This is a genomic window from Chromohalobacter sp. 48-RD10 (genome assembly GCF_029889785.1).
Lineage (GTDB): Bacteria > Pseudomonadota > Gammaproteobacteria > Pseudomonadales > Halomonadaceae > Chromohalobacter.
This window is the reverse complement of sequence record NZ_JARANX010000003.1, coordinates 115,344-229,870: the sequence shown is the minus strand read 5'-3', so window position 1 is coordinate 229,870 and position 114,527 is coordinate 115,344. Positions and strand designations below refer to the sequence as shown.

General features: G+C 61.3%; 107 protein-coding genes, 1 tRNA gene, 1 other RNA gene and 3 pseudogenes (2 of these 112 cut by a window edge). 51 read left to right on the top strand and 61 right to left on the bottom strand.

What is annotated here, in order from left to right; all coding sequences use genetic code 11:
* The 11 genes from smpB to OP496_RS05950 all read left to right on the top strand — a co-directional run.
* On the top strand, positions 1-437 hold the 3' portion of the coding sequence (smpB, locus tag OP496_RS06000) for an SsrA-binding protein SmpB (protein ID WP_280562598.1). 37 nt of this gene lie to the left of the window's left edge; the window shows 437 of its 474 coding nt (coding positions 38-474); its start codon lies beyond the left edge, outside the window; it ends in the stop codon at positions 435-437.
* Positions 438-559: 122 nt separating this feature from the next.
* Positions 560-939: a transfer-messenger RNA gene (ssrA, locus tag OP496_RS05995) on the top strand.
* 283 nt (positions 940-1,222) lie between these two features.
* Entirely contained in the window at positions 1,223-2,452 is a 1,230-nt protein-coding gene (locus OP496_RS05990; protein ID WP_280562597.1) for an integrase arm-type DNA-binding domain-containing protein, read from the top strand.
* A gap of 120 nt (positions 2,453-2,572) precedes the next feature.
* Positions 2,573-3,580, top strand: coding sequence for a hypothetical protein (locus tag OP496_RS05985; RefSeq protein WP_280562596.1), 1,008 nt, complete (start codon positions 2,573-2,575; stop codon positions 3,578-3,580).
* A gap of 87 nt (positions 3,581-3,667) precedes the next feature.
* A complete protein-coding gene (locus OP496_RS05980) occupies positions 3,668-3,886 on the top strand; it encodes an AlpA family transcriptional regulator (RefSeq protein ID WP_280562595.1) in 219 nt (72 codons plus the stop codon).
* A 272-nt stretch (positions 3,887-4,158) separates the two neighbouring features.
* On the top strand, positions 4,159-4,344 hold the full coding sequence (locus OP496_RS05975) for a hypothetical protein (protein WP_280562594.1): 186 nt from the start codon (positions 4,159-4,161) through the stop codon (positions 4,342-4,344).
* A complete protein-coding gene (locus OP496_RS05970) occupies positions 4,341-4,517 on the top strand; it encodes a hypothetical protein (RefSeq protein WP_280562593.1) in 177 nt (58 codons plus the stop codon). Before OP496_RS05975 ends, OP496_RS05970 begins: the two co-directional genes overlap by 4 nt.
* The gene (locus tag OP496_RS05965) at positions 4,502-6,754 is read left to right on the top strand and encodes a hypothetical protein (RefSeq protein ID WP_280562592.1); all 2,253 of its coding nucleotides are present in this window, start codon (positions 4,502-4,504) and stop codon (positions 6,752-6,754) included. Before OP496_RS05970 ends, OP496_RS05965 begins: the two co-directional genes overlap by 16 nt.
* Positions 6,754-7,047: a hypothetical protein gene (locus OP496_RS05960; RefSeq protein WP_280562591.1), complete on the top strand. Its 294-nt coding sequence runs from the start codon at positions 6,754-6,756 to the stop codon at positions 7,045-7,047. The genes OP496_RS05965 and OP496_RS05960 overlap by 1 nt, the downstream gene beginning before the upstream one ends.
* 242 nt (positions 7,048-7,289) lie before the next feature.
* Complete coding sequence (locus OP496_RS05955) at positions 7,290-7,847, top strand: Panacea domain-containing protein (RefSeq protein WP_280562590.1); 558 nt, start codon at positions 7,290-7,292, stop codon at positions 7,845-7,847.
* Positions 7,847-8,257, top strand: coding sequence for a hypothetical protein (locus OP496_RS05950; protein WP_280562589.1), 411 nt, complete (start codon positions 7,847-7,849; stop codon positions 8,255-8,257). The genes OP496_RS05955 and OP496_RS05950 overlap by 1 nt, the downstream gene beginning before the upstream one ends.
* A gap of 171 nt (positions 8,258-8,428) precedes the next feature.
* On the opposite strand, the gene OP496_RS05945 is transcribed toward OP496_RS05950, so the two are convergent.
* The 4 genes and pseudogenes from OP496_RS05945 to OP496_RS05930 all read right to left on the bottom strand — a co-directional run.
* Positions 8,429-13,327, bottom strand: a complete 4,899-nt coding sequence (locus OP496_RS05945; RefSeq protein WP_280562588.1) for a type ISP restriction/modification enzyme — start codon at positions 13,325-13,327, stop codon at positions 8,429-8,431.
* 714 nt (positions 13,328-14,041) lie between these two features.
* On the bottom strand, positions 14,042-14,395 hold the full coding sequence (locus tag OP496_RS05940; RefSeq protein WP_280562587.1) for a hypothetical protein: 354 nt from the start codon (positions 14,393-14,395) through the stop codon (positions 14,042-14,044).
* 12 nt (positions 14,396-14,407) lie between these two features.
* On the bottom strand, positions 14,408-14,869 hold the full coding sequence (locus OP496_RS05935) for a hypothetical protein (protein WP_280562586.1): 462 nt from the start codon (positions 14,867-14,869) through the stop codon (positions 14,408-14,410).
* A gap of 1,069 nt (positions 14,870-15,938) precedes the next feature.
* Positions 15,939-16,058: pseudogene (locus OP496_RS05930) on the bottom strand (IS30 family transposase); the annotation flags it as partial.
* Between the two features lie 211 nt (positions 16,059-16,269).
* Between OP496_RS05930 and OP496_RS05925 the strand changes: the two are divergent.
* Positions 16,270-17,427, top strand: coding sequence for a cation diffusion facilitator family transporter (locus OP496_RS05925; protein ID WP_280562585.1), 1,158 nt, complete (start codon positions 16,270-16,272; stop codon positions 17,425-17,427).
* A 687-nt stretch (positions 17,428-18,114) separates the two neighbouring features.
* A complete protein-coding gene (ybiO, locus tag OP496_RS05920) occupies positions 18,115-20,508 on the top strand; it encodes a mechanosensitive channel protein (RefSeq protein ID WP_280562584.1) in 2,394 nt (797 codons plus the stop codon).
* 85 nt (positions 20,509-20,593) lie between these two features.
* Here ybiO and OP496_RS05915 read toward each other — a convergent pair whose 3' ends face one another.
* The 5 genes from OP496_RS05915 to hemC form a co-directional block, all read right to left on the bottom strand.
* Positions 20,594-21,955: an NCS2 family permease gene (locus OP496_RS05915; RefSeq protein ID WP_280562583.1), complete on the bottom strand. Its 1,362-nt coding sequence runs from the start codon at positions 21,953-21,955 to the stop codon at positions 20,594-20,596.
* Between the two features lie 198 nt (positions 21,956-22,153).
* A complete protein-coding gene (locus OP496_RS05910) occupies positions 22,154-23,383 on the bottom strand; it encodes a heme biosynthesis HemY N-terminal domain-containing protein (protein WP_280562582.1) in 1,230 nt (409 codons plus the stop codon).
* Positions 23,380-24,951 carry a uroporphyrinogen-III C-methyltransferase gene (locus OP496_RS05905; RefSeq protein WP_280562581.1) on the bottom strand — a complete coding sequence of 524 codons (1,572 nt, stop codon included), beginning with the start codon at positions 24,949-24,951 and terminating at the stop codon, positions 23,380-23,382. The genes OP496_RS05910 and OP496_RS05905 overlap by 4 nt, the downstream gene beginning before the upstream one ends.
* A 45-nt stretch (positions 24,952-24,996) precedes the next feature.
* Positions 24,997-25,752, bottom strand: a complete 756-nt coding sequence (locus tag OP496_RS05900; protein ID WP_280562580.1) for a uroporphyrinogen-III synthase — start codon at positions 25,750-25,752, stop codon at positions 24,997-24,999.
* Positions 25,749-26,693 (bottom strand): hydroxymethylbilane synthase, encoded by a 945-nt coding sequence (hemC, locus tag OP496_RS05895; protein WP_280562579.1) that lies wholly within the window; start codon positions 26,691-26,693, stop codon positions 25,749-25,751. Before hemC ends, OP496_RS05900 begins: the two co-directional genes overlap by 4 nt.
* A gap of 182 nt (positions 26,694-26,875) precedes the next feature.
* On the opposite strand from hemC, the gene argH reads away from it, so the two are divergent.
* From argH to OP496_RS05860, 7 genes and pseudogenes are all read left to right on the top strand, one after another.
* Positions 26,876-28,279 (top strand): argininosuccinate lyase, encoded by a 1,404-nt coding sequence (gene argH / locus OP496_RS05890; protein WP_280562578.1) that lies wholly within the window; start codon positions 26,876-26,878, stop codon positions 28,277-28,279.
* Between the two features lie 14 nt (positions 28,280-28,293).
* Positions 28,294-28,389 (top strand): annotated as a pseudogene (locus OP496_RS05885) (lipoprotein); the annotation flags it as partial.
* A gap of 119 nt (positions 28,390-28,508) precedes the next feature.
* Entirely contained in the window at positions 28,509-29,765 is a 1,257-nt protein-coding gene (lysA, locus tag OP496_RS05880; RefSeq protein WP_280562577.1) for a diaminopimelate decarboxylase, read from the top strand.
* A complete protein-coding gene (gene dapF, locus OP496_RS05875) occupies positions 29,765-30,598 on the top strand; it encodes a diaminopimelate epimerase (protein ID WP_280562576.1) in 834 nt (277 codons plus the stop codon). The genes lysA and dapF overlap by 1 nt, the downstream gene beginning before the upstream one ends.
* A gap of 75 nt (positions 30,599-30,673) precedes the next feature.
* Positions 30,674-31,393: a DUF484 family protein gene (locus tag OP496_RS05870; RefSeq protein ID WP_280562575.1), complete on the top strand. Its 720-nt coding sequence runs from the start codon at positions 30,674-30,676 to the stop codon at positions 31,391-31,393.
* Positions 31,377-32,273: a tyrosine recombinase XerC gene (locus OP496_RS05865; protein WP_280562574.1), complete on the top strand. Its 897-nt coding sequence runs from the start codon at positions 31,377-31,379 to the stop codon at positions 32,271-32,273. Before OP496_RS05870 ends, OP496_RS05865 begins: the two co-directional genes overlap by 17 nt.
* Before the next feature lie 39 nt (positions 32,274-32,312).
* On the top strand, positions 32,313-33,038 hold the full coding sequence (locus OP496_RS05860) for an HAD family hydrolase (RefSeq protein WP_280562573.1): 726 nt from the start codon (positions 32,313-32,315) through the stop codon (positions 33,036-33,038).
* Here OP496_RS05860 and yihA read toward each other — a convergent pair.
* Complete coding sequence (yihA, locus tag OP496_RS05855; protein WP_280562572.1) at positions 33,035-33,664, bottom strand: ribosome biogenesis GTP-binding protein YihA/YsxC; 630 nt, start codon at positions 33,662-33,664, stop codon at positions 33,035-33,037. The genes OP496_RS05860 and yihA overlap by 4 nt on opposite strands.
* 267 nt (positions 33,665-33,931) lie before the next feature.
* On the opposite strand from yihA, the gene OP496_RS05850 reads away from it, so the two are divergent.
* Both OP496_RS05850 and OP496_RS05845 read left to right on the top strand, forming a co-directional pair.
* Positions 33,932-34,564, top strand: coding sequence for a thiol:disulfide interchange protein DsbA/DsbL (locus tag OP496_RS05850; protein ID WP_280562571.1), 633 nt, complete (start codon positions 33,932-33,934; stop codon positions 34,562-34,564).
* Positions 34,557-35,375 (top strand): endonuclease/exonuclease/phosphatase family protein, encoded by an 819-nt coding sequence (locus OP496_RS05845; RefSeq protein ID WP_280562570.1) that lies wholly within the window; start codon positions 34,557-34,559, stop codon positions 35,373-35,375. Before OP496_RS05850 ends, OP496_RS05845 begins: the two co-directional genes overlap by 8 nt.
* Before the next feature lie 33 nt (positions 35,376-35,408).
* On the opposite strand, the gene nuoN is transcribed toward OP496_RS05845, so the two are convergent.
* From nuoN to OP496_RS05780, 13 genes are all read right to left on the bottom strand, one after another.
* The gene (gene nuoN, locus OP496_RS05840) at positions 35,409-36,842 is read right to left on the bottom strand and encodes an NADH-quinone oxidoreductase subunit NuoN (RefSeq protein ID WP_280562569.1); all 1,434 of its coding nucleotides are present in this window, start codon (positions 36,840-36,842) and stop codon (positions 35,409-35,411) included.
* The gene (gene nuoM, locus OP496_RS05835; RefSeq protein ID WP_280562568.1) at positions 36,839-38,380 is read right to left on the bottom strand and encodes an NADH-quinone oxidoreductase subunit M; all 1,542 of its coding nucleotides are present in this window, start codon (positions 38,378-38,380) and stop codon (positions 36,839-36,841) included. Before nuoM ends, nuoN begins: the two co-directional genes overlap by 4 nt.
* 77 nt (positions 38,381-38,457) lie before the next feature.
* Positions 38,458-40,311, bottom strand: coding sequence for an NADH-quinone oxidoreductase subunit L (gene nuoL / locus OP496_RS05830; protein ID WP_280562567.1), 1,854 nt, complete (start codon positions 40,309-40,311; stop codon positions 38,458-38,460).
* The gene (gene nuoK, locus OP496_RS05825; protein ID WP_075369724.1) at positions 40,308-40,616 is read right to left on the bottom strand and encodes an NADH-quinone oxidoreductase subunit NuoK; all 309 of its coding nucleotides are present in this window, start codon (positions 40,614-40,616) and stop codon (positions 40,308-40,310) included. Before nuoK ends, nuoL begins: the two co-directional genes overlap by 4 nt.
* Positions 40,613-41,224 (bottom strand): NADH-quinone oxidoreductase subunit J, encoded by a 612-nt coding sequence (nuoJ, locus tag OP496_RS05820; protein ID WP_280562566.1) that lies wholly within the window; start codon positions 41,222-41,224, stop codon positions 40,613-40,615. Before nuoJ ends, nuoK begins: the two co-directional genes overlap by 4 nt.
* A 33-nt stretch (positions 41,225-41,257) precedes the next feature.
* Entirely contained in the window at positions 41,258-41,794 is a 537-nt protein-coding gene (gene nuoI, locus OP496_RS05815) for an NADH-quinone oxidoreductase subunit NuoI (RefSeq protein ID WP_348521297.1), read from the bottom strand.
* Between the two features lie 27 nt (positions 41,795-41,821).
* Positions 41,822-42,808, bottom strand: a complete 987-nt coding sequence (nuoH, locus tag OP496_RS05810) for an NADH-quinone oxidoreductase subunit NuoH (protein WP_280562564.1) — start codon at positions 42,806-42,808, stop codon at positions 41,822-41,824.
* Positions 42,805-45,564, bottom strand: a complete 2,760-nt coding sequence (gene nuoG / locus OP496_RS05805; protein WP_280562563.1) for an NADH-quinone oxidoreductase subunit NuoG — start codon at positions 45,562-45,564, stop codon at positions 42,805-42,807. The genes nuoH and nuoG overlap by 4 nt, the downstream gene beginning before the upstream one ends.
* 34 nt (positions 45,565-45,598) lie before the next feature.
* The gene (nuoF, locus tag OP496_RS05800) at positions 45,599-46,939 is read right to left on the bottom strand and encodes an NADH-quinone oxidoreductase subunit NuoF (RefSeq protein ID WP_280562562.1); all 1,341 of its coding nucleotides are present in this window, start codon (positions 46,937-46,939) and stop codon (positions 45,599-45,601) included.
* 16 nt (positions 46,940-46,955) lie between these two features.
* Positions 46,956-47,468: an NADH-quinone oxidoreductase subunit NuoE gene (nuoE, locus tag OP496_RS05795; protein WP_280562561.1), complete on the bottom strand. Its 513-nt coding sequence runs from the start codon at positions 47,466-47,468 to the stop codon at positions 46,956-46,958.
* Position 47,469: 1 nt separating this feature from the next.
* Positions 47,470-49,248, bottom strand: coding sequence for an NADH-quinone oxidoreductase subunit C/D (nuoC, locus tag OP496_RS05790; RefSeq protein WP_280562560.1), 1,779 nt, complete (start codon positions 49,246-49,248; stop codon positions 47,470-47,472).
* Positions 49,249-49,316: 68 nt separating this feature from the next.
* Positions 49,317-49,997, bottom strand: a complete 681-nt coding sequence (locus tag OP496_RS05785; RefSeq protein WP_280562559.1) for an NADH-quinone oxidoreductase subunit B family protein — start codon at positions 49,995-49,997, stop codon at positions 49,317-49,319.
* A 90-nt stretch (positions 49,998-50,087) separates the two neighbouring features.
* On the bottom strand, positions 50,088-50,507 hold the full coding sequence (locus OP496_RS05780; RefSeq protein ID WP_280539711.1) for an NADH-quinone oxidoreductase subunit A: 420 nt from the start codon (positions 50,505-50,507) through the stop codon (positions 50,088-50,090).
* Positions 50,508-50,965: 458 nt separating this feature from the next.
* Between OP496_RS05780 and thiD the strand changes: the two genes are divergently transcribed.
* From thiD to dtd, 3 genes are all read left to right on the top strand, one after another.
* Positions 50,966-51,799 carry a bifunctional hydroxymethylpyrimidine kinase/phosphomethylpyrimidine kinase gene (gene thiD / locus OP496_RS05775; RefSeq protein ID WP_280562558.1) on the top strand — a complete coding sequence of 278 codons (834 nt, stop codon included), beginning with the start codon at positions 50,966-50,968 and terminating at the stop codon, positions 51,797-51,799.
* A 177-nt stretch (positions 51,800-51,976) separates the two neighbouring features.
* A complete protein-coding gene (locus OP496_RS05770; protein WP_280562557.1) occupies positions 51,977-52,834 on the top strand; it encodes a universal stress protein in 858 nt (285 codons plus the stop codon).
* 27 nt (positions 52,835-52,861) lie between these two features.
* On the top strand, positions 52,862-53,299 hold the full coding sequence (dtd, locus tag OP496_RS05765) for a D-aminoacyl-tRNA deacylase (RefSeq protein WP_280562555.1): 438 nt from the start codon (positions 52,862-52,864) through the stop codon (positions 53,297-53,299).
* A gap of 51 nt (positions 53,300-53,350) precedes the next feature.
* Here dtd and OP496_RS05760 read toward each other — a convergent pair whose 3' ends face one another.
* Positions 53,351-55,285 (bottom strand): ATP-binding cassette domain-containing protein, encoded by a 1,935-nt coding sequence (locus OP496_RS05760; protein WP_280562554.1) that lies wholly within the window; start codon positions 55,283-55,285, stop codon positions 53,351-53,353.
* A 65-nt stretch (positions 55,286-55,350) separates the two neighbouring features.
* On the opposite strand from OP496_RS05760, the gene OP496_RS05755 reads away from it, so the two are divergent.
* The 3 genes from OP496_RS05755 (at position 55,351) to OP496_RS05745 (ending at position 58,031) form a co-directional block, all read left to right on the top strand.
* The gene (locus OP496_RS05755) at positions 55,351-55,866 is read left to right on the top strand and encodes a TIGR02444 family protein (RefSeq protein ID WP_280562552.1); all 516 of its coding nucleotides are present in this window, start codon (positions 55,351-55,353) and stop codon (positions 55,864-55,866) included.
* 210 nt (positions 55,867-56,076) lie between these two features.
* Positions 56,077-56,700 carry a TRAP transporter small permease gene (locus OP496_RS05750; RefSeq protein WP_280562550.1) on the top strand — a complete coding sequence of 208 codons (624 nt, stop codon included), beginning with the start codon at positions 56,077-56,079 and terminating at the stop codon, positions 56,698-56,700.
* Positions 56,701-56,747: 47 nt separating this feature from the next.
* On the top strand, positions 56,748-58,031 hold the full coding sequence (locus tag OP496_RS05745; RefSeq protein ID WP_280562548.1) for a TRAP transporter large permease: 1,284 nt from the start codon (positions 56,748-56,750) through the stop codon (positions 58,029-58,031).
* A 135-nt stretch (positions 58,032-58,166) separates the two neighbouring features.
* Here the strand turns inward: OP496_RS05745 and dctP are convergent, their stop codons facing one another.
* Positions 58,167-59,192, bottom strand: coding sequence for a TRAP transporter substrate-binding protein DctP (gene dctP / locus OP496_RS05740; protein ID WP_280562547.1), 1,026 nt, complete (start codon positions 59,190-59,192; stop codon positions 58,167-58,169).
* A gap of 146 nt (positions 59,193-59,338) precedes the next feature.
* Between dctP and OP496_RS05735 the strand changes: the two genes are divergently transcribed.
* Positions 59,339-60,076 (top strand): FKBP-type peptidyl-prolyl cis-trans isomerase, encoded by a 738-nt coding sequence (locus OP496_RS05735; RefSeq protein ID WP_280562546.1) that lies wholly within the window; start codon positions 59,339-59,341, stop codon positions 60,074-60,076.
* A 389-nt stretch (positions 60,077-60,465) separates the two neighbouring features.
* On the opposite strand, the gene OP496_RS05730 is transcribed toward OP496_RS05735, so the two are convergent.
* On the bottom strand, positions 60,466-60,957 hold the full coding sequence (locus OP496_RS05730) for a hypothetical protein (RefSeq protein WP_280562545.1): 492 nt from the start codon (positions 60,955-60,957) through the stop codon (positions 60,466-60,468).
* Positions 60,958-61,075: 118 nt separating this feature from the next.
* Between OP496_RS05730 and OP496_RS05725 the strand changes: the two genes are divergently transcribed.
* Positions 61,076-61,990, top strand: coding sequence for an AEC family transporter (locus tag OP496_RS05725; RefSeq protein WP_280562544.1), 915 nt, complete (start codon positions 61,076-61,078; stop codon positions 61,988-61,990).
* Positions 61,991-62,332: 342 nt separating this feature from the next.
* Here the strand turns inward: OP496_RS05725 and trmB are convergent, their stop codons facing one another.
* The 4 genes from trmB to OP496_RS05705 all read right to left on the bottom strand — a co-directional run bounded on the left by trmB (position 62,333) and on the right by OP496_RS05705 (position 65,763).
* On the bottom strand, positions 62,333-63,082 hold the full coding sequence (gene trmB / locus OP496_RS05720) for a tRNA (guanosine(46)-N7)-methyltransferase TrmB (protein ID WP_280562543.1): 750 nt from the start codon (positions 63,080-63,082) through the stop codon (positions 62,333-62,335).
* A 57-nt stretch (positions 63,083-63,139) separates the two neighbouring features.
* Positions 63,140-63,940 (bottom strand): thiazole synthase, encoded by an 801-nt coding sequence (locus OP496_RS05715; protein ID WP_280562542.1) that lies wholly within the window; start codon positions 63,938-63,940, stop codon positions 63,140-63,142.
* Positions 63,941-64,024: 84 nt separating this feature from the next.
* Positions 64,025-64,225 (bottom strand): sulfur carrier protein ThiS, encoded by a 201-nt coding sequence (gene thiS, locus OP496_RS05710; protein ID WP_280562541.1) that lies wholly within the window; start codon positions 64,223-64,225, stop codon positions 64,025-64,027.
* 56 nt (positions 64,226-64,281) lie between these two features.
* Positions 64,282-65,763: a sodium:alanine symporter family protein gene (locus OP496_RS05705; protein WP_280562540.1), complete on the bottom strand. Its 1,482-nt coding sequence runs from the start codon at positions 65,761-65,763 to the stop codon at positions 64,282-64,284.
* A gap of 183 nt (positions 65,764-65,946) precedes the next feature.
* Between OP496_RS05705 and OP496_RS05700 the strand changes: the two genes are divergently transcribed.
* Positions 65,947-66,330, top strand: a complete 384-nt coding sequence (locus OP496_RS05700; protein WP_280562539.1) for a DUF423 domain-containing protein — start codon at positions 65,947-65,949, stop codon at positions 66,328-66,330.
* A 16-nt stretch (positions 66,331-66,346) separates the two neighbouring features.
* Here the strand turns inward: OP496_RS05700 and OP496_RS05695 are convergent, their stop codons facing one another.
* The gene (locus OP496_RS05695; protein WP_280562538.1) at positions 66,347-66,769 is read right to left on the bottom strand and encodes a PaaI family thioesterase; all 423 of its coding nucleotides are present in this window, start codon (positions 66,767-66,769) and stop codon (positions 66,347-66,349) included.
* Between the two features lie 167 nt (positions 66,770-66,936).
* Positions 66,937-69,138, bottom strand: a complete 2,202-nt coding sequence (locus OP496_RS05690) for a malate synthase G (protein ID WP_280562537.1) — start codon at positions 69,136-69,138, stop codon at positions 66,937-66,939.
* A gap of 232 nt (positions 69,139-69,370) precedes the next feature.
* Here OP496_RS05690 and OP496_RS05685 point away from each other — a divergent pair, with 232 nt between their 5' ends.
* From OP496_RS05685 to OP496_RS05665, 5 genes are all read left to right on the top strand, one after another.
* Entirely contained in the window at positions 69,371-70,372 is a 1,002-nt protein-coding gene (locus OP496_RS05685) for an alpha/beta hydrolase (protein ID WP_280562536.1), read from the top strand.
* Positions 70,369-70,860 carry a hypothetical protein gene (locus OP496_RS05680; RefSeq protein WP_280562535.1) on the top strand — a complete coding sequence of 164 codons (492 nt, stop codon included), beginning with the start codon at positions 70,369-70,371 and terminating at the stop codon, positions 70,858-70,860. The genes OP496_RS05685 and OP496_RS05680 overlap by 4 nt, the downstream gene beginning before the upstream one ends.
* 72 nt (positions 70,861-70,932) lie before the next feature.
* The gene (locus OP496_RS05675; protein WP_280562534.1) at positions 70,933-72,042 is read left to right on the top strand and encodes an aminotransferase class I/II-fold pyridoxal phosphate-dependent enzyme; all 1,110 of its coding nucleotides are present in this window, start codon (positions 70,933-70,935) and stop codon (positions 72,040-72,042) included.
* A 2-nt stretch (positions 72,043-72,044) separates the two neighbouring features.
* Positions 72,045-73,094 carry a DUF4105 domain-containing protein gene (locus OP496_RS05670; RefSeq protein ID WP_280562533.1) on the top strand — a complete coding sequence of 350 codons (1,050 nt, stop codon included), beginning with the start codon at positions 72,045-72,047 and terminating at the stop codon, positions 73,092-73,094.
* A gap of 185 nt (positions 73,095-73,279) precedes the next feature.
* On the top strand, positions 73,280-73,783 hold the full coding sequence (locus tag OP496_RS05665) for a hypothetical protein (RefSeq protein ID WP_280562532.1): 504 nt from the start codon (positions 73,280-73,282) through the stop codon (positions 73,781-73,783).
* 195 nt (positions 73,784-73,978) lie between these two features.
* Here the strand turns inward: OP496_RS05665 and OP496_RS05660 are convergent, their stop codons facing one another.
* Complete coding sequence (locus OP496_RS05660) at positions 73,979-75,493, bottom strand: YifB family Mg chelatase-like AAA ATPase (RefSeq protein ID WP_280562531.1); 1,515 nt, start codon at positions 75,491-75,493, stop codon at positions 73,979-73,981.
* 126 nt (positions 75,494-75,619) lie between these two features.
* Positions 75,620-75,973, bottom strand: coding sequence for an accessory factor UbiK family protein (locus OP496_RS05655; RefSeq protein WP_280562530.1), 354 nt, complete (start codon positions 75,971-75,973; stop codon positions 75,620-75,622).
* A gap of 257 nt (positions 75,974-76,230) precedes the next feature.
* On the opposite strand from OP496_RS05655, the gene OP496_RS05650 reads away from it, so the two are divergent.
* From OP496_RS05650 to glnK, 3 genes are all read left to right on the top strand, one after another.
* A complete protein-coding gene (locus OP496_RS05650) occupies positions 76,231-76,569 on the top strand; it encodes a P-II family nitrogen regulator (protein ID WP_280562529.1) in 339 nt (112 codons plus the stop codon).
* 27 nt (positions 76,570-76,596) lie between these two features.
* Positions 76,597-77,847, top strand: a complete 1,251-nt coding sequence (locus tag OP496_RS05645; RefSeq protein ID WP_280562528.1) for an ammonium transporter — start codon at positions 76,597-76,599, stop codon at positions 77,845-77,847.
* Positions 77,848-78,005: 158 nt separating this feature from the next.
* On the top strand, positions 78,006-78,344 hold the full coding sequence (glnK, locus tag OP496_RS05640; protein ID WP_178999049.1) for a P-II family nitrogen regulator: 339 nt from the start codon (positions 78,006-78,008) through the stop codon (positions 78,342-78,344).
* Between the two features lie 96 nt (positions 78,345-78,440).
* Here glnK and OP496_RS05635 read toward each other — a convergent pair whose 3' ends face one another.
* Positions 78,441-78,962 (bottom strand): ankyrin repeat domain-containing protein, encoded by a 522-nt coding sequence (locus tag OP496_RS05635; RefSeq protein ID WP_280562527.1) that lies wholly within the window; start codon positions 78,960-78,962, stop codon positions 78,441-78,443.
* Positions 78,963-79,140: 178 nt separating this feature from the next.
* Between OP496_RS05635 and OP496_RS05630 the strand changes: the two genes are divergently transcribed.
* Entirely contained in the window at positions 79,141-80,121 is a 981-nt protein-coding gene (locus OP496_RS05630; RefSeq protein WP_280562526.1) for a GlxA family transcriptional regulator, read from the top strand.
* Positions 80,122-80,213: 92 nt separating this feature from the next.
* A complete protein-coding gene (locus OP496_RS05625; protein ID WP_280562653.1) occupies positions 80,214-81,485 on the top strand; it encodes a TauD/TfdA family dioxygenase in 1,272 nt (423 codons plus the stop codon).
* Positions 81,486-81,608: 123 nt separating this feature from the next.
* Here OP496_RS05625 and OP496_RS05620 read toward each other — a convergent pair whose 3' ends face one another.
* From OP496_RS05620 to denD, 6 genes are all read right to left on the bottom strand, one after another.
* Entirely contained in the window at positions 81,609-82,094 is a 486-nt protein-coding gene (locus tag OP496_RS05620) for a thioesterase family protein (RefSeq protein ID WP_280562525.1), read from the bottom strand.
* A complete protein-coding gene (locus tag OP496_RS05615) occupies positions 82,094-83,095 on the bottom strand; it encodes a 3-hydroxyacyl-CoA dehydrogenase NAD-binding domain-containing protein (RefSeq protein ID WP_280562524.1) in 1,002 nt (333 codons plus the stop codon). The genes OP496_RS05620 and OP496_RS05615 overlap by 1 nt, the downstream gene beginning before the upstream one ends.
* 17 nt (positions 83,096-83,112) lie before the next feature.
* Positions 83,113-83,994, bottom strand: a complete 882-nt coding sequence (locus OP496_RS05610) for a 3-keto-5-aminohexanoate cleavage protein (protein WP_280562523.1) — start codon at positions 83,992-83,994, stop codon at positions 83,113-83,115.
* Between the two features lie 153 nt (positions 83,995-84,147).
* Entirely contained in the window at positions 84,148-85,320 is a 1,173-nt protein-coding gene (locus OP496_RS05605) for an L-rhamnonate dehydratase (RefSeq protein ID WP_280562522.1), read from the bottom strand.
* Positions 85,321-85,355: 35 nt separating this feature from the next.
* Positions 85,356-86,744, bottom strand: coding sequence for a gluconate:H+ symporter (locus OP496_RS05600; protein ID WP_280562521.1), 1,389 nt, complete (start codon positions 86,742-86,744; stop codon positions 85,356-85,358).
* Positions 86,745-86,868: 124 nt separating this feature from the next.
* Entirely contained in the window at positions 86,869-87,828 is a 960-nt protein-coding gene (denD, locus tag OP496_RS05595) for a D-erythronate dehydrogenase (RefSeq protein WP_280562519.1), read from the bottom strand.
* A gap of 217 nt (positions 87,829-88,045) precedes the next feature.
* Here denD and OP496_RS05590 point away from each other — a divergent pair, with 217 nt between their 5' ends.
* From OP496_RS05590 to otnI, 5 genes are read left to right on the top strand one after another with little or no spacing between them, the layout of a single operon-like run.
* Complete coding sequence (locus OP496_RS05590; protein ID WP_280562518.1) at positions 88,046-88,822, top strand: FadR/GntR family transcriptional regulator; 777 nt, start codon at positions 88,046-88,048, stop codon at positions 88,820-88,822.
* Entirely contained in the window at positions 88,819-89,751 is a 933-nt protein-coding gene (ltnD, locus tag OP496_RS05585; protein WP_280562517.1) for an L-threonate dehydrogenase, read from the top strand. Before OP496_RS05590 ends, ltnD begins: the two co-directional genes overlap by 4 nt.
* Positions 89,748-91,019, top strand: a complete 1,272-nt coding sequence (otnK, locus tag OP496_RS05580) for a 3-oxo-tetronate kinase (RefSeq protein WP_280562516.1) — start codon at positions 89,748-89,750, stop codon at positions 91,017-91,019. Before ltnD ends, otnK begins: the two co-directional genes overlap by 4 nt.
* Positions 91,016-91,675 (top strand): 3-oxo-tetronate 4-phosphate decarboxylase, encoded by a 660-nt coding sequence (otnC, locus tag OP496_RS05575; protein ID WP_280562515.1) that lies wholly within the window; start codon positions 91,016-91,018, stop codon positions 91,673-91,675. Before otnK ends, otnC begins: the two co-directional genes overlap by 4 nt.
* Before the next feature lie 23 nt (positions 91,676-91,698).
* Positions 91,699-92,481: a 2-oxo-tetronate isomerase gene (gene otnI, locus OP496_RS05570; RefSeq protein WP_280562514.1), complete on the top strand. Its 783-nt coding sequence runs from the start codon at positions 91,699-91,701 to the stop codon at positions 92,479-92,481.
* Positions 92,482-92,570: 89 nt separating this feature from the next.
* Here otnI and OP496_RS05565 read toward each other — a convergent pair.
* Together OP496_RS05565 and dbpA are read right to left on the bottom strand one after the other, a co-directional pair.
* A pseudogene (locus OP496_RS05565) lies at positions 92,571-92,929 on the bottom strand (hypothetical protein).
* Between the two features lie 82 nt (positions 92,930-93,011).
* On the bottom strand, positions 93,012-94,406 hold the full coding sequence (gene dbpA, locus OP496_RS05560) for an ATP-dependent RNA helicase DbpA (protein ID WP_280562513.1): 1,395 nt from the start codon (positions 94,404-94,406) through the stop codon (positions 93,012-93,014).
* Positions 94,407-94,775: 369 nt separating this feature from the next.
* Between dbpA and OP496_RS05555 the strand changes: the two genes are divergently transcribed.
* Both OP496_RS05555 and OP496_RS05550 read left to right on the top strand, forming a co-directional pair.
* Positions 94,776-96,182 (top strand): MFS transporter, encoded by a 1,407-nt coding sequence (locus OP496_RS05555; RefSeq protein WP_280562512.1) that lies wholly within the window; start codon positions 94,776-94,778, stop codon positions 96,180-96,182.
* Between the two features lie 15 nt (positions 96,183-96,197).
* Positions 96,198-97,712 carry an alpha-N-arabinofuranosidase gene (locus OP496_RS05550; protein ID WP_280562511.1) on the top strand — a complete coding sequence of 505 codons (1,515 nt, stop codon included), beginning with the start codon at positions 96,198-96,200 and terminating at the stop codon, positions 97,710-97,712.
* 576 nt (positions 97,713-98,288) lie between these two features.
* Here OP496_RS05550 and OP496_RS05545 read toward each other — a convergent pair.
* From OP496_RS05545 to pyrE, 8 genes are all read right to left on the bottom strand, one after another.
* A complete protein-coding gene (locus OP496_RS05545) occupies positions 98,289-98,570 on the bottom strand; it encodes a HigA family addiction module antitoxin (RefSeq protein ID WP_280562510.1) in 282 nt (93 codons plus the stop codon).
* An 8-nt stretch (positions 98,571-98,578) separates the two neighbouring features.
* Positions 98,579-98,857 carry a type II toxin-antitoxin system RelE/ParE family toxin gene (locus tag OP496_RS05540; protein WP_280562509.1) on the bottom strand — a complete coding sequence of 93 codons (279 nt, stop codon included), beginning with the start codon at positions 98,855-98,857 and terminating at the stop codon, positions 98,579-98,581.
* 426 nt (positions 98,858-99,283) lie between these two features.
* Positions 99,284-99,360, bottom strand: a tRNA-Arg gene (locus OP496_RS05535).
* A 21-nt stretch (positions 99,361-99,381) separates the two neighbouring features.
* A complete protein-coding gene (locus OP496_RS05530) occupies positions 99,382-100,227 on the bottom strand; it encodes a CoA ester lyase (RefSeq protein WP_280562508.1) in 846 nt (281 codons plus the stop codon).
* A 45-nt stretch (positions 100,228-100,272) separates the two neighbouring features.
* Complete coding sequence (gene rep / locus OP496_RS05525) at positions 100,273-102,330, bottom strand: DNA helicase Rep (RefSeq protein WP_280562507.1); 2,058 nt, start codon at positions 102,328-102,330, stop codon at positions 100,273-100,275.
* Positions 102,327-102,830, bottom strand: coding sequence for a tRNA (uridine(34)/cytosine(34)/5-carboxymethylaminomethyluridine(34)-2'-O)-methyltransferase TrmL (trmL, locus tag OP496_RS05520; protein ID WP_280562506.1), 504 nt, complete (start codon positions 102,828-102,830; stop codon positions 102,327-102,329). The genes rep and trmL overlap by 4 nt, the downstream gene beginning before the upstream one ends.
* Positions 102,831-103,100: 270 nt before the next feature.
* Entirely contained in the window at positions 103,101-103,655 is a 555-nt protein-coding gene (locus OP496_RS05515; protein WP_280562505.1) for a YfaZ family outer membrane protein, read from the bottom strand.
* Between the two features lie 80 nt (positions 103,656-103,735).
* Complete coding sequence (pyrE, locus tag OP496_RS05510; RefSeq protein ID WP_280562504.1) at positions 103,736-104,422, bottom strand: orotate phosphoribosyltransferase; 687 nt, start codon at positions 104,420-104,422, stop codon at positions 103,736-103,738.
* 93 nt (positions 104,423-104,515) lie between these two features.
* Between pyrE and OP496_RS05505 the strand changes: the two genes are divergently transcribed.
* Positions 104,516-105,283 (top strand): exodeoxyribonuclease III, encoded by a 768-nt coding sequence (locus OP496_RS05505; RefSeq protein ID WP_280562503.1) that lies wholly within the window; start codon positions 104,516-104,518, stop codon positions 105,281-105,283.
* Between the two features lie 78 nt (positions 105,284-105,361).
* Here the strand turns inward: OP496_RS05505 and rph are convergent, their stop codons facing one another.
* Positions 105,362-106,084 (bottom strand): ribonuclease PH, encoded by a 723-nt coding sequence (rph, locus tag OP496_RS05500; RefSeq protein ID WP_280562502.1) that lies wholly within the window; start codon positions 106,082-106,084, stop codon positions 105,362-105,364.
* A 163-nt stretch (positions 106,085-106,247) separates the two neighbouring features.
* Between rph and OP496_RS05495 the strand changes: the two genes are divergently transcribed.
* Together OP496_RS05495 and OP496_RS05490 are read left to right on the top strand one after the other, a co-directional pair.
* Positions 106,248-107,111, top strand: coding sequence for a YicC/YloC family endoribonuclease (locus OP496_RS05495; protein ID WP_280562501.1), 864 nt, complete (start codon positions 106,248-106,250; stop codon positions 107,109-107,111).
* 149 nt (positions 107,112-107,260) lie between these two features.
* Entirely contained in the window at positions 107,261-107,692 is a 432-nt protein-coding gene (locus OP496_RS05490) for an Arm DNA-binding domain-containing protein (RefSeq protein WP_348522001.1), read from the top strand.
* 143 nt (positions 107,693-107,835) lie between these two features.
* Here OP496_RS05490 and ccmE read toward each other — a convergent pair whose 3' ends face one another.
* From ccmE to OP496_RS05445, 9 genes are all read right to left on the bottom strand, one after another.
* Entirely contained in the window at positions 107,836-108,294 is a 459-nt protein-coding gene (gene ccmE, locus OP496_RS05485; protein ID WP_280562499.1) for a cytochrome c maturation protein CcmE, read from the bottom strand.
* Positions 108,291-108,467, bottom strand: a complete 177-nt coding sequence (ccmD, locus tag OP496_RS05480) for a heme exporter protein CcmD (protein ID WP_280562498.1) — start codon at positions 108,465-108,467, stop codon at positions 108,291-108,293. Before ccmD ends, ccmE begins: the two co-directional genes overlap by 4 nt.
* A gap of 22 nt (positions 108,468-108,489) precedes the next feature.
* On the bottom strand, positions 108,490-109,710 hold the full coding sequence (gene ccmI, locus OP496_RS05475) for a c-type cytochrome biogenesis protein CcmI (RefSeq protein ID WP_280562497.1): 1,221 nt from the start codon (positions 109,708-109,710) through the stop codon (positions 108,490-108,492).
* A gap of 118 nt (positions 109,711-109,828) precedes the next feature.
* On the bottom strand, positions 109,829-110,560 hold the full coding sequence (locus OP496_RS05470; RefSeq protein WP_280562496.1) for a heme ABC transporter permease: 732 nt from the start codon (positions 110,558-110,560) through the stop codon (positions 109,829-109,831).
* Between the two features lie 43 nt (positions 110,561-110,603).
* Positions 110,604-111,275: a heme exporter protein CcmB gene (gene ccmB / locus OP496_RS05465; protein WP_280562652.1), complete on the bottom strand. Its 672-nt coding sequence runs from the start codon at positions 111,273-111,275 to the stop codon at positions 110,604-110,606.
* Between the two features lie 28 nt (positions 111,276-111,303).
* A complete protein-coding gene (ccmA, locus tag OP496_RS05460; protein ID WP_280562494.1) occupies positions 111,304-111,942 on the bottom strand; it encodes a cytochrome c biogenesis heme-transporting ATPase CcmA in 639 nt (212 codons plus the stop codon).
* Positions 111,939-112,460, bottom strand: coding sequence for a cytochrome c-type biogenesis protein CcmH (locus OP496_RS05455; protein ID WP_280562493.1), 522 nt, complete (start codon positions 112,458-112,460; stop codon positions 111,939-111,941). The genes ccmA and OP496_RS05455 overlap by 4 nt, the downstream gene beginning before the upstream one ends.
* Positions 112,451-112,978 (bottom strand): DsbE family thiol:disulfide interchange protein, encoded by a 528-nt coding sequence (locus OP496_RS05450; RefSeq protein ID WP_280562492.1) that lies wholly within the window; start codon positions 112,976-112,978, stop codon positions 112,451-112,453. Before OP496_RS05450 ends, OP496_RS05455 begins: the two co-directional genes overlap by 10 nt.
* On the bottom strand, positions 112,975-114,527 hold the 3' portion of the coding sequence (locus OP496_RS05445) for a heme lyase CcmF/NrfE family subunit (RefSeq protein WP_280562491.1). It continues 493 nt past the right edge of the window; 1,553 of the gene's 2,046 nt are visible here — the last part of the coding sequence; its start codon lies beyond the right edge, outside the window; the stop codon is at positions 112,975-112,977. Before OP496_RS05445 ends, OP496_RS05450 begins: the two co-directional genes overlap by 4 nt.

The window sequence follows — 114,527 nt, the reverse complement described above, 5'->3', positions numbered from 1 at the left end:
TCGCGCAAAACAAGAAGGCTCGCTTCGAATACCATATCGACGAGACCTTCGAGGCCGGCTTATCGCTGGCCGGATGGGAAATCAAAAGCCTGCGCGCCGGCAAGGCGCAGCTCACCGATACCTACATCCTGATCAAGAATGGCGAGGCATGGCTACTGGGCAGTCATATCACGCCACTCAACACCGTGAGTACGCATGTGGTGGCGGATCCCTCGCGGACACGCAAATTACTGCTGCATCGCAAGGAGATTGCCAAGATCTTCTCGCGTACCCAGAATAAGGGGCACACTTGCGTGCCGCTGAAACTGTACTGGAAGAAAAACCTCGTCAAATGCGAGCTCGCGCTAGTACGCGGCAAGAAGATGCATGACAAGCGCGCCACGGAAAAAGCCCGCGACTGGGACCGTGAAAAGGCCCGCATCATGCGTGCTCACTAAACGCAGTAAGAGCGCATCGAGAAAGGCTCATCAAGAAAGAGGCGCCTGGCAACAAAAAACCGTCGCGACGGGGTTGAACTAGCCTCGGGCGTCCCAACCTGTTAAACTGCAGAAACGCTTACGGGGGCGACATGGCTTCGACGCCGGTGACAATCCCTGAGGTGCATGCCGAGAGCGTAACGTATCTCGTAAATCCAACGTTACGATAAAATAGTCGCAAACGACGACAACTACGCTCAGGGCGCGCTAGCAGCGTAACAACTGCTAGCTTCTAGTCCGGCCCGGAGGTGATGTGCCCATTCATCACCGATGGGATACGAGCTCAGACTGATGGGATCGCGGCTGGCTTTGTCCTCGCGTCAGCCGCTAAAACTTAGAGGAATCGCGTCGCTGGATCCTGCCCGTCGGAGCCAGAGGCGCTAAACTAAAAGACGGACCTAAGCATGTAGAGCCGATGGGTGAGTGTCGGCGGACGGGGGTTCAATTCCCCCCGCCTCCACCAAACAAGGGTTTCAGGAGGTTCCGAAAAACTTCAGAAACCGCATGAACAGGGGCCTCAGGGCCCCTTTCTTGTATCTGGACGTTTCATGGCATTCCTTGACATGCCCCCACCAAAGGGGGCATATCTGGGGGCATAAAGCCGAAGCCGATACCCCAATGCCCCCAAATTCGCCAGAAACCGCGCCAGTCGGCGCCTGGCTGACCGATAGCCCGCCCCTACCCTTGGGGGCATCTGGCACTGCCGAAAGGGGGCATAAGGCGACCACCGCTCCGAGGTGCCCCCAATGAGCCGCCAGACCAACAAACTGTCCGCTACCGCCGTGAAGACCGCCAAACCCAGGGACAAGACGTTCAAGATGACCGACGGTGGCGGCCTCTATCTGGAAGTATCCCCGAGCGGGAGCAAATACTGGCGGTTGAAGTTTCGTCATGCCGGCAAGGAAAAGCGGCTGGCCATAGGCGTCTATCCTGACACTTCCCTGGCGGATGCCCGTGAAGCTCGCGACGAGGCCAAGCGCCAGCTTGCCCAAAGCATCGACCCCAGCGCTGCCAAGCGCATTGCCCGTCAGCAAGACGAGCAGGCCGTCGCCAGCACCTTCAAGGCTGTGGCTACCGAATGGCTAGAGAAGGTTCACCAGCACGACGTGGTGCCCGCCCACTACCAGCGGAACAAGCGCCGCCTGGAGCGTGACGCCTTCCCAATCCTCGGCACGCGCCCCATCTCCGAGATCACCCCGCCCGAACTGCTGGACTGCCTGCGCCGCATCGAGGAGCGCGGCCACATCGAGACGGCCCACCGCGTGAAGACGCTATGCGGCCAGGTTTTCCGCTATGGCATCTCCACCGGGCGCGTCGAGCGTGACCCAACACCCGACCTGCGTGGCGCCCTGCGCCCCCACAAGACCAAGCACTATGCCGCCGTGACCGATCCCGGGGAGGTCGTCGGCCTGCTGCGAGCGATTAAGGGCTATGGCGGCCAGCCCGTCACCATCGCCGCGCTGAAGCTGGCGCCCCTGGTCTTCACCCGCCCCGGCGAGCTACGCCAGGCCCTATGGACCGACATCGACCTGGAGGAAGCCACCTGGACCTTCCATGCCAGCAAGACGGGACAAGCCCATATCGTGCCGCTGCCGACTCAGGCCGTGTCGATCCTGCACGACCTGCATGGACTGACCGGGCGAGCCGAGTACGTCTTTCCCGGCATCCGTAGCAGCAAGCGACCGATGAGCAACAACACCATCAAGGCCGCGCTGGACCGTATGGGCTTCAAGGGCGAGATGACAGCGCACGGCTTCAGGGCGATGGCCCGCACGATCCTGGCCGAGCGCCTGAATTACCCCGAGCACTACATAGAGCAGCAACTGGCGCACGCCGTGAAGGACAGCAACGGTCGCGCCTACAACCGGACTTCGCACCTGGAGCAGCGCCGGGAGATGCTGCAAAGCTGGGCCGACTACCTGGACGCCCTGCGCGATGACGCCGACAACGTGGTGCCGATCCGCGCCGGGGCCTGAGACAAGCGGCAGTCGCCGCACCCCCGTTGGCTGGCTAGGGCCGATCACCCGAAAGCGTGGCAACTCCACCACGCCCGCCAGCCATTCTTCCCTGGAGTGAGCGCGAAGGAGTGGCGCCACATGAGGTCCAAACTATATAGCCTGAAAGAATGGCTCACCTTAGAAGATGCCGCGTCGCATCTTACATCTGTTTTGTCTGAAACAGTCACCGTCGCTGACATCCTTCAGTTGGCGATTCAGGATCACATCAAGCTATCCGTAAACCTCATCGCGGCAGCCGAAGCAAATAAGGGCACTGTGCATGACATCACTGAAGCAAGGGTCATGCTGCATCCGGCGGGCACTCCTCTCTCATGGCTAAGGGGAGATGAACCCGCCAACTCGCTGGAAGAAAAGTTACGTGCAGTAGGCGTGGTGAGAATCAGAGACATCCCGAGCCTAGATGAAGAGATACGAAGCGCTGTGGCAGACCAAAGCGTACATGCGGTGCATCTGGGAGAGGCTGTTTCAGAGACAGAGGTGGTGGAGTTCGAAAAGGAGATACAGACGGTCAGCGGTATCTATGACTTACCAATGCTTTCTGCTGAAAAGTCTTTGATCGAGGAAATGTACTACCCGAAGGTGGGCGGGCCTGATATTGATCCCTGGAACCTGGAAGGCGTGTGGTTAGAACGAGATGGCCATATATACCGACTGTGTGACCGAAGTGCGACACAAGCCGATTATGACGCTTGTGGCACTGAAAACAGCATCGCAGAGTGGAATAAGCGCTATCGAGATCCATCAAGATGGTTTCCGACCGACAGGCTTCCCGCTGAGAGCACAATAATCCTGAGGCGGGAAAACCTCGATGCCTTCATAGAAAGCCTTGAGGAGCCCGAGCCGGCGCCAGTCTCGACACCTAGCACCGAGGAAAGCCGGACCCTGGAAGTTCTTGGACTGCTAGTCGAGCTGTATGCAGAACAACATGGCCCTGATTACCACCACGGCGCCCGGCCCAAGGCGTCACGCATAGTGCAGGACATGCTTAGCGCCATTCCAGAGGATGTAACCGGCATGGGCGACCGGAAGCTAAAAGAGCATGTAGGCGCAGCGATCACGGCTTGGGAGGCTAAAAAGCGCCGGTAGTCTGCAATCTGCATTTTGCATCTGCACCAACCGACTGAAGCCCCGCGCCACGATGCCAATGCAATCCATCGCATAGGGCACCGTGACATGCCAGACACCACCAGCAAATCCACCCTCCTCCGCCGTCCCGAGGTGCTGCAGCGCTGTGGCATCTCGAATACCACCCTTCATCGTCTCATCAATGCCGGCGACTTTCCCTCTCCGATTCAAATTAGTCCGCGCGCCGTTGCCTGGGTCGAGTCTGAAATCAATGAGTGGATCGAGCAGCGTATCGAGGCCAGCCGCAATCAAGGGGGTGCAGCGTAATGTTGACCACGACTAGCGCCCACGCCTACTATTCTCGTGCTGTCGCAAAATCGGCAGCCGATCTTGGCGGATCGGATCACTCAAGGCGCACGAGCGCCACCATCATGACGGGCGCTTTTTTTGTGCCTGCCATACGTTATGGCGGCTGTGCGCGTGATGCCTTCGGGCATGCCGGTTTCCTTGAGTGCCGGTCCGCCAACTCGCGTACAGTCGCCCCCATCCGATGCTTGGCGGCATCCGGGGACGACTCCTCAACTCAAGGAGCGTTACCCATGGCAATCTCACGCCTATCCCCTACCCGCAATCCATCTACACGTGCTGCCGCCCATCGGGCCATGGCACGCGCCGCGCTATTCGCTGATTCCAGCGCCAGCACTCGCCTGAAGCGCTACAACCATCACATGGTCAAAGCCCGCCGCCTGGAAACCAGCATTGCTCGCAAGGAGGAGGCGTCATGAATGATCGCGAGCGCATCGAGCTTGAACGCCTGGCTGCCGACATCCGCGACGACTTGGCGCGTGCTCAGTACATGGGTGAAGCCACCGTCGGCACATGGATGCTCATGAGCTACGCCGAGCGCCTGGAGAAACTCGTCAGGGTGATGGAGGAAGGCGAATGGCCGAGCAAATGAAAACGCCCGCCCCCCGGCAGGGGCAGGCGCAAAACAGCAACAACACCGACCATTATGGCCACCCTTACCTGGAGCGCAAGGAGATCGCCCTGGCTGACCTGCAAGCGGTATGCAGGACAAGCGTCACCGTTGAGACGGGCGAGGTGCAATGCCATGGCACCGAGGACTGGCGTGGCTCGATGATCCTTCGGGAGCTGGTGGATGCTGCCGGGGCGTCTGCCGGCTTCGAGCGAATCTTGCCGGAGAAGATACAGAAGTCTGAGGACGCCAAACTGGGTGACAAGTTCACGACACCGGGAAGCACGGTATCCGGCACCTTCACTCCCATTGGCTTCGCGCCGGCGGACCTGCTGAGCCTGTCAGGGCCGTTGATCGTCTGTGCCGGCCTGGCTGACGGCTACTCGATCCATGTGGCCACGGGGCACCCTGTCGCCTGCTGTGTTGGGGAGATGATGGTGGCCAGCGTCGTCAAGATGATGCGCACTGCTGCCGGTCGCGCCGAGCTGCTGGCCGCCATGGATAATGACGAGGCTGGGCACCGGGCTGCCGAACGGGCTGGAATCAAGTGGGCCTGCCCGGCCACGTTCAAGGACTGGAGCGACGTTCGCCAGGAAGAAGGGCTCCAGGCCGTCCAGGAGCAGCTACTAGCTACCCGCGAACAGGCTCCAGATGCCCAGCTACAGGAAGAGAAGGACAACGAAGAGCACGACAAGAAGCAGTCGCAAACCGATCTGATCGTGGCTTTCGTCCAGACCTGGAGCGACCTATTTCATGACGACAATGACGTGGCTTATGCCCGGCATCGCGGCACAGGTGAGGTATGGTCCATCGGCAGTCGCGCCTTTCGCCATTGGTTGACCGCCGAGTTCTATGCCCAGCACGAAAAGGCGGTGAAGGATCAGGCGCTGCGGGAAGCGCGTATGACGCTCGAAGGTATTGCGATGAAGGAGCATCGCACCGTCTACATTCGTTCGGCTGGCGGTGATGGCCACTACTGGCTGGATTTGGGCATTGCGGGCAGTAGTCGCTGTATTCACCTACGCTCCGGCGCCTGGACGATTGAAGAGCAGAGCGAACTGATGTTCTGCCGGTCGGAAAGCGCTGACACGCTCCCAGAGCCTCTAAGGAATGGCAGCATCGAGCCGCTATGGCGTGTGGCTAACATCCCTGAGGATGCCCGAATCATCGTTGTGGCCTGGCTGATCGAGTGCCTACGCCCCGACACACCTTACCCGATCATCGAGCTACTGGGTGAGCAAGGCAGTGGGAAAAGCGGCACTCAAGCTGCATTGCGACGGCTGATCGATCCCAACGCCGCCGACCTGCGTGGAACACCCAAGTCTGCCGAAGACCTGTTCGTCAGCGGAGGCGTGAATCATGTCATCAGCATTGAGAACGCCAGCCACCTGCCAGCGCCTTTACAGGATGCCATGTGCGTTGTGGCCACCGGTGGTGGCTTCGCCCGGCGCAAGCTCTACACCGATGGTGATGAGAGCGTCATCCAGCTCAAGCGTCCCATCATCCTCAACGGCATATCGGCTGCTGTCACTCAGCAAGACCTGGTAAGCAGGACAATCACCATCGAGCTGCCAGTGATTCAGGATGCCCAGGCCAAGGACCGCATGGATGCCGACTTCGAGGCCAACCGGCCAAAGATCATCGGCGGTCTGCTGGATATAGCAGACAAGGCGCTCAAGCTGCTGCCTGACATGGAGTTGCCCACGCATCGGCGCCCCAGGCTGGTCGAGTTCGCTTATCTTGGCATGGCTGTGGCCAAGGCGATGGGACGCGACCCCGAAGACTTCATGGCCGAGCTCACAGCGGCACGGCAAGACGGCCTTGAGCGCACACTAGAAGCCAGCCCGGTGGCGACGGCCATTCGCGATTGGGCCGAGATCCACCCTGGCGAAACACGAGACGAGCCGGCCAAGCGCTGGCTGGCCATCCTCGCCGACTACAAGCCGGCAGGAGCCGATGCCTGGCCACGGTCCGGCAAAGGGCTTGGTGATGCGATGCGACGATCAGCGCCCGCTCTGCGACAACTCGGGATCGAGTGCAAGAGTCTCGGTAAGGGAGGTGGCGGTGTTATCCGCTGGAGGATCGGGGAAAAAGTTCCTGAACCGATGTCCCCCATGTCACAAAGTCACAGTTCGGATGGTCGAGGGTGTGACTTTGGGACTTCTGGGACTTCGGCTGAAGAAAATTGTTGGCCCAAGGTGTACGGGGAGGAGTTCTAATGGCTGCGCTCGACCACCTCAAGGCTCACGAATTGGAGGCCGAGCCCCTGCCTGGTGGCCGCCTTTACGTCTGGCCTGCCGAGAACATCACCGAAGAAACCCGCGTCTGGATCAAGTCGCACAAGGCCGAGCTGCTGCAAGAGTTGGCGCCGGCGAACAGTGACAAGCGTCTTTCGTGGCGTGTCATTCGAGGCGGCAAGCCGGTTGCCACCATGGTCGGCAAGCTGATGTCACCTGAAGAGGCGCTGGCCGCTGCCAGAGCCCGCTGGTCCGATGCCACCGTCGAATTCTGACTGACCACGATGGCCCCGGCTATCGCTGGGGCCGAGCATTTCCCAACTAGACTCGAGAACAGGGAAGCCCATTAGCCATAACCCGCTCCGTTATGCCGGCCAGCTGAGGGCCTAACGGCCCTCCCAGGGGGCTTGGCCCATACCATTTTTCGCGCCACCTTGAAAGGTGGCTTCCTTGCATTTAAGCTTCGCATCCCTCACTTTTGAGGGTGAAGCGCTAAGATGCGCACGGGAGGTGAAGGATGTTCAGCGAAGAGAAAGCAGCACAAGTGGCGGCGTACCTGCTACAGCACCGTGGCGGGCAAATGTCGTACCTGAAGCTGATGAAGCTGATGTACCTGGCTGATCGTGCGTCAATGGCTGAGTACGGCTTCCCCATCAGCGACGATGCCTGGTTTTCCATGAGCCAGGGCCCCGTCCTCTCCAACACACTCGAACTTGTCCAAGGCGGCGGGCGCGAAGGCGAGTGGGACAACTGGGTGCGGCCGGGCAACCAAGCTTATGAGGTCGCACTGTCACAGGTCGCCCCCGAGCGTGACGACTTCGACGAGCTGAGCGACGCTGAGATTGAGATCCTGGATCGCGTTTGGGTAGAGCATGGCCATAAGGATCGCTGGCAGCTCGTGGACTATACGCACGAGGCCTGCGCCGAGTGGCATGACCCGTATGGCTCTTCACGCCCGATTAGCCCGCAAGAGATGCTGGAGGCCCTCGGCCGAAGCCCAGAAGAAGCTTCGGCCCTTTCCCAAGAACTCTACCAGCGCCGACAGGTCAAAGCAGTGATATCGGAGCTTCGTTGATGTCGTACCGGCCCCTGCAGCGTGGAACATTGATATTTCTATCGGGGCCGGTCTCCCATCTGCATATCGTGATGAACGATCCGGTGGTGAACCCACTCACCGGGCTGCCATCAGTGCTGCTGGTCAACATCTCGTCGATCAAGGATGGCATCCCCTACGACGATGCCTGCGTACTCACCCCTGAGAACTGTCCGCACGCCTTTGTGAAGCGCCCTAGCTATGTCTACTACCGCGAAGCCTGCGTAAAGGCTGCCGATGACATCACGCAGAAAGTCGAGATAGGCGAGTTCCAGACGCATGACCCTATCCCGACAGAGGCTTTTGATCTTGTTTGTAGCGGCTTCTACACATCCAAGTTCGTCACGCCCAAGGTCAAGCGCTTCCTCAAACACTGTTGGCCAACCGACTAGCCTCCCCCAGCCTTCCTCACTATGCTGCCGGGAAAACTTATACTCAGGAAAAATGGATGCTTAGGTTGCTGAAGCAGATCCTTGGTGGAAGCAAGAGGTGAAGAGCCCGGATGCAACAGGGAGCATTCAATGGGGCCGCTATGGCCCCATTTACGATGCTGACGGAACAACTTATTCCTGGGTACCCAACGGCGGAAGCTCTTGCACGATCCGCATGGTTTCCAGGCTGACGGTGACGATGCGCTGGAACAGCTTGAGCGGGTAGGCAGGGTCGCCCATGGTTTCGACGGCGTAATCATTGGCGTCGTTGACGATGCCGCTTTTCTTGTCTTCCTTGACGCGTTGCCGCTCCATCACCCATTCCAGCGCTGGTTTGCCGTTGACGACGTAATCATAGGCTTCCAGGGGCACGCCTTTCAGGGTGATCAGGTCGTTGTATTTGACGACCGTCTTGTCCTTTTCTTTGCCCTTCTTACCGAACTTCCATGGCTTATCGACGCGCAGCTCGTGAGACGTCAGCTCGTCGAGGCCGCGGCCACCAGAAACCTCGATATCCAGCTCATGGGGCGTCACCGCTTCGAAATCGACATGCAGATCAGCCAGTTTACGCCCGGCATCGGAGAAGTGGCGGAAGGCATCATAGGTGCTGACACGTGGGATGCGTGGCAACTGGACAGAAAGGTTGTTCTGGTAGCGCTCACGGTACTCCGGCGAATGCAGCAAGCCATAGATGTAATAGAAGACATCTTCCTTACTGATGGCCTGCCCCGGATAGGCACTCTGAAAATGCGCCAGCCCCTCATCGGTGATGCCATCCTGGGCCGTATAGCCATCAGGTGAATCATCGCCATGGCTGAAGAGGTCATCACTACCTTGTGATGTTGACGCCTCGAAGACCTTCAAGGGAAAGGCTTGTCCATTGAAAACTGCTTGGATGTCCAGTGCTGAAGAAATAGCGAGAACAGAGAAATCCTTGCCACCAATTCCGGTGACGAAAATCACCCTATTATTGGTCTCCGGAGTCGGGAAGAGCTTTGGCATTTGGTAGATGCAGTTGTTAAAGAAGATATCCATGTACATCCATTGCTTGGAAAATGGCCGGTACACGGACGGCATAATCCCTGCCTGGTGAAATTCACCTTTCTTGCCACGCTCGACGCCATGGCGTTGCACACGATCCCAACTGATCTGGGTGGGGTCGGTGTCGATAAAGTCGTTGACCTTGAGGCCAGCGTTTTTCCCACCGGCTACCGCGTAGCGATCGACTTCGCTGTTATAGAAGTCAATCATGCCTCGCATGTTGTCTTCGACCTTGGCCGGGGAGGCGTTGTAGCACCAGGCATCGCGCCCTGTCATGACGCCACGAGAGTAATTTCTGAAGAGCTGTGTTTCGTCCTTGTTCTTCTTATCCCCCATCAGGATGAAGTCATTGAAGCTGTCATCCCGCTGGTTCAGCCAGTCGCCATACTCGTTCGACTCGACCATGGTCCAGCCATACGCATCTTCGATGCCCCTGATGCTGCGGAGGTTGGCGATGGTGTTCAGCTTATCCTCACGGCTCAGATAGTCGCCGATATCGTGGAAATGGATCTTACCTCTATCACTGGATTGAGGATTCTTGACGAATAGCGTGATAGCAATCGGGGCACGACTGCCTTCTCCAAAGACGTTGCCACGCTCCTTCTGGCGCTGCTCACCTTGGGTTCTTGCATTACCCCGCAGATGGAAGACATAGAGGCTGCTAAACTCTTCGGCCAGGCACTGGCGCAGGCCATCCATGGCGTTGCCGTCCAGCCAGCCCGCATTGGTGACATAGGCCATCACACCGCCATCCTTGCCCAATCGGTCGCTGCCCCAGCGAATGGCGCGGATATAGCTGTCATAGAGCGAATTTTTCAGCGTAGCGTTGGAGCGGGCTGCGTAGGATTCGCGAATAGAGCCATCAAGCCGGGGATAGCCGAGGTTCGCGTTATTGTCGTTGGCGCTGTCTTGGCCGGAAGAATAAGGCGGGTTGCCCATGATGACGCGGATATCCAGCGCCTTCTGGCGCTTGCGGCGCTCCGAGTTGTCTTCCAGAAGCCCTGCAATCTGGTCGTCACTTTCATACATCTGGAAGGTATCGGTCAGGCAGATGCCTTCGAAGGGCTCGTATTCGCCCTCATTCAGCTCGTGGTATACCGCCTCGATATTGATGGCGGCGATGTAATAAGCCAACAGGACGATTTCATTGGCATGAATTTCATGACGGTACTTGTGCGCCAGTTCATTGGAGCGTATCAGCCCTGATTGCAGCAGCCGAGTGATGAAGGTACCCGTGCCAGTGAAGGGGTCGATGATGTGCACGCCCTGATTGCCGAGTGTCTGGCCGAATTCCTGCTGGAGCACGTCATTGACCGAGTGGATCATAAAGTCCACGACGGCGGGCGGCGTGTAGACGATCCCCAGGCGTTCGGTCAGGCGCGGGAAAGCTCCCCGGAAGAACTTGTCGTATAGCTCGCTGATCAGGCGTTGCTTGCCTTCTGACGATTGCACGCCTTGGGCGCGGCGCCGGACGCTTTCATAGAACTTGGCCAGGGAGTCGGACTCCTTGGCCAGGTTGTGCTCGTCCAAGGCGTCCAACACCTTCTGAATGCCCTGCGAGACCGGGTTGCTGCGTGTGAACTCGTGGCCCTCAAACAAGGCATCAAATACCGGGCGAGTGATGAGGTGCTGGGCCAGCATTTCCACCGCTTCGGTTTCGCTGATCGCTTCGTTCAGGTCGTCCCGTAGCTCGTTCAGAAACTCATCGAATGCCTGGCGAGCCTTGCCGTGGTCATCGGCCAGTGTGGTCTCAATGCGGGTAATATGGCGTCGCGCAATGTCGGCAATATCGCCGGCCCAGTCTTCCCAGTAGTCGCGTGTGCCGCATTTCTTGACGATGCGGGCAATGATGGCCTTGCTGACCTCTTCATTGAAATTGATGCCAAACTGCTCATGGATCTGGCCCGTTTCGTCATTATCAGGCTGTGGGTCAGTACCACCATGCCCGCCAATATCGGTGCGTTCCGATGTGCCGCTGGACCGAGTGGGTAAACTATCGCTGACTTGGGTGATGGCATCCAGTTCCTGGTTGACGCCAATGATCTCAAGGCTGTCGGAAACGTTCTCGCCCAGGCCAGCGCGATTGATGGTGGCGTCCATACGTTCATCATGTGCCCGCAACGCGTTGAGAATCTGCCAAACCACCTTGTAGCGCTCGTTGTCATTCAGCGCCTCTTCCGGTGTCACGCCATTAGGTACGCCGATGGGCAGGATGACATAGCCCATTTGCTTGTCGGGTGCCCGACGCATGACACGCCCCACGGATTGCACCACGTCGATGGTGGAACGGCGGGGATGCAGGAACATGATGGCATCGAGAGCGGGGACATCTACCCCCTCGGAAAGGCAGCGGGCATTACTGAGAATGCGGCACTCGTCACTTTCGCTGTCACCCTTGAGCCAATCCAGCAGTTGATTCCGTGAGCGCGCATCGTAGGTGCCGTCAACGTGGCGCACTTCGCAGTTGAGCGGCAGGGGCTCGTCACCAAAGCTGTGCTGATGATATTCCTGAATAACTGGCGTGAACTGAGCAGCCATCAATTGGGACGACTTGATGTCTCGACAGAAGGCCAAAGCGCGGCGCATGGGATTTTCGTCGCGCAGTCCCGCGCCTTCTTTCATCAGCGCCTTGTAGCAGCCAACGATTCGCGAGGCATCATCCAGGCGAAGTTCGTTATCCTCCGATAGCAGTTTCTGCACGCCTCCACTGACTAGGTTTTCATCCATGGCCAGTACGATGACGCGATAATCGGTCAGCAGGTTGTTTTCAACTGCCCAGGCGAAGCCACGATGGAACAGCATCTTGCCGAACAGGGATTCATCGTCCATGTCGCACAGCGCGGCACCATGCTCGTCGGCCTTGCTGCGTGCCTGCTCACCGAAGATGCGCGGCGTGGCCGTCATGTAGAGGCGCTTGCGACCTGCCACATGGGCGTTGTTGTGAATTCGCACGAAGTTAGATTCATCTTCCTTCGCTAGCGTCACGCCGGTCGTGCGGTGAGCCTCATCGCAAATGATCAGGTCGAACTCGGGCAACCCGTGGCCTTGGGCGTCACTGACCGCTTGGATGGACTGATAAGTGGCAAACACCACGGTCATGGCCTCCGGCGCGTCCGACAAGGCTTCTCGCGCCAGCGCATCGGCACGGGTGGTTGCCGGAAAGGTCAGGTCATGTTGCTGGAGGTCGGCCACATCGTCCGACTTACGCTTGCCGACATGACTATCCGAGCAAACGGCAAAGGAGCGCAGCTCGACTTCAGCATCCTGGCTCCATTCCGTCACCGTTTGGGACATCAACGCCAGTGAAGGCACCATGAACAGCACCCGCTTGCCCTGGCCCGCCAGTTTCTCGGCAATACGCAGGCTGGTGAAGGTCTTGCCAGTGCCGCAGGCCATGATCAACTTGCCACGATCCGCCGCGGCCAGTCCCTTTTCGACTTCTTCTAGTGCTTCCTGCTGGTCAGGGCGCAGGGTCTTGCGCGAGCGCAGTGCCACCTTCCCGGACTGGGCGAACAGCGACCAGTCGATACGGCTTTCCTGGAGATCGCGCAGGCCAATGCGCCGGGTGGGTATGTACTGATCGGCATCACTGAGCAAGGCCGTGACATTGTAGCTAGGAGCCACATCGGTGGTGTCGATGATCAAACGCTCAACGAAAGGCGAGCGGCCCGAGGCGCTGATGAAGGAATCGATATCGCCGCGTTGCAGCCGGTGGGAGCGACTGTAGAACTTACACTGGATAGCGCTGTAGTGGTCCTCGGTGCCCCGGATGCGCGCCACCAAGTCAATGCCTGTGTCCTGAGCCGACGCCTCACTGCCGACATGTTCAACCCAATCGGCATAGCTCCATACCTGGTCATACTGCTGACGCTGCACGTCATCGTGCTCTATCCAGGCCTGCACCAGCTCCTCGAAGTAGGTTCCGAGTTCACGCGGGGTACGGGCATGCTGGCGATAGCGGTCCAGCAGGTCATGAAGGTCGGCACTCATGGCGATACTCTTGGCAGTCGAGAAAATGAATGGGGCAAGCCTACCAAAGCCCGGCTATATCAGCAGTAGCGAAAAGGGTTATAGATGAAGATGACGGACTGAGAGGACCAAACCCAATATGGAAGGATAAGTTGGACACTGGTCTTATAGGGGGAGGGGGAGGACGACCCCGAGAGGTTCCAGTCATCTCGGCTCGAATCGCCGGACGGGGAAGCCATTTCGCGGCTGTGGGGCGCTCCCGGCTGGTACGACGGTCCGGGGTTCAATTCCCCGGTCGTGGTTCACCAGCACGGAAGCAGTATTCAGTTTACAAGGCATGCGTTCGCTCGCAAGCATCAAGCGGCTCTCGCTTCCTCAGCAACTGATAATGCAATGAAACGGGAAAACGCAACGGATACCAGGTTTAGATACTTGGCCCTCGCAGGCCTCAGCCTTGAGCGTGCAGGCTGGTAGAAAATGGCTTAACCAGAGGACAACTGCATGCCGAGGCGATACATCGAGACCGAGAGGCGCTATAACCTCAAGACTGGCTGTGCCCGCTTCTCCATACCGCCCCCGCGCCCGGTCATAGTCACTCCTGACCCCTGGAGTGTTCGAATCGTCCGACGATGGCGCTGCCGTTGGCTGCTATTTCACCGCTGGTGTATTAAGAGGACGTTCTGAAAGCAAAAAAAAGCCCTGCCGAAGCGGGGCTTATGGTTCGTGAGGCAAGGTTTAACCTTGATATTCGCAAAGTCTTCGACTGGCCCCCATTTTTGACGAGTGTTGCAGGAGCCCTTTTACTTCCGATCCGGAACAGCCAAACCTCTCCCATGCCTCCTGACATGCTGTATCTGGATGATCCATTACGTAGAACAGACCATCTTGATAGCCGTCGCCGTCACGAATAGGAAGGGAACGACCCGAATTAACCTTGTTTTCTGTATCAACGCGCATTTGTAGAGCGCTGCACGAGCCGGAAGCCTGTAGCGCGAAACCAAACTGCTTAGGCGTCGGCCCGCTGCCTGCTATTGCTACGCCATACCCTGCCAACGCCACTGCAAGCGCCAATAACCAGCTTCTCATCATCAATATAACGCCTCACTTGGTTGCGGTGGCTTGCAGGATCAGCTCGCTGCTTACGCTGAAAGAGATGCGGAAGTATTTCCTTTCATCGGCACCTACCTCAGCAGAAACCTCCTTGACCCCTCCAGAGCAGATTCCTCCAGGCAGCGTTGCCCCAATGATGTGCTCGCCAGGCTCCACATAGAACCGGGCAGTCTCTTCTGCCGAGAAAGTGCCCGCTTTGGTGCCATCGATGAGGATATCGACACTACACATTGAGCCTCTGATTCCCGAATCCCGCGTGACAGTCACTACTCCTTTGTCACCTGTCTGCTGCTGAAAAGCATAGAGCCTGTCGTCCGGAATCGATGATGCGTCCCTCGGCGACATGGCCGATGTCGCGCACCCTGAAAGCAAAATGGAAGCTGCCATCGCTACCGCTGGAAACGAACCCCTCTTACCCATGCTGACCCCTGCCTTATGATTTTCGGCCAGCATAGCGAATAGGCTGTCATGCTGAAAGTCACCGCTTATTCTCAGCCCATTCCAACTACAGCCTCTTGGCCTCTGGCTGCGCAGCAGCTCGACCGGGGCGCGGGTGCCTTTGTATTTCTAGCCAGGGCCAGTCTTGCTATCCTGAGCCTGCCGGGCTTGGTGAACCACTCCCGGGGAATTGAACCTCTATGAGTCGTACCAAGCTTGAGCTGTAAGGCCTCGGCTGGCTCCTCCACCGGCAATTGGAGCCTTAAGGATTGGGGTCATTCGGGGCCTTCCTTCGTCTGAAACCTGCGAGATTGCTCCCAGACGTCTGCCCAGGCACCGTCTAGAGGGGACGATACATCACCCTCCACCTCAAGTATCGAATCCAGGATCTCCCGTTTTTGATCAGGCGTGAAGGCGTTGAATCCGTAGTGTCCGAGAACTTCGTGGGCCAGGGAGGTTCGTGCGTCTCGCGCGTCACGAAGGCTGGAATCGGCAGGTATTGGCTGTCTTCTTCAGGCCTATGCGACTCAGGATGCTGCTCATGGCTCTGATGATCCATTGGAACTGCCTTTTCTCTGAGGCGGGGTCATATGCCGAAGCTGTGCAGTGTTCAATCCTAGCGGAGCATTCCCACACGGGCGAAATGCAAAATACAACGCAAAATGCAAAAACCCCGCGTAGCATGGCTGTGAGCACCCCCAACCTCTCGGTGGACGGATTGGAAGGGGTAAACGCATGGCGCGTGGCCACAATTGACCGGATAGATTAGGGCAGCACGGCCTCAAAAGGGGCATATTTGGGGGCATAAGCAATAAACCCAAACACGCTTAAACTTTATTATCAGTATCATATACAAATTTTTTGATGGACCCCGCCTCCACCAAACACCGTTAAAAATCAAGCACCTACGGGTGCTTTTTTTCTTGTTTATAGGCCTGAAACGGCCTGTTTTTGCCTTGCCGGGGTCTCGTGTGACAGCGAGGCGCTTGTCGTTTTTGATAACCACTCACCCGTTTACCATTCCTACCACTGAAATGGAAAGGCGAATGCAGTTCCTGAGTGCAACAGATCAATGTAGCGAACCCGATGCGCCATTCATTTTGGCCAGAATCAGGTAGCCGGTGCTGAGCTCGACCAGAGTGCCAACGGCGGAGGCGTTGTTCATGCCCTTGATCAGACCGCCCTCCCAATGGCCCGGCATCACCACGCCATTATGAGCGTTCAGCATCTCCTTGCCACTCACCACGGCGCCGATGGTGGTGCCATGGAGACCGATCTCGCTAACCCAACACCTGCCAACCAATCAATGGTGATACGTCTTCCAAGTCGCTGCCTTGTACCAATCTGTACCTTTTCGGTACCATTTCCTGCCATCTCATGGTGACCTGCACCATGAAACGCCTCAGGGAACGTTCATGCAGACCAATTTCGCGAAGCATCAGGCGACTCGACGCGTTACTTGCCTGTCCGCGGCGGTCAACGCCCTGCTGGGAGTGGCCAAGATCCTGGTCGGTTGGATCGTCGGCTCCGCTGCCTTAGTCGCCGACGGCATCCACTCTTTCTCTGACTTGGTGACCGACGGCTTTGTGCTTGCCGCATCTCACTATGGCCATCAGGGACCTGATCACGATCACCACTACGGCCACGGTCGTATCGAGACCTTGGCCACACTGTTCTTGGGCAGCATGCTGATCTTCGTCGCCGGTGGTATCGCTTGGTCGAGCCTCGAGCGCCTCATCTTTTCCGCCGAGATCCCGCCGCCCGGCTATTGGGCAATTCTGTTGACCGCTCTGGCGCTGCTATCCAAGGAGTGGCTCTTCCACCTGACTCGCCGGGTGGCACGGCGCATCGTCTCGAAGATGCTCGAGGCCAACGCCTGGCACCACCGCAGTGACGTACTCTCTACCAGCGTGGTGATAGTCGCCTTGGTTGGCAGCCAGTTCGGCGCTACCTGGATCGATACCGTTGCAGCAGTGATCGTCGGCCTGATGGTCGGCAAGGTGGGCTGGGATCTTCTGTGGGAGTCAGGCCGTGAGTTGGTGGATACCGCTCTGCCGGTGGCCACCCAGGAGAAGATGCGCCAGGTGGCGATAAGCGTGGCCGGCGTCGAAGGCATCCACGAGTTGCGTACCCGCCAGTCTGCCGGTCACACCATGCTCGACCTGCACGTGGTGGTGTCGCCGCGGATCAGCGTTTCCGAAGGCCACGAGATCGGCAACGAGGTGAGCCGCCGCCTGCGTAACGCTTTTCCCGCTCTCACCGACCTCACCTTCCATATCGATCCCGAGGACGACGCTGGTGAAGACGAGCCTAGCCGCTTCCCAGGTCTGCCACTGCGCCCCGAAGTCGAGACTGCCCTAACGGCGTGTTGGCGGCAGCTGGACGTCTGGGCGGCGATTCGCGAGATGGAACTGCACTACCTGGAGGGGGCTGTCACGGTGGTGGTCTGTCTGGATGAACAGTCGCCCTTTGATAGCAACGCCGTGGCCCGACGCCTGGAGGGCTGTGCCCAGAACATTGACTGGCTTTCCCACGTCGAAGTGCGGCGCCTGGCAGATACACGATACGCCTGATGACAGGTGAAAAACGCTTCAATATCTCCATTTCTGTCACTGTTAGGCAGATAATCTACTGAGCGCGGCTTATCTTGGTTCCTGCATGGCATCCAGCTGCCCTTTCATGCTGGCCGTCTGCTCGGCGGCTTCCACACGCTGCTGTGCCTGCTCCCGCGTCTGTTGTAGTTCTTGCCGGTGTACCGCCTGATCATCCTGACAGGCTTGCTGTACGTCGTCCGCTACCTTTTTCGTTGTCAGGCCCGAATGATATTGGCCATAAGCGGAGCGTTACGACTCTGGCGGCCACTTCTGGACCATGCTCTTATGTTCCTCGACTCACTGCTTGGCGTTTTCGTAGGGGTCAGAATTTTCTGCCTGGTTCATCAGCATGACTTCAAGCATGCCGAGAAGAGGTATGCGATGCAACTCGAAACGCCGCCGTGCATGAGACAACATCAACTGACCATGCATTGCTAAATCATTAAGCAGCAAAGATTCGTACAAGTATGGTACAAAAAAATACGAAGCCGTTATCATCATGCCAGCGATGGATTATATGCCTTCGTGACGCCTAGCCGTCAAAACGCTGCATGCATCGCTCGACGCTCGGCAATGAGCCACCTAGTGTTAGTATTGCCAGGCAAACTCATCATAAACGATGTGGCTGCATGCCACTCAGTTCATTCCATACAAGGAGGTTACCGCGTGCCGACTCTACGCCTCGATACGTGGCTCAGCCGCTGGTTGTTGCTGTGTCTGCTTTTCGTGATGGCGCCGGCCCTGGCTCAACAGGACACAACGCCCGCGAACGGCGACACCCCTGCCTATTCGAGCCTGGCCGACATGCTCGAAAACGAGCAGACACGCCAGACGATCATCGACCAACTACGCACCCAGGCGGCTCAGGAAGACGCTCTGGGCGTCGCAGGCGCATCCTCTCCCGCAGAAATCGCCGAGGAGGCGCCCAGCGGTCAGACGGCCGAAGAGGTTTCCTTTCCTCGCCGCCTAGCCGATGCCACCAGCCATATAGCAGGCGATCTCGGCGCTCAGTTCAAGGGCCTGGCCGCGGCCGTGGGTGGCTTGTTCAGCAGTAGCAACGCGAGCGCCAGCGGGCCGGGCTTCGATACCGGCGCGTTCCTGATTGCCACGCTCAACTTCGCGCTGGTGGTCATCGGGGCGTTCGTTGCGTTGTTCGTCCTGCGACGTATCGCGTCGCCGCTATTCCGCAAGCTTAGCCAATGGTCATCGCAGCGTACCGAGAAAAGCGCCTTGCTGCGCACTCTTGTCGCAGTCGTGCTAGCCGCTATCGTAGATGTAGCCGTCGTCATACTGGCCTATGTCGTCGGCAATCTAGTAGCGACCTTCGCTATCGGCGAGGCGGGCAGCATGGAGACGCGTTTCTCGCTGTTGCTGAACGCCTTCTTGATGATCGAGCTGTTCAAGGCCGCGCTGCGCATGCTGTTCTCATCGCATTATGATGGCCTGCGCTTGATGCCTATCGCCTCGCCACAGGCTTCGTACTGCAATCGATTCCTCGCACGCCTGGCCGGCTTCATCGGTTATGGCATGCTGGTGGTCGTGCCCATCATCAATTACAACCTGTCACCGGCACTCGGCCAGGGACTCGGCACGCTGATCATGCTGCTGGCGCTGATCTACGCCGCCACGGTGATCCTCAAACACCGCATACCGCTACGCGATGTCCTGATGCAACGCGCCGATAATGCCGACATGAGCGCCACGCGCTTCGTGCTGCGTCTGTTGGGACGCACCTGGCACCTCCTGGCCTTGGCCTACGCACTGGTGGTGTTCGCCGTCACCGTGCTGCATCCGCAGACGGCACTGCCTTTTGTATTACTGGCCACCCTCAAGACCGTTATCATCATCGGCATCGGCATGCTGGTATCGGGCGTCTTCACTCAGTTGATCGGCCGCCGCATTCGCCTTTCCGGGGATATCCAGCGTCGCCTGCCCCTGTTGGAAACACGAATCAACGCTTATGTACCGACTGCCCTCAAGGTAATCCGTGCAATTATCTTGATCGTCGTGGCAATGTGCGTGCTCAGCGCCTGGCAGGTCTTCGACATGGCCGCCTGGTATGCCTCCGAGGCCGGAGCACATGCCGTTGGCACCACGCTGAATGTGATCATCATCCTGCTGGTGGCCATCGCCGCCTGGATCGGCCTCGCTAGCCTGATCGAGCACCGCTTGAATGCAGATGCCGGTGCCGGTGAGCCTTCGGCCCGCGCCAAGACACTGCTTTCCCTGTTCCGCAACGCCCTGGCGATCGCCTTGATCATCATGACGGCGATGATCATATTGGCGGAAATCGGCATCAATATCGGCCCGCTGATCGCCGGTGCCGGGGTTCTCGGCCTAGCCATCGGCTTCGGTTCGCAAAAGCTGGTACAGGATGTCATCACCGGGGTCTTCATCCAGTTGGAAAACGCCATGAACACCGGCGATGTCGTCACCGTAGGCGGCACCACCGGGACGGCGGAACGTGTCAGCATTCGCTCGGTGGGTATTCGCGATCTCTCGGGCACCTACCACATCGTGCCGTTCTCCTCGGTGGACACCGTCTCCAACTACATGCGCGAATTCGGTAACCACGTCGGCGAATACGGTATCGCCTATCGCGAGAACATCGACGATGCCATCGAGCAGTTGCAGACCGCCTTCGAGGCTCTCAAGGAAAGCGAGCACGGCTACAAGCTGCTTGAGCCGCTCAGCGTGGCAGGTGTGATCGCGCTGGCCGACAGTTCTGTCAACATCCGCGTGATCATCAAGACCACGCCGGGCGATCAGTGGGCCGTGGGCCGTGCCTACAACCGCTTGGTCAAGATGTACTTCGACGCTGCCGGCATCGAGATTCCGTTCCCGCACACCACGCTTTACTTCGGGCAGGAAAAGGACGGCAACGCACCGCCCGCCAACCTGCGCATCATGCAGCAGGCCTTCAATATCGACGGCAGCCCTGCCGGTCAGCCTAAGGCCCGAGACATTACAGCTGAGGCAGCGCAGACGTCCGAAGCGACCTCCCAACGGCATTCTCAGCCGGACCGTGACAATGATCCCGATCCGGATGAGAGTAGCTGACCTTTCCTCAACCTCGACGCAAAAGGGCCGCCCCATCCGGGGCGGCCCTTTTTTGTCTCAGACCTAGCACCCAAACCACGCTACCTCACTGCATCGTCACCAACATGATCGCGCAGAGTACCGCCGTCATCCACATGGCGGGTTTGATCTCAGCCAGACGCCCCGTACAAAGCTTGATCGCCACGAAGCTCAAGAACGCGAAGGCGATGCCAAGCGTGATCGAGTACGTCAGTGGCATGACGATAATCGCCAAAAACGCCGGGAACGCCTGATCCATCTTCTGCCACTCGATGCGTCCCACCGGTGCTAGCATGAAAACGCCGACCATGACCAATGCCGGCGCGGTGGCAATCGCCGGCACCAGCGACAACAACGGCGATAGGAATAGAAACGGGAGAAACAACAGTCCACAGACGACCCCGACGATTCCCGTGCGCCCGCCCTGGGCGACGCCCACTCCCGACTCGACGAACGTCTGGGCGGCACTGGTCCCCAACGGTGCGGCAATCATCGAGGCAAAGGCATCCACGGTCATCGAGCGTTTGAGGTTACGCGGTTGTCCGTCTTCGTCCTTGAGATCGGCGGCTTCCGAGAGCGCCAGAAAGCATGACAGCGCATCGAAAAAGTTGGTGAACAGCATCACGAAGATGAACGGCCAGTAAGCGACCTTGAGCGCGCCCCACAGGTCTACCTGCCACATGACACTGAAATCCGGCCATGCCGCCAGACCATTCCATACCACGATCGCATCCGCGCCCCACAGGCGCCCCATAGGTATCGCCACCAGCGTGGTGATAATGATCCCTAGTACCAGCGCGCCGTTGACACGCAGCGTGACTAGCGTTGCGGTCAGAAGCATGCCGGCGATAAAGGTGATCAACGCCGGCGTCAATTCGCCCAGAGATACTAGCGTCGCGCTATTGTCGACGACGAAACCGGCATTCTTGAAGCCAATGAAGGTAATGAACAGTCCAATGCCGCAGGTGATGCCGTAGCGCAGCGAATCGGGAATCGCTTCGACGATCACCTTGCGCACATTGAAAAATGCCAGCAGCGCAAACAGCACGCCCGACCAGAACACACAGCCCAGCGCGACTTGCCAAGGCAGGCCTGCCCCCTGCACCAAGGTATAGGCGAATAGCGCGTTCATACCCATGCCGGGCGCGACGAGTATGGGGTTACGCGCGTACAACCCCATCGCCAGACTGCTGAGGAAGCTGATCAAGACAGTCGCCGAGAGCCCCGCCGAGAAAGGGATACCCGCATCGCTCAAGACCGAGGGATTGACCACGATGATGTACATCGCCGCCAAGAAGGTCGCCAAACCAGCCAACAGCTCGGTGCGCAGGGTCGAGCCATAGCGGCGGATGCCGAAATAACGCTCCAGGGCGCCGTCCTGTTGCGTCGTCGATGACGTGGTAGCACGTCGGTGAGGAGTCTGCGCCATGATGTCGTTCCTGTGTGTGTCATTGTTGTCATGAAGGAAGTCCTAACGTTATCCATATCTTGACCGATTGGACAAGGACGTAGAAACACTAACGGCCCACAGACCACCCCGATAAGACGCCTGCAGGCCGCGACTCGCCCCTCATGACGGACGATAAAAAAGGGCGCCCGCAGGCGCCCAGGAGAGCAAAAACGTTGGCTAGCGCGTTCGTTCGCTAGGCTGCGGTAACGCCGGCAACGAGCGATCGAGCAGCTCCACGCTCTGGCGATAGAAGAGCTGGCTCTTCTGATGTTCGCCCAAGTTGGCATAAAGCCGCGCCAGCTCGGCGCATACCACCCCGCTAGGGCGCTGACGCTGACTGGCCTCAAAATACTCCTGCGCTTTGCCCCAATAAGCGTTGCGCAACGATAAACGCCCCAGGCTCAGCAGTAAATCGGGATCGTTGGGACGCTCCTGAAGCCATTTCTCGGCATATGCCAACTGGCGACCGGCATCCACGTTGAGCAAGCCATAACGCAGCACCAAGCGCGTGTCCCAGTGCTCCTTGAGGGAATGACGCAGCAAGCGCTCGGCCATCGCTTCTTCGCCATCCTTGACCAGCGCCTCGGTATACAGGACCACCAACTCGACATCGCTGCGCAGATAGTCGGGCATGTCGGCCCACAGATTACGCACGCGGTTGGCATCGGCATTGGGCTGGCGCTGGACCGCCTGCAGGATCAACTCGTAATAGGCACGCTGCTCCAGTTCACGGCGTTCTTCATCGGTGATCAGCTGCTGCTTATCAAGCTTGGGCAGCAAATGACGCAACCCTTCCCAGTCGTTGACACTGAGATAGGCCTGACGCAGCAGCTTGAGCACCTGCGGATGACTGGGCAGCTGCTTTTCGAGGCGCGTCAGCGTCGCCAACGCCTCCTCGAACTGCTGGCGGTCGAGCATCAGCTGCGCTTGCACCATGCCCACCGCGTTATCGGCGCCCTCGGTACTATGATGAGCCCGCTTGAGTAGCGTATCGGCATGCTCGAAACGCCCCTGATAATGCGCCGCCAGTGCCGCGGAAAGATAATTGACCAGCGGTGTACTGGAATCGTCCGCCGCCTTGACCAGATCCTTCTCGGCACGCTTCCAGCGGCCTTCGGCGAGCGCCACCAGGCCTCTCACGGTACGCTTCATGGCATTACGATTACGCGTGCGGCTATTCCAGACTTTTAGCCGGCTCACCGGACGCCGCAGTCGGTGGAGGACGCGCAGCAGGAAATGCAGGGCCAGAAATACCGCCAGCAAGATCACCAGACCCAGCCAGAACGAGGTCTGGATAGAGGTATCACCCACGCGTACCAGCCAGTAACCGGGCATCGACTGCATCAACTGGCCGAATAGCGCGCCGACGGCCAGCCCCACGACGATGAGCAGAATCAGCTTTCTCATGCACTGTCTCCTTCATCGCCGCTCTGACGTTGATCGCCACCACCGCCACCGTTGCCATTCTGGAAACGCTTCTCGATGAAGTCCTTGAGCGTCTGCTGCGACTCGCTGATATCCGGCAATTCGGGGCGGATGGTCTTGTCACGCAACGACTCGAGACGCTCGAGGGAGTTGTTCACCGCATCGCGTTGCGTGTCGTAGTAGCGCTCGATCAGCGTGATCGCCTTGTCGAGGCTGGCCTGGTAGAGCTTGGGCTCGGTCTTGAGCAAAGCCAATTGAGCCTGCTCAAGCAAGAGCCGCACATTCTGACGCAGGTAGGACTCCTGCTCGGGCGTTACCAAGGCCTCCAGCGCCTCATCGTGGCGGCGTATGACGACGAGATCCTTGAGCTCGCCGCCCAGGCGGGAGAGCTGCTGTTGCCAACCGCCCTCGAGCGAGGAATCGTTGCCGTTCTGCGCGGACATCTCTTCCACGTCCTGCTTGAGCGGCAGATCCGCCAATTGTTCCTGCTGTGCCATCAATGCCAGGTAAAGCCCGGTGCGATCCACCGTGGGCACCGAATCCAGTGCCGCCAGTTCGGACTGAATCGCCCGGCGTACCGGAATCAACGCGGGATTGTCGGCATCGGTCAAACGCTCATCGGCGGCCTTGAGCAATGCCTTGGCGCCCTTGACGTCACGCTCGAGCTGCAAGCGCTGATTGGCCAGGCGCAGCAGATACTCGGCCTCGGCGTGCAGCCATTCACGCGGGTCGGCCTCCTGCTCGTCGGCCAGCTCGGAGAGGACCTTGTCGAGATTTTTGTCGATGTCTTGACGATAGTCCTGAAAATCGCCCTTAAGCGATTCGAACGCTTGTTGCCGCTGGTCGAGACGCTCACGCAGCGTGTCGATGGTCTGCGCGTTCTCGTCGCCAGCGCTGGCCAGTTCGGCCTGCTGCGCCTGCAAACGCTTCCAGCCATATCCCAGCCCCAGCGCCAAGACGATGGCCACGATCACGGCGATGATCAGCGCCGCGATCGCCAGGCCACGCCCGTTGCCACCGCCGCCTTGCGACGCTTGCGCGGGGGGAGGCGAGGTGCCGTTACCGCCGGCTTTACCTGACGTCGTCGTCTTATCGTGCGAGGCGGCACCCGCCGATGCTCCACCAGCCGACGATGCACGCGTGCCGCCGGCCCGGGTCTTGCCCGTGTTCTTGGCCGGAGTGTCCGTCGTTTTTTGCTGGGACTTGGTACCCTGCTGAGACTTGGCGCCACGCTTGGCGGTGGACGCCGAAGCGCTGGCTCCGGACGTCGTCTCGCTTGCCTGGCGCGACGCAGTGTCCGACTTTTCCTCTGCCTTTGGCGTCGCGTCGGAGGAAGTCCAGGACGCCGCGGCGTCGGTCGTCGATGCCTTGGACGACGCGGCGTCGGCCGCCTTGTCCGAGGCACCGCGCGTCTCGTCGGCTACCTCGCCGTCAGCGTCGGTATCGGCCTTGTGAGTCTCGGAGGAGGTCGGCGACTGAGGCGTCTCGTCGGCAGACGTCGACGCATCGATAGGCGTGTTCTTGTCATCCTGATCCTGTCGTTTGCTCATGTGTCGCTAGCCCTTTTCAAACTCATCGTGATCAACGTCGGCGCGTCATGTGTCGCCTACTTCCTGTACGGCGGTCACCAAGGCCTCGGGTGTCGCACCCTGCGCCACGTGCAGCGAAGCGAAACCCATCGTGTCTGCCAGTGTAGCCAAACGCTGACTGGAAACGATTAGCGGTTTGTTCAACGCCGCCTGTCCGCACCAGATAACCAGATGCTCGAGCAATTCGCCACTGGTCACGGTCATGGCCGTGAAATCGCCCATGGCGAGCCAGCCAGCAGCAGTCGCGTCCGGCGCGGTATAAACGCGCCGATAGAGTGCCAGCTTAGTGGCGCGTGCGCCACGCGCCTCAAGCGTCTCGGAGAGCGCCTGGCGCCCCCCCACTCCGCCGACGAGCAGCGCTCGCTGGCCGTCGAGTCGTGCCAGCGAGCGCATCGCCAACAGCGCCTCGCTGGTCGTGCCCAGGCCGGGATCGGGCAAACTCGCCTTGACACCCAGGCCACGGTAAAGCATCGCCGCCGTCGCCATACCCAGCGCATAGAAACGCGGCCCCTGCGGCAATTGCGGCCAATAGCGATCAAGCCACTCGACCAGACACTCGGCCGCGAAAGGGCTGGTCACGACCACCACGTCGTACTGATCGACATCCAGCAAGGGAGTGCGTTTGACCTCATCAACGTCGAGCGGCTGCAAGTGCATCAACGCAGGATGGGCGGGCAAAAATCCCGCCTCCGACAAGGCCTTGGCCAGCCGTTCGCCACCCTCACCAGGGCGCGTCACCAGAATACGTGACGCAGCGCTCATTCACCTTGGCCGTAAATATCCGCGAGAATCTCACCGGCCCCCTGCTCGAGAAGCGACTCGGCGATACGCACACCCAGCGCTTCAGGCTCGTCGGCCGAGCCACGCCCCTCGGCGCGCAACACATGCGAACCGTCCGGATCCCCGACCAACGCCCGCAGCCATAACGTGCGGTCGCCATCCTCGAGCACGGCATAGCCACCAATGGGTACCTGACAGCCGCCATCCAGGCGCGTGTTCATGGCACGTTCGGCGCGCACGCGAGTCGCCGTCTGCGAATGATCGAGGGGCGCCAGGACCTCGAGCAGCGCTTCATCGTCATAGCGACACTCGATGCCCAACGCGCCCTGGCCGCAAGCCGGCAAGCTGACTTCCGGCGGCAGCTCCTGCGTGATGCGGTGGCCAAGCTCGAGGCGCTCGAGCCCCGAGGTGGCCAGAATGATGGCCTCGAACTCACCGCTGTCCAGCTTACCCAGACGCGTCTGCACGTTGCCACGCAGGTTGAGCACTTCCAGATCGGGGCGCGCCTCCTTGACCTGCAGGCCTCGGCGAAGGCTCGATGTCCCTACGCGCACGCCCCCGGGCAAGGCATCCAGGGTAGCGTAATCGTTGGAGACGAAGGCATCCGTGGGAGCGCCGCTCTCCAGAATCACCGATAGCCCCAGCCCTTCGGGGAAGTGCATCGGCACATCCTTCATCGAGTGCACGGCGATATCGGCGCGTCCGTCCAGCAGCGCCTCCTCCAATTCCTTGACGAATAGCCCCTTGCCGCCGACCTTGGACAGCGGCGAATCGAGGATCTTGTCGCCGCGCGTCGTCAGGGTGACCAGTTCCACCTCGAGTCCGGGATGTAACGCCATCAGACGAGCCTTGACGTGCTCGGCTTGCCATAACGCAAGGCGGCTCTGTCGGGTGGCGATGCGCAGTGTCTGCATGGCGGGCATTGGACTCTCCTCAATAGGCGCACACCGATTTGGCGGCGAGTATGACTAACATCATAAAGCAGTCCCCGGTCGAGGAAAAATCCCGCCCCCAGCGTTCTCGAGCCCTGTCCCGCCTCGCCAGCAGCGCCGACTCTGGTACACTCAGGGTATCATCATCTCGACCAAGCAGGACGCCACGCCCGATGAGCAATACGACTAACCAATCCTGGGGCGGACGCTTCAGCGAACCCACCGACGCCTTCGTCGCACGCTTCACGGCGTCGGTGGACTTCGACCGGCGCCTCTATCATCATGACATTCGCGGCTCCATCGCCCATGCCACCATGCTCGAACGCGTCGGCGTGCTCACCTGTGATGAGCGCGAGGCCATCGTGCAAGGCCTCGGCGAAGTGGAGCGGGAAATCGACGCCGAGCAGTTTCCCTGGTCGGTGGAACTCGAAGACGTCCACATGAACATCGAGGCCAGGCTGACCGAGAAAATCGGTATCACCGGCAAGAAGCTGCATACCGGTCGCTCGCGCAACGATCAGATCGCCACCGACATCCGGCTTTATCTGCGTGACGAGATCGATATCGTCGCGGCCGAGATCGCCCGCCTGCGCGAGGGGCTAATCGAGCTGGCCACGCGCGAGGCCGACACCGTCATGCCCGGCTTCACGCACCTGCAGACCGCCCAGCCGGTGACCTTCGGCCACCACCTGCTGGCCTGGCAGGAAATGCTCACCCGCGACCACGAACGCCTGCTGGACTGCCGGAAGCGCGTCAACGTGATGCCGCTGGGGGCCGCCGCGCTGGCCGGCACCACCTACCCCATCGACCGTCACGTCACCGCCGATTTGCTGGGCTTCGAGCGCCCCGCCGAGAATAGCCTCGACGCGGTCAGCGATCGCGACTTCGCCATCGAGTTCGGCGCCTTCGCCAGCACCCTGCTGATGCACCTATCACGCATGAGCGAGGAACTGGTGCTGTGGACCAGCGCCCAGTTCGACTTCATCGACCTGCCCGACCGCTTCTGCACCGGTTCGTCGATCATGCCACAGAAGAAGAACCCTGATGTCCCCGAGCTGGTACGCGGCAAGACCGGGCGCGTCTACGGCCATCTGATGGGGCTTTTAACGCTGATGAAGTCGCAGCCGCTGGCTTACAACAAGGACAACCAGGAAGACAAGGAGCCGCTTTTCGACACCGTCGACACCGTGCAGGGCTGTCTCAAGGCGTTCGCCGACATGGTGCCGGCCATCGAGGCCAAGGCAGGCAATATGTTCGAAGCCGCGCGCAAGGGCTTCTCCACCGCCACCGATCTGGCGGACTACCTGGTGCGTGCCGGCGTGGCCTTCCGCGATGCCCATGAAATCGTCGGCCAAGCCGTGGCGCTGGGCCTGCGCGAGCAGAAGGACCTTTCGGAGATGTCTCTCGACGAATTGCGCCAGTTCTCTGACGCCATTCAGGGCGACGTCTTCGAAGTGCTGACGCTGGAAGGCTCGGTGGCGGCACGCAACCACATCGGCGGCACCGCACCGGATCAGGTCCGCGCGGCTGCCCAACGTGCTCGCGATGCGCTCGCCACGCTGCAACAGGAGGCATGATGCGCTTACTTCCCATGACAGCCGCTCTCGGCATCGCCCTGCTCACGCTCGCCGGTTGCGGCCAAAAGGGCCCGCTCTACATGCCCGATGACGAACAGGCCAGCGAGCAGTACGATCCGGCGGACGCTTATGAAGACGACGCCGACCAGAGCCAAGATGACACTGACCAGAGCCAAGACGACGCCGCGCGCGACGCTTCTTCTCAATCCGACAGCGACGCAGACTGACGATGGATCATTTCAACTACCGCGACGGCCAACTCCATGCTGAAGACGTCCCTCTGGCCGATATCGCCGAGCGTTTCGGCACGCCCTATTACGTGTATTCACGGGCAACCTTCACGCGCCACTTCAAGGCCTACAGTGACGCGCTGGGCGAACATCCGCACCTGATCTGCTACGCGGTGAAGGCCAATGCCAACCTTGCCGTGCTCGATTTGTTGGCGCGCCTCGGCGCGGGGTTCGACATCGTTTCCCAAGGCGAACTCGAACGCGTGCTGGCCGCCGGCGGCGACCCCGCCAAAGTGGTGTTTTCCGGTGTCGCCAAGCAGGCCGACGAAATGGCTCGCGCACTGGAAGTCGGCATCAAGTGCTTCAACGTGGAATCGCTGCCGGAACTCGAACGCCTGGACCAGGTGGCGGGCGAATGCGGCCAGGTGGCACGGGTCTCATTGCGCGTCAATCCCGACGTCGACGCCCGGACGCATCCCTACATTTCCACCGGCCTCAAGGCCAACAAGTTCGGTATCGCCGTCGACGATGCCTTCGTGGTCTATCAGCGCGCCGCCGAACTGCCGAATCTCGAGGTCGTCGGCCTGGATTGTCACATCGGTTCGCAGCTCACCGAACTGGCGCCCTTCCTAGACGCTCTGGACCGCCTGCTGGTGCTACTCGACCGCCTGCATGAGGCAGGCATTACCGTTGAGCATCTCGACTTGGGTGGCGGGCTTGGCGTGCCTTATCAGGACGAGCAGCCGCCCGCCCCCTACGATTACGCCCGGGCCCTGCTCGAGCGCCTCGACGGCCGCGATTTGACGCTGCTTTTCGAGCCGGGCCGCTCGATCGCCGCCAACGCTGGCGTGCTCGTGACCCGCGTCGAATACCTGAAGCCCGGCGAGACTCAACATTTCGCCATCGTCGACGCCGGCATGAACGACCTTATTCGCCCCGCGCTGTATGAAGCATGGCAACGCATCGTCCCCGTCGATACCCGGACACCCCGCGAGACGGCACTCTACGACGTGGTCGGCCCAGTCTGTGAAACCGGCGACTTCCTCGGCAAGGCGCGCGAACTGGCCATCGCGCCAGGCGACCTGCTCGCAGTGCGCTCGGCCGGGGCCTACGGCTTCGTGATGGCCTCCAACTACAATAGCCGGCCGCGTCCCGCCGAGATCATGGTCGACGGCGATAGTACGCAAGTCGTGCGCGAACGCGAGACGCTCGCTGCCTTGTGGGCCGGCGAGCACTGCCTGGCGGAGACCTCCTGATGCTGCTGCATTTCACCAAGATGCACGGGCTCGGCAACGACTTCATGGTGGTCGACCTGGTCACCCAGCGCGCGCGGCTCGACACCGAGCGCATCCAGCAACTGGCTGATCGGCATCTCGGTATCGGTTTCGATCAGTTGCTGCTGGTCGAACCACCGCGCGACCCGGAGATGGATTTCCGCTACCGCATCTTCAATGCCGACGGCCACGAGGTGGAGAATTGCGGTAACGGCGCCCGCTGTTTCGCGCGTTTCGTGCGCGAAGCGCGCCTGACCCACAAGCGCGAGATTCGCGTCGAAACCCAGGCCGGGCCCCTGACCCTGCGCGTCGAGGAAGACGAGCGAGTTCGCGTGAACATGGGCGTGCCGCGTTTCGCTCCCGAAGCCGTGCCCTTCGACGCTCCGACCGAGGCGCCCACGCATACCTTGGAAGTCGACGACGCACGTTGGGAGATCGGCGTGGTCTCGATGGGCAACCCCCATGCCGTCCTGGTGGTCGACGATGTCGATACCGCGCCGGTGGCACACCTGGGGCCGCTCATCGAACGCCATGTGCGCTTCCCCCGGCGCGTCAATGTGGGCTTCCTGCAGGTCGTCTCGCGTCACGAGGCGCGCCTGCGGGTCTTCGAACGTGGCAGCGGCGAAACGCTGGCCTGCGGCACCGGCGCTTGCGCGGCGGTGGCCAACGGCATCCGGCGTGGGTTGTTCGAGAGTCCCGTCGATGTTCATCTACCCGGTGGCACACTCACCTTGGAGTGGCCCGCCGAGGACGCCCCTATGGTAATGATCGGCCCCGCCATCAGCGTCTTCGAGGGGCGTATCGCGCTGCCTTAGCAGCATTGCCGAGTGCCCGGAGAACCTTCAAACAACGACACGGCACGCAAGACGGAAACACAGGAGAACATACGCATGTCCCAAGCCCAGGCGCCCGAGCCGCGCACGACGCTCGACCCCGAGCGTGTCGCACATTGGCTGGCCCGTCATCCCGACTTCTTCGTCGGCCGAGAGGGACTGCTCCAACAGCTAAAGGTGCCGCATCCCCAGACTCAAGGCGCGATTTCGCTGCTCGAACGTCTCGTGCACGACCTGCGCGAGCGCGCCGAGACCGCCGAATGGCGCCTCGAGCATCTGTTGGAGACGGCGCGCTACAACGAGGCGCAGTACCAGCGCACACGCTCGCTGATCCTGGCGCTGCTCGAGGCGGAAAACGTCGACGCGCTAGGCGAGGCCTTATCAACCCAACTCAGTGAGCGATTTCGCACCCAAGCGGTCGCGTTGTGGCTAGACTCGCCCCACGATGGCAGCGCCGTACAGCCTCCCCAGTTGCGTCTCGATGATGCCGCGCGCGCGACACTAGAGGAGCTACTCGATGGCCACAACAGCCGCTGCACCCAGCTTTCGCGAGACGCGTGGCGTAAGCTCCTCCCGCATTCCGAGCCACCCGAGAGCAGCGGTTCATGCGCCGTGACGCGCCTGACCATGGGCAAACCGCTCGGCTATCTGCTGCTTGCCAGCCAGGAGAGCGAGCACTTTCGTGCCACGCTCGATACCCTGTTCACCGATTACCTCGGCGAAATCGTCGGGCGCTTGCTGAGCCGACTGGATACCGCGCATGCACGCCGCGATTGAAGATTTCCTGCGCGCCCTGGCGGGGCATTCCAGCCCCGCGACGCTGGATGCCTATCGGCGCGACTTGGCCGCGCTGGCGCATTTTCTCGAGGCGCATGACATCGACGACTGGTCCACGCTGGATGCCGCCTTGGTGCGTCGTTTCCTGGGCGCCGAGCGCACCCGAGGTCTGGCCCCGCGCAGCCTCGCCCGGCGCCGCGCCGCGCTATCGCGTTTCGCCGATCATCTGGTACGCAGCGGCGTACTTGCCCACAACCCCGTGGCCTTGACCCAGACCCCGCGTCAGCCTCAGCACCTGCCGCGTCCGGTGGATGTCGATCAGTTATCGCGCTTTCTGGATACCCCGCACGACGACACCCCGCTCGCGGTGCGCGATCAGGCCATGCTGGAATTGTTCTATTCCTGCGGGCTGCGCCTGGCGGAGTTGACGGCGCTGGACGTCACGGACCTAGAGACTCGGCGTGTGCGGGTCGTAGGCAAGGGCAGCAAACCGCGCCAGATGCCCCTCGGCAGTGGTGCCCAGGCGGCGCTGGCGGCATGGTTCAAGGTCCGTGGCCAACTGGCCGACGCAGAAGAACGCGCGCTGTTCGTCGGTCAACGCGGCGCACGACTCGGGCATCGCGCGGTACAGAAGCGCCTCGTGCATCTTGCCCGCGAGCGCGGCCTGCCCGAACATCTGCACCCGCATCGCCTGCGTCACTCCTTCGCCAGCCACCTGCTCGAATCGAGCCAGGATCTGCGCGCCGTGCAGGATTTGCTGGGGCATGCCAACCTGTCCACCACGCAGATCTATACACGCCTCGACTGGCAGCATCTCACCGACGCCTACGATCAGGCACACCCGCGCGCCCGGCGTCACGACACATCCGGTGAGGACTGAGACTCACGGTTCTGACTCACGGCTCTGGAGACGACCCCGATGGCAATAACCGCGCTGACCTTCGATCTTGACGATACGCTGTGGAACAACCGTCCTGTCCTCGAGCGTGCCGAGACCGGCCATTATCAATGGCTCAGCGACGCCCTCGCCGCTGCCTCACCAGACACCACTCGTACGTTCATGACTGACTACCCGTTGAGCGCGTATCAGCAATACCGTCTCGACGTGGCGCAGCGCTTTCCGCTCAAGCGCGGCGATTTCACCTGGATTCGCGAACGTGCATTATTCGAGATGGTGGAAGCTTACGGGCTGTCTCGCCTTAGGGCGCGCCTGTGGGCGGCACACGCCATTGCGCATTTCCTCGACCTGCGCCATGACCTCACGCCCTACCCCGAGGTGGTGGCCATGCTCGACACGCTGCGCCGTGGTTATAGGATCGCCGCGATCACCAACGGCAACGCCGACCTCAAGCGTCTAGACCTGGCCGAGCATTTCAGCGTCATGATCGCTGCAGGCGAGCTGCATGCCCCCAAACCCGACCCGCGCGCCTTCCTCGCGGCGCTGGCAAGGCTCGACGCCCAGCCGGCACAAGGTCTCCATATCGGCGACTCCTGGCGCGAGGATGTGCTACCAGCACAGCGCCTGGGCATGCAGGTGGCCTGGATCGACGCCAAGCACGAAGGCCCGTGCGAGCTGCCCTCCGGCGTACATCGCCTCACGCACGTGCGTGAACTGCCCACCCTACTCGCTAGGCTGGCAGGCTAGGTTGACGCGTCATCCCTATCGCATAGCCAGGCATCCATGCGCGCGCATGCCTCGTCGACACCTTGCCGCTTGAGCGCCGAGAACAGCTGCACGCTGACCAGATCTTCCCACTCGGCGAGCTGGCGGCGCACCGCCAGAAGCGAAGACTTGGCCGCTCCGGGCTTGAGCTTGTCGGCCTTGGTCAACAGGATGTGCACGGGCATCGCTTTCTCATCAGCCCAGCCCAGCATCATCTGATCGAACTCGGTCAGCGGGTGGCGTACGTCCATGACCAACATCAAGCCCCTGAGCGTCTCACGCTGATACAGATACTCGCTCAAGTGACGCTGCCACTCCAGCTTGACCTGATCCGGCACCTTGGCGAAGCCGTAACCGGGGAGATCCACCAACCGGTACGCCTCGTCGTTTGCGAGGGTGAAGAAGTTGATCAGCTGCGTGCGCCCCGGCGTTTTGGAGGTGCGCGCCAACGCCTTCTGCTGAGTGAGCGTATTGATCGCGCTCGACTTACCGGCGTTGGAGCGCCCGGCAAACGCCACTTCCGCGCCCGTGTCAGTAGGGCACAAGGCCAGGCGCGGCGCGCTGATTAAAAAACGCGCGGTCTGGTAGTTGATCTTGCCATCTTGCATGCTGGTTCTCGACTGAGCTGCCGCCTATACGCGGCGAATGATCCATGAGGGACGTTTGCGCCACAGTGTATCATTGCGTGGACGTCACGCATGCTGGCAAAGCCTCACCGATAGCCCTCGCGCCCTTTCCATGTCGTGGCTTGGAGTGGTATCACTAACGCATGCGTTCACATTGGCCGTTCGGGAACCCCGGTTGCCGACGCGGTTCAAACGTTCATCAAAGGCGGCGACGCTTAAGCGCCGTCCGTTTTTATCAAGGAGAATTGCATGTTGAAGTCGTTGTTAGTACTGGTCGCCGGCCTGGGTATGTCAACGCTGGTCATGGCCGCCCCCCCGGTCGCAGGAGAGGATTACAAGGTACTCGACGAGCCGGTAAAAACCGAGGTACCGGATGGCAAGATCGAGGTCAACGAGGTGTTCTGGTACGGCTGCCCGCACTGCTACGCCCTTGAAGGGCCGCTCAATGCGTGGGTCGACGAACTGCCCGACGACGTGGCCTTTCAGCGCATCCCAGCCACCATGGGCGATACCTGGACCAAGCATGCGCGCGCCTTCTACGCCGCCAAGGCGTTAGGCATCCAGAAAGACATGCACAGTGACTTCTTCGATGCCATCCACGAGAAAGGCCAACGCCTCACCGAACCGAACGACATCGCCGAATTCTTCACTCACTACGGCGTCAGCAAGGACGACGCGCTCGATGCCCTCGAGTCCTTCGGCGTGAAAAGCCAGATCAATCGCGCCAACGCCAAGATGCGTAGCTACAAGATCATGGGAGTTCCCGCTCTGATCGTCGACGGTCATTACGTGATCACACCCAGCAGTGCTGGCTCGCTGGAAAACATGCCCAAGATCGCCGATGCCCTGATCGACAAGGTACGCAGCGAACGCAATGAGTAACGCCACCGCCGCGGCGCCTGCCTCCCAGGCGCCCCGCTCGCTACGCCTTCTGACCTGTAATCTGCAGGTCGGTATTCATACTTCGGCCTACCATCATTACCTGACGCGCAGTTGGCAGCATCTTTTGCCGCATCCCAAGCGCCAGGGGCGCCTCGACCTTATCGGCGACATGCTGCGCGGCTACGATATCGTCGGCCTTCAGGAAGTCGATGGGGGCAGTTTCCGCTCGGGGCACGTCAATCAGGTCGAGTATCTCGCCACGCGGGCCGAGTTGCCTCACTACTACCAGCAGCTCAACCGTAACCTGGGGCGTGTCGCCCAGCACAGCAATGGCCTGCTGTCGCGTCTTAAACCGCACCAAATAGACGAGTATCGCCTGCCCGGCACGTTACCGGGTCGCGGCGCCATTCATGCACGCTTCGGCGACGGACCGGATGCCTTGCATCTGGTCGTGGCGCACCTGGCATTGGGGCATCGCGCGCGTACCCGGCAGCTCGACTACTTGAGCGAGCTCATTCAACCGCTACGCCACGTGATAGTGATGGGTGATCTCAACTGCACGCCGGATCAGATCAACGCCCACCAGCGCTTCTGTCATGCGCTGCCACTGCATCCTGCGGCAATGCCGTTGTCATATCCCGCCTGGCAGCCGCGCCGCGCGCTCGACCATATTCTGATCTCCGACGCCTTGCACGCCGAACGCTTCGAGGTGCTCGACCGATTGTTTTCCGACCACCTGCCGGTGGCGGTGGATATTCAACTACCCACCGCCTGCCTGCGCAGCATGCCCAACGACAATGCCGCCTCGTGAGCAAGCAGCAGCACATCAGCACAGTCGCGACGCTTACGTCGCGGCCATGAGCCGCACCCAGTCGATCATCGGCGCAGGATAGACCCCCAACAGCACGACCAAGGCCGCCAGCGCCAGCACCACCACGCCGCCGGCACGTTGAGCCCAGTCGGTAGTCGCGTCACGGCGCTGCATGCCCGGCTCGGGCAAAAAGAGCGTCACCATCACGCGTAGATAGTAGTAAAGGCCGATAGCACTCCCCGCCACCACGGCGCCGACCAGCCACCAGCGGCTGGCTTCGACCCCCACCGCGACGATGTAGAACTTGCCGATAAAGCCGGCGGTCAAGGGAATCCCGGCCAGTGACAGCATCATCACCGTCAGTACCGCCGTCAGATAGGGCCGCCGCCAGAACAAGCCACGGTAATGGTGCAAGCGGCTAGCATCGGCGCCGCCGTAGGGGCTCGACAGCAGCGTCACCACGCCGAAAGCGCCCAGCGTCGTCAGCACATAGGTCACTAGATAGATACTCGCGGTTTCCACCGCCATCCCCTCGTTGATCACCAGTGCCACCAGCAAATAGCCGAAATGCGCGATCGAGGAATAGCCCAGCAGGCGCTTGAGATCTTGCTGCATCAACGCCAGCAGGTTGCCGGTCAGCATCGTCACGAAGGCGAGTACAGCGAGTAGGCTGTGAAACCAGGCATCCTGGATCGCCGGAGCGGATTGCAGAAGACGCAACAAGACGACCAGTACCGCCACCTTGCTGGCCGAGGCCAGGAAAGTGGCCGCCGGGGCGGGACTGCCTTCGTAGACGTCCGGCGTCCACAGATGGAAAGGCACGATGGAGAGTTTGAAGCCCAGCCCGATGAGCATCATGCCCATGCCAGCCAGCAGCCATCCATCGCCACCTGCCGACGCCAATGCCCCACCCAATCCGGCGAAATCGAGATGCCCGGTACGCGCGTACAGAAGCGCCATGCCGAACAGCAAGAAGGCTGAGGCTGCCGCGGAAAGCACCATGTACTTGACGCCCGCTTCTAGGGCACCCCGCTCGCGATAGGTGTAGGCCAGCATGCCGTAAAGCGGCATCGATAATAGTTCCAGGCTGAAGAACAGCGAGGCCAGGTGGCGACTGCTTACCAGCGCAATCCCACCGGCGGCGGCACACAGCAGCAGCAGATAATACTCCTCGCGTGGACCACGCGCGCCTTCGAGGTAAGCATGTCCCAGCGTGGCGCAGGCCAGCGTGGCGATGAGAATCAGCACGCCGCCGAAGATCGACAGACCGTCCACCGTTATCAGCGGCGTCACATCGAGTGGCGCCTGCCACCAGGCCAGAAGCTGTGCCGCCAGCGCCAGATTGAGGCCGACCACGGTCAACGTGGCCGTCAGGTCGTGATGCCGACGCCACGCAATGGTCAACATGACCACGATAGCCGTGGCGCAGACGAGGATTAGCGGTGAAAGAGCAAGCAACGACGTCATGGCGTCTCCTCAGGCATGGCAGGCGTTTCTTCCAGCGTCATGATGCGCTCGACGTTTTGCATCGCCGCCTCCGAGGTATCCAGCAACGGGCCAGGATAGAGCCCGACCCACAACACCAGGACCAGCAGACCGAGCATCATCACGATCTCGCGGCCATCGAGCCCGCCCAGAGGGGTATCTTCCTTGGCCGGACCGAAGTAGACGCGTTGCATGATGAATAGCGAATAGATCGCCGCCAGTACGAAGCCGCTACTGGCAACCACGACCACCCAGGGCCAGGTACCGAAGGTGCCGAACAGCACCAGGAACTCACCCACGAAGTTGGCCGTCCCCGGGATGCCCATCGAGGCCGCCACGAAACACAGCGCAATGCCCGGCAAGCCCTTGATGCGGCCCCACAGGCCGCCCATCAAACGCATGTCGCGGGTATGCAGGCGCTCATAGAGTTGGCCACTGATAATGAAGAGCCCCGAAGCCGAGAAGGCATGCGCGACCATCAGCACCACCACGCCCTGCAGCGCCAGCTCGGTACCACTGTAGATGCCGATCAGCACGAACCCCATGTGGGAAATGCTGGAATAGGCTACCAAGCGTTTCAGGTCATGCTGGCCACACGCCAGGATCGCGCCGTAGAAAATCCCCAGGATGCCCAGCCCCATCGTGACCGGTGCGAAAGCCTGGGAAGCCTCGGGAAATAGCGGCAAGGCGAAGCGCAACATACCGTAGGCGGCCGTCTTGAGCAGAATCCCCGCCAGATCGACGCTCCCCGCCGTGGGCGCCTGGGCATGCGCGTCGGGTAGCCACCCATGCAGCGGCACCACCGGCATCTTGACCGCGAAAGCGATGAAGAAGCCCAGCATCAGCCACCATGCCATCTGGGGGGAGAGCTCGTTCTGGGCAGTATGGCGCAACGCCTCGTAGCTGAAGCTGTATTCCCCGGTGGCGGCGTAATGTGCAAACACCAGGCCGAGAATGGCCACCAGCATCAAAAGCCCGCTGGCCTGTGTGTAGATGAAGAATTTCGTCGCCGCCTGGATACGCGTGTTGCCCGTGGAACCGCTATGCCCCCACAACGCAATCAGGAAGTACATGGGGACCAGCATCATCTCCCAGAAGAAGAAGAACAGGAACAGATCGATGGCCAGAAAGACACCGACCACGCCCCCCAGAATCCACAACAGGTTGAGATGGAAAAAACCGATGCGACGCGAGATCTCGTGCCACGAGCACACCACCGCCAGCACGCCGAGTAGCCCGGTGAGCGCGATCATGATCAACGACAAGCCATCCAGCGCCAAGTGGACCTCGATGCCGAAACGGGGGATCCACGCGGCGCGCCACTCGAGGGCCCAGTCCGCAGCGCCCTGCGCGGCATTCAAGCCATAATCGCCATGCCACCACACGCCCAAGACCAGCGCCAACTCGAGCAGCATGGTGCCCAGGGCAATCCAGCGCGGCGGTTGCTCGCCGAAACGCTCGGCTTGCCAACACAGCAACCCGCCGATGAAGGGAATCAGAATCAAACAGACCAGAATCATCAGCGCTGCGCCCCCTCAGCTTGCCACGTTAGCCTTCTATCCCCGCCACCGGTGTCTTTCTTCAAGTCGTACATCGCTTACCCCAAAGCCAGGAAGATCAGCACCACGGTCGCGCCCAGCGTCATCGAAACGGCATAGTGGCGCAGCCGCCCCGTCTGGGATCGCGTCAACAGCCAGCGCAGGCCGCGCGCCAGCAACGGCACCAGATTGCACAATCCGTTGATCCAGTCGCTACGCCACAGCCACACCAGGCCACGGAACGGCTTGACCAGCACTGCGTCAAACAGGGCATCGAAGCCCCAGGCGTGATGCCAGAGGCGCCACAGGCGCGCGCCTTCCGGTAGAGCGACCAGGCGCGCCACCAACTCGCGTCGCCACGCGAACAGCCACAGCGCTACGGCCACACCGCCCACGGCGATCAGCATGGCACCGATCTCCAGCGCATGGCGCCCGGTTTCCTTCGCCGCGCCGGGGCTCGCCGGCAGCACCTCGTCGAGTGGAGGGTGAATCCAGGCGCCGACCAGCGTCGAGAGTACGATCAGCACGACCAATGGCAGGCCATGCACCAGACCGCGTCCCCCCTCGGCATGCCGGCTATGATCGCTCCCCGACGTACCGTGGAAAGTGCCGACGATCAAGCGCACGGTATACAGGGAGGTCAGCAGCGCGCCGACCAGACCCGCCATCAGCAAGCCGATATGCCCGGACGCCAGCGCCTCCCAGAGGATCTCATCCTTGCTGTAGAAGCCGGCCGTCACCAGCGGCAACGCCGCCAGCGCCGAGCCACCGACCACGAACCCAGCATAGGCCAGCGGCAACTTTCGCCACAGCCCGCCGAGGCGTCGCATATCCTGCTCATGATGACAGGAGATGATCACCGACCCCGCCGAGAGGAACAGCAACGCCTTGAAGAAGGCGTGAATCATCAGATGGAAAATGGCCGCATCGAAGGCCCCAACACCTAGCGCCAGGAACATGTAGCCGATCTGGCTCATCGTCGAATAGGCCAGCACGCGCTTGATGTCCGTCTGCGCCAGGGCGGCAAACCCAGCCATCAATAGCGTCACCGCGCCGATCCAGCCCACCAGCGTCAGAACATCCGGTGCCAGCAGGAACAGGCCATGCATGCGCGCGATCAGATACACCCCGGCGGTGACCATGGTGGCCGCGTGGATCAGCGCCGATACCGGCGTGGGGCCGGCCATGGCATCAGCCAGCCAGGTGTGCAGCGGCAACTGCGCGGACTTGCCCAGCGCCCCGCCAAGCAGCATCAACGTGGCCAGTTCGACCATCAGGTCGCCACGCGCCCAGACCTCGGGCGCCCGCGCCAACAGCGTCTGAATGTTCAGCGTGCCCAGCTCGACGAACAGGATGAATAGCCCGATCGCCATCAACACATCGCCGATACGCGTCACCAGGAAGGCCTTGAACGCCGCCCAGCCATTGGCCGAGTCATGGTAGTAGTAGCCGATCAACAAATAGCTGCACAGGCCGACGCCTTCCCAACCGAGATACAGCAGCAGCAGATTGTCGCCCAGCACCAGCAGCACCATGCTGAACACGAACAGATTCATGTAGGCATAGAAACGGCGAACCCCTGTGTCGCCGCGCATGTACCAGGCCGCAAACAGATGGATCAAAAAGCCCACGCCGGTGATCACGCCGAGCATCGTCAGCGACAGCCCATCGACCAACAGCCCCATCGACGACTGGAAATCGCCCACGTCGATCCAGGTCCAAAGCGCCATGACCTGCGCCGCCGAGCCGTGCCCGAGAAAGTCGAGGCCCACCCACACGGTCGTGGCCGCCGCCAGTCCCAGCGCAGTGACCCCCACCGTCGCCGCGCCACGCAGCGACAGGCGGTCACCGCTCAGCGCCAGGACGAGACACCCCAACAGGGGAAACAAGAATGTCAGTGTGAGTAGATTCATCCGCGCAACCTGCTTGCCGCATCGATATCAAGGGTCTTGAAGCGCCGATAGAGCTGCAACAACAGCGCCAGTCCCACGCTTGCCTCGGCCGCTGCCAGGGTAATCACCAGCAGGAACATGACCTGGCCATCGGGCTGCCCCCAGCGCGTCCCCGCGACGATGAAGGCGAGCCCCGCCGCGTTCATCATGACTTCCAGGCTCATCAGCACGAACAGCATGTTACGCCGCATCATCAGCCCCACCAGCCCCAGCGCGAAGAGGATCGACGCCAGGATCAGGCCGTGTTCCATGGGAACGCCATTCATCGTGAAGTCTCCTCGCTTGAGGTATCGTCACCGAGCGAGCGCTCGCTGGCGGCGCGCCCGCGGCCATCTGCAGTGCGTTTGCTCGGCACTTGGTGTACTGCGTGTGCCTCGTCATGCGACTCGCTGCGCCCCAGATGAGACGCCGCCACCAATGCCGCCAGCAGCAGCATCGCGGCAAGCTCGACGACGATCAGGTAAGGTCCGAACAGCAACGTACCCACCGCCTTGGCGGTCAAGGTCTCGCCCTCGATACGTCCGCCTACATCGGCACCGATCAATGTCGCCAACAGCACCAACAGCAAGACCCCGCTGAGTATCGCCGGCCCCAGCCAGGTACGTGGGCGCAACCAGGCACTCTCTTGCTGCGCGGCGGCCTCGCCGAGGTTGAGCATCATGACCACGAACACGAACAACACCATGATCGCGCCAGCGTAGACGATGATTTCCAGTGCCCCGGCGAAGGGTGCTCCCAACGCAAAGAACACCATCGCCACCGCGATGAGCGAGACGATCAGGTAAAGCAAGGCATGTACCGGGTGCCGCCCGGTAACCACCCCAAGCGTCGCGAGCACGGTGACCACGGCGCTGAGATAGAAGGCGATTTCCATGGTATCTCCCTATTCTGGTAAGGGCATCCCTGATCAGGGCATCAACGACTTGACGTTGATCGGCTCGGCTTCGTTCTGCGCCTCGCCCTTGTCTTTTCCGGCGATCGACAGCCCCGCCACGCGATAGAAGTTGTAGTTATGATCCTTGCCCGGGCCGGAGATCAGCAGGTCTTCCTTCTCGTAGACCAGTTCCTGGCGCCGAAACTCGCTCATCTCGAAATCCGGCGTCAGTTGGATCGCCGAGGTCGGGCAAGCTTCCTCGCACAGTCCGCAAAAGATGCAGCGTGAAAAATTGATGCGGAAGAATTCCGGGTACCAGCGGCCGTCCTCTTGCTCGCCCTTCTGCAGCGAGATGCACGCTACCGGACATGCCACTGCACACAGATTGCACGCCACGCAGCGCTCCTCGCCGTCGGGGTCGCGGGTCAGCACGATACGTCCACGATAGCGCGGCGATAGATAGACCGATTCTTCCGGATATTGCAGGGTCTCGCGCTTGCGGAAAGAGTGCATGAAGACCATGCCCATCGTCCGTAGCTGCGATCCGGTCCCCGCGAGCAGTGATTTAATCTTCACGGTATCCTCCAGTCTCGACGCTTAGCCACCGGCGGGGCTGAATACGAGAATCAGCGCGCCGGTCACCAGTAGATTGATCAGGGTCAATGGCAGGCATATCTTCCACCCGAAGCTCATCACCGCGTCATAGCGGGGACGCGGCAGTGCCGCACGCAGCAGCACGAAAAAGCCCACGAACACGGCAGTCTTGAGCAGGAACCACACGATAGGCGGCAGCCACGGGCCGTGCCAGCCACCCAAGAACAGCGTCACGATCAGCGTCGATACCAGCACGATGCCCACGTACTCGCCGATGAAGAACATGCCCCATTTCATGCCCGAGTACTCGACGTGATAGCCATCGGCCAGCTCCTGCTCGGCCTCGGGCTGGTCGAACGGGTGACGGTGCGTCACGGCGATGCCGGCGACCAGAAAGGTACAGAAGCCGAAGAACTGCGGCACGATGAACCATACCGTTTCCTGGGCGGCAACGATCTCGCGCATATTGAACGAACCGGCCATGGCCACCACACCCATCAGCGACAAGCCTATGAAGACTTCATAGGACAGTGTCTGCGCCGAGGCGCGCATCGCCCCCAGCAAGGCGTACTTGTTGCCGCTCGACCATCCACCGAAGAGCACTGCATAGACGTTGATGCCCGCCATAGCGAAGAAGAAAAGCAAACCGATATGCAGATCGGCCACCCCCCAACTGGGCGTAATGGGAATGACCATGAAGCTCAACAACAGCGATGCCATGGCGATGGCCGGCGCCAGCACGAAGAAGGTACGATTGGCGAACGGCGGGATCCAGTCTTCCTTGAAGAGGATCTTGAGCATGTCGGCGAGAAGCTGCATCACCCCGAACGGCCCGACGCGATTGGGGCCGTAACGATCCTGCCATAGGCCCAAAAGACGCCGTTCCAGCATGGTCAGCAGCGCCCCTGCACCCACCGCAGCGATCAGGATCACCAGTGCTTGAAAAAGCGCGAACGCGATCGCCTCGACCTGTGGCGTCCACCAGCTCATGCGCTCACCTCCTGGGGTTCGAGATGGGCCCACTCAGGCTCGGCCAAGGGCAGTCCCGACTGATCCGGCACGCCGATCATGCCATCGGGCCACGCATCGCTGATCGCCACCGGTAGCGTTAGATGTCGTTCTCCCAGGTTGAGCGTCAACGTGGCATCCGGCGATATCCGCAACCGCTCAGCGGCCCCGCGCGACAGGGTGAAGCGTGTCGCGGCCATGCGCGCCTGGATCGGCTCGGCCCGCGCCGAGGTCTCGTCGCCCCCGAACAACCGCGCCTGCGGTACCGCCAGCCATTGGTCGTCACGCGCAGCGAAGCTTGACGGCAGCGTTCGCGCATAGTCGTAATCCCCGGGCAGTGGCCCCAACAACCGCACACCGGGATCGCCAGCCCGCAGATGTCCACCGACCTCGTCCTGGAACTTGTTCCATGCTTGCGGCGAATTCCATCCCGGCGCCCAGGCAAACGCCACTTCGCGGCGTGGCTCGGCGTGACCGGAATAGCCCTCCATGGAGAACGCGAACGGTGTGTCGGCGTCCTGCGGCGCACGGGGTTCGCTGACATCGAGGTTGGCACGCATCGCCGTGCGACCGCTATAGCGGTGAGGCTCGCGCGCCAGACGCAGCCCATGCACACGATAGGCGGCGCTCAAACCGGCATCGCCGGCCGGCGCTAGGGCGGGATACGTCATGGCCATGTCACGCGTCACTTCATCGAGCGTGAGTGGCGTCATCGCCTGACGTTCGACGCTGACCTTGAGCGCGTTGAGCCACCGCCAGCTTTCGCGGATGCGCGTTTCGGGGCGGATATAGCTGGGATCGAAGACCTGATAGAAACGCTGAGCCCGGCCCTCCAGGCTGACCAGAGTGCCATCGCTTTCGGCAAAGCTCGCCGCCGGGAGTCCGATGTCCGCTTTGTCCCAGGTCGCGGTGCGCTGATGATCAAGCGTGACGATGCAACCGGCACGCTGCAGGGCGGCGTCGACCTGACCCGCATCGGCCCGCGCATACAGGTCATTCTCGAGAATCACCACGCCATCGGCCTCGCCGCTAGTCAAGCATTCCAGAGCCCAATCCAGCGATTGTCCACCCAGCAGCGACAGGCCGGTGCTATTGGCCTCACGGCGCACCAGCGACAACGCCCCGGGCCGTGTCCGCCGCGCCAGGGCGCGCGCCACGTTGCCGGCCGCCTCGAGCACCGCTGGCGTCCCCAACGTGCCACCCGAAACCACCAGCGGACGCTGGGCCGCCATCAAGGCCTCGGCAATACGGCTTGCAAGCGCTGTGGTCACATCGTCGAGGGCGTCCGGGCACGGCGCCTCGGGGTCGATGTAGTGCGCCACGGCGAAGCCGAATCGCGCGATGTCATCCGGGGCGGCGTGATAGGTCCGCTCCGCCAGCTCGTCCAGTTCGGTGGCATCCGGCGTGGCCATGAACAGTGGATGACGTTCATCCTGGGCTATGGTCTTGACTGCTTCGGCATTCCAGGATGGGATACCACGCTCGGCGGCCAGCACCTCGCCCTTGGCGTTGACCGCCTGGCGAATGGCCAGGGCCATGCGCGCGGCGCTATTGATGAGGTCCTCGCCGAGCACGAACACCGCATCGCAGTGCTCGATCTCGCGCAGACTCGGCGACGGCAGGCCACAGCGAGTATTGAGCTCGTTCATGCGGACCAGCAACTCGAGTTCACGGGCGGCGATGCCGGTAGAGAAGTTGGCATCCCCCACCAGCGTGCGCAGCATATGGTTGCTCTCCAGGCTCGCCCGTGGAGAGCCGATGCCGATCACACGACGCGCATTACGCATGCCATCGGCGGCACGGTCCAGCGCATCGTCGATTTCCAGACTGATGGTGCCGGCGACCACGCCCGAATCGCCCCCAACGGCGACACGCTGGCGCTCGCGCCATTCGGGTACGCGCGGACGATCCTCGCGGTTCACGTAGCCGTATCCGAAACGCCCGCGGTCACACAGGAAGTAGTGATTCACTTCACCGTTGTAGCGGTTCTCGATCCGCCGAATATCGCCGTAACGCTCGCCGGGGCTGATATTGCAGCCTACCGCGCACTGATGGCAGACGCTGGGCGCGAACTGCAGGTCCCACTTGCGGGTGTACTGCTCGGAGTGGGTCTGGTCGGTGAACACCCCGGTCGGACAGACTTCGGTGAGATTGCCGGAGAAGGGGCTCTCCAGCGTGCCTTCCTGAAAGCGCCCGAAATAGACGTTGTCGTGCGCCCCGAAGGCACCCAAGTCACCGCCGCCGGCATAATCCTGATAGAAGCGCACGCAGCGATAGCAGGTGATGCAGCGGTTCATCTCATGACCGATGAACGGCCCCAGGTCCTGGTTCTTGTGGGTACGCTTGCGGAACCGGTAACGACGGCTATCGTGGCCGGTCATCACCGTCATGTCCTGCAGATGGCAGTGGCCGCCTTCCTCGCAGACCGGGCAGTCATGCGGGTGATTGATCATCAACCATTCGATGACGTTTTTGCGAAAGGCTTTGGCTTCGTCATCCTCGATGGAGATGTAGGCGTCCTCCTGTACCGGCGCCATGCACGACATCACCAGTATGCCTTGGGTGTCGTCGGCATTCTTGTACTGCTTGACCGCACACTGGCGACACGCACCGACACTGCCCATGGCCGGGTGCCAGCAGAAATACGGAATATCCAGCCCTAGCGACAGGCACGCGTGCAGCAGATTGTCGGCGCCGTCGACCTCGTAATCCCGGCCATCAACGTGAATCGTTGCCATTATCGCTCCTCGCCCGTCGTCATCGTCACGTCGTTCATACGCTACCTACCGGGATCGGGTCGGCATGCGCCTTACCCTGGCCACGCGTGACGCCACGCTCGAATTCATCGCGGAAATAGTGAATCGCCGACGCCATTGGCATGGCCGCGCCTGGCGCATGCGCGCAGAAAGTGCGCCCTGGCCCCAGGTCCACCGCCAGCGATTCCAGCAAGTCGATGTCTCCTCGCTCGCCCTCGCCAGCCTCCAGGGCCTGCAGGAGTTTGACGCTCCACGGCAATCCATCGCGGCACGGCGTACACCAGCCACAGGACTCGCGGGAGAAGAATTCCTCCAGGTTGCGTGCCAGTGACACTACGCTCTGATCGTCGGCAACCACCGCGATGAGCCCGGTGCCCAGACGGCTGCCGGCATGGCCGATGGTGTCGAAATCCAAGGCCAACTCGAGATGCTCGGGCAGCAGAAAGCCGGTACTCCCGCCACCGGGCAGCCAAGTCTTGAGTGTATGGCCATCGCGCATGCCGCCGGCGCGTTCCATCAGCTCGCTGCCCGTGGTACCCATCGGCAACTCCCACAGGCCGGGCCGCTTGACCTTGCCCGAGACGCCGTACAGCTTGGTGCCGCCATCGCCGCTCTTGCCCTGGGACAAGCCTTGATACCAATCCGCCCCGTGCAGCACGACGGACGGTACGTTGCACAGCGTCTCGACGTTGTTGACCACGGTGGGCTTGCCCCAGGCCCCACTTTGCCCCGGAAAGGGTGGTTTGGCCCGCGGGTTGGCACGCTTGCCTTCCAGCGAGTTGATCAGCGCGGTTTCCTCGCCGCAGATATAACGCCCGGCGCCGGTATGCAGGACGATATCGAAGTCCCAGCCGCTACCGGCCACATCACGCCCCAGCCAGCCATTGGCACGCGCTTCTTCCAACGCGCGCTGGACCGTGCGCGCGGCATCGACGTATTCGCCGCGCATGAAGATATAGCCCTGGTAGGCATTGTTGGCGAAGCCGGCGAGGATCATGCCCTCGATGAGCAGATGCGGCTGCTGTTCGAGCAGCAGACGATCCTTGAAGGTGCCGGGCTCCATTTCGTCGGCGTTGCAGACGATATAGCCGCGCGGGATGCCCTCGCCCTGCATGGTCAGGCTCCACTTGAGCCCGGCGGAGAACCCACCACCACCGCGCCCACGCAGATTGGCGGTCTTCAACTCGTCGATCAGCGCCTTCGAGGTCAAGTCTCGAAAGGCGCGTTCGACGCTGGCGTAGCCCTGCTGCTCGCGATAGGCGTCGAGCATTACCGGCGTGCCGTCGTCGTTGAGCCGAAAGGTCAGCGGGTGCGTTTCAGGGCGGCGTTCGTCGCGGTCTTGCAGAATCCGGCTCATGCCTCGTTCTCCCAATTCATGCGTACCCCTCCAGCAGCGTGGGGATCTCCTCGGGCGTCACCGGCCCGTAGGTATCGTCACCGATCATCAGCGCCGGGCCGCGATCGCAGGCGCCGAGACAGCACACCGGAAGCAGCGTGAACCGGTCATCCGGTGTGGTCTGCCCGAAGCCGATGCCCAGATGCGCAAAGAAGGCATCACGCAGGACTTCGTAATCGGTGAGAAAGCAAGAACTGCTGTCACATATCAGGATCACGTGGCGCCCCACCGGCTGGCGGAAGATCAAGCTATAAAACGTCGCCACTTCCTCGACGCTTGCCGGCGCTACGCCAAGCTCGCGCGCGATGGCATCAATGGCGGCGTCCGGCACCCAACCATGGCGCTTCTGCACGATCTTGAGCGCCTCGATGCTGGCCGCCTGCGGCTGCGGGTAATGCTCGCGCTCATGGGCGATGGCCGCCCGATCCTCGTCGTGCAGCACGAAGCCGTCGGTGGCAATGGGCGTGGAAGTAGTCGAAGCGTGTGTCATGTCAGCGGTCCACGTCGGCCATCACGAAATCGATACTCCCCAGATGGGCGATCAAGTCCGGTACCAAGGCACCGCGCACCGCTGCAGGGATCTGCTGCAGATGCGGGAAACTGGGCGTGCGGACGCGCGTGCGATAGCTCATGGTGTTGCCATCCGAGGTCAGGTAATAGCTATTGATGCCCTTGGTCGCCTCGATCATCGACAGCGACTCGTTGGGCTTGAGCACGGGGCCCCAGGAGACCTGCAGGAAATGCGTGATCAGGGTTTCGATGTGCTGGAGCATCTTCTCGCGCGGCGGCGGCGTGGTCAGCGGATGATCGGCCTTGTAGTCGCCGGCCGGCATATGATCGACGCATTGCTGGATAATGCGCAGGCTCTGGCGCATCTCGTCGATGCGCAGCTGGCCCCGGTCGAAGGCATCGCCGTTGGCCCCTAGCGGCACCTCGAAATCGAAATTCTCGTAGCCGGAATAAGGGCGCTTCTTGCGTAGGTCGAAGTCGCAGCCGGTGGCGCGCAGATTGGGCCCGGTGACGCCCCATTCGAGCGCCTCACGGGTGGTGAAGGCAGCCACCTGTTTGGTGCGCTCACGAATGACGGCATTTTCCATCATCGCGCGCTCGTATTCGATGAGTCGCTTGGGCATCCAATCGAGGAAGCCCTGAACCAGCTTGTCCCAGCCATTGGGCAGGTCGTGCGCGGTGCCACCGATGCGATACCACGCCGGGTGCATGCGAAAGCCGGTAATGCCCTCGATGACCTCATAGGCCTTCTGGCGATCGGTGAAGGTGAAGAACACCGGCGTCATCGCACCCAGGTCCTGCAGATAGGTGCCCAGGAACAGCAAGTGGCTATTGATGCGGAACATTTCCGCCATCATCACACGAATGGTCTTGGCGCGATCGGTCACCTGAATACCTGCCAGCTTTTCCACCGCCATCACATACGGCAGGTTGTTCATTACCCCGCCGGTGTAGTCGATACGATCGGTGTAGGGAATATAGCTGTGCCAGGACTGACGCTCGGCCATCTTCTCGGCGCCGCGATGGTGATAGCCGATATCGGGGACGCAGTCGACCACGACCTCACCGTCGAGCTGCAGGACAATGCGGAAGGCACCATGCGCGGAGGGGTGATTGGGCCCCAGGTTGAGAAACATGTAGTCCGTGTTCTCGTCCTTACGTTTCATGCCCCAGGATTCGGGGTCGAAACGCAGCGCTTCCTGCTCGGTATCCTGCCCTTCCACGGTCAGCGTATAGGGATCGAACTCGGTAGCGCGCGCCGGATAATCCTTGCGCAGTGGATGCCCATGCCAGGTAGGTGGCATCAGCAGACGCGTCATGTGCGGGTGTCCGCGGAAGTCGATGCCGAACATGTCCCAGACTTCGCGCTCGTACCAATTGGCATTGGGATAAAGACCCGCGACGCTGGGCACCTCGAGGTCGCGCTCGGAAAGCGCCACCTTGAGCATCAGATCTCGGTTTCGCGACACCGACATCAACTGATAAAAGACCGTGAAATCCGCAGGGGGCAAATCCGCGCGATGGCTACGCAGACGCTCGTCGATGGCATTCAAGTCGAAGAGCATCTCGAAGGGCTCGGGCATGTCCCGCAGGAAGCCGAGCACCTCGAGCAGGTGCTCGCGGTCGAGCCACAGGACCGGCATGCCGGTGTACGTCGACTGCTCGGCGAACACGTGGTTACCAAAGCGCGCGAATAACGCCTGGACCACCGGGTCATCGGCGTGCAAGTGATTGGCGTATGGCGATTGAACTGCGCTCATGATCGGTTTTCATTCCCCGGCAAGGTGGATCGACTTCGGATGACAGGCGATGGCATCAGGTACTGGACCTACACCTCATCCGGGGAACGCAGTTCCGTCACGGCGATACGCCGATCGCGATTGGCCTCGCGTTGCGAAGGCATTTCGGCTTGATACACCCCCTGGTCACCAACCACCCAGGAGAGCGGACGACGTTCTTGCTGGATGGAGTCCTGAAGCAGTTGCAGCCCTTGTAGAAACGCCTCGGGACGCGGCGGGCAGCCCGGCACGTAGACGTCTACAGGGAGAAACTTGTCGACGCCCTGCACCACCGAGTAGATGTCGTACATGCCCCCGGAATTGGCGCACGACCCCATCGAGATCACCCACTTGGGTTCGAGCATCTGATCGTAGAGTTGCTGGATGACCGGCGCCATCTTGATGAAGCAGGTGCCGGCGATAACCATGAAATCGGCCTGGCGCGGGGAAGCGCGGATGACCTCGGCCCCGAAACGGGCCACATCATGTGGCGCGGTAAAGGCAGTGGTCATTTCCACATAGCAGCAGGAGAGGCCGAAGTTGTACGGCCACAGGGAGTTTTTGCGCCCCCAGTTGACACTATCGTTGAGTACATCTTCCAGCTTGCCGGTGAAGACGTTGCGATGAAGCTGCTCTTTCATCGGGTCATCGGTGGTTTCGCGCTTGTCCAGCGGATAGCTTGCGCTATCCGGCGCCGGTTCGCTATCCGCTCGCGTCAGGGTATATTGCATGATGCGCCTCGAAGCTCTGAAAAAGAAAATTCGGGTATCTGGCGCTATGCCGGTCTTCGCCGGCTCAAGACCGCCTCTAGGACGGTACGCTCATCGATCCGTCACGATATCGGGCGATTGACCGCGTTTGCGCGGTGCCCACTCAAGGGCACCGACACGACTATCGTAGATCAATCCCGCCAGCAGGATGAAAATGAAGACAGCGGCGCCCGCAAAGCCTTCCCAGCCCACCTCGCGGACCGATACGGCCCAGGCGAACAGGAACACGGCTTCGATATCGAAGATCACGAACAGCATCGCAACCAGATAGAACTTGACGGAAAAGCGTTGGCGGGCATTGCCGGTGCCGACAATGCCAGACTCGAAGGGGAGGGACTTGCTACGACCACGGCTACGACCACCGAGCAGACTCGCGGCACCGATCATCAGGGCACATAACGTGAAAACGGCTATTATGAATAGCCCCACGGCCCAATATTCAGCGATCAGCGCGGTTGCCTCATCGGTCATTGCCATGCCTCACAAGCAGCGGATAGCGCGGTAGGGCGCTACCCCAATATTCGTTATCATCGAGGTGCGCGCACCTCGTAGCGCCATTCACGTTGCCTGCGTGTGACGAGTCCCTACAATTTTAGGGGATTTAGCAGCGCCTGTCAGGAAAACCAGTGATAAAGTTAGTAAGTTAACACCATGTCGAACTCCATGATCACCACTCGCCGGACTTGTTCGGTAAGTCATCACTTACGCCGGAAGTTTTGTTCAGTAAAGAGTGTTTTAAGACGAAATGATCCTGCGAGGTAGCCTCGCCTCTCGCCAAGTGTCAACGAAAGTCTCAGTTACCCAGATACATCCCGATTTGCTTCATCACATCCTGTTCGCCGAACGTTTTGCCGGTATCCTACGCTCCACGCAAGCGCCCAAGCCACCACAATGGGCGCGCATCACGCCTGAACACTGAAGGGTAGCCCATGTCCACCGCTCAGACACCGCCCAATGTCCTCACCATCGCCGGCTCCGATCCTTCGGGGGGCGCTGGACTACAGGGGGATATCAAGACGTTTTCAGCGTTGGGCACTTACGCCACAAACGTCATCACGGCAGTGATCGCCCAGAACACGCAGGGCGTAAGTACCGTGCACCCGATCCCCGCCGAGATGATCGCCGAGCAACTCGACAATCTGCTCGGCGATGTGCGTATCGATGCAGTCAAGATCGGCATGGTGGCGAGCATGGATGTCGCCACGACGATTCGCGACGCTCTGACCCGCTACCGGCCACGCTGGGTCGTGCTCGACCCCGTGATGGTCGCCAAGAGCGGTGACATCCTGGTCGATCGTGCCGGCATTCGCGCGGTGCGTGATGTGCTGGTTCCCCTGGCCGATGTGATCACCCCCAACCTGCCGGAGGCAGCGGTGCTGCTGGATGTCGACACCCCACGCACCACGCAGGCGATGGCAACATTGCTCCCCGAGCTGACGCGCATCGGCGCCCCGTATGTGGTGCTCAAGGGCGGGCATCTCAGCGGTAACGCGTGCCCGGATCTGCTTGCAACTCCGCAGGGTGTGGAATGGCTCGAGGCACCGCGCATCGCCACCCAGAACCTGCATGGCACCGGTTGCGCACTGTCTTCGGCGGTGACCGCCTATCTGGCCCACCTGCCGGCCGAGGCCAGCGCCCATACCGATATTCACGCGGCGATCGGCGACGCCAAACGCTGGCTGCATACAGCGTTGGACGCCAGCGTACATCTCGATGTCGGCCAGGGGCGGGGGCCGGTGCATCATTTTCACGCCTGGTGGTAAGCGCGCATAGGCGTACGCTGCGCTTATCGTGACCGCGTACTTGCAGAGAGCGCCGGGGGCAACCATGCTTTGCTTCACCGCAATGCTCCCATGACGTAGCGGTCACTACCATCCGGCTCGACGTCAGCGCGGTGTCGCCTGCATTCGCACGCCGCCTTCTCGCAGGAGGGACGTATCATGCCTCAGACCTTATTACTGGCTTGCGACCTGTCCGCCGAAAACCGTGCCGCTTTCGCACGTGCCGTGAAACTAGCCCATGCCCAGGGCTGCCGCTTGGACATCCTCCACGTCCTCGATCCCTATCTGCCGCATCAGGCGCTGCACGACCTGGAGGCCTGCGTCGTCCACGAGCTCGAGCGTCAGTTGACCGACATTCGCGAGGATTACGCGCTTACCGCGCCCGAAACCTTGATACAGACGGTCACCGGGGCGTCCTATGCCGAAATAATCCGCGAAGCACATGACCGCGATGCCACCATGATCGTGCTCGGCACCCACCGTAAACGCGGCCAACACGCGCTGGTCGGCGGCACGACCCTGGCCCGAGTGATGAGCCGCGCGCCATGTCCGGTGCTCACCGTCAGCCACAGCCCCGAGCAGACATGGCAAGACGTGCTGGTGCCGGTGGATTTTTCGCTGGCCAGTCGCCACACCCTGCGTGACGTTCTGACCCACTTTCCACAAGCACGCCTGACGCTACTGCATGCCTGGCACTTACCCGGCGACGATGAAATGGGCTCCGATAGCGGCTATGCCCGCTGGCGTGAGCGTGAGCTCGCCGCGCGACGTATCCGCCTGGAAGCGGAGATCGACAAGCTCATGGAAGAGGTCGGCGACGTGCCGGAGCTCGAACTGGTCCTCGAGCAAGGCGAACCCGGCGAGGTGCTGATGGATTATCTGCGTCGTCAACCGCCCGATCTGCTGGCACTCGGACATCAGGATCTGGCGCTCTTCGGCCGACATCAACCGGCGCCCTTGATCGAACGCCTGCTTGCCGAAGTGCATGTGGACATGATGGTATGCCGAGCCTGGTAGCCACTCACGCCCCCAAGGATCCTCACCATGAAAGCCGTCATTCAGCGTGTCCGCCATGCCAGCGTCGACGTCGACGAGCGTACGACGGGCAGCATCGAACAAGGCGTGATGGCCTTGATCGGCGTGGCGCCCGAGGATACCCAAGCTCACGCCGACAAGATGTTGCAGAAACTGCTCAAGCTGCGCATATTCGGCGACGAGGCAAGCAAGATGAACCTCAACGTACAGCAGGTGGAAGGCGGCGTGTTGCTGGTGCCGCAATTCACCCTCATGGCCAATACTTCCAAGGGCCTGCGGCCGGGCTTCGATGGCGCCGCGACACCCGCCCACGGCGAGGCAATGTTCGATTACCTGGTGGCTCAAGCACGGCAGGCGTGGTCGCGCGTCGCCACCGGTGAATTCGGCGCTGACATGCAGGTCTCGCTACTCAACGACGGGCCAGTGACCTTGATCGTCGAGACATAATGGTCGCCGGCCCACGCTCATGCGTCCGGAACGGGCACCCGCTTCCGGGTTTCAGGCGTCATCCGTCAGCGCCGCTTCGCGCTCTTCGATGGCCTCTTCGGCCTCCAGCCAGCGCTGTTCAAGCGTCTCGAGACGACTCTGCGCATCGCCCTGGCGCCCCAACAAGTCGGTCAGCTCTTCCTTGCGCGCACTGTCCTGGTACAAGCCTTCATCGGCCAGCGCCGTTTCCAGTTGCTCCAGCTCTGCCTGAGCCTTGCTCATGTCACGTTCGACGTTGTCGCGCTCGCGCTTGAGCGGCCGCAACTTCTCACGCAACTCGGCGGCGGCGCGGCGCGAGGCCTTGCGATCACCCTTGGGGATATCTGCGGCGGTCTGACGCTCAGCCTTTTCCTGGCGCGCATCGCGCCGTTCGCCCTCGAGGCGCTCCTTGAGCCAGGCACGATAGTCGTCAAGGTCGCCATCGAAGGCAGTGACACCGCCATCCACCACATGCCAGAACTCATCGACGCTGGCGCGCAGCAGGTGGCGATCATGGGAGACGATGATCACCGTTCCCTCGAACCCGGCCAAGGCTTGGGTCAGGGATTCGCGCATTTCCAGGTCGAGGTGGTTGGTCGGCTCGTCTAGCAACAACAGGTTGGGTTTTTGCCAAGCGATCAACGACAGCGCCAGGCGTGCCTTCTCCCCCCCGGAGAAGTTCCCCACGCTGGCGAAGACGTCATTGCCGTGAAACCCGAAGCCACCCAGGAAGTTGCGAATCTCCTGGTCGCTGGCCGTGGGCGACAGCCGCTGGATGTGCACGAACGGCGTCGAGCTCACGTCGAGATGCTCGAGTTGATGCTGGGCGAAGTAACCGATCGCCAGGTTATCGCCGGGCACGCGCTTGCCCTCCAGCAACGATTGCTGCGCCGTCAGCGCCTTGATCAGCGTCGATTTGCCCGCCCCGTTGGCACCCAGCAGCCCGATCCGCTGTCCCGGCAAGATGCTCATGCTGACGTGCTCGAGCAACGGTGTTTGACCATATCCCAGCGTGGCGTCATCGAGCACCAAAAGCGGCGAGGAGGTCTTGTCGGCACTGGGCAGGGTGAAGTGAAACGGCGAATCGGCATGCGCGACGGCGATGGTTTCCATGCGTTCCAGCATCTTCAGGCGACTCTGTGCCTGACGCGCTTTGCTGGCCTGGGCGCGAAAGCGCGCCACAAAGCGCTCGATCTCCTCGCGCCGAGCTTGCTGCTTGGCCGCTTCGGCCTGGGCACGCGCCTGACGCTCGGCCCGCGTGTGCTCGAAGCGCGAATAGTTGCCGCGATACAGCGTCAACTGGCGTTGTTCGAAGTGCACGATGTGATCGCACACCGCATCCAGGAAGTCGCGGTCGTGGGAAATCAGCAACAGCGTACCGGGATAGCGCGTCAGCCACTGTTCGAGCCATAGCAAAGCGTCGAGATCGAGGTGGTTGGTCGGCTCGTCGAGCAGCATCAGATCGGACGGCATGAACAGCGTCTGCGCCAAGTTGACGCGCATCCGCCAGCCCCCCGAGAAGTCCGACAGCGGGCGATACAGGTCAGCCTGCGTGAAGCCCAGCCCAACCAACATTTGCTCGGCACGCGGCCGCGCGGTGTAACCTTCGAGCGCTTCGATCTCGCCATGCAACTCGGCCTCGCGATGGACCGCACCACTGGCCTGCGCCTCGGCCAGGGCCTGTTCCGTCGTGCGCAATTCGGTGTGGCCATCGAGTACATGCTCGACCAATGCTCGATCGAGCGCTTCCACCTCCTGCGCCATATGCGCAATGCGCTGCCCACCAGAAAGCTCTATCGTGCCGTACTCCGGGGTCAGTTCTCCCAGCAACAGCTTGAAAAGACTCGACTTACCCGAGCCATTGGCACCCACGATACCCGCCTTGGTGGCATCGTGCAGCGTGAGGTCGGCGTTCTCGATCAGCGGCTGGATCCCGCGTTGCAGCGCGAGTTGGCGAAATGCGATCATGCCCGCTCCGGTGATAATTCAGTGAGTTACGCCGCCATGCCCGCCAGGACGGCTGGAGAATGACCATGCATTCTACCCAATTGTGCGATGTCCTGCGGAATCCACCGCTTTGGGATTATGCCTTGACGTTGTATCAGCGCCCCGAAGTCGCCGATGCCTGCTTACAGCTACAAGATACGGCAGGGGCAGATGTCTGCGAATTGTTGTGGCGCTGCTGGCTCGATCATCATGCGCTTGTGCCCACCGAGAAGGCGCACAACGCGTTGGATGAAGTTCGCGCCTGGCAAGCCGAGGTCACACAGCCGATCCGTCATCTACGTCGCATGCTCAAGCCACGTGCGCGAGACGAATATGACGTGGCGACGCTGCGCGATCATCTCAAGGAAGCCGAGCTACTCGCCGAACACGAAACACTGCGCCAGTTTCAGGCCATCAGCGAGACGTCGCATGCCATACGCAAGCATCGGGCCGACGACGCCAGCCTGACAATGCAGCTGACACGCTGCCTGGTCATGCAAGGGCCAGCGCAGGAAGCCGCACTGGCAACGCTGACCACCCAACACACGGCGCACCATCCGTAAGACGTTGTCTCTTCGCAGCCAGCTCAACGTCCGAAAGCGTCTATCACGCATGTGTGGAAACACCATTGACGAGTGGCGCTCACCCCGCAAACTCTGTAGGTTTTATAGAAGCCAGTCCGATTGACCGTGACACCTTCACGACGCGGTACGGACGTCGAGATCCATGCCATTCGCACGCCGAATCGGCCATCACAAAAAGGACTCTACGACATGACACCTTCACAGCCTGGCAATAGCGATGAAAAAACTGAATCATGCAGTGCCTTGCTTCGTGTACTGGGCACTATCGATCATGGCCTGGGCATCATCGAGCGCGTGATCATCGCGGGGGGCATACTCGCCATGGCCGCGCTCATGAGCGGTCACGTCGTCGGCAATCTGCTGTTCGAGCAAGGTATCCCCGGGACCTACGAAGTGACCGAGATGCTGATCGTGGTGATCACCTTCGTCGGTGTCGGCTATGCAACCCGCAATGCCCGCCATATCAGCATGTCGGCAATCTATGATCAACTCAGCGGCCGCTGGCGCAAGGCACTTCTCATCCTGATTTGTCTGGGCACTGCAGTGTTGATGTTCTATTTCGCCGACAAGTCCATCGACTATGTCATGACCATTCACGATCGCGGTCGCAGCAGTGCGTCACTGAACATTCCACTCTGGATCGTCTATCTCGCCCTCCCCGTCGGTTTCATGCTAGCCGGCGTGCAATACCTGCTCACCGCCGTGCGCAACTTGGTCAGTGACGATATCTACCGTGCCTTCAACCAAAAAGAGGCATACGACGAAGTGCCCCCGGAAGCAGAAGAAGGCAATGACGCACGTCGCGATGCCTGAATTTCTTCTCCGCAACACGACCGCCATCAACGCGAGGACGTAAAACAATGCTAACTTGGCTAGCCGTGATCATGCTGGCACTGCTACTGCTCGGGTTCCCGATGATGGTTCCCCTGGCGGCGGGAACGCTTTTCATGATGTTCACAGACATGACGTTTTTCGGACCCGACCAGGCCGTGAGCTGGATGATCAACGGCATCGGCAGTTGGGTGCTCGCCGCCGTCCCCATGTTCATCTTCGCCGCTGACATCCTGACCAAAGGCCATACCGCCAACCGTCTGCTCGATGTCGTCGATGTCTTCACTCGCCATGTCCGCGGGGGCTTGCCCATCACCACCGCCGCCTCGTGCGCCCTATTCGGAGCCGTCTCGGGCTCCACGCAAGCCACCGTGGTCGCCATGGGCGGACCGATGCGTCCTCGTCTCCTGGCACGAGGCTATCCTGACAGTTTCGCTCTGGCCCTGATCATCAACGCCAGCGATATCGCGCTGCTGATTCCGCCCAGCATCGGTTTCATCGTCTACGGCGTGGTCATGAAAACATCGATCGGCGATTTGTTCCTCGCCGGTATCCTTCCTGGCCTTCTGATCCTGGCCATGTTTGCCGTGTACTGCTATATCAGCGCACGCCTGAGAGGCATCGATCCCGAGCCACGCGCCACCTGGGCGGAACGCTTCAAGGCGGTGCGCAGAGTCATTCTGCCGATGGGATTTCCGGTGCTGGTGGTCGGCGGTATCTACGGCGGCTTCTTCAGTGCCGTCGAGGCCTCGGCAGTCGCAGTGGCCTATGCTTTTCTTCTAGAGGTCGTCATCTACCGTCAGGTATCGATCCGTGACCTCGGTAGCCTGGCACTCTCCACCGGCATGATCACCGCCGTGGTCTTCATCCTCGTCGCCATCGGCGCGGCGTTCTCGCAGACCCTGGGCACCGCCGGCGTGCCGGAGCAGATCCTCGGCCCCATCATCGACGGTATCGGCGACAACCAGTTCCTGGCATTGCTGCTGATCGCTGCGGCCTTCTTTGTGGGCTGCATGTTCGTCGACCCAATCGTGGTCATTCTGATTCTGGTGCCGATCTTCAAACCACTGGTCGACGCCACCGGACTGGACCCGGTGCATGTGGGCGTGATCGTTACCCTGCAGGCGGCCATCGGCTCGGCCACTCCACCGTTCGGCTGCGATATCTTTACCGCCATCGCGGTATTCCGCCGCCCTTACATGGAAGTAATTCGCGGCACACCGCCATTCATTGCCATCCTGGCATTGGCAACGATCATCTTGATCATGTTCCCGCAGATATCGCTGCTGCTTCCCTCGCTCGGCGGTGACTGAGTGCAACCGGCCCGGCCCTCGTCGGGCCACATTTCATGCCACTACCGACGGCCAAACGTATAAAAACCCCGGAAGCTCAACGCTTCCGGGGTTTTTCATGCGGTCTTTCAGTACGTCAGTCGTTGACGGTCAAGCTTATTCCGCCTTGTCGTCAGACCGATCGACATGGTCCAGCACGATGTCCAATGCTTTCTGACCACGTTCGCCGACCATATCGACGTAGGCCTGACGCACCGGCTCGGCCAGCTTACGGAAAGCATTACGCTCATTCTCGTCCAAATGGACGATGCTGATGTCGCTCTTGTCCTTGATGGTCTCAAGACGTTCGGAGTTGAACTGAGTCTGAATATCGTGACCCTTCTGGACCATCTCGTCGAGCGTGGACTCGAGCATCTCGCGCTGATCGTCGGACAGGTCGTCGTACCACTCCTCGTTACCGATGAAGTTGGCGATGAACTGCGACTGCTCGGCAAAGATCATGTAATCCTGTACTTCATAGAAGCCCATGTTCTCGTGGGCGAAGACCGGCTGGATATTACCTTCCGCCTGACCTTGCTGCAGGGCGCTGTAGAGCTCACCGTAGGCGATGGTGATGGGCGAGGCGCCATAGGCCTCATAGGTCGAGCGCAGCAGACTGTTATCCATGACCCGGATCTGCAGGTTGTCCATATCCTCCGGGGTACGAATTTCCTTGTTGGCCGTCCAGACCTGGTACCCTTCGGGCAAGGCCCCCAGCGGCACCAGCCCGCGCTCACGGAACGAGTCCTGCCAGGCATCACTCTTGAGGAAGTCGTCGGAGTTGAGAATCTCGGCCGTCTCCATCTGGTCGTTCGGCATGACGTAGTTGAGACTCATCAACTGGCTTTCCGGGACGGTACCGCCCAAGAAGCCGGAGCCGAAGCCGAGCGGAATGGCGCCGCTCTGGATGGCGTCATACAACGCCGAGTAGCTTGACCCCCAGGAACCATACGGCAGCAACTCGACCGTAATGTCGCCGTCGCTCTTTTCCTCGATCAATTTCTTGAACTCTTCCGCATAGCCGTACTGCACGCTACCTTCGGGCTCCTCGAGACCAAAACGCCAGGTCTCGGCAGACGCCGTGGAAGCGACACCGACTAGGCCTAACGCCGTGATACTCAGAACGATATTGCGCAGTTGCATAGAGTTCCCTCTTTCTTATCAATGTAGATTTAGAGAAGAGCAAAGTCGCGTCGATGTCAAGTCGTCCCCCTTCGCGCGGGTGCGCAACGGCACCGGTACTGGTACAGTCGAGGAGCGGTGTTTGTTTATTTTGCTAAGGAGTTTTCATGAAACGTTTGATGACAGCTGTGGCGTTCGGCGGCCTCGTAGCGACGCCGCTGCTGACCATGGCTGCCCCGCAGAGCGACGAAGCCAAGCTCAGCTATAGCATTGGCGCGACTCTCGGCCAAAGCATCAAGCAGGACATCTCGGATCTCGATACCGACGCCTTCACCCAAGCGGTCAAGGACGTTTACGCCGGCGACGACCTGCAGATGAGCGATGACGAAATCGCCACCACGCTCTCTGACTTCAAGAAGCAGAAGATGGCCGAGCAAAAAAAGAAGATGGCTGAGCAGAAGAAAGAAAAGGCGCAGTCAGCCGAAGAGAACCGCAAGGCCAGCGAGGCGTTCCTTGAAGAGAACGCCAAGAAGGACGGTGTGAAAGTCACCGACTCGGGGCTGCAGTACAAGGTACTTGAATCCGGCGACGGTGAAACACCCAGTTCCGACGATACCGTGAAGGTCAACTACGAAGGCAAACTGCCCGACGGTACCGTGTTCGATAGCTCCTACGAGCGCGGCGAACCGATCACCTTCCAGGTCGGTCAGGTCATCGAGGGTTGGCAGGAAGCACTACAGCAGATGCAGGTAGGCGATACCTGGATGCTCTACGTACCCGCCGATCTCGCCTATGGCCAGGGTGGCACCGGTGGCCCAATCGGTCCCAACCAGGCACTTACCTTCAAGATCGAGCTGCTGGGTATCGAAGCCGGCGACGACCAAGAGGCGTCGGCCGACGAGTAAGCGCTCGTCACGCCAGGTGCCTCGCGAGGCGCCTGGCATTTCTCTTCATGCTGTTCTCGCCTTGCTGCGCATTGCCTTCTTTCCGGACGCTTCGCTGTGCGTTTTCCACACCCCTATATCCATCACTACCTGTGGATAGTTTTGTGGAGCGTCTGTGGCTTGGCGGTGAAAACCGGCTTTCCTGACCTCATGGCGCCCTTTCATGATGCTCGCCTGCCGTCCAGCACGCCTCGCAGTCACATCAAAATAATCATCAAATTATTGTTTTAACTGATTTTTTAAAAATTCGCCATCTAGAGAAGGGTGCAGAGTAAGCGTTGGCTTACCCACAAGCCGCATGGCAAGGGCGATTGCTATAATGTGGACAAATGTTACTAGGCATGCCGCACCTAGCGGTGAATATCGAAATCGAACCAGCTTCCCTCTTGCCCCTCAGGGGTCTCGAGAATCACCTGTGCTCGCCACGGCATGACCGTTTCCGTGCAAGGACGGAGTTCGCCCACGCCCCGGAAGTGGCCATCACCGACTTCTTCCAACGCGACCCGAGTAAGGCCCATATTCATGTCACGTCCGACGAACTCCACGACCGCGGACTCCACGTCGATCCCGGATGTCTGCACATCCAGCGTCAACGGCTCGTACGAGGCGAAGTCGCCATGTATCTCGAAACGCAACGTCCCGCTCAAGCCGATATCGGTACGGCACGCCCCGTCGCGCAGATCGCAATGCATGCGCGGGGGGTACCAGGTGACGTTCTCGCGCGAATCACGCAGGTAATAATCGGCGAGATAACCAGCCGCTACCAGCACCGTCACCAGCGTCACTAGCGTGAGTAGATTGAGCAGCGGAGATCTTACCGGGTCTTCATCATGATGTTGCATATCGTTAGGTTGAATCCCATCACCCAGGGGCATCGCGCTAAGCTTACCAGTTCGTGTCCCGGCGAGCTTGGCTGCAGTCAGCGTCCGGTGTCCATGAAGTTACGCAAGCGGAGGCACAATGAGCGGTGTTACTGGGGCCCTGGGCCCTCTGTTTTTACTGATTCTACTCGGCGCCCTGCTGGGTTGGCGGCGTTTTCCCGGAGGCGATTTCTGGCCCGCGATGGAACGGCTGATCTACTTTCTGCTATTCCCCGCAATGCTGGTCTCGACGCTGGCCACGGCGGATGTCGCGCAGGTGCCGGTTCTCCGTCTGGCCGTGGTATTGATGGGCACCATGGCGCTGTTCGCGCTGGGACTCTGGTGCGCACGTCATCGCCTGGCGCTGGCGCCACCGGCGTTCACCTCGGTGCTGCAAGGCACGCTGCGCTTCAATACCTACGTAGGTGTCGCCGGCGCCGCCGCGCTGCACGGCCAGGCCGGAGCGACGGTGGCGGCGGTCGCCGTGGCATTGATGGTCCCGCTGGCCAACATTCTCTGCGTGAGCGGTTTCATTGCCGCAGGCACGCTGGGATCTTCCAGTCTGGGGCGCAGCCTGGCCGCGCTGCTGCGTAACCCCCTGATCCTGGCCTGTGTACTCGGTATCGCCCTCAATGTTACCGGCATCGGTCTGCCGGGCTGGCTGGGCAGCGCCGTCGAACTCACCGGCCGTGCCGCACTCCCGCTAGGATTGATTGCCGTAGGCGTGGCCCTGCGACCCAATGCCCTTGCCGGCAGCGGGCACGCGTTCTGGTACTCGGCCACGCTCAAGCTCGGCGCCACTCCCGTGGTCGTGCTAGCCCTGGCCTGGCTGACCGGGCTCGACCCAGTGAGCCGCGACATCGCACTGCTGTTCGCCGCCCTGCCCACCGCCACCTCGGCCTATATCCTTGCCCGCCAGCTCGGTGGCGACGCCGAGCTGATGGCGGCGCTTATTACCGGCCAGACGCTACTGGCCATGGTGACGCTGCCGGCGTGGATGGCACTGGCAGGCTAAGCCTCCTGACACATACTAAGTGAAAAATATTCTCGTTACGCTTGACGACTCAAATGAGAATGGTTTACCTTAACAACCGTGGCGCTGCCAAGCGCCACTGACCTAAGCAGCGAATGTCAGGTTCCTGCCCATGGTTATCTCCTCATCAAGCTAGTCACGGTCTTTAAGCCGCCCACCCGGGCGGCTTTTTTTACGCGCATCCGGTCCGGCGCCAAGGAAGGCGGCACTTTGTCAGCATCTTGTCAGCCGTGTCGTGATTCAGATCCGCCAGAATCGAAAAAACCGCCAAGCAGCGGTTTTCGTGGGAATCCGCGTTCTGTAAGAGCGGTGCTGCAGCGTGCACTATCTGTCCTCACGGGCATAGATCAGATCCCAGACCCCATGGCCGAGCTTTTCGCCACGGCTCTCGAACTTTGTCAGCGGGCGAAATTCCGGTCGCGGTACGTAGGGCGAGCTCTCGGCCAATGCCGTATTGCGATAGCCCGGCGCCGCCTCCATGATCTCGACCATATGCTCGGCATAGGCCTCCCAATCGGTTGCCATGTGCAGATAGCCACCAGGCGCCAGACGCGTGCGCACCTGTTCGACGAAGGCCGGCTGCACGATCCGCCGCTTGTGGTGCTTTTTCTTCGGCCAAGGATCGGGGAAGAACAGCTGCAGCCCCGCCAGGCTCGACTCGGGCAAGCACTTGTCGAGCACTTCCAGGGCGTCTTCACGGTACACACGCAGGTTGGTCAGACCGCGCTTATCCGCCTCGTCGAGCAACTTGCCGACCCCCGGCGCATGCACCTCGATGCCGATGAAGTCGGTCTCGGGATGCGCGCTCGCCTGTTCGACCAGCGACTGGCCCATGCCAAAGCCGATCTCGACGACGCAGGGCGCCTGTCGACCGAAGAGCGTCTCCAGCGACTGACGGCCATCGGCAACGCTCAGCCCCAGGCGCGGCCAGACCTCCTCAAGCCCCCGCGACTGGGCAACGGTCATGCGCCCGGCGCGCAGCACGTAGCTCTTGATGCCGCGCGGTGGGCGTGTGGATGATGCCGAGGACGTCTCAGAGACGTTCTCGGAGGAAGACGATGGTGAATCACTCATGGCAAGTCTGCGTTATCGATCACATGGCGAAAGCGGCCACGTGGGCCGCATGAAAATTCAGGCATTGATGCGCCCGGCGAAGGGCGAGGATGGGCTCGCGGAGGCGCGGCGTGGCATGCGCTCAGCCAGATACGCTTCACGTCCGGCCTCAACCGCTAGCTTCATGGCATGCGCCATGCGCGTCGGTTGCTGGGCCTGAGCGATGGCCGAGTTGACCAACACACCGGCACAGCCCATTTCCATGGCCAGGGCGGCATCCGAGGGCGTGCCGATACCGGCATCGACCAGAATCGGCACCTCGGCATTGTCGAGGATGATCTCGAGCGTTGCCGGATTGAGCAGGCCGTGCCCCGAGCCGATCAACGACCCCAGCGGCATCACCGCACAACAGCCGATGCGCTCCAACTCCTTGGCGACGATAGGATCATCGCTGGTGTACACCATGACATCGAAACCGTCGTTGACCAGCGTTTCGGCGGCCTTGAGGGTCTCGACCACATTGGGGTAGAGCGTGCCATCGTCGCCCAGCACCTCAAGCTTGACCAGGTTATGACCATCGAGCAGTTCGCGTGCCAGCTTGCAGGTCCGCACCGCCTCCTTGGCGGTATAGCAACCCGCCGTGTTGGGCAGGATCGTGTAACGACTCGTCGGCAAGGCGTCGAGCAGATTGGGCTCATCGGGATTCTGGCCCAGATTGGTACGGCGCACCGCCACGGTGACGAGTTCAGTGCCACTTGCCTCGACGGCGGCGGCGGTCTCATCGAAGTCACGGTACTTGCCGGTACCCACCAGCAAGCGTGACGAGAAGACGCGACCGGCGACGGTCAATGGGATGTCCTGGCGCTGATCAGCGGGCATGACGAACCTCCTGGCGTAAAGGGAGCCGCCGATACGCCTGGGCCACTAAGCTAAGCGGCCCCGCGCGTCGGCGAGCGAGTAACATCAGCCGCCGCCGATGGCATGCACGATTTCCACACGATCGCCCGGGGACAGGCGGATCTCGGCATGCTGGCTGCGCGGCACGATTTCCTCGTTGACTTCGACGGCGATGCGGCGCCCGGTCAATGCGAGTTGCTCGATCAACTCACTGATCGTCAGCTGGGACGCGAGCTCGCGCTGATCGCCGTTGAGCTGAATGTGCATGACGGCCTCTCACGTTAGGTGGGGAGAGACCATCATTATAACGCCAAATGCCGTGTTCAAGAATCCTTGGGCGGCCATACGTCGTCATCGACTTGTTCGGGTCGCTTGAGCACCTTGGGATCGAAGCGCGGCTCGCGCACGCCCTCGCGCCGCTGGCGCTCGTAATCCTTGAGCACGCGCATGGCGATCGGCGCCAGAATCAGGATCGCGATCAGGTTGGTGGTCGCCATCAGGCCCATGGAAAGATCGGCGAAGTCCCATACGAAGGTCAGTTGTGACACCGAGCCGATCATCACCATGGCCAGCACGGCCAGGCGCAACGCTTGTACTGCGCCCTTGGCATGGCGTTTGAACATGTACTCGATATTGACCGTGGCGAACGAGAAGTTGGCAATGATCGAGGTAAAGGCGAACAGTAGAATGGCAACGGCGATGAAGATCTCGCCGAAGCCGCCGAAGTGATCCGCCATGGCGTCCTGAGTGAGCTGGATACCCACGATGTCCTGTCCCGGCGAATTGGCCATCAACTTCTCATAGACGCCGGAAAGCAGGATCACCACCGCCGTGCAGCTGCAGATCACCAGGGTATCGACGAACACGCCGAACGACTGTACCAGCCCCTGCGCAGCGGGGTGCTTGACGTTGGCCTGGGCCGCTGCGTTGGGCGCCGAGCCCATGCCCGCCTCGTTGGAAAACAGGCCACGCTTGATGCCATTCTCCATCGCCGTCTTGATGGCATAACCGGCCGCGCCGCCCACTGCTGGGCCATAGCCGAAGGCGCTCTTGACGATCAGCGCCAGCATCTCCGGCACCGCGGTGATATTGAGCGCCAGCACCACCAGCGCCACCAGCAAGTAGGCGACGGCCATCACGGGCACGATCTTTTCCGCCGTGCGCGCGATGGACTTGAGCCCGCCGTAGATGACCACGGCCACGACACCGACCAGAATCAACCCGGTGACCCAGTTGGGCATGCCGAAGGCCTGGTTCATGCCTTGGGCGATGGTGTTGGCCTGGGCACCGTTGAAGGCCAGGCCATAGGCCACCAGCAAAAAGAAAGCGAACAGCAGACTCATCCAGCGCCAACCCAACGTGCGTTCGATATAGTAGGCGGGACCGCCGCGATACACACCGTCTTCATGACGCTTCTTATAAGTCTGCGCCAGAGTCGACTCGACGAACGAGGTGGCGAACCCGACCAGCGCGGTGACCCACATCCAGAAGATCGCGCCCGGACCACCGACCCACAAGGCGATGGCCACGCCGGCCAGGTTGCCAGTCCCCACGCGCGCCGCCAGCGACGTGGCAAACGCCTGAAAGCCGCTGACGCCTTCGCCGGCGCCCCGGCTGTTGAAGGTCACGCGTGCCATATGCCCGAACAGGCGAAACTGCATGCCGCGTGTCAGCACGGTGAACAACACCCCCGCGCCCAACAAGAGATAAACGAGAATATACGACCAGATGAAATCGCTGACAGGTGTCATCACCGCATAGATGGCGTCATGCAGCGGTGCGACGAGACTGGCGAGAGAGTCCATGGATTAATGCTCCATTATGATTCTTGAGATCGGCAAGGCCGCGACGATACGCCATCCCGAGATGCTTGTCATGGCGTATGCGACGCCATAGTGTAAGCGCCAGCGCGGCGATATCGAGCCCCGGGGGATAACATTTCGGCGCTCGCTCACCGTTTCAGCATAGTCAGTGACACAGGATGAGACATGACCCACCGTGGTGGATGGATACTCGTCGCCCTCAGCGGCTTCGTGGTCGTGGTGGCGGGCGCGTTCGGCGCCCACGGCCTGCAGGGCCACAGTGCACCACGCCTGCTAGAGGCCTTCGATACGGGCGTGCGCTATCAGGCATGGCATACCCTGGCCGCCATGGCGGTACTCATCTGGCGGGCGCAGCACCCTCTGAGGGGCCAGACAGCCGTACTCTGGCTATGGGGGCTGGGAATGGCGGCGTTTTCCGGCTCGCTGTACCTTCTGGCCCTGACCGGCGCCCATTGGCTAGGGCCTATCACGCCACTCGGTGGACTATCGTTGATGGCCGGCTGGCTAACATTGGCGATATGCGCCTGGCGTCAGCGGTCCGCTAATTGAGCTATCACTTCCTCACTCAATCGTCATCGTTTTCGTCGGGCAACGCGTAGGTCGCAGTGACGGTGGCCACCGGATCCTCGTCATCGGCAGAAAACAAGTGCACCTCGCCGACCACCAGACGCTCGCCCAGCTTGACGACGTGTGCATTGGCGATGAGATCGCGGTCGCCGCGGGCACGACGCAGGAAGTGGCAGTTGAAGTCCGTGGTCACCGCCATCGGCTCAGGCCCGACCTGGGCCAGGATCGCCACATACAAGCAGACATCCGCCAGCCCCATCAGGGCAGGCCCCGAGACACAACCACCGGGACGCAAGTGTTCATCCTCGATGGCCAGGCTCATGGTCGCACGCATCTCACCCACGCCTTCGATGGTGCCTTGTCGCTGTGGAAAGACCTCGTCGAGGAACTCCTCGATCGCGGCGGCGGTCATCACGGTCATCCGGGCTCTCCCCTGCGGCTATACGGCGAACACAACGCTGTCGTCAAGATAGCGCAAGCCACCGCAGGGCAAAAGCCGCGAGCTGGAAGCCAAGACAAACGGTTTTCGGTTGTGACCTTTCTTCCAGCTTCCAGGCGCGAAGCGCCGCTCTTCAAACTTCCCTCTTTTTACTTCTTCGCCTTGTGCACCGCGCGCCACTGGTGCAGCAGCGGCTCGGTGTAGCCCGCCGGTTGTTCGCGACCCTTGAAGATCAGGTCGGACGCCGCCTGGAAGGCGCTGGACTCGGCCAGGTGCGAGGTCATCGGCGTGTAGTCAGGGTCGTAGGCGTTCTGTTCGTCGACGACCTTGGCCATGCGCTCCAGCGTCTCGCGCACCTGCGCGTCGCTGACGATGCCGTGATACAGCCAGTTGGCGATGTGCTGACTGGAGATACGCAACGTGGCGCGGTCTTCCATCAGACCCACGTCGTGGATGTCCGGCACCTTGGAACAACCCACGCCATGTTCGACCCAACGCACCACATAGCCAAGGATGCCCTGACAGTTGTTATCCAGCTCCTGTTGGATCTCGTCATCGCCCCAACTCGGGTTCTTGTTAGCGCCCGAAGCCGCGCTTTTGACCACCGGCACGCTGAGTAAATCGTCGAGCAGATCGTCGTTCGGTTTGGCTTCCAGTTCGCGCTGAATCGTCGCAACGTCGACCTGGTGATAATGCAGCGCATGCAGTACCGCCGCCGTGGGCGAGGGAACCCAAGCCGTGGTCGCACCCGCCTGGGGATGGCCGATCTTCTGCTCGATCATCGCAGCCATCAGCGCCGGCATCGCCCACATGCCCTTGCCGATCTGCGCCCGACCGCGCAGGCCGCACGCCAAACCGGTCTGCACGTTGTTCTTCTCGTAGGCACCGATCCAGGTGGCGCCCTTCATGTCGCCCTTACGCAGCATGGGGCCGGCTTCCATGGCGGTATGCATCTCGTCGCCGGTGCGATCCAGAAAGCCGGTATTGATGAATGCCACGCGCGAGGCGGCTTCATTGATGCACGCCTTGAGGTTGACCGAGGTACGCCGCTCCTCATCCATGATGCCCATCTTGAGCGTGTCGCGGGGTAGACCCAGCATGTCCTCGATGCGCATGAACAGGCTGTTCGAGAAGGCGACTTCCTTGGGCCCGTGCATCTTCGGCTTAACGATATAAACCGAGCCTGTCCTCGAGTTACTAGCTTCACCTTCGCCTTTCTTGAGATCGTGAATCGCCAGCAGGCTGGTGATCACGCCATCCAGTATGCCCTCGGGGATCTCGTTGCCCTCGCCGTCGAGCACCGCCGGGGTCGTCATCAGGTGGCCGACATTGCGCACGAACAGTAGCGAGCGCCCGGGCAGTCGCACCTGGCCACCCTGCGGCGCCGTGTAATCGCGATCCGGGTTGAGGCGCCGCGTCACGGTCTTGCCACCCTTGTCGAACGACTCGGCGAGATCGCCCTTCATCAGACCCAGCCAGTTGCGATAAAGCAGGGTCTTGTCCTCGGCATCCACTGCGGCCACGGAGTCCTCGCAGTCCATGATCGTACTCACCGCCGCCTCGACCAGGACATCCTTGACGCGCGCCGGATCGGTCTTGCCGATGGGATGCGTCGCGTCGAACTGCACTTCCAGATGCAAGCCGTGGTTGGCCAGCAAGACCGCGGTGGGCGCTTCGGTCTCGCCCTGATAGCCCATCAACTGCGCGGGACGCGCTAGCGTCGTTTCGCGGCCACCCTGCAATTGCACCATCAGCTTGCCGTCGCGGATGCTGTAACCACTCGACTCGGCATGCGAGCCCTCGGCCAGCGGCGCGGCCTGATCGAGCACGCCTCGAGCATAGGCGACGACCGCTTCGCCACGCTTGGGATTGTAGTCCTGCCCCTTCTCGGCGCCATCGGTCTCGGGAATCACATCGGTGCCATAGAGCGCATCGTAAAGGCTGCCCCAACGTGCGTTGGCGGCATTGAGCGCATAACGCGCGTTGCTCACCGGGACCACGAGTTGCGGTCCGGCCTGGATGGCGATTTCGTCGTCGACATGGGCGGTCGTCGCTTGCACCTTCGCCGGCGCCTCGACCAAATAGCCAATGTCTTTCAAGAAGGCGCGATAGGCGTCCATGTCCCGCACCGGTCCAGGATGGGCCTTGTGCCACGCATCCAACTCAGCCTGCAGCCGTTCGCGTTCGGACAGAAGTTCACGGTTGGTGGGCGTGAGGTCATGGACCAAGGCATCGAACCCGGCCCAGAAGGCGTCGGCGTCGACACCCGTACCGGGCAAGGCTTCGTCGTTGATGAAACGGTCGAGCTGGCTGGCCACCTGCAAACGATGGCGTGTCGTACGGTCTGTCATGGGGCTCTCCTCGGGTGTCGTGCCAAATATGGAAAATAATTCCACAAATTAGACGTAAATCCTCGCGCTGTCATCTCCACCATTGGTCTGAGCGCCGTTTCCGGCGTCGAATAACGCGATGCACCTGCCGATACATGCCTGTCAGTATCTGAAAATCGCTGGGCGAAATAGCCACTTCCCGGTAGCCTCGGGGCCGCACGGGCGCTAGCATGGAACGCACTTGGAGAACTGAATGACCGACTTTACCCCCCTGAAACAGCTAGGCCCGCTGACGCCGATGGCACGCCCCGTGTCACCGACCATGAGTGCCTATCTCGAGCACTACCGCTTAGCGTCGCTGTTGACCGAAAACACCGATCTGCATGCCGGCTTCTTCGAGGCCCGGGGGTTTCAATTATGGGCACAGGTATGGAGCCCGCCCGAACCGCAAGGCACGGCGTTCGTCGTGCATGGCTACTTCGATCATCTAGGACTCTACCGCCACCTGCTCAAACTGCTGTTGGCGCGTGGCTGGCGCGTGGTGATGTGGGACCTTCCGGGGCATGGGCTCTCCAGCGGCGCGCGCGCTTCCATCGACGACTTCGACGACTATGTCGGCTGCCTGAGCGCGCTGACCGAGGAGGTCACGCGTCTCGGCCTGTCCGATGGCCCCTGGATCGGCATCGGCCAAAGCACCGGCGCGTCGATTCTCGCCACCGACGCCCTGGCCCACGGCCATCAGACACGCTGGGACGGCCTCGCGCTGCTGGCACCGCTGGTGCGTCCCTGGGGCTGGCAGCAATCCAGCTGGCTGCACCGTGTGGTTAGCCCCTTCGTGCGCTCGGTGCCGCGCCGGTTTCGCCCCAACACTACCGATCTCGGCTTCGCCGATTTCCTGCGCCGCGGCGACCCCTTGCAGCCCGACCGCTTAGCCTTGACCTGGGTCAGCGCCATGCGCGACTGGATTCCTCTGCTGCTCTCCATGCCGCCCAGCGAATTGCCGGTGCTGATCCTCCAGGGCGAACAAGACTTCACCGTAGACTGGCAATGGAACCTGGAAACGCTGAAGGACAAATTTCCCAAGGCCGATGTCCATCGTCATCCCGAGGCACGCCATCATCTGGTCAACGAGGCCAAGCCGATTCGTACCCCTCTATTCCATGAGCTGGAGGGGTTCCTGGCGAGTTACGAGCGCCGGCTCGAGCCGCACGACGCACTACCCAGCGCCACCCCTTGCCCGCAGGAAACACCATGAAGCCTGCCCGCGCCTTGGGCATCATCCTACTATGTCTGCTGTTGGCGGGATGCGCCGGACTTGGCGGCGTATCGCCCGGCGACATGCGTCAGGCAGTCTATGGCATGAGCAACCAGGCCGCCGAGGCATTGCTCGAATCGCCGCCCTGGTCGGGTGACACGCAGGATATCGTGGTGATGCTGGCACCGCCGACGGTATCACCTGCGCTGGGCATCGCGCCGGGGCGGCTCACGGAAACCCTGGGCCGCGCCCTACTGGCACAGGCCAAGGGCCCCCAGGTCCTCGATTGGACGCCGGGCATGCTGGCCGACGAGGCGCCGGACAATCACTGGGTGCTCGAGAGCAAACTCCAAGGCAACGGAGTGCTGCGACTATCCGACCGGGAGTTGCGTCCCTATCAGTGGGAAATCACGCTACGCCGCCCCGGCCAGGACGCCCCCAGCTGGCGCGCTACGCTCTCCGGGGCGCTGGACGCCAGTGCGCTATAAACCCAGGCGTGTCACGTTGTGCCCAGCGCGTCTCGGTCGCACAATGAGCCTTTTGCGTTTCAGGAGTCTCGCATGTCGCGTCACGCTCGACACCTCGATCGTTCCGGCCCGCACAATCCGTTCCCCGGTCTCAAGGCGCTGGAACGCAAATTAGGCCGCGAGGTACCGCATCGCCTGGGCTCCAATGAAGGGCTGGACATGCCCCATCAGGCGCTCAAGGCGCGTTTCGGCGATGAGCTCGCCACGCTTGCCCGCGCCTACGGCGATGCCGAGGCCATGGACGTGCGCCAACGCCTGAACACCCAGCTTGGCACGCCGCTGGAGGCGCTGGTCATCGACGCCGGTGCCGACAGCCTGATGGCGCTCGCCCTGCGCACGCTGTGCGACCCCGGCAGCACGGTGATCGCCAGCGCGGGCACTTATTCCACGTTCAGTTACTTTGCCGAAGGCCAGGGGTGCCATCTTGTCGAGGTCGACTATCGCGACGCCCCCGGTGTGCTGGCGCCGGACCTCGACGCCCTGGCCGCCCGCGCAGTGCGCGATAACGCCCGCGTGGTGTATCTGGCCAATCCCGACAATCCCAGCGGCCACCTGCACCGCGACGCCGATGTATTGGCACTGCGCGACGCCCTGCCAGAGGACTGCACACTGCTGCTCGACGAGGCCTATCACGACTTCCGCGATGATGCCGATGCTCCCGCTGCAGGCGAGGTCTGGTCCGGCGTGGTGCGCCTACGCACTTTCTCCAAGGCGCATGGCCTGGCAGGACTGCGGATCGGCTACGCTATCGCCGAACCGGGACTGGTCGAGGTGATGCACAAGGTGCGCATCCATTACGCGGTGTCGTCGCTGGCGCTGGCCGCCGCCGACACCGTGCTCGATCATCCTCAGGAGACCGCGCAGCACGTACGCGACGTGATCGCCCGCCGCGAAGCCCTGGCCGAGCACCTGCGCACGCTAGGTGCCGACATACCCCCCAGCGCCACCAACTTCATCGCCGTGCGTCTGCCGGAGGCGGAACTCACCGCCCGCGTCCATCGCGAACTGCTCGACGCCGGTACGCTCGTACATCGCCCCGCGCATCCCGCGCTAGGCCACGTGCTGCGTATCAGCACGCTCGAGGACGCTCTTGAGCCTGGCCGACTGGCCGCGCTGGAACGCGCACTCGAGGCACAGCACTGAGCATGGCACGCACTGCTTGGCTTGCCTCACTATGGCACTGGCTCATCGCCGGCGTGCTGGCACTGCTGATCGTCGCCAGCAGCGGCTGGGCGGTGCTGGCGCTGTGGTATCGCCTTCCCGGCCCTACCGTGCTGCGTTACGGCGTGGCGGGACTGTGGATCGTTGTCGCGCTGGCGTGCTGCGTGGGGCTTTTCCTCAAGGGCTGGCCGGCGCGCGCCCTGCTCGGCTACCTGGCCATGTACCTCGTGCTCGGCGTCTGGTGGTGGACGATCCAACCCGCTACCGAGCGCGATTGGGCACCGGATGTCGCGCATATCGTCAGCGGCACGCAGAAAGACGACAACCGCGTCACGCTAGATAACGTGCGCAACTTCCACTGGCGCACGCCGCAGAATTTCGATGAGCGTTGGGAAAACCGCCACTACGACCTGGATCAGCTGCGTTCGGTCGATCTGCTGGTGTCCTACTGGATGGGGCCGGCCATCGCCCATACGCTGGTCAGCTTCGGCTTCGAGGACGGGCGCTACCTGACGTTTTCGGTGGAAATCCGCAAGGAGCGCGGCGAAGCCTTTTCCACCCTGGGCGGCTTCTTCAAGGAATACGAAGTCAGCATCATCGCCGCCGACGAGCGCGACATCGTGCGTGTGCGTACCAATGTGCGCGGCGAAGACGTCTATCTGTATCGCGTGCAGATGCCCAAGCCGGTCATGCAAGACCTGTTTCGCGCCTACCTCGACGAGGCCCATGAACTGCAACGCGATCCGCGCTACTACAACACGCTGACCTCCAACTGCACCACGCTGGTCTACGCCATGATGAAACGCATCGTTCCCCGCCTGCCCTTCGACTACCGCCTGCTGCTATCCGGCTACCTGCCCGAATACGTGCACGACGTCGGCGCGTTGGCCCCCGGCGCTCCCTTCTCCGCACTCAAGGCCCAAGGCCACATCAACGCCCGCGCCCGACAAGCAGGCAACGCCGACGACTTCTCCGCGCGCATACGCGACGGCATCCCCGGTGCCGACGCTCCCTCCTACGACGCGGACGACTAAACGCCTCCATTGCCGCCGATCAGTCAGTCCAACTGACGATAGCCGGTATCTGAATCCTTCCCTGCCTCCACTGTTTCTCTCTACGGCACTTCAGTATTCGTTACAATAGGTTTCGCTCATATGTATGGCATCGCGAGGGGGTAATGGGGAAACCAAAAGCTGGGGTTCAGTGGAGGCCGCATAAGATGGCGGGAGAGGTCTTCGATCTCAACCACCTGCATCCATATGAAACAGAGTATGTGGTACCTCCCAAAGGGAGCAATCCTGAACACCGCTTCAAGGTCAGCGTGAGTTTTGGCCTTCATTGCTTTACTAAGACGCCAGACGACGTAGCAGCAGTACCTGATGATGGCTGGTATGCAGATAACCGCGAACGACGAGCTTTCTGCCAGGAGCGGTGGAAGCTTTCGAAGATGCTGCCAGGGATTATCGAGACCTTAGGCGATCGAAGATGCCTCCACACAGGCCGAGAAGAGTTCGTCACTATTGAGGTAGTCGTGGATGGGCGCCAGTTCGACTATGCGGTGTTCTTCCTGATCACGAAAGGAGGGAAATCGGGGGCTGATCTCAATTTGTTCATCGTCAGCGCCCATGAGCGTTATAACGCCCTCAAGTACAAAAAGCCGATTCGTTTCCATGTGATTCTGATGAACCGCTACCAGGGAAAACCGATCAAGGTGCCTCGGTAGGCACATGAAAACGCCCCGCATAGGCGGGGCGTTTTCTTAATCCGGAGCCTCTTGAATATTCCACTCTTGGGTGCGAACCACCTTCGTGGTGGGCGGGCGCTTACACCGGTCTGCGCTTCCTTTGGCATTAAGGATGGCTCATACCGAGGATTCCGTCAATATGGAGCTGGCATTGGAGCCATAAGACGCCAGCCCTTAAACGCCCCCATTGCCGCCGATCAGCCGGTCCAGCTGGCGATAGCCGATGGCTTCCATCAGTTGGGGCTGTCGGGGGCGGGGCTCCTCGGCGAGGTCGGCGAGGGTCAGGGCGACGCGCAGCACGCGATGGTAGGCGCGGGCGGAGAGGTTGAGGCGGTTGAGCACGTCGGCCAGCCAGGTGCGCTCCTGGCCATCCAGTGCGCAGAGATTCTCCAGCGTACGGCTGGGTAAATAAGCGTTGAGCGCGCCGCGCTGGGCCTGGCGTTGGCGGGCGGCGAGCACACGCTGGCGGACGACCTCGGAGCTTTCGCCGCTGCGTTGCTCGGTGAGTTGCGCGGCGGGTAACGCGGGAACTTCCACCTGCAGATCGATACGGTCGAGCAACGGGCCCGAGATACGTGCCTGGTAACGTTGAACCTGGGCCGGTGTGCACACACAAGCTTTGCGCGGATCACCGAGATGCCCGCACGGGCACGGGTTCATGGCCGCGACGAGCTGAAAGCGAGCGGGAAAGCAACTCTGCATCAACGCCCGCGAGACGACGATCTGCCCCGATTCCAGCGGTTCACGTAACACCTCCAGCACACGCCGGTCGAACTCCGGCAATTCATCCAGAAACAGCACCCCGTGATGCGCCAGGGAAATCTCTCCCGGACGCGGCTTGCCGCCACCGCCTACCAACGCTACACCGCTGGCGGTGTGATGCGGCGTACGAAACGGGCGCTGCCCCCAGCGTTCTAGGATCGGCAGGCCGCATACCGAGCGCACGGCGGCCACTTCCAGCGCTTCATCTTCTTGGAGGGGTGGCAAAATCCCGGGTAATCGACTGGCGAGCATGGTCTTGCCGGTACCCGGTGGGCCAGCGAACAAAAGATTGTGGCCACCGCTGGCGGCGACTTCCAACGCCCGCCGGGCCTGCTGCTGGCCACGCACTTCGGCGAGGTCAGGCTCGGCCAAGCGCGGTGCAGGTCGCTCACCAAGTTGGTGCGGTGCAATTTTCTCCTGCTTGAGCAAGTGCGCGACGACCTGCGGCAGATCAGCGGCAGGGAGGACGTCCAGATCACCGGCCAACGCCGCTTCATCGGCGTTGCTTTCGGGCAAAAGCAGAGCACGCCCGGCACGACGCGCTTCCAGGGCCGCCGGCAAGACCCCGCGCACGGGACGCAACTTGCCATCCAGTGCCAGCTCGCCCAGACATTCCAACCCTGCCACAGCCTCGACGGGAATCTGCCCCGAGGCCACCAGAATGCCCAACGCAATGGGTAGATCGAAGCGCCCTCCCTCCTTGGGAAGATCCGCCGGGGCGAGATTGAGCGTGATACGCCGCGTAGGAAAGTCGAAACCGGCGTTGATCAGGGCGCTACGCACCCGCTCGCGGCTTTCTTTGACCGCCGCCTCCGGCAGGCCGACGATCGCCAATCCCGGGAGGCCGTTGGTGAGATGTACTTCGACCAGCACATCCGGCGCTTCCAGCCCCAAGCCGGCACGCGTATTGATGATGGCAAGCGCCATGCAGCCTCCTCCCGATAATATCAAAATATGCGTATACACTAATTGATTGGCTACAGTAACGCACGTGATGCGGAAGGTAGGGGACCGCCTCGACGGGCCGAGACGGCGTCAGTTAGCAGGCGACGATCAGTTCTTGTGCGAGGTATCAGACGTGCGCGTCTCGTCGGCGTCGTCCTTGGCGTCGTGTTCGGTCGTCGGCTCGGCACCTTCGGCGGCGGCCACCGGGGCGCTCTGGCCCACGTCCAGCGCCGCTTCCAATGCCGCGACCTGCGCCTCGAGCGATTCGACACGCGAACGCGTACGCTGCAGCACTTCCATCAGAATGTCGAAGTCTTCACGCGAGACCAGCTCCATGCGATCGAAGGCGCCGCGCATCACGCCTTGAACGCTGCGCTGGATATCTTCCGGCGCATGCGAGGCGTCCTGGAGCCGGTCGCCGACTTGCTGTGCGAGACGTGAGAAGAGGTCTTGTGTCGCCATGAGAGTTCCCTCGGATTGAACGTTTCCTTCCTCGCCACAGCATACGCAAGGCCGGTGAAGTACGCATGCCCTATGTTGGTGCAGACTCGTCAGCACTGCGCACCAAAACCTTGCGACGAGCGGCCCATGTTTGGGCACTACCCTCGGCGAAGTTTCCACATCTTTCCGTAAACAGCTGTTTTTAATGGCACACAGCCAATATGGCATGGCTTCTGCGTACGTCCCGAGAGGCGAAAGCCGACAACGGGAGAACTGGCATGAAGCTCATTACCGCCATCATCAAACCTTTCAAGCTGGACGATGTCCGCGAGGCGCTGGCCGACAACGGCGTCCAGGGGATCACCGCCACAGAAGTGAAAGGTTTTGGACGCCAAAAGGGTCACACGGAACTCTATCGCGGCGCTGAATACGTCGTGGACTTCCTCCCCAAGGTAAAAATAGAAATCGCCGTGGAGGAAGACCGATTGGAAGGTGTGCTGGAGGCGATCAGCAATGCCGCGAACAGCGGCAAGATCGGCGACGGCAAACTATTCGTCACGCCGCTCGAAGACGTCATTCGTATTCGTACAGGTGAACGCGGCGCCGACGCCGTTTAAGGCCAGGGCTGAAGGGAGACACAATAAATGACTGAAGATATTACGCAGCTATCGTACGCGCTCGACACTTTCTACTTTCTGGTCTGCGCCGTGCTGGTCATGTGGATGGCCGCCGGCTTCGCCATGCTCGAAGCAGGCCTGGTCCGCGCCAAGAATACGGCGGAAATCCTGACCAAGAACGTAATGTTGTTCGCCATCTCTTGCACCATGTATCTGCTGTTCAGCTATCACTTGATGTATTCCAGTGGCGCTGGCGGGTTCCTGCCAAGTCTGGGCTTCCTGCTTGGCGGTGAAAACAGCGTCGGCCAAGTGATGAGCAGCAACGGCGATATCTATTATTCCAATCGTGCCGATTTCTTCTTCCAGGTGGTGTTCGTGGCGACTGCCATGTCCATCGTCTCCGGGGCCGTGGCGGAACGCATGAAACTCTGGGCATTTCTGGCCTTCGCGGTGGTGATGACCGCGATTATCTACCCGACGTCCGGTTACTGGACCTGGGGCGGCGGCTGGCTCGCCGAGCTGGGCTATTCCGACTACGCTGGCTCGGGCATCGTCCATATGGCGGGGGCGGCCGCGGCCTTGGCCGGGGTGCTGGTACTCGGCCCACGTAAGGGCAAGTACGGCAAGAACGGCGCGATCTACGCCATTCCTGGCGCCAACCTGCCGCTGGCAACGCTGGGGACCTTCATTCTGTGGATGGGCTGGTTCGGCTTCAACGGTGGCTCCGAGCTGATGGTCTCAAACATCGATTCCGCCAATAACATGGCGCAGGTGCTGGTCAACACCAATGCCGCCGCCGCAGGCGGGGTGATCGCCGCGTTGATTCTCGCCAAGATCTGGTTCCGCAAGGCAGACCTGACCATGGCGCTCAACGGTGCTATCGCTGGCCTGGTGGCAATCACCGCCGATCCGCTGTCACCCACGGGTCTGGGTGCCATGCTCATCGGTGCCGTCGGCGGGCTGCTGGTGGTTGTTTCCATCGTGACTCTAGACAAGCTCAAGATCGACGATCCGGTGGGGGCTATCTCCGCGCACGGTGTGGCCGGCTTGTGGGGTGTCCTGGTGGTGCCCCTCACCAATAGCAGCGCCTCTTTCAGTGCACAGATCATCGGCGCCCTCGCCATCTTCCTGTGGTGCTTCATCGCCAGCCTGATCGTATGGTTGATCATCAAGGCCGTGATGGGTATCCGAGTCAGCGAAGAAGAAGAATACGAAGGGGTCGACTTGGCCGAATGTGGCCTGGAAGCCTACCCCGAGTTTTCCTCCAGCAAGACGTAAACCTTGCTGGAGTACCGAGTGAGCTGGCGTGCTCCCCTGGCCCCCTTCGGGGGCCTTTTTTAATCCCGCGACCAGCGGTGTATGCTTGCAAGCATGATCGTTGGGCATAATCGAGGGTGGTATGCGCCACCCGTATATACGATGCGAGGAGAAAGACGATGAAATTGGTGACCGCCATCATCAAGCCGTTCAAGCTCGACGACGTTCGTGAGTCGTTGTCCGAGATCGGCGTTCAGGGGATTACCGTCACGGAAGTGAAGGGCTTTGGCCGTCAGAAGGGGCATACCGAGCTGTATCGAGGGGCAGAATACGTGGTCGACTTCCTGCCCAAGGTCAAGCTCGAGGTCGCCGTCGACGACGACATGATCGAAAAGGTGATCGACGCCATCACGCAGGTGTCCAACACCGGCAAGATTGGCGACGGCAAGATCTTCGTCTCGCCGCTCGAACAGGTCATCCGTATCCGCACCGGCGAGACCGGCAAGGACGCGGTGTAAGCGCACTCAGCCAGCCGGCTGAAGCAGCCTCTGAACTCGCCATGCCCCTGCTCTCAGGGGCATTGTCGTTTCCAGGCGATTGTGGCGAAGAGGCGCTTACACGGCGTCGAGCATCGCGGGCGTCTGCGTCGCGCCCAGCGCCGAAGCGAGTTCGCTCGCCGTCATGCCTCGGCTGTCGGTGGCATGAGGATCGGCGTCTTGCGCCAGCAGGAAGTCGACGACCTCGGCGTTGTCGAACATGGCGGCGAACATCAATGCTGTCTTGTCGTCGGGAGAGCGGGCGTTGACCGAGGCGCCATGCGAGATCAACAGCTCAGCCATGGCAAAATCGCCCTTGAAGGCCGCGCCAGAGAGCGGATGATGACCGTTGTCGTTGTACATCTCGGGGTCCGCGCCCTGCTCGAGCAGTAGCCGCGTGGCTTCGAGATGGCCATGATAGCTGGCCAGCATCAGCAAACTGTCGCCCTTGTCGTTGCGCATATTGGGCGGCAAGCCCTGGGCCAGCCATCCGCGTAGCTTTTCCGACTCGCCGTTACGTGCGCTGTTGAAGATCTCCGTGGCCAGGCGGATCGTGGCCTCATCCAGCTCGGCGTTGGCGGCGGCGTCATCATCCGACATCGTGTCGTGCTCCTTGTAGCCTCTAGCATCGAGCGTAGCATGTCATTTCACGCGACGTGGAACACGATGCCTGTCCCGACGCTTCGCTCCATGCAATGGGAATGGGCTATGATAATCATCTTGCGCGCCTCGCTGCGTCACCGTTCGCCACCTGAGTCGCTACCATCACGGGGGAGAGATGCGTCTACATTATGCCGGGGCGTCACCCGAGCCCATCGGCTTTCTGCTGTTGCCGCGTTTCTCGATGATGGCGTTCTTCTCCGCCATCGAGCCGCTGCGCATCGCCAACCGCATTGCCGGGGAGCGGCTGTTCACCTGGCGCGTGATCGGCCTGGACGGCGCCTCGGTCACCGCCAGCAATGACATGACGCTGCTCGCCGACGACACTCTCGCCTCGGCGCCAGCCCTGCCCAGCATCGCCATCTGTGCCAGTTTCGAGCCCGAAGAGCGCCTGACTCGCCACTTGCTGCATTGGCTGCAGCAGCGCCACCAAAGCGACTGCGTGCTGGGCGGCATCGACACCGGCAGCCTGATTCTCGCCCGCGCCGGCCTGCTCGAGGGGCAGCGTGTCACCCTGCACTGGGAAAGCCTGCCGGCGTTTCGCGAACGCTTTCCCGAAGTCGACGCCGTCGAGTCGCTGTTCGAAGTCGGCCCGCGCGGTTTCTCCTGCGCCGGCGGCACCGCCGCGATGGACATGACACTGGACCTGATCGCTCGCCGCCATGGCGATGCGCTGGCCGCTGACGTTTCCGAGCAGCTGATTCATGCCCGCATGCGGCCTCGCCACGACCACCAGCGTCATGATCTGACCCAGCGCCTGGGGACCCACAAGCACAGCGTGATCGAGGCCGTCGCCTTGATGGAGCGTCACATTGAGACGCCGCTGACACTCGCCCGGCTCGTCGCACGCATCGGCATCTCGCTGCGCCAACTGCAGCGGCTCTTCGAACAAGAACTCGGCGAGCGGCCACGCGATCACTACCTGCGTCTGCGCTTGCAGCATGCCCGCCAGCTATTGCGGGAAACCGACCGCGACATTCTCAGCATCGGCCTGGCCAGCGGCTTCACCTCCGCCTCCAGTTTCTCGCGAGCCTACAAGCAGCATTTCGGTACCAGCCCGCGCCAGGCACGCCGTCCACTCCCGGACGACGCAACATGACGACTTGCGGCAAGAAGCCGTCGCTTGGGGTGTAAATATGGACGACGAGTCAGGTCATGCTAGGGCGACGTTTCGTAGCCAAGGATGTCGTCATGACTCTCTCCACGCCTGCTGCCACGTCTGCCAATACGCCCAGCGAGACGCTCCCCGCGACGCCGGATTACGACGCCTGGCCGGTCGAAGTCGCCATCGCCGAGGTGCGCCCGACACCACACCAGGTGGAAGTGCACTGGGAAGACGGTCGCACCAGCCAATACCACAGCATCTGGCTGCGTGAGAACGCCGCCGATGCCAGTACCGTCAACCCGGATACCCGCGAGCGTATTCTCGACCTCTCGCGTCTCGAAGACTGGCCCACCGTCAGCGAGGCGACTCTCGACGAGGCAGGCGCGTTGGTGATCGTCTTCGCGCCGGAGCAACGCCGCTTGCGCTTTCACCCCGGCTGGCTGCGCGCGCACGACTATACCCACCTGGCGGAACTCGATGCCCCGCTACCCCCCGCCACGTTATGGAAAGGCAGCGAGCGCGACGCGCCCACGACCCTCGATGCATACGACTGGCTCGACACCGGCGCCGATCCCCAGGCGCTGGATACCTGCCTCGAACAAGCGCTGGAAGCCGTCATTGGCGAGGGCCTGGTGCGGCTACGCCATCTGCCCACCGAGCCCGGCAGCCTCGACGCCATCGCCCGTCGCATCGGTCCACCGCGCGCCACCAACTTCGGCACGCTGTTCGACGTGCGCGCCAAGCCGGACCCCGAGTCCAACGCCTATACCTCGATCGCTCTACCACCGCACGTCGACCTGCCCACCCGCGAGTATCAGCCGGGCTTGCAGTTGCTGCACTGCCTGGAAAACGACACCGTCGGTGGCGAAGCGGTTATGATGGACGGTTTCGCCGTGGCCGAGGCCCTGCGCGAGCGTCATCCCGAGCACTTCGCGACACTCACTCGCGTGCACTGGTGCTACGCCAACACCGCGCGCACCACCGATCACGTGTGGTACGCGCCGATGATCAAGCTCGATGACAACGGCGATTTCGACGAAGTCCGCATCGCCGACTTCCTGCGCGGCCCCTTGATGGCGCCGTTCGAGGACGTGGAGCCCGCCTACGCCGCCTTGATGGCCCTGCAACGCCTGCTGCGCGAGCCCGAATTCGCGCTGCGTTTCACCTACACGCCCGGCGACCTGGTGATCTTCGACAACCGCCGCCTATTGCATGCCCGTGACGCCTTCGATGTCGGCCAGGGCGGCCGGCGTTGGCTGCAAGGCTGCTATATCGAGCGTGACGAAGCCCGCTCGCGGCTACGCATGCTACGCCGCGCCCACCGCCAGCAACGTGTCGAGGTACTCGGCCAGGGCTGATCCAGAGCCAGGACTGATTGAGGCGCACGACGGCACGTGCAAACACGCAAGAACCCGCCCATGGCAGGACATGGGCGGGTTCTTGCAGCAAGGAAGGACTAATGATCCGCCTTCGATTCAACGTTAGCGGCGTACGATCCCGATACGCCGCCCGGCGGCGCTTGGCCACTCGTCTCCGGCGGACGGCAATGTCTCGATAACCGCCGCCACCGGTTCGGGGAACGGTCCGGGCCTACCGCTGGCGACATCGATGCCCATCAGCATCTGCTCGCTGGTCGCCAGCGGGTCGCCGTCGGCGTTACGCAGGGTGAAGAAGACGTGCAACCGCTTGGCATCGGCGTCGAGCAGCGTCAGTTCGACTGCCAGTGCCTCACCGCGATGCGCTTCCTGCCGGTAGCAGAGGTGCGTTTCCAGGGTATAGAGCGTGTAGCCATGCGCGGCGCGCCCCGCCACATCGAGGCCGATGCGCTCCATCAGCGCCTCGACGGCCAGCGAGAACACCCGCGCGTACTCGGCATCGTTCATGTGGCCGTTGTAGTCGACCCAGGCGTCGTCCACCCGAGTTTCCAGCAAGGGGCCGAAAGTTGAGCTGTCTGGCGTCCGGCTCATCAGATGCGCCCCTCGAGCCCTTCGGCTTCCGGCCAGTACTTGCGGGTCAATGCCAGCAGCTCGGTAAGGAAGGCGTCACGTCGCGTTTCCAGTTCGGCGACGCTGCGCCCGGCGGCCTGATGCTCGCAGCCGTCCGCCACACGCTCAATCAATTCATCGGTCAGTTCCGGCGCTTCGAGCTTAGTCCACGGCAGCTTCAGTGCCGGCCCGAACTGATGCAGCATGTGGCGCATGCCGCCCTCGCCACCGGCCAGGTGGAACGTCAGGAAGGTGCCCATCAGCGACCAGCGCAGACCCGCGCCATAGACCACGGCGGCATCGATCTCCTCGGTGGTGGCGACGCCGTCGTTGACCAGATGCAGCGCCTCGCGCCACAGCGCTTCCATCAGACGATCGGCGACGTGCCCCTCGATCTCGCGGCGCACTACCAGCGGCCGCATGCCCAGCGCGGCGTACTGTGACCGGGCGCGCTCGGTAACCACCGGCGCGGTATTCTCGCCGCCCACCAGCTCGACCAACGGCAGCAGGTACACCGGATTGAATGGATGCGCGACGATGACGCGACCGGGGTCGCGCGTGCAGGCCGATTGCAGCTCGCTGGGCTTGATGCCGGACGTCGAGGAGCCGATCACCACGCCCTCGGGGGCATGCGCATCCAGTTCCGACAGGACGTTATGCTTGATCTCGAGGCGCTCGGGCACGTTTTCCTGGACCAGGTCGGCCTTCTCGACGGCCTCGCTAGCCGAGGCCGCGAAACGCAGCCGGCTCGGGTCCGCCGTGTCGGCGAGGCCCATCGTTGCCACCGAGTCCCAGACCCGCGCGACGAAATCACGCGTCGCCGCCTCGGCGCCGGGGGCAGGGTCGAAGGCGACGACCTCGCAGCCCGCCGCCAGCGCCCGCACGATCCAACCATTGCCGATCACGCCGGTGCCGATAACGGCCACACGTGCCGGCGCGACGTTTTGTTCCGCCGTGCTTCGTTCAGCAGTCTGTTGAGACATCACGCTCTCCTTGTCGCTCACGGTTGACGCAGGTCGAGCGTCTGACGGGTTTCGGCCGGCGTCTGGACGCGCCCGCCCAGGTTCTCGGCGATCGTCGCGGCGCGTTCCACCAGTTGGGCATTGGTGGCGAACACGCCCCGGCTGAGATAGAGATTGTCCTCGAGCCCCACGCGTACGTGGCCGCCGAGCAGCATCGACTGCGCGACCATGGGCATCTCGCTGCGGCCGATACCAAATGCCGACCAATGGGCATTGGCGGGCAGCTTGTTGCGCATCGCCAGCATGGTCTCGGTATCCGCCTCGGCGCCCCAGGGGATGCCCAGGCAAAGCTGAAACAGCGGATCGCCTTCGATCAGGCCTTCCTCGATCAACTGGCGCGCGAACCACACATGCCCCAAGTCGAAGCACTCCAGCTCGGGCTTGACGCCGGCGTCCTTGACCAGCCGGGCATGCTCGCGCAGCCAGTCAGCGGTATTGAGATAGACCATGTCGCCGAAGTTGAGACTGCCGCAATCCAGGGTGCAGATTTCCGGCAACAGCTCGCCGACCGGCGCATGGCGCTCCGCCGGCGTCTGCAGGTCGGTGCCCTCCAGGCCATGGATAACGCCATCGCGTACCTCGGGGAAGAGATCGCCCCCGCCGCCTGCGGTGATATTGATGACCGCGTCGACATCCGCCTCGCGGATGCGCCCCACCGCCTCGCGGAAGTACTCGCTGGAATGGCTGACGCCGCCGGTTTCCGGATCGCGCACGTGCAAATGCACGATGCTCGCCCCGGCGCGTGAGGCCTCGATGGCGCTATCGGCGATCTGCTTGGGCGTGATGGGCAGCTCGGGATGCTTGTCGGCCGTATCACCGGCACCGGTGATGGCACAGGTGAGGATGACGTTTCGATTCATGGTGTCTTCCTGAGCGTCTAAATGGCGGCACGATGCCGTCGAACGCCCTCATTATCGAAAGTCCGCCGAAAAAGAGGTTGCCATGACACGTCATGCGGTTGGCGTTTTACGTCGCGGCGTCGCTTTCCCTCGGCAAGGCGACGCCGCGCGTTGTCACTCGATGATGTGGAAGCGATCGAGATGGCGTGTATTGAGCGCCAGGCCCAGACCGGGCGTCGTGTCATCCAGGTCGAGGAGCCCATCAACCGGTTCCGGATCGCCCTCGAACAGGTAGTAAAAGAGCTCGTTGCCGATCTCGACGTCATGCACCGGGAAGAACTCGGACATCGGCGAGGCCAGCGACGCCATGGTCAGATGATAGTTGTGCATCTGCCCCGCGTGCGGAATCACCGGCACTTCGAACGCTTCAGCCATGGCATTGATCTTGCGCGCCACGCTGATGCCGCCGACCCGGTTGGTGTCGTACTGAATCACCGAGACCGCCTTCTTCTCCAGGAGTTGTCGGAAGCCGTGCACGGTGAATTCGTGCTCGCCGCCGGAAATCGGCATCGGTGCCATGCGATTGAGCTCGGCGTAACCATCGATGTCATCGGCGATCACCGGTTCCTCCAGCCAACGCAGCTCGAAGGGTTCCAGTTTCGGCAGCATGCGTCGCGTGTAGTCGAGGTTCCACCCCATGTAGCAGTCGGCCATCAGATCGATGTCCTCGCCGATCACCTCGCGTACCGCGGCTACGCTATTGAGGTTCTCGCGCATGCCCTTGGGCCCATCCTTGGGCCCGTAACCGAAACGCATCTTCATCGCCGTGAAGCCCTGGTCGAGATAGGCTTGCGCCTCGCGCTGCATCGTCTCGCGATCGGTGTGGTAAAGCTTGGAGGCATAGCAGGGGATCTTCTTCTTGGTTCGTCCACCCAACAGCTTGAACACCGGCTTGCCGAGAGCCTTGCCCATCACGTCCCAGATCGCGATATCGACGCCCGAGATTGCCGCCATGCCGATGCCGCGCCGACCCCACGCCAGCGTCGCGCGATACAGGCGCTGCCATAGGTATTCGTAGTCGAACGGATCCTGGCCGATGACCAAGGGCGCGAGGTGCTGATCGATGATCGTCTTGGCGACACGTGGCGCCAAGGCCACGTTCCCAAGCCCGACGACGCCTTCGTCCGTTTCGACCTCGACCACCGTCCAGCCGTGAAACCGGAAACTGCCCATGGCATCACCTCGGTCCCACAATACGTCCATGGCGTTGGTGCAGAAGTGTGGCTGCGGCGGGACCGTTTCGCCTTTCCATTCGAAGACGCGGGCCCTGACTCGTGTGATTTTCATAGCATCTTTCCTCTTCCATGCGGATCGGATGTCGCTCAACCCACGAAGGCATTGGCGATGAACAAGGCAACCAGCGCGGCCGCCCACCCCAGCGTCGTGGGCACCGAGAGCACCAGCAGTTGGTGCTTGGCGGTTCTCACGCCGAGCATGCGGTTGACGACCCAGAAATAGCTGTCATTGAAATAGCTGAAGAACAGCCCACCGAGACACGCCGCCTGAGCCGCCAGCACCAGATTGACGTCCGGCATGGACGATAGGATCGGCGCGGAAATCGAGGCCCCGGTGATCATCGACACGGTCCCGCTGCCCTGTACGAAACGCACCAGCGTGGCGATGATGAAGGGAATCAAGAAGGCCGGCATGGCAAGCGATGCCACGCTTTCACCGATGTAGTCGCCCGCCCCGCTGGCACGCAACACCGCCCCCAGGGCGCCCCCGGCGCCGGTCACGAGAAGAATGATGCCGGCGCTTTCGACCCCTTTCTCGAGATGCGACAACACCTGATCGCGCGGCATCTTGGGCACGAGCCCATACACCGCCACCAGCACCCCGATACCCACGGCAATCACCGGATGGCCGACGAACTGGATGATCTGCACCGCCAGGGCAGGATCGTCGCTATCGCCCACCATCGCGGTGACCAGCGTATTGCAGAAGATCAAGGCAATCGGCAATGCGATGGGCAATACCGACTTCAACAACGTGGGCAGCTCTTCCATGGGGCGCTGGCCGGCGAGTGGGTCTTCCTCGTCTTCATCGCGGCGCAACGTATCGGGCACGTCGCGTTCGATCATCGCCTCGATACGCGGCCCCATGAAGCGAGCGTAAAGCACCATGACGATCAAAGCCGGTATCGTGAAGACGACCCCCCAGGCGATCATCAGGCCGACATCGACGCCGTAAATACCCGCCACCCCGAGCGGGCCCGGCGTCGGTGGAACCGCACTGTGGGTGATGGCCAAGCCCGACGCCAGTGCGATGCCCAACGCCAGAACCGAACGGCCGCTATTGCGTGCCAGCGCCCGAACCAGCGGATTCAGGATCACGTAGGCGGAATCACAGAAAATCGGGATCGACACGATGTACCCCGTCAGCGCCATCGCCCAATCCTCACGCTCCTTGCCGAGCATCTTGAGGATGGAGTAGGCCATGCGCTGGCCGGCGCCCGACACTTCGAGGATACGTCCCATCATCACCCCGAAGCCGATGACCAACCCGATGGTCGACAGTGTGCTACCGAAGCCATCGGTGATCGCACCGATCACTGCGTTTGGCGGCATCCCGCCGATCAGCCCGGCGATCGACGCGGCGATGATGAGCGCAAGCAAAGCATGCACGCGGGTTTTCAATACCAGCGCGATCATTACGAAGATAGCGATACCCAGGCCGATGATGACCTGCGGACCTGCGGCTGTTTCCGTCATGGTGGCGTACTCCTGTGCATTGTTGTGGCTGTCTGAGCAGCGTTGTCGTAACCAAGGATGCAAGCGTGCGTGAATGTCGCCGACGCCACGGACAGCCGTTAAAGCCGCCGGGCCTCGGCGGGCGTCAGGCGTTCAGGTAATCCTCGCGATAGGCGCGAATCACGGCGTCGACATCGTCATCGGCCTGGAAGCCCAGCGACAACGGACCCGCGATGTCCAGTCCCCCCGGCCAACTGGCGACGATCTTGTCGATGGCGGCATCCGGTTCGAAGCTCACCAGGGCTCGCTTTTCGACGCCGGCTTGGCGCTCCAATGCGTCCAACAGTTGCGTCACCGTGACGGTGATGCCCGGCAAGTTGAGCGTGCGCCACTCGCCCAACGCGTCGCCGTCGAGCTGCAAGGCATGGCGAAGATTGCTGACCACCGCACGCGGCGAGGACAACCAAAGCGGCAGTTCGGGATCCACGGGGCAAACGGCACGCTGTCCCGCCAGCGGTTCGCGAATGATCGAGCTGGCGAACGAGGACGCCGCCTGATTGGGCTTGCCGGGCCGCGCCACGATGGTCGGCAGGCGGCAGACGCGCCCGTCGATGAAGCCCCGTCGACTGTAGTCGTTGACCAACAGCTCGCCGATGGCCTTCTGCGCGCCATAGGAAGAGCGCGGCTGGGGGCCGACCTCTTCGGGCACCGGCTGTGCCAGCCCGGGTCCGAACACCGCCAGCGAACTGGCGAACAGAAAGCGCAAGCGACGCGGATGGTCACGACAGGCCTCGAGCAGGGCCTGCGTTGCCTCGAGGTTGACGCGCATGCCCAACTCGAAATCGGCCTCCGCCTGGGCGCTGACCACGGCGGCCAAGTGGCACACGGCGAGCGTATCCTCGCCCAGGGCACGCTCGATCAATGCCTTGTCGGCGACATCCCCCACCCATGACTCGACGCGTGGATCGTCGAGTGGGCAGGGCGCGAGGTCGATCGACGTCACCCGTGTAATCGCCTCTCCCTCGATGCGCTGGCCTTCCTCGAGCAGCGCCTGGATCAAGCGCGCGCCGAGAAAACCGGCCCCTCCGGTCACGATGACTTGCATTCACTTCTCCTCGGTCGAGCGAAGCGGTGCTTCGCTTGAATTCCTACCGGCAGTACGACGTTGGCCCAAAGACGTATTGTGTCGCCGCCGCGCTATTTATAATGTTGTCTGACAAATCAGTCGGGGCAACATCGCCATTAGTCGGAGACGCCCCGCGCTATCACCCGCGAGGCCCACACCACGCCTGGCGGCGACACGCGAAGGAGAGAAAACAGCGGTGATCACGAACCACGAGACCCCACCGACCCGTGGCGTCCAACTCTCGGAGCAGGTCGCACGGCAACTGACCCATGCCATCCATACCGGTGAGATGCGCCCCAGCGAACGTCTGCCCACCGAGGCCACGCTGGGCGAACGCTATGGCATCAGTCGTTCGGTGGTACGCGAGGCCATTTCCATGCTGCGCAACGCGGGCCTGGTCACATCGCGTCGCGGCAGCGGTAGCTACGTCGCCGAAGTGCCCACCATGGCGTTGCGCCTGGCGATTCCCGACCCGTCGCTGCAATCGGTCATTCGCCTGCTCGAACTGCGCCGGGCCCTGGAAGTCGAAGCAGCGCGCCTGGCAGCCCAGCGCCGCACGCCGTCCCAATTGCGCCGGCTGCGCAATGTCATGGCCGATATCGATGAGGCCGTCGAAGTCGGTACCGATGGCGTCGATCAGGACATGGCCTTTCATCGCGCCATCGCCGAGGCCTCGAACAACACGCACTTCACCGCCATCATCGACTTCTACAACCGCTTCCTGCATCACGCCATCACCGTGACGCGGACCAACGAATCGCTGCGCGCCACGTTCATGGCGCAGGTCATCGAGGAGCATCAAGCGATCGTCGATGCCATCGCCCAGGGCGATGAAGAGGCCGCCGCTCAGGCCGCCGGGCGTCATCTCGAACATGCCGAGTGGCGTCTGCGCCAGGCGCCAGTGGATCTGCTGGAACGTCTCGAGGACACCGCAAGCAGCGGGCCAACCAACGACACAGGAGACGCGAGATGACACAAGCACAGCGCGCACGCGTGGGGATCATCGGCCTGGGGTCGATGGGTATGGGCATGGCGACGTCACTGGTCGATGCCGGTTTCACCACCTGGGGGTGCGATCTGCGCTCCGACGCCCGACAGGCATTCGAGGCCTACGGTGGCCAAGCGGTCGCCACGCCCGCCGAGATGGCCGCCCACGTCGATGTGGTCATCAGCGTGGTCGTCAACGCCGCGCAAACCCGTGAGGTTCTGTTCGGGCCGCAAGGCATCGCCGACGGCCTGGCGGCCGACAGCGTGATCGTCTCGTGCGCCACCTGCGCGCCGGATGCCGTCACCGCCCTGAGCGACGAGCTCGCCTCCCGCGGCCTGCGACTGCTCGATGCGCCGATTTCCGGGGGCGCCGCCAAGGCCGCGCAAGGCGCGCTGACGATCATGGCCTCAGGACCGGCCGATGTCTTCGACAGCGTCGAGGACGTCCTCGACGCTGTCGCCGCCAAGGTCTTCCGCCTCGGTGAGGCGATGGGGCAAGGCTCGCAGGTCAAACTGGTCAACCAGCTGCTGGCGGGCGTGCATATCGCCGCCGCCGCCGAAGCCATGGCCTACGGCATTCGCGGCGGCTGCGATCCGCAGGTACTTTATGAGGTCATTACCCAGAGCGCCGGCAATTCATGGATGTTCGAAAACCGCGTGCCGCACATTCTCGAGGACGATTACGCGCCGCGTTCGGCGGTGGATATCTTCGTCAAGGATCTGGGCCTGGTCCACGACACTGCCCATCGCGACAAGTTTCCCCTGCCGCTGACCAGTCAGGCACTCAGCATGTTTACCCAAGCCTCGGCACAAGGCCATGGCGGCGACGATGACGCCGCCGTGATCAAGACGTTCCCGGGGTTCGGGTTACCGTCTCACGCGGCCAACGATGCCAATACGGGGGAGGAGGAATGACGATGCCCATCATCGGTTGTATTGCCGACGATTTCACCGGCGCCACGGACGTGGCGAGCATGCTGGTCAGTGCCGGCATGCGCACACTGCAGACCATCGGCGTCCCCTCGACGGCGCTGGATGACGACGTCGATGCCGTGGTCGTCGCCCTCAAGTCGCGCACCCTGCCCGCCGACGAGGCCGTGACGCAGTCACTCGAGGCGCTGGCGTGGCTGCAGGCTCAAGGCTGCGAGCAGTTCTACTTCAAGTACTGCTCGACCTTCGACTCGACGCCCAAAGGCAATATCGGCCCGGTCACCGACGCGCTGATGACGGCGCTGGACACCGACTTCACCGTGGCCTGCCCGGCACTGCCCGCCAACCAGCGCAGCGTCTACAACGGCTACCTGTTCGCGGGCGGCGTGCCACTCAACGAAAGCGGCATGCAGGATCACCCCCTGACCCCCATGACGGATGCCAACCTGGTGCGCGTCCTTGGCGCCCAGACGCGACAGCGGGTCGACTTGATCAACTACGCGACGCTCAGCGAGGGGGTCGAAGCCGTCGAGGACCGTATTCAGGCACTGCGCTCGGCGGGCGTGGGCATTGCCATTTGTGATGCCATCGATACCCAACACTTGCATACGCTGGCGCGCGCCTGCCGTGATCTGCCTTTGGTCACCGCTGGCTCCGGCCTGGCACTGGGCCTGCCCGCCAACTTGGCCGATCGACTGCCTGCGGCTGGGGAGGCCGATGCGCTACCCGCCATCGCCGGGCGTGAGGCGATTCTCAGCGGCAGCTGTTCACGCGCCACCCTGGCGCAGCTCGAACACGCTCGCGAGCACTATCCCAGCTATCACCTCGACGCCTTGGCCTTGGCCGATGATTTCGAAGGCATCATCGCAAAAGCGCTTCATTTGGCCGAGCAGCACCTCGATAGCGGCCCAGTGTTGCTATACGCCAGCGACTCGCCGGAGGACGTCCGGAAGGCTCAAGACGCCCTCGGCGTCGCGGAAGCGGGGGCCCTGATCGAACGCGCCCTGGCCGAGATCGCCCACGCGCTCGTTGACACTCATGGTGTACGGCGCTTGCTCGTGGCGGGAGGCGAAACCTCCGGCGCCGTGGTCAACGCACTGGGCGTGCAAGGCTTGCGCATCGGCCCGAGCATCGACCCCGGCGTGCCCTGGACCACCACCTTTGGCACACCGACACCGCTGGCGTTGACCCTCAAGTCGGGCAACTTCGGCGCTCAGGACTTTATGACCAAGGCATGGGGACTGTTGCCATGAGCCACATCAGCACCACGACCACCGAAAACCGGCTACGCGAGGAGATTGCCGAGATCGGCCGTTCCTTCCGGCTACTGGGCATGGCGCCGGGTACCTCCGGCAACATCAGCGCCAAGCTCGATGACGGTTGGCTGATGACGCCGACCAACGCCAGCCTCGGCGCCCTCGACCCCAGCGCGATTTCCAAACTGGACTGGGACGGCAACCTGCTCGCCGGCGAGCCACCCACCAAGGAATCGTTCCTGCATCGCGCCTTCTACGATCAGCGTCCCGATACCGGCGGTATCATTCACCTGCATGCCACGCACTCGGCGGCGGTTTCCTGCCTCAACGGCCTCGATGAACGCTCCTGTCTGCCCCCCATCACACCGTATTTCGTCATGCGTGTGGGGCGTTTGCCGCTGATTCCTTACTATCGCCCCGGCGACCCCGCCCTCGGCGACGCGCTACGCGAGCACGCCAAGACCCATGGCGCAGTGTTGCTGGCCAACCATGGGCCCGTGGTGGCGGGCAAGACACTGGAAGCGGCCCGTAACGCCATCGAGGAACTGGAAGAAACCGCCAAGCTGTACCTCATGCTACGCCAGCACGACGTGCGCACCCTGGGCGAAGCGGAAATCGACGAGCTTCGCCAGGCCTTCGGCGCCCGCTGGTAAGCATTTCCTGAAAGGAGTTCCACATGCCCCGCTTTGCCGCCAACCTGTCCATGATGTTCAATGAGGTGCCCTTCATGGAGCGCTTCGCCGAGGCCGCCGCCTGCGGCTTCGAAGGGGTCGAGTTCCTTTTCCCCTATGCGTTCGAGGCCGACGCCATCGCCGCCGAACTCAAGCATCATGGCTTGCAACAAGTGCTGTTCAACCTGCCGCCGGGCGACTGGGACGCCGGCGAGCGCGGGATCGCCGCCCTACCGGGACGTGAGGCGGAATTTCGCGACAGCGTCGAAACCGCGTTGCACTACGCGATCGCGCTCGGCTGTCCTCGCGTCCATGCCATGGCGGGGCTGGCGCCCGAGAATGTTTCACGGGAAACATTGCGTGAGGTGTATTTGGCAAACCTGCGCCATGCCGCCCGTCGCCTCGCCGAACACGACCTCGAGCTGCTGATCGAACCCATCAATACCCGCGACATGCCGGGGTACTTCCTCAATCATCAAGCCGAAGGCCATGCCATCGTGGCCGAACTGGGCGAGCCCAACGTCAAGGTGCAGATGGATTTCTACCACACCCAGATCATGGACGGAGATATCTGGACCACCTATCAGCGTCATCGCGCGGGCGTCGGCCACATCCAGATCGCCGGCGTGCCCGAGCGCCATGAACCCGATACGGGCGAAGTGAATTATCCATGGCTGTTCGAGCAGTTGGATGCAGACGGTTTCGCGGGCTGGATCGGCTGCGAGTACAAGCCGCGCGCCGGCACGCGGGCGGGGCTCAGGTGGTTCGAGGCGTGGCAGCGGAAATAACGCTTACTTGAGAGCGTGGCCGATACGCTTGGAGAGACCATACTCGGCGCTTCAGGATACCTCTGCCTCCCCCAGCGCCAGCCGGTAACTCAGTCGTCGTCCTCTAGATCGTCACGTTCGCAACGCTCCTCGGCTTCTTCGCGGGCGTCGTCGATCACCGCCACCAGCTCCATCACGTCAACATCGTAGGTATCGGGCTCGAAGTGCCCGGTGAGCCGGCTATCCGGGTGCAACTCGCCCGCTTCATAAAGCGCCCAGATTTCCTTGCCGTAGTCGGTATTCAGCAGCGCCGGCTCGAAGCGCCACCTTGCCAAGCTGGGGCACAACGCAGCTCGTCACCGCAGCGCACGACGTAAACCTGGGCTTCCTTGCCGCTCATCAACTGGCTGACGACTTCGTCGATCAGTCCATCTTCGAGCAGCGGCTGGAGTCGTGTAGGTACTTTCATATCACCTTATATAGAGCATGAGCCAATAATCGGCAGAGCCTCGCCTCGGCACCGCGAATGAATTCGCTCCCACGAGACCCGACTAACGAGTGACACGGCGCGCCCGAAACGACCGTCCCTTGATCCGCCCATTAGCGAGTTGATCGAGTGCAGCGCGGACGACCTTGCGCTCGACGGCGACAAAAGCGCTGCGGTCGGTGACTTGGATCTTGCCGACTTGATCGCCGGCGATACCGCCCTCGCCGGTCAACGCGCCGAGGATGTCGCCCGGGCGCACCTTCTGCTTTTTGCCAGCGCCGAGTTGCAGCGTCGCCATGCGTGGCGTGAACGGACGCGCGTCGCCACGCAGCGGCGGCAACGGCTCGCAGGCCAGCGACTCACCGAGAAAATCGCCAAGCTTGTCGAGCCGGTAATATTCGCTCTCGGCGACCAGCGTGCAGGCCACGCCACTCCCGCCGGCCCGACCGGTGCGTCCGATGCGGTGCACGTGCACCTCGAGTTCGCGGGCGATTTGATAATTGAATACCGCATCCAGCGCATCGATATCCAGCCCGCGTGCCGCCACGTCGGTGGCGACCAGGACCGACACGCTCTTGTTGGCGAACATCGCCAGAATACGGTCGCGGTCGGGCTGCTCCAGGTCGCCGTTGAGCGCCAACGCGGAAAAGCCCGCCGCGTTCAGGGCGTCAGCCACCTCCAGAGTCTCGCGCTTGGTGTTACAGAACACCACGCTGGATTCGGGGCGGATGTTGAGCAACAAGCATTCTAGTGCCGGCACGCGGGCGTCTTCGTCCGCGACGCGATAGAAATGCTGGCGGATGCTGGTGTCATCGTGCGTCGAAGCGACCTCGACGGCGAGCGGCTTGCGCATCATGCGCTCGGCGATGGGCCGAATGCCCGCACCGTAGGTGGCACTGAACAACAGCGTCTGGCGCGCGACCGGTGCCTGACCGACGATCGCTTCGATCGACGCCTGAAAGCCCATGTCCAGCATGCGATCGGCTTCATCCAGCACCAGCGTGCTCAGTGCGTCGAGTGCCAGCGAGCCCTTGCGCAGATGCTCCTCGATCCGTCCCGGCGTACCCACCACTACATGCGCGCCGTGCTCCAGCGAGTCGCGCTGCGGCTTGAGCGGCGCCCCACCGCACAGCGTCAATACCTTGACGTTGCCGAGCCCGCGCGCCAACCGGCGCAGCTCGCCGGCAACCTGGTCCGCCAGCTCACGGGTTGGGCACAGCACCAACCCTTGCACGCGAAACGTCTTGGTCTCGAGCCTGGAGAGCACCCCCAGGCCGAATGCGGCGGTCTTGCCCGAACCGGTCTGGCCCTGACCGATCACGTCGCGTCCGTCGAGGATCGCCGGCAGGCTCTCGGCCTGGATCGGCGTCATCGCGTGATAGTCCAACGAATCCAGGTTAGCGAGCAGCGCGGGCGCCAGCGGCAAGGTAGCAAAATCGGATGATGGCGAATCGGACACGGCGGCAAATCCTGTCGTGAAGCTGGCCACGCCATGCGCGCGAATGGGCAGCGCGTGATAGCGGGTTAAGGGCCAAGGATGGAATGGCGGCAGGATAACAGAATCGCGCCAGCGGCGTGCGCAAGCCAATGCAACAGTCAAGAATCGAAGGGCAACGGACGGGGCAGCAAGCAATCACGCATTATCTGACACTACTTTAGTCGCGCGCCTTTGGTCGCATTAAATACAGAAGTGTTTGTCATAGACCACTCTCGTTTCACCAATAACTTTTCAAGTATCAAAAACAAGAAATACATATATTAGATAGAATACCAAGAGTACGCCTACGCTTCGCAAGCTCAATAAAGGACAAGCCCTCGGGAGCCCGCGATGCGTAACGCCAAGCTCAGCGTGAAGGAGAAAATCGGTTTCGGTATGGGGGACGCCGGCAATAACATGACCTTTGCTGCAGTGGTCATGTATCTCTCCTATTTCTATACCGACGTCTATGGGATTTCGCCGGCCGTCGTCGGCACTATCTTCATTTCCATGCGCTTCGTGGATGCCATCACCGATCCGCTCATGGGCACACTTGCCGACCGCACACGCAGCCGCTGGGGGCGTTTCCGCCCCTATATACTGTTTATCCCCGTGCCCTTGGCCGCCGCTTGCATTCTGATGTTCACCTCTCCCGAGTGGTCAGAGAACGCCAAGATTGTCTACGCCTTCGCCACCTACTTTGCGATGTCGCTCCTCTATACGGCTGTGAACATTCCCTACTGCGCGCTGGGTGGTGTAATCACCGACGATCACCGCGAGCGTGTATCGTTTCAGTCCTGGCGCTTTATCCTCGTCGGCGTGGCCTACCTGATTCTCAATAGCGGCCTAATGCCATTGGTCGAGTTGCTAGGCAACGGTGATGAAGCACAGGGATTTCAGTACACCATGGCGATCATGTCGGTAATCGCACTCGCCATGTTCGGTTTCTGCTTCACCACGGTCAGAGAACGCATCCAACCACCCCCCAAGCAGCAGGAGCGCCTGATGACAACGCTCAAGGCGTTAGCCAAGAACGAGAAATGGCGGATCATCCTGGGCATAACCTTCCTGCAGGCATTGCAGTTTTTCCTGCGTCAAGGCGCGGCGATCTACTTCGCCACCTACGTGTTGGGCCTAGGTGCTACCGGCATTTCCGTATTCGTGACCTCTGGCGTCGTCGGCAAGATCGCCGGCACCGCCATTTCGACCTGGTTCAGCAATCGTTTCAGCAAGCGCCGCGTCTTCCTGGCCAGCACCTGCGCGCTGATTCTCGCCTCAGTACTGCTGTACTTAGTACCAGGTAGCTGGATGCTTCTAGCCACCGTACTGTTCATTATCGTCAACTTCATGCACGGCATCGGTACACCGATCTCTTGGGCATTGATGGCTGACGCCGAGGATTATGGTGAGTGGAAAACCGGTACGCGTAACACCGGCGTCTCCTTCGCCGGCAATTTGTTCTTCCTCAAGCTAGGACTTGCTTTTTCAGGTGGAATGATTGGTTTCCTGCTGTCCTGGGGCGGTTACCAAGCGGGTGTCGATCAGCAAAGCGCAAGTGCCCTCAACGCCATCAGTTTAATGCTGACACTCATCCCTGCCGCTATCAGTTTCGTGCTCGCTATTGCCATTTGGCTCTTCGGCCTTGATGACCGTGCAATGGATGATATTCGTCATGACCTTGAGTCCCGCAAGGGCGAACAAAACGACATTGATGTGTCTACTTCTACCGCCAGCGGTTCCGCCTTTTCCCGAACATAAGCCAAGGGGATCATCATGCATACTCGCGTCACCCTGCACCGCAACTTCGTTATCAGCGAGATCGACGACCGCCTCTACGGCGCCTTCCTCGAACACATGGGCCGAGCCATCTATAGCGGCATCTACGAGCCCGGCCACCCCAAGGCAGACGACAATAGTTTCCGCCGCGACGTGCTGGGCATGGTCAAGGAACTTGCGCCGCCTATCGTGCGCTATCCGGGCGGCAACTTCGTCTCTGCCTACAACTGGGAAGATGGTATCGGCCCGCGTGAGGAACGCCCGGTACGGCTCGACTTAGCCTGGCACAGTCGCGAGTCCAACCAAGTCGGCATTCACGAATTCGCCGACTGGTGCGAGCTGGCCGGCATCGACATGATGCTGGCGGTCAATCTCGGCTCACGCGGTATCGACGCCGCCCGCAACTTCCTCGAATACGTCAACCATCCCGGGGGCAGCGCCTGGAGCGATCTGCGGATTCGCAACGGACGCCAGGAACCCTGGGACGTCAAGTTGTGGTGCCTGGGCAACGAGATGGACGGCCCCTGGCAGGTCGGTCACAAGAATGCCGATGAATACGGCCACCTCGCCAACGAGACCGGCAAGGCGCTGAAGGCCTACGACAGCAGTCTCGAACTGGTCGCCTGCGGCTCCTCCAACCCCGACATGGCCAGTTATCCCGAATGGGAAGCGACCGTGCTCGACCACTGCTACGAAACGGTCGACCACATCTCGCTGCACATGTACTTCACCAACTATGCCGACGACCTGGGCAGCTACCTGGCACTCAGCGAAAAGCTCGACCGTTATATCGGCTCGATTGCCGGCGTGATCGACTACATCAAGGCCAAGAAGCGCTCCACCAAAGATGTGCACATCTGCTTCGATGAGTGGAACGTCTGGTATCACAGCACCGAGCGCGACAAGCGCATCCTGCAGGGCAATGACTGGCCCTTCGCACCGGCGATCCTCGAAGACGCCTACAACGTCGAGGATGCGCTGCTGATCGGCTGCGTGCTCAATACCTTCATCCGGCGTTCCGACCGCGTGCGTATCGCCTGCATCGCTCAGTTGGTCAACGTCATCGCCCCAATCATGACCGAAAGCGATGGCGGCGCCTGGCGCCAGACGATCTTCTATCCGCTGTATTTCGCCTCCCGCTTCGGTCGCGGCAAGGCCCTACAGCTGGCCGTCGACAGCCCCACCTATCCGGTGGATGAGCTCGGTGACGTCCCTTATCTGGACGTGTCCGCCGTTCACGACGAAGCGCACGCGGCCATCACTCTATTCATCATCAATCGCCATCCCAGCGATTCACTCGCGTTCGATGTCGACCTGGGCGGTTTCACGTCTTGCCGGATCATGGATCATCAGAGCATCGATTATCCTGACATGAAGGCAGCCAACACCGCCGAGCGCCCCGATCATATTCGGCCGACGCCCGGCCAGGGGCTCAGCGTCGCTGGCACGACACTCGAGGGCAAGGTCGCACCGCTGAGTTATCACATGGTGCGTCTGGACGTAGCCGAGTGAGACGTCACTCGACAGCATAAAGGCAAGCGCTGAAAACGAAAAAAGCCCGCGAGATATGGATGACCCCTCTCAAGAGTACGGTATGGTTGATAGCGGTATGGATAAAGCAGCCCAAACAGTCAGTGACTACTCTTTTATCTTGAGTCGGCAGGGTGAATCATGAAGAAGTGGTCAGCAGTGCTAATGGTAGCACTCGCAGGATGTGGCTCGGCGATGGCTAGTAATGCGCCGACACCTGAGCAATTTGGCTTCGCGCTCCAGGCTGCCGGATCTTGCAACACCCTTCAAATGCGCCTCGATACGGAGGATAAGGTGAACTCGAGCCGGAACGAACCTATCCGTGATGGTGGCGGCTATCAGGATGGCTTGTTCTACGTGGTGGATCATTCAGACACAGCATGCCAAGAGGCTTGGGAAAGGTTTGGCTGTTCCGGTTCCGAGGTTGAGGGGTTGCTACAGCAATCGTCTCGCATGGGCTCAAATCGAAAGCTCTGTGAATACCAGGGCTAGCCCCGCCACTAAGGATCATCACTCCCGCTACGGCGAAGTGAGTGCGGCGGCGAGCCGGTCGGGCTGTCAGCTTGCTGCGTGCAAAGGTTCTACGTGAGCACGGGGGAGTTGTAACGCTTGCCACAGCTCGTGCTTGAGTTGCATCTCCAGCCACATCTCGGCACTGGTGCCAAGGGCCTTCTCAAGTCGCAGCGCCATATCTGCCGAAATACCGGCATTGCCGTTGAGAATGCGAGAAAGCGCGGCACGCGTTACACCCAGGCGCTTGGCAGCCTCGGTGACTGAGATATCGCCGATGTACTCGCGCAACACGGCACCTGGGTGCGCGGGGTTGTGCATGCGGTTCATGCGACCTCCTAGTGGTAATCCTGATAGTCCACCAAGATGGCATTCTCGCCATCGAAGGTGAATGTGAGTCGCCAGTTCCCGTTGACGGTGATAGTCCAGTGTCCGCGCAAGTTGCCCTTGAGCGGATGCAGCTTCCAGCCTGGCGCATTCATGTCTTCGGGGCATTTCGCGCTATCCAGCGCGGTGAGCTGGATTTGCAGCTTGGTCGCGTGCTTGGCCTGGATGCCGGCAGTTGAGCCGGTCTCGAAGAACTTGCGCAGGCCCTTGTGTCGGAAGCTCTTGATCATATGAAAAGCGTATAGCTTCACTATACGTGACACAAGAGGAAAGTTCCTTCGCCCGCCGTCGCCTGCCCAGGGCAAGAGGATGACTCCGAGTAAGGCCCGCTGGGCGATATGCAAATCTGCATGACGGTCGAGGTTTCCAGCACGGTTTCCACCAGAGCTCAGCATCGGCGGAGCTGGGCTCAGGTATTGATCCATTCCAAATGGAGAAAAGGCTGTCCCCAAATGTGAGGCGTGGTCATCCGCTGCGTGAAGCGTCGAGGGAACTGTCGAGGTATGGCTGGCCTCGACCAATGCGACGATCAGTATGGCCAAGGAGTGGCTTTCAAGTGCCGAGCTTTGCAGCGAGTGATTACCAGAGTGGTTACAAATGGCGAGGCTAAAAACGAAAAAGCCCGCGAGAGAACTCGCGGGCTTTGCATCGATTCGTGGCCCGCCCTGAAGGATTCGAACCTTCGACCTTTGCCTCCGGAGGGCAACGCTCTATCCAGCTGAGCTAAGGGCGGAACGCGACATATCCTACTGCGTCAGGACAGGGGTTGTCCACCGCGAACGCCCGCTTCGTGCTTGGCGAGGATGCCTTGGGCGCGGCAGATGACCGGCGCGTCGACCATCTGACCTTCGACACTGAACGCGCCTGCCTGGTGGCTGGCACCGTCGACCACTTGCCTGGCCCAGGCGAGGTCGGCCTCGCTGGGGGAAAACGCTTGATTGATGGCGGGCAACTGCCGGGGATGAATGCATAGCATACCGGCGAAGCCCATCTCCTTGGCGTGAACGGCCGTTTGCGCCACGGCAGCCGTGTCGTCGATGGCGGGATGAGGGCTTTCGAGCGGCGCGGCCAGGCCCGCGGCACGCGAATGGACCACCAGTTGATAACGCCCCTGATCGAGCATTTGCCGAGCGCCCGGCGTGTCGGGCGTCAGCCCCAGCTCGGTGATCATATCCAGGACCCCAAAACTCAACCGCTCGACACCTGCCATACCCGCCAGGCTGGGCAACGCCAACAGGCCTTGTGCGGTTTCGATCTGCAGCCAAAGCGGCTTGTCGCAGGCAGCGGCCTTTGCCAGTGCCTGGCAGGATTCGGCCTTGGGCACGAGCAGCTGCGTGATGGCCGCCTGGCGCGCGCATAGCGACAGATCGGGGGCATGGTGCGGAGAGCCAGGAGCATTGACGCGCACTATGAGCGAAGCCTGAGGATTATCCGCCAGGAATGCCTCGAGCGTATCTCGAGCGTTGGCCTTGTCACTGTCGGCGACGGCGTCTTCTAGATCGACGATGATGGCATCCGCCGCGCTAGCCAAGGCCTTGGCGATGCGATCCGGCCGAGTGGCCGGCACGAATAGAAGAGAGCGCAGGGCGTGCGGGTTCATAAAAGGCTCCATCAGTGATGCATTGATCTTTTAGGTGATGGCGCACTATCCCAACAGCGAACGGATACCCGCCAGGGCGTCCTGGCCGCGCGCCTGCTTTTTCTCGGGGTCTTCCTTGTCGGCGCGCCCTTCCCATTCCAGGTCATCCGGCGGAAGTTCCTCGAGGAAGCGGCTGGGGGTGCAATCCAGCAGCTCGCCGTAGGTCTTGCGCTGACGGGCCAACGTCAGGGTTAGCGTGCGCCGCGCGCGGGTGATGCCGACATAGGCAAGGCGGCGTTCTTCTTCGATGGTGCCCGTCTCGATCGCGTTACGATGCGGCAGTAAGTCTTCCTCCAGCCCCATCAGATAAACGTGGGGGAACTCCAACCCCTTGGAGGCATGCATGGTGAGTAGCTGCACCCGGTCGGAGTCGTCTTCCTCGGCTTGTTGCTCGAGGATATCGCGCAGCACCAGGCGCGATATGGCCGACTGTACGTCGTCGGTCTCCTCGGAGGCCTCGCCATCTTCGTCGTCCCGGTGCATCGACTTCTCGAGCTGGTCGACTAGCGTCCACACATTGGCCATGCGCCGCTCGGCGACGGTCGGGGCGCTGGCGTTCTGGAACAGCCAGGCTTCGTAATCCATGTCATGCAGCATTTCGCGAATCGCCGCGATAGCGTCGCCTTGGTCCATGCGCCGGCGCACCCCGTCGATGAAGTGCGTGAAGCGCGACAGGCGCTCCACGGCACGCGTCGGCAGGACCTGTTCGAGACCGATTTCGTGGCAGGCGGCGAACAAGGATACATGCCGCTCGGTGGCGTAGTTGGCAAGCTTTTCCAGCGTCCCGGGGCCGACCTCGCGACGCGGCACGTTGACGATACGCAGGAAGGCGTTGTCGTCGCCGGGGTTGATCAGCAAGCGCAGATACGCCATTGCGTCCTTGATCTCATTGCGCGAGAAGAACGACGTGCCGCCGGAGAGCTTGTAGGGAATCTGGTAATGCTGGAGCTTGAGTTCCAGCAGTCGTGCCTGGAAGTTGCCGCGATACAGTACGGCGAAGTCGCGCCACTCGGCGCGCTCCTTGATGCGCCGGGTGAGGATCTCGCTGGCCACGCGCTCGGCCTCGGCTTCCTCGTGGCGATTGACGATGACGCGAATGGCATGGCCCTGGCCCATCTCCGACCACAGCGTCTTTTCATAGACGTGGGGATTGTGGCCAATCAGCGTATTCGCCGCGCGCAGGATGATCCCGGTGGAGCGATAGTTCTGCTCCAGCTTGATCACGTTGAGACGCGCAAAGTCCTCGCCCAGCGTCACCAGGTTCTCGGGCCGCGCCCCGCGCCAGGCGTAGATCGACTGATCGTCGTCGCCGACCACGGTGAAGGTGGCGCGCTCGGCCATCAGCAATTTGACCAACTGATACTGGCTGACGTTAGTGTCCTGATACTCGTCGACCAGCATGTAGTGGATCTTACGTTGCCAGCGGGCCAAGGCGTCGGGATTGTCGCGCAGCAGGACCACCGGCAGCAGGATCAGGTCGTCGAAGTCGACGGCATTGTAGGCCTTGAGGTGGCGGTTATAGGCTTCGTACACCCGTGCCGCGTACTGCGCGTCCTCATCCGCAGCATGGGAAATCGCCTGCCCCGGTAACACCAGATCGTTCTTCCACTGCGAGATCTGGCTCTGCACCGCGTTGATCTGCTCGGCGTCGGTATCCGCTTCCTTCTGCATCAAGTCGCGCAGCAGTGCCTTGGCATCCTCGGGGTCAAACAGCGAAAAGCCCGGTTTGTAGCCCAGCGTCTTCAATTCGCCACGAATGATATTGAGCCCCAGGGTGTGGAAGGTCGACACCGTCAAGCCGTGGCCCTCGCGTCCCTTGAGCATCTCCCCCACGCGCTCCTTCATCTCGCGCGCCGCCTTGTTGGTGAAGGTCACCGCCGCGATCTTGCGCGCGCTCATCCCGCATTCCTGCACCAGATAAGCGATCTTGGTAGTGATCACGCTGGTCTTGCCTGACCCGGCACCCGCCAGCACCAGGCACGGGCCATCGATATAACGAACCGCTTCCTGCTGGCGCGGATTGAGGCCGGCAATGCGCTTATGGATTGAGATGGGGAGACTCATGCGTGAACCGTTTCCGTCGCATTCACGCCCGCCACGGGGGCGGCCCCGGTGAACTCGAGCTGACGCCAGGCCTCATAGACCAGGATCGCGCAGGCGTTGGAGAGGTTCAGGCTACGGCTATCCGGCAGCATGGGGATGCGCAGACGTTGCGCTTCCGGCAGAGCCTCCAGCATCGTCTGCGGGAGACCGCGAGTTTCGGGACCGAAGACCAGCGCATCGCCTTCCCGATAGGCGACGTCGTGATACCCGGTGCGACCACGCGTGGACACCGCCAGCACGCGCGCTGGCTGCACGCTTTCCAGGAAGGCATCCCAGTCGGCATGCACCTTGACCCGCGCCCACTCGTGATAATCGAGCCCGGCGCGACGCAGACGTTTGTCGTCGAGCGCGAAGCCCAGCGGCTCGATGAGATGAAGACGAAAGCCGGTGTTGGCGCACAAACGGATGAGATTGCCCGTGTTGGGCGGAATTTCAGGCTCAAAGAGTACGATATCGAGCATGAGGATCACTCTGCCAATGGCGGCGATGTGCCTGCATGATACGCAATCGGCGCCCCGAATGGGACGCCGATATTCTTTCTGCAGCGCCTCGGAACCGACGCTCAAATATTCTTTGTAGCGCCCGGGGCCGGCGCCAACGCTCGTAGCTCGTAGCTCGTAGCTCGTAGCTCGTAGCTCGTAGCTCGTAGCTCGTAGCCACAGATTGTGCTGTTGATCTTTCTTCCAGCTTAAAGCTTATGGCTTACAGCCAACGGCGCAGCCGGGACGCCCTTAAAAGCCGACGCTGACACCCAGAACCGGCCCGCTATCGAGTGTATGCTCGCCGCTCTCATCGAAGTCGGTGCGATAGTAGCGATAGCCGCCATAAAGGTATGTCTGCGAGACAACGTTGACGCGGGCCTGGGCACCGTACTCGTAGCTCTTCTCGATGTCGCCGTGGCTCAGGCCGTCCGGCGTATAAAAGCCGTAGCCGCCCACCGAGGTCAGCGGAATCGGCGTATCGACGTAGGCCGAACCGCCGAGCCCGACGCCACCACCGTCGCCGAAGTGCGTGTCCTGGTATTGATAGCGCGCGCCCACCGAGAGATCGACCAGCGGCAGATAGGGCGAAAACATCAACGACCCGGAATAAGCGTCCGCGTCATGACCGCTATCGTCCGAGGTGAAGTAGCCGACACTAGCGCGCAGGGTAGGGAAGATGCTCTGGCTCGCCTCGATCCCCTGTGAATCAGCACCCGCGTTGGCGGAAGCGCTGAGCGCCATGGCCTGCTGGCTGGCCAGCAGGAGGCCGGCGGAGGTGAGCGCGAAACCGAGTGACTTGATCATGAGGTACTCCCGCAAAAAATGGTGAACACTGCCATCACTATGGCATAATCGCATCAGTTTAAAAACGCCGTTTTCAAACCTTATCCGTCGAGCCGCACACCGTATCGATCACGATACGCACGAATGGCCTCGGCATGAGGCTTGAGATCGTCACCGGCATGGGTTTCGAGATAGATCAGCACCTGGTCGAGCGTGACGATACTCACGACCGGCATGGCGTAGCGTGCCTCGACCTCTTGGATGGCGCTGCGGCGCTGAACGCCCTCTTCGGCCTGGCCGCACTCCTGACGATCGAGGGCGATGACCACGCCCGCCGCCTGGGCATCGGCGGCATCGATCAGGTCCATGACCTCGCGGATCGCAGTACCCGCAGTGATGACGTCGTCGATGATCAGCACCCGCCCGGCGAGCGCAGCGCCGACGATGTTGCCGCCTTCGCCGTGGTCCTTGGCTTCCTTGCGGTTGAACGCGAACGGCAAGTCGCGGTCATGATGGTCGGCCAGTGCCACGGCTGTGGTCGTAGCAAGCGGGATGCCCTTGTAGGCGGGGCCGAAGAGCACATCCGCTTCAATACCGCTATGCGCGATGGCCTGCGCATAGAAGCGGCCCAGACACGCCAGGGCTCGGCCGCTCTTGAACAGACCGGCGTTGAAGAAATAGGGGCTGACCCGCCCGGACTTGAGGGTGAATTCACCGAACTTGAGCACGCCTTCTTCGATGGCGAATTCGATGAACTCCTGCTGATATGGTTGCAGTTGCGCGGTCACGCCGGACTCCCTATCACCCTGATCGCTATTACACATTTACCTAAACGTCGAAAGCTCAGGTATCATACACGCGCGACGAAAAAGGGGCCATGTATGAAAATCGCCAGCATCAATGTCAACGGAATCCGCGAAGCGGTCGGGAGGGGGTTTCTCGACTGGCTGGCCAACCAGGACGCCGACGTCATCTGCGTCCAGAACCTCAAGGCCAAAAGCTTCGAACTCGACGACAGCATTCTTTTCCCCGAGGGATACGAAGGCTATTTCCTGGATGCCGAGGAAGACGGTTTCTCGGGTGTAGGACTTTATTGCCGCAAGATTCCCAAGGCCATCATGTACGGGCTGGGCTTTCCCCAGTGCGATAACGAAGCGCGCTTCCTGCAGGCCGATTACGACCGCTTCAGCATCGCCAGCTTCCTGATGCCCGACGGCAGCGACATGGAGGCCAAGCAGTCCTTCATGAGCCAGTATCAGGAATATCTCAACAAGATGATCAAAAAGCGCCGCGAGTACATCATCTGCGGTACTTGGCACATCGCGCACAAGACCATCGATCTTGCCAACTGGGCCGATAATCAGACTACCCCTGGCTTTCGTCCCGAAGAGCGTGCGTGGATGGATCAGGTTTTCGGGCCGATGGGCTATATCGATACCTTCCGCGAGGTCAATCGCGATGCCAGCCAGTATACCTGGTGGCCCAAGCTCGATCAGGACGTGCCTCGCATGCGTCAGGAAGGCTGGCGCCTCGACTATCAGATCGTCGGCCCCGACTTCCGCCGCCACGTGGTGGATGCCTGGATCGACCGCGACGCCACTTTCTCTGAATTCGCGCCGCTCATCGTCGAGTACGATCTCGACCTGTAACGTCGCCGGTCCCGCGCAAATGATGACGCCGGCCCCAGGCCGGCGTCGTGCGTTCTTGCCGCATGCTAGCGTCCGCGATCAGTCGCGAAAGCCCAGCGCCTCGCGCTGATGGGCGAACAGCTTACTTCCGGCGCCTTCGGCCAGATCGAGCATCGCATTGAGCTCCTGACGGGTGAACGTCGCCGTTTCGGCGGTGCCCTGGACCTCGATCAAACCGCCATCTTCGGCCATGACCACGTTCATGTCGGTGCCTGCCGTGCTGTCCTCGGGATAGTCGAGATCCACCACCGGCTGGCCCTTGAAGATGCCCACCGACACCGAGCTCACCAATTGCTTGAAGGGATCCTTCTTGATCAGCTTCTCGCGCTGCAGGTGATGGATCGCGTCCACCAGCGCCACGCAGCCGCCGGTGATCGACGCCGTGCGTGTACCGCCATCGGCCTGGATCACGTCGCAATCCACGGTGATCGTGAATTCGCCGAGTTTCTTGAGATCCACCACCGTGCGCAGCGAACGGCCGATCAAGCGCTGAATCTCCAGCGTGCGACCACCCTGCTTGCCGCGCGTGGCCTCGCGCCCACCGCGCGTATGCGTGGCGCGCGGCAGCATACCGTATTCCGCAGTAACCCACCCCTGATGCTTACCGCGCAGCCAGCGCGGTACGCCGGCTTCGACGCTGGCATTGCACAGCACCTTGGTATCACCAAAGCTCACCAATACGGAACCTTCCGCATGGCGCGTATAGTCCCGCTCGAGCGTAATCTCGCGGGGTTGATCGGGCTGTCGTCCACTCGGGCGCATACCACCTCTCTGCATCGTCGATCGAAAAAACCAGGTTCGGAACAATCAAGTCGCGGCCACGCCGCAGCAATCCGCGCATTCTACACTCAAGCGGGCCTCAAGCGGACCGTGAATCGGTTAGACTGCAGGATTAAAGAATGGCTTCGCAGCGCAGGAGAATCGCATGGCTTACAGCATGACCGCCTTCACCCGGCAGACACAGGACGCCGACTGGGGCAGCTTGCAGCTCGAGTTGCGCTCGGTGAACCAGCGTTACCTGGAACCGCATTTCCGCCTGCCGGATAATCTGCGCGACCTTGAGCCGCATTATCGCGATGCGTTGCGCAAGCGCCTCTCACGCGGCAAGGTCGAATGCACCCTGCGCTTCGAACCGGCCCACGGCAACACCACGCTCCGCGTCAACGAGACACGCCTGGCCACCCTGGCCCAGGCACTGGATACGGTACGCGCACAGGTACCCGATGCCGCCATGCCCGATGCCCTGGCACTGCTCGATCACCCCGGCGTGCTCGAAAGTGACGGACTCGACCTCGAACGTGTCCAGCACGCTGCGCACGCACTTTTCGATGCCGCGCTGAACGACCTGATCGCCGGCCGCGCCCACGAAGGCGAACGCCTCGCGCAGTTGATCCGCGATCGGCTAGAGGGCATGCGCGCCGTGGTCGCCGAGGTCCGCGCCCACCTGCCCGAGATTCTGGAACGCCAGCGCCAGCAACTAGTCGAGCGTCTGACTGCCTTCAAGGCCGAGCTCGATCCCCAGCGCATCGAGACCGAAATTGCCCTGCTCGCCCAGAAGGCCGATGTCGCCGAAGAACTCGACCGGCTCGAGACCCACGTAGCCGAAGTCGAACGTCAGCTCACGCAAAAGGGCCCCGTCGGTCGCCGCCTCGACTTCCTGATGCAGGAACTCAACCGTGAAGCCAACACCCTCTCCTCGAAATCCATCGTCGCCGACACCACCCGCTGCGCAGTGGAGCTGAAGGTGTTGATCGAACAGATGCGGGAGCAGGTGCAGAATATTGAGTAATGTCCACGCTCATCCATTAAAGAAAATAAGTTATTGTTTTTTCTATAAACAGCTGCAGGAAAGAATGATGGGGATTTTTACTGCCAGGAAGGTCCAGGCTCTGATCAAGGACGGTGACACCGGGACGCTACAGCGATGGCCTGTACTTGATGCTCCCCCGGAAGGGTGCGCCCTACTGGATGCTTCGATATACGTTAGCCGGAAAGCGGCGTGAATTGACACTGGACAAATACGCGGACCTTTCGTTGGCTAAAGCTCGCGAGCGAGCTGTAGAAGCTCAGCGGATCATCCGCAACGGGGTCGATCCTATTGAAGAGCGCAAGCGTGAGGAAAAGGCCACCATCCATACCGTCCAGGACCTGTTCAGCGACTGGCATCAGGATCTGGAGAAACGCCTCAAGCACCCTCATATACCGAAGCGCATCTTTGAAAAGGACATTGCACCCTCTATTGGCAACCTCACCTTGGAGAGCGTCACCCCCATGGATGTAAGGGCCATCGTCCGGAGAATAGCCGATAGCGGGCGACCGACCGGGCGGCGATCTCGGCGACGGGATAACCCCGCTCCGCCACTTGTTTAACAGCTTCGAATTACGACGCAACTCGCGACTGGCGGTGCTGCTGTGAATGCCAAGCACTCTGAAGATCTGCCGCTGGCTTTCCTGCCGCTACCTGGCGGCCCAAAGTGCTGCAGTTATTCTATGAATCTAGGATTTCCAGAAAGCTATCCTGAAGTTTTTCCACTTCTATCAGGCAAATTACCTGTAGCTTCCAGCGCCTCGGCCACCTCAGGGGGCATGTACTTCTCATCATGCTTGGCAAGCACCTTTTGAGCCATGAACTTCCCGTTATCGTGCAATCTGCCAATCACGACCACCCCCTGACCTTCCCGAAATAGGTCCGGCAAGATGTCATCGTAACGAACGCTGACATCTTCGGCGAAATCGGTGACAACGAAGGAAACCTCCAGCGAATCGCTCTCACGAACGACACTGTCCTCCTTGACTATCCCCCCAATACGCATCGTACGTCCATAAGGTGCTTTCCCTGCTGCCACCTCGGCGGGTGTAAAAAACAGGTTGATGTTGGAGCGCAGCGCATAGAGTGTCAGCCCCGCGGCAATCGCCACTAATCCGATCACCCCGATCACGAGTATCAAACGACGTTTGCGCTGTACCTTCATGCCTCATCCGCCTGTCGTTGGCGGCGCTTAAGCCGAGCGATCAGCCGACGGCGCTCACTGCGTGCCGCCGTCACCAGACCGGACATTAACAATACGGCCATGCCCCAGGCCGGCCAGACATATTCTGCATAGCCGTGCATGGTAAGAAAGCCATGGAAAGAGTCGAAAGCCATATCAGGATTCCCGGATTTGCATTTATTGAGCGGAGACCACGCTGTCGATCACCAGTAACCGCCGATCGGAGCTACTGACGTCGACATCGCTGAGGGTGCCGTATAGATCGCCGGGGTGGGGCTTGGCCTGACCGCTGGCAGACACACGTGCGATCAGCTCCACATGCTCTGCCTGAGAAAGCTTGCGGTTTGGCATCATGGCATTAGCATCACTCAGAGTCAGTGCCTGCGGCAAATTGCCCAACGTAGTGCGGATAACTGCCAATGGCGAGCCGTCACTATCGGGATCGCGGGCTACTAGAAACACACTGGTGTCGGCCGCAAACCGGTCGGTCAGGCGTGGGTCCAACGCCAACTTGACGCGCAGGCTCGCCTGCACTGCTTTGCCACCCGTATCATCCATTCGTTGCTGGGCAATGCCGATGACTCGCTTCAACGCCTTGATGGCCTGGGGATCCTGATAGCCGGCAATCGACTTACGCCAATGGCTAATCGCTTCACCGTAACGCTCATGATCAAATGCCGCGATGCCCAGCACCTCGTTGGCCACCGGCTGCCTTGGATCGAGCTTCAATGCCTCATCAAGCAGCGACTGGACTCGCGCGGTGATGGTGCGTTGTGCCGCCAAGAATTCGGCCTGGGCCAAATGCCCCAGCAGCGATGGCTGGCGTCCCTTGATGTCGATGAGTTTCTCGGCCACATCCGCCGCTTTGGCGTACTGATTACTGTCGCGATAGACCGGGTAGAGCTGGGCCCAGACCTCCGGGTTCTGCGGTTGGCGTCTGGTCATCGCCTCAAGCTTGGCTTGTTGACGCTTCAAGGGCGCATCCTGCAAGGACTGCACCGTCTCATAGAGTGCCAGGTTCTCACTGGCGCCCAAATGCTGATACGCCAACAGCGAGCCGCCGATCACGCAGACCACCACGACCGGCAACAACCAGCGCCCCGTGGTCGACATAGCCAGGGGACGCTGGTGCTGAGTATCGGCATCTTCAAGCAGCCGGCGTTCGAGCTCCCGGCTATCCGCGTTGAAGCGTTCACGATCGATCTCATTCGCCGCCAGTGACTCTTCCAGCGCTGCCAGCCGTTGACGATAGATCGCTACATTCTCGGCATTGTGGCGATCCTCCGACTCCGCAGTAAGCTGAGACTTGCGCAGGCCTGTGGCACGCCATAGTGGCCATACGAGTAATACAACCGCCAGCAGCGAGAGCAGGCCAATGCCTATCCATAGGGCGGTCATAGGTACTCCTCATGGCGCTTTTCCGGCTTGAACAGCACTTTCATCATGGCGCCACTAGCGTATGCGCCACCTGCCAACGCTTGCTCGCCCACTTTTCTCTCTCTTGCAACTCCGTCACTCACTTTACGAGCTCCTGCACCCAGCGGGTGCGCGATTCACGTTTGAGGATCTCGCTACGTAGTCGATAGAGCGTCAACGCAATGAAAAAACAATAGAAACCCAACACCATCAGCAGCAATGGCATCCACATACTGGCGGCCATTGCCGGACGGTCCCCTAGGGTGAAGGTCGCCGGTTGATGCAGGGTATTCCACCACACGACCGAATACTTGATGATCGGAATATTCACGACCCCCACCAAGGTGAGCACGGCCGCTGCCTTGGCGCCCTGCTCCGTACTGCTAAAGGCACTCCGCAACGCGATCACGCCGATGTAGATAAACAGCTGAATCAGCATGGACGTCAGGCGTGCGTCCCAGGTCCACCAGGTGCCCCAGGTCGGAATACCCCATAGGGCGCCGCTGAACAGGCCCAGAAACGTCATTGCCGCGCCAAACGGCGCTATGACCCGAGCCGCCATATCGGCGACCTTGATTCTCCAGACCAGGAACACGACAGAGGCCACCGCCATGGTCACGAAGACACTCTGCGCCAGTATCGCGGCCGGCACATGCACATCAATGATCCGGTAGCTATCGCCCATCTGATAGTCGGGCGGCGAGAAGATCAGTGACCACACACTCCCCACGGCGAGCAACAGGACGGCGGCAACCCAGAAGCAGGGCTGCAGGCGTCCGCACAACTGATAGGACCACTTCGGCGACCCCAGCTTGTGTATAAATGTCCACATTCCGATTTACTTGCCCCCAACGCGTTCATTACGCCTGCCGGCATCAGCCGTTAACACTAATCCGTAAGGCACCCGCAATGGCGAATGGTGCACCCGCCAGTGCTAGCGCCAGCATGGCACCCAATATGGCCAGTGGCGCGGCCACCGGGTCGCCCAGTATCGCCCGATTCACGGCCCCCGCACCAAAGATCAGTACCGGTATATAAAATGGAAGAATGAGCAATGACAGCAGCACGCCTCCCCTGGGTAAACTCACGGTTAACGCAGCTCCTATTGCGCCCACCAGGCTGAACGTTGCCGATCCCAGCAATAGTGCAATGATCAGGGTGACAATCCCGGACAACGGCAACGAAAGCATCAGGCCCAATAGCGGAGCTAACAACGCCAGGGGTACCCCGGTCAGAAGCCAGTGGGCGAGAGTCTTGGCCAGGCAGAGTACCGGCAGCGGCTGCGACGACACCATCATTTGCTCAAGGCTACCGTCAGCGAAATCAGTCCGAAAAAGGGCATCCAGCGACAACAGCATCGCCAACAGTGCAGTGACCCAGAGTAGACCCGGTGCGATGGTCGCCAGTAGCTCAGGCTTCGGCGAAATGCCCAGCGGAAACAAAACGATCACCAGGCTCTGGAAGAATAACGGGTTGACCCATTCCCCTCCGCGACGCCGTGCGATTGACAATTCGCGGCGCATCTGCAGCGTGCAGGCCCATAGCATCCCCCGTGGCGCCAACGCCGCTTGTGGTTCATGCCTCGTCATGGAGCACTCCCAAGCGCATCGTCTGCACGCCGTCGTCGGCGCGAAACGCATGATGCGTGGTCATGATTACTGCGCCACCAGCATCGCGATGTGCCAATAGTCGTTGCTCCAACCACGCGACGCCCTCGCGATCGAGTGCGGTGAAGGGCTCATCGAGAATCCATAACGGGCGTGCGATCAACTCGAGACGCGCCAGCGCAATGCGACGCTGCTGTCCAGCCGAGAGCTGGCTGGCCGGTACATCTTCAAACCCATAGAGTGCCACACTGGCCAGTGCCTGATTGATCGCCGCCGAGCTGGCGCGCAGACCCGCCAGCCCCGCCGACCATTCGAGGTTTTCCTGGGCGGTCAGCGATTTGCCGACACCCGGCGTATGACCAATGTACAAAAGCGCTGACAAGTAGCTCTCGCGCACTCGAGAAAGGGCCCTGCCATGCCACTCGAGCTTGCCGGATGCCGGCAGCAGTTGCCCACTCAACATCTTGAGCAACGAGGTCTTGCCACTACCATTAGGCCCCTCGATACGTAGCATCACGCCATCGACCACGTTCAGCTCGAAGCCCTTGAATAGTTCACGTTCATCGCGCTCGCAGGCGAGATGATGGCCACGTAGATCAACCCTCAAGGTTCGTCTCGCGAGTGCGTATCCGTGCTATCGTGACGTGACGTGAGCCCCTCGAGACGCTGACGTTCGTTGTCACTCAGAGTCTCTTCGGTATGGCGCCGGCGGCGCACCACGAAGACTGTAACAATCACGCCACCGAGTGCCACGAGGCCTATCGGCAGCCCCCAAAGCAGCCAGGTCCGCGCTTCTAAGCGCGGCTTGTACAGCACGTAGTCACCAAATCGCTGCACCATGGTCTGCTTGATCGTCTTGTTACTGGCGCCATCACGCAACATGTTGGCTACACGCTCACGCATATCAGCGGAAATCGGCGAGTTGGAAGCTGCAATCGACTCGTTCTGACACATCGGGCAACGCAACTTCTGGCTGAGGCCCTTATAACGTTCGCTCAGGTGGGGATCATCGAAGGATTGGACCTCGATCGCCGCCTGTGCAATCCCCGCCAACCATACCAAGAGGCACAACACCACCACGCACAGCCCCTTGAGCTGCATGGAACGCAAGGGCGCTATTGCCATTTTTCCACCTCCGGCAGGATGACTTTATCAACATCCTCAGGCGTAATGGCGCCTGTATGGTGGTAACGGATGATGCCATTGGCATCGACGATGAAACTTTCAGGCGCACCATAAACACCCAGATCGAAGCCCAGACTGCCCTTCGGATCGAAGATCGACACCTCAAAGGGGGTGCCATAGGTATCCAGAAACTTATGGCCCTTGCTACGCGTATCTTTATAGTCAACACCGACCACGCGCACGCCTTTATCGGCCAACTCATGCAGCTGCGGCATTTCCTTCTTGCATACTGGGCACCATTCGCCCCAGACATTGACCACGGTGATCTCGCCCTTCAGCAATGAGCGGTCGAGCTGACGGTCGGGATCACCCAGCGAAGACAGCTGAAATTGCGGAAACGCTTTGTCGATCAATGCCGAATCGCGTGATTTAGGGTCCGAGGAAAGTCCACGATAGAGAAAAGCCACCAGCACTACGCACAACACCAGCGGAATAAGCAGTAACAGGCGACGCTTCATGATGAGCTACCCTCCGACGCGTCCGAACCTGGCAATGTATCCTCGGCCGCAACATCTCTCGAAGCGGTGCGCTGACGATAACGACGGTCAAGCACGGCGATCACCCCGCCCAACGCCATGATCAGCCCGCCTAGCCACAGCCAACGAACAAATGGCTTGAGCTGAATGCGCATCGACCAGTCATCGTTTTCGACCTGGGACCCCAGCGCCAGATACATATCGCCGAAGAACCCGGGGCGCAGCGCCACATCCGTCATTGGCATACCAGAAGCATCGTAGAACCGCTTCTCGGGATACATGAAGAATGGCTGTCCAGCCGACGGTGTTACCTTGATGGTCGCCGTATCAGCTACGTAGTTCGGCCCCTGACGCTCGTTGAAGTCGGTCATCGTAAAGCGGTATCCCGCAACGTCGACATCCTGCCCGGGTTCCAGACGCACATTCTGTTCCACGCTGTAATTCGACACCATCACCACACCCACGATGGTCACCGCCAGCCCGAGATGCCCGAGCACCATGCCCCAGTAGGCAGGCCGCAGTTTCTTCAGGGCCACCAGCCGCCCTTTCCAGCGCGACTTATCGCCATGCTGGCGGTTGCCCTGGCGCGGTCGGGTCTTGTCTACCAGATCGCGTACCAGCGACAGTACCAACCATAGCGCCAGCAGCAGACCAAGCGAAGCACTCAGGCTCCAGCCGCCGCCGTAAAGCAACGGCAGGACGGCGGCCAGCACCACCGCAACCAGCCCCGACAGAGCCAACCGCTGATAGAGCTCACGCCCGGGCATTCGCTTCCAGCGCGCTATCGGCCCTAGCCCCATGAACACGCAAAGCAGCGCACTCAAGGGTACAAACAAGGCATTGAAGTATGGTGGACCAACACTGATCTTGCCGAGGTTCAGTGCATCAAGCACTAGCGGGTACAGTGTTCCCAGCAGCACAGTGACCGCCATGATCACCAACAGAATGTTGTTGATCAGCAGCAACGCATCTCGCGAGAACCAGCCGAAGCCAGTACTCGACTTCACACGGGGCGCGCGCAGGGCAAAAATGATCAACGACGCGCCCACGGTAATGCCGAACAGAATTAGAATGAACATGCCACGCTGCGGGTCGTTAGCGAACGAGTGCACGGAGGTCAGCACACCTGAGCGCACCAAAAAGGTGCCCAGCAGCGACAGGGAAAAGGTGAATATAGCCAGCAAGGCGGTCCAGTTCTTGAACGTACCGCGTTTTTCCGTCACGGCCAACGAGTGAATCAGCGCGGTGCCAGCAAGCCAGGGCAGTAACGAGGCATTTTCAACGGGGTCCCAGAACCACCAACCACCCCAGCCAAGCTCGTAGTAGGCCCACCAGCTACCCAGCGACCCCCCCACCGTCAAGAACGCCCAAGCGGCATTGGTCCAGGGCCGTGCCCAGCGTGTCCAGGCGGCATCCAGACGACCGCTGAGCAAGGCTGCGATAGCAAAGGCGAAGACCACCGAAAAGCCGACATAGCCCATGTACAGCATCGGTGGGTGGACGATCAGGCCAAAGTCCTGCAACAGCGGGT

Coding starts and splice junctions, on each gene's coding strand:
- thiD (WP_280562558.1), top strand. CDS start 50,966: ATGTCCACCGCTCAGACACCGCCCAATGTCCTCACCATCGCCGGCTCC.
- OP496_RS05990 (WP_280562597.1), top strand. CDS start 1,223: ATGAGCCGCCAGACCAACAAACTGTCCGCTACCGCCGTGAAGACCGCC.
- OP496_RS05540 (WP_280562509.1), bottom strand. CDS start 98,857: ATGATCAAGAGCTTCCGACACAAGGGCCTGCGCAAGTTCTTCGAGACC.
- OP496_RS05970 (WP_280562593.1), top strand. CDS start 4,341: ATGAATGATCGCGAGCGCATCGAGCTTGAACGCCTGGCTGCCGACATC.
- OP496_RS05515 (WP_280562505.1), bottom strand. CDS start 103,655: ATGATCAAGTCACTCGGTTTCGCGCTCACCTCCGCCGGCCTCCTGCTG.
- OP496_RS05915 (WP_280562583.1), bottom strand. CDS start 21,955: ATGGCGCAGACTCCTCACCGACGTGCTACCACGTCATCGACGACGCAA.
- OP496_RS05750 (WP_280562550.1), top strand. CDS start 56,077: ATGACACCTTCACAGCCTGGCAATAGCGATGAAAAAACTGAATCATGC.
- dctP (WP_280562547.1), bottom strand. CDS start 59,192: ATGCAACTGCGCAATATCGTTCTGAGTATCACGGCGTTAGGCCTAGTC.
- rph (WP_280562502.1), bottom strand. CDS start 106,084: ATGCGCCCGAGTGGACGACAGCCCGATCAACCCCGCGAGATTACGCTC.
- OP496_RS05490 (WP_348522001.1), top strand. CDS start 107,261: ATGCTCCCCCGGAAGGGTGCGCCCTACTGGATGCTTCGATATACGTTA.
- OP496_RS05965 (WP_280562592.1), top strand. CDS start 4,502: ATGGCCGAGCAAATGAAAACGCCCGCCCCCCGGCAGGGGCAGGCGCAA.
- nuoF (WP_280562562.1), bottom strand. CDS start 46,939: ATGAGCCGGATTCTGCAAGACCGCGACGAACGCCGCCCTGAAACGCAC.
- OP496_RS05650 (WP_280562529.1), top strand. CDS start 76,231: ATGAAGCTCATTACCGCCATCATCAAACCTTTCAAGCTGGACGATGTC.
- OP496_RS05450 (WP_280562492.1), bottom strand. CDS start 112,978: ATGAAGCGTCGCCTGTTACTGCTTATTCCGCTGGTGTTGTGCGTAGTG.
- yihA (WP_280562572.1), bottom strand. CDS start 33,664: ATGCAAGATGGCAAGATCAACTACCAGACCGCGCGTTTTTTAATCAGC.
- trmL (WP_280562506.1), bottom strand. CDS start 102,830: ATGCTCGATATCGTACTCTTTGAGCCTGAAATTCCGCCCAACACGGGC.
- OP496_RS05780 (WP_280539711.1), bottom strand. CDS start 50,507: ATGACCGATGAGGCAACCGCGCTGATCGCTGAATATTGGGCCGTGGGG.
- otnC (WP_280562515.1), top strand. CDS start 91,016: ATGAGCCACATCAGCACCACGACCACCGAAAACCGGCTACGCGAGGAG.
- OP496_RS05545 (WP_280562510.1), bottom strand. CDS start 98,570: ATGAACCGCATGCACAACCCCGCGCACCCAGGTGCCGTGTTGCGCGAG.
- dapF (WP_280562576.1), top strand. CDS start 29,765: ATGCTGCTGCATTTCACCAAGATGCACGGGCTCGGCAACGACTTCATG.
- OP496_RS05860 (WP_280562573.1), top strand. CDS start 32,313: ATGGCAATAACCGCGCTGACCTTCGATCTTGACGATACGCTGTGGAAC.
- OP496_RS05505 (WP_280562503.1), top strand. CDS start 104,516: ATGAAAATCGCCAGCATCAATGTCAACGGAATCCGCGAAGCGGTCGGG.
- nuoN (WP_280562569.1), bottom strand. CDS start 36,842: ATGACGTCGTTGCTTGCTCTTTCACCGCTAATCCTCGTCTGCGCCACG.
- OP496_RS05985 (WP_280562596.1), top strand. CDS start 2,573: ATGAGGTCCAAACTATATAGCCTGAAAGAATGGCTCACCTTAGAAGAT.
- OP496_RS05615 (WP_280562524.1), bottom strand. CDS start 83,095: ATGTCTCAACAGACTGCTGAACGAAGCACGGCGGAACAAAACGTCGCG.
- glnK (WP_178999049.1), top strand. CDS start 78,006: ATGAAATTGGTGACCGCCATCATCAAGCCGTTCAAGCTCGACGACGTT.
- thiS (WP_280562541.1), bottom strand. CDS start 64,225: ATGCACATTCAGCTCAACGGCGATCAGCGCGAGCTCGCGTCCCAGCTG.
- OP496_RS05950 (WP_280562589.1), top strand. CDS start 7,847: ATGTCGTACCGGCCCCTGCAGCGTGGAACATTGATATTTCTATCGGGG.
- argH (WP_280562578.1), top strand. CDS start 26,876: ATGAGCAATACGACTAACCAATCCTGGGGCGGACGCTTCAGCGAACCC.
- nuoJ (WP_280562566.1), bottom strand. CDS start 41,224: ATGGAAATCGCCTTCTATCTCAGCGCCGTGGTCACCGTGCTCGCGACG.
- nuoC (WP_280562560.1), bottom strand. CDS start 49,248: ATGAGCGCAGTTCAATCGCCATACGCCAATCACTTGCACGCCGATGAC.
- dtd (WP_280562555.1), top strand. CDS start 52,862: ATGAAAGCCGTCATTCAGCGTGTCCGCCATGCCAGCGTCGACGTCGAC.
- OP496_RS05620 (WP_280562525.1), bottom strand. CDS start 82,094: ATGAGCCGGACGCCAGACAGCTCAACTTTCGGCCCCTTGCTGGAAACT.
- nuoG (WP_280562563.1), bottom strand. CDS start 45,564: ATGGCAACGATTCACGTTGATGGCCGGGATTACGAGGTCGACGGCGCC.
- nuoE (WP_280562561.1), bottom strand. CDS start 47,468: ATGACACACGCTTCGACTACTTCCACGCCCATTGCCACCGACGGCTTC.
- OP496_RS05730 (WP_280562545.1), bottom strand. CDS start 60,957: ATGCAACATCATGATGAAGACCCGGTAAGATCTCCGCTGCTCAATCTA.
- nuoM (WP_280562568.1), bottom strand. CDS start 38,380: ATGATTCTGGTCTGTTTGATTCTGATTCCCTTCATCGGCGGGTTGCTG.
- OP496_RS05555 (WP_280562512.1), top strand. CDS start 94,776: ATGCGTAACGCCAAGCTCAGCGTGAAGGAGAAAATCGGTTTCGGTATG.
- OP496_RS05955 (WP_280562590.1), top strand. CDS start 7,290: ATGTTCAGCGAAGAGAAAGCAGCACAAGTGGCGGCGTACCTGCTACAG.
- OP496_RS05905 (WP_280562581.1), bottom strand. CDS start 24,951: ATGAGCAAACGACAGGATCAGGATGACAAGAACACGCCTATCGATGCG.
- OP496_RS05845 (WP_280562570.1), top strand. CDS start 34,557: ATGAGTAACGCCACCGCCGCGGCGCCTGCCTCCCAGGCGCCCCGCTCG.
- OP496_RS05945 (WP_280562588.1), bottom strand. CDS start 13,327: ATGAGTGCCGACCTTCATGACCTGCTGGACCGCTATCGCCAGCATGCC.
- OP496_RS05610 (WP_280562523.1), bottom strand. CDS start 83,994: ATGAATCGAAACGTCATCCTCACCTGTGCCATCACCGGTGCCGGTGAT.
- OP496_RS05645 (WP_280562528.1), top strand. CDS start 76,597: ATGACTGAAGATATTACGCAGCTATCGTACGCGCTCGACACTTTCTAC.
- OP496_RS05900 (WP_280562580.1), bottom strand. CDS start 25,752: ATGAGCGCTGCGTCACGTATTCTGGTGACGCGCCCTGGTGAGGGTGGC.
- OP496_RS05680 (WP_280562535.1), top strand. CDS start 70,369: ATGAAGCCTGCCCGCGCCTTGGGCATCATCCTACTATGTCTGCTGTTG.
- OP496_RS05705 (WP_280562540.1), bottom strand. CDS start 65,763: ATGGACTCTCTCGCCAGTCTCGTCGCACCGCTGCATGACGCCATCTAT.
- trmB (WP_280562543.1), bottom strand. CDS start 63,082: ATGAGTGATTCACCATCGTCTTCCTCCGAGAACGTCTCTGAGACGTCC.
- OP496_RS05695 (WP_280562538.1), bottom strand. CDS start 66,769: ATGACCGTGATGACCGCCGCCGCGATCGAGGAGTTCCTCGACGAGGTC.
- OP496_RS05980 (WP_280562595.1), top strand. CDS start 3,668: ATGCCAGACACCACCAGCAAATCCACCCTCCTCCGCCGTCCCGAGGTG.
- OP496_RS05455 (WP_280562493.1), bottom strand. CDS start 112,460: ATGGCAATAGCGCCCTTGCGTTCCATGCAGCTCAAGGGGCTGTGCGTG.
- lysA (WP_280562577.1), top strand. CDS start 28,509: ATGGATCATTTCAACTACCGCGACGGCCAACTCCATGCTGAAGACGTC.
- OP496_RS05495 (WP_280562501.1), top strand. CDS start 106,248: ATGGCTTACAGCATGACCGCCTTCACCCGGCAGACACAGGACGCCGAC.
- ltnD (WP_280562517.1), top strand. CDS start 88,819: ATGACACAAGCACAGCGCGCACGCGTGGGGATCATCGGCCTGGGGTCG.
- OP496_RS05785 (WP_280562559.1), bottom strand. CDS start 49,997: ATGCAATATACCCTGACGCGAGCGGATAGCGAACCGGCGCCGGATAGC.
- OP496_RS05685 (WP_280562536.1), top strand. CDS start 69,371: ATGACCGACTTTACCCCCCTGAAACAGCTAGGCCCGCTGACGCCGATG.
- OP496_RS05660 (WP_280562531.1), bottom strand. CDS start 75,493: ATGGCGCTTGCCATCATCAATACGCGTGCCGGCTTGGGGCTGGAAGCG.
- OP496_RS05940 (WP_280562587.1), bottom strand. CDS start 14,395: ATGATGAGAAGCTGGTTATTGGCGCTTGCAGTGGCGTTGGCAGGGTAT.
- OP496_RS05665 (WP_280562532.1), top strand. CDS start 73,280: ATGGCGGGAGAGGTCTTCGATCTCAACCACCTGCATCCATATGAAACA.
- OP496_RS05605 (WP_280562522.1), bottom strand. CDS start 85,320: ATGAAAATCACACGAGTCAGGGCCCGCGTCTTCGAATGGAAAGGCGAA.
- OP496_RS05770 (WP_280562557.1), top strand. CDS start 51,977: ATGCCTCAGACCTTATTACTGGCTTGCGACCTGTCCGCCGAAAACCGT.
- OP496_RS05975 (WP_280562594.1), top strand. CDS start 4,159: ATGGCAATCTCACGCCTATCCCCTACCCGCAATCCATCTACACGTGCT.
- OP496_RS05725 (WP_280562544.1), top strand. CDS start 61,076: ATGAGCGGTGTTACTGGGGCCCTGGGCCCTCTGTTTTTACTGATTCTA.
- OP496_RS05870 (WP_280562575.1), top strand. CDS start 30,674: ATGTCCCAAGCCCAGGCGCCCGAGCCGCGCACGACGCTCGACCCCGAG.
- OP496_RS05630 (WP_280562526.1), top strand. CDS start 79,141: ATGCGTCTACATTATGCCGGGGCGTCACCCGAGCCCATCGGCTTTCTG.
- OP496_RS05755 (WP_280562552.1), top strand. CDS start 55,351: ATGCATTCTACCCAATTGTGCGATGTCCTGCGGAATCCACCGCTTTGG.
- otnI (WP_280562514.1), top strand. CDS start 91,699: ATGCCCCGCTTTGCCGCCAACCTGTCCATGATGTTCAATGAGGTGCCC.
- OP496_RS05760 (WP_280562554.1), bottom strand. CDS start 55,285: ATGATCGCATTTCGCCAACTCGCGCTGCAACGCGGGATCCAGCCGCTG.
- OP496_RS05670 (WP_280562533.1), top strand. CDS start 72,045: ATGGCACGCACTGCTTGGCTTGCCTCACTATGGCACTGGCTCATCGCC.
- nuoK (WP_075369724.1), bottom strand. CDS start 40,616: ATGAATGGCGTTCCCATGGAACACGGCCTGATCCTGGCGTCGATCCTC.
- nuoH (WP_280562564.1), bottom strand. CDS start 42,808: ATGAGCTGGTGGACGCCACAGGTCGAGGCGATCGCGTTCGCGCTTTTT.
- OP496_RS05600 (WP_280562521.1), bottom strand. CDS start 86,744: ATGACGGAAACAGCCGCAGGTCCGCAGGTCATCATCGGCCTGGGTATC.
- ccmB (WP_280562652.1), bottom strand. CDS start 111,275: ATGCTATGGGCCTGCACGCTGCAGATGCGCCGCGAATTGTCAATCGCA.
- OP496_RS05550 (WP_280562511.1), top strand. CDS start 96,198: ATGCATACTCGCGTCACCCTGCACCGCAACTTCGTTATCAGCGAGATC.
- OP496_RS05655 (WP_280562530.1), bottom strand. CDS start 75,973: ATGGCGACACAAGACCTCTTCTCACGTCTCGCACAGCAAGTCGGCGAC.
- hemC (WP_280562579.1), bottom strand. CDS start 26,693: ATGCCCGCCATGCAGACACTGCGCATCGCCACCCGACAGAGCCGCCTT.
- ccmI (WP_280562497.1), bottom strand. CDS start 109,710: ATGACCGCCCTATGGATAGGCATTGGCCTGCTCTCGCTGCTGGCGGTT.
- otnK (WP_280562516.1), top strand. CDS start 89,748: ATGACGATGCCCATCATCGGTTGTATTGCCGACGATTTCACCGGCGCC.
- OP496_RS05625 (WP_280562653.1), top strand. CDS start 80,214: ATGACTCTCTCCACGCCTGCTGCCACGTCTGCCAATACGCCCAGCGAG.
- OP496_RS05715 (WP_280562542.1), bottom strand. CDS start 63,940: ATGCCCGCTGATCAGCGCCAGGACATCCCATTGACCGTCGCCGGTCGC.
- OP496_RS05735 (WP_280562546.1), top strand. CDS start 59,339: ATGAAACGTTTGATGACAGCTGTGGCGTTCGGCGGCCTCGTAGCGACG.
- OP496_RS05530 (WP_280562508.1), bottom strand. CDS start 100,227: ATGAACCCGCACGCCCTGCGCTCTCTTCTATTCGTGCCGGCCACTCGG.
- ccmE (WP_280562499.1), bottom strand. CDS start 108,294: ATGAAGGTACAGCGCAAACGTCGTTTGATACTCGTGATCGGGGTGATC.
- rep (WP_280562507.1), bottom strand. CDS start 102,330: ATGAGTCTCCCCATCTCAATCCATAAGCGCATTGCCGGCCTCAATCCG.
- OP496_RS05925 (WP_280562585.1), top strand. CDS start 16,270: ATGCAGACCAATTTCGCGAAGCATCAGGCGACTCGACGCGTTACTTGC.
- OP496_RS05910 (WP_280562582.1), bottom strand. CDS start 23,383: ATGAGAAAGCTGATTCTGCTCATCGTCGTGGGGCTGGCCGTCGGCGCG.
- OP496_RS05865 (WP_280562574.1), top strand. CDS start 31,377: ATGCACGCCGCGATTGAAGATTTCCTGCGCGCCCTGGCGGGGCATTCC.
- OP496_RS05690 (WP_280562537.1), bottom strand. CDS start 69,138: ATGACAGACCGTACGACACGCCATCGTTTGCAGGTGGCCAGCCAGCTC.
- OP496_RS05700 (WP_280562539.1), top strand. CDS start 65,947: ATGACCCACCGTGGTGGATGGATACTCGTCGCCCTCAGCGGCTTCGTG.
- nuoL (WP_280562567.1), bottom strand. CDS start 40,311: ATGAATCTACTCACACTGACATTCTTGTTTCCCCTGTTGGGGTGTCTC.
- OP496_RS05635 (WP_280562527.1), bottom strand. CDS start 78,962: ATGTCGGATGATGACGCCGCCGCCAACGCCGAGCTGGATGAGGCCACG.
- denD (WP_280562519.1), bottom strand. CDS start 87,828: ATGCAAGTCATCGTGACCGGAGGGGCCGGTTTTCTCGGCGCGCGCTTG.
- OP496_RS05675 (WP_280562534.1), top strand. CDS start 70,933: ATGTCGCGTCACGCTCGACACCTCGATCGTTCCGGCCCGCACAATCCG.
- OP496_RS05960 (WP_280562591.1), top strand. CDS start 6,754: ATGGCTGCGCTCGACCACCTCAAGGCTCACGAATTGGAGGCCGAGCCC.
- OP496_RS05850 (WP_280562571.1), top strand. CDS start 33,932: ATGTTGAAGTCGTTGTTAGTACTGGTCGCCGGCCTGGGTATGTCAACG.
- OP496_RS05470 (WP_280562496.1), bottom strand. CDS start 110,560: ATGTGGACATTTATACACAAGCTGGGGTCGCCGAAGTGGTCCTATCAG.
- OP496_RS05935 (WP_280562586.1), bottom strand. CDS start 14,869: ATGCTGGCCGAAAATCATAAGGCAGGGGTCAGCATGGGTAAGAGGGGT.
- OP496_RS05745 (WP_280562548.1), top strand. CDS start 56,748: ATGCTAACTTGGCTAGCCGTGATCATGCTGGCACTGCTACTGCTCGGG.
- ccmD (WP_280562498.1), bottom strand. CDS start 108,467: ATGGCTTTCGACTCTTTCCATGGCTTTCTTACCATGCACGGCTATGCA.